The following is a 115343-nucleotide window of genomic DNA, read 5'->3' on the forward strand; positions in this document are numbered from 1 at the left end:
GTGAGCGTCGGTGGATTGGGTTAGAGGACGGTGACCTCGGTCGGGATGACCGGATCGCCCTTCATGAGGCTCTGTGCGCCGATCGGCAGTTCGGCCAACGCCTTCGCACGGTAGTTGTGCGCGTTGACGATGGCGTCATGGCCCTGATATTCGGTGTGGTTCTCGCCATTGGTCACATAATCGACCAGCAGATCCTTCCAGCCTTCTTCCGGCTGGTAGGCGGCCAGCTTTTCTTCGGAACCGGAGATGACATGCTCGCATTCGGCCAGCGAGTATTCATAGGAACGATAGGCGAGCTTGCGGCCCGGAACGGTGGCCTTGTCCTTCGACTTCTTGGCGACCGGCTGCATGTCGCCCGCGGAATTCTCGCGCTCGGTGAGCTTGTAGACCATCGCGCAGGTCGGCGCGCCCGAGCCGGTGACCAGCATGGTGCCCACGCCGTAAGAATCGACCGGAGCGGTCTGCAGGGAAGCCAGCGCGTACTCGTCGAGGTCGTTGGTCACGGTGATCTTCGTATTGGTGGCACCCAGCGCATCCAATTGGTTGCGTACACGCTGGGCCAGGGAGGCGAGGTCGCCGGAGTCGATGCGTACGCCGCCCAATTCCGGTCCGGCCACTTCGACGGCCGTCTTCACCGCCTCTTCGATGTTGTAGGTGTCGACCAGCAGGGTGGTGTTCCTGCCGAGTGCGGCGATCTGCGATTCGAAGGCGCTGCGCTCGTCGTCATGCACCAGCGTGAAGCAGTGCGCGGCGGTGCCGATGGCCTTCAGGCCGTACATTTGCGCGGCCAGCAGGTTCGCGGTGCCCTTGAAACCACCGACCACCGCGGCGCGTGCGGCCGCGACGGCGGCCCATTCGTTGGTACGGCGGCCGCCCATGTCCATGCACGGACGATCCTTTGCGGCGCTGACCATGCGGGAGGCTGCGGAGGCGACGGCGGAATCATAATTCAGGATGCTCAGCAGCAACGTTTCCAGCAGCGTGCATTCGCCGAATGTGCCTTCGACCTGCAGGATGGGGGAGTTCGGGAAGAACATCTCTCCTTCGCGATAGCCCTTGATGGAACCGGAGAAACGGAAATTCTCCAACCATGCGATGGTTTCGGGGCTCACCACCTTTCGGTCGGAGAGAAACTTCAGGTCGTTGTCGTCGAGATGAAAGTGTTCAAGCGCATCGAGGATGCGGCCCTGACCGGCGACCACGCCGTAGTGACGGCCCAGCGGCAGATGGCGGGTGAAGATCTCGAATACGCATTTACGGTTGGCCGTACCGTCTTTCAGGCATGCGTCAAGCATGGTGTATTCGTACATGTCGGTCATCAGGGCAGGTGAATAATCCAGCATTTCCAAAGCCTTTCTTGACTTTTGGTGAAACTGACCATAAGTGTAGTCCGGACGGTGACCAATTACCGCTTGCATATCATCATACGTGCATCGTCTTGGCTCTCCGGTCCGAATCTGCGCTCTGACGGAACTGACCGACGGAACAAGCCGACGGACGGACACCATCTTGTCCCTGCCTCGGCAGGCTCCATCTGCGGCGTGACTCCAAGGAGGGCAAGAGGACGGATGGTGATAGTGTCTCTTGGTAGGAAATCCGAGATTATCGACACGAAAGCAGTGCAATGGTAGCGATTAAAGACATGCTGGGCGAGCAGACCGTGATTCGTGCGGACGGGCGCAAGGTGGACGAACTGCGTCCGGTTCGCATTACCCGCCGTTTCACGGACGTTCCGGAAGGTTCCGTACTCATCGAATGCGGCAATACGCGCGTGATGTGCACCGCCACCTTCACCTCCGGCGTACCGCGTTGGCGCAAGGATTCCGGCCTGGGCTGGGTCACTGCCGAATACGCGATGCTGCCACGTGCCACCGCCGACCGCACCGACCGCGAATCCGTACGCGGAAAGATCGGCGGCCGTACGCATGAGATCAGTCGACTGATCGGCCGCTGCCTGCGCGGCGTGGTCGACATGAAGGCGTTGGGTGAGAATCAGGTGCAGATCGATTGCGATGTGCTGCAGGCCGACGGCGGCACCCGCACCGCATCCATCACCGGCGCATATGTGGCACTGGTGGACGCAATGCGTTGGGCCGAGCGGCACAGGCACATCAAATCCGCCGACAGGGTGCTCAAAGACTGCGTTTCCGCAGTCTCCGTGGGTGTGATCAATGGCAAGCCGATGCTGGACCTGCCGTATATCGAAGACAGCCAGGCCATGACCGACATGAACGTGGCCATGACCGGTTCCGGCGAATTCATTGAGATTCAGGGCACCGCCGAGCATCGTCCGTTCAGCCGTGCCGAACTCAACGCCCTGCTCGATCTCGCCGAACAGGGCAACAAGGAGCTGCAGGCCGCACAGCGTGCCGCACTCGCCTTGGATTGATTGAACCCTGGTCATTGATGAGGGCGCAGACTGAAAGGAAACCATGAAAATCATCGTCGCCACCCACAATGAGGGCAAGCTGGTGGAAATACGCCGCATTCTGGAGGAAAGGCTTGGCGCCGGCGCAGCCGATGCGGAGCTCGTCTCCGCAGGCTCGTTGAACCTGCCCGATCCCGTGGAAGATGGCGTGACCTTTCAGGAGAACGCGCTGCTCAAGGCCCGTGATGTGGCCGCACGTACCGGCTGCCCGGCAATCGCCGACGACTCCGGCCTGATCGTGGACGTAATGGGCAACGCTCCGGGCATCCTGTCTGCCCGCTGGGCCGGCAGGCATGGCGATGACAAGGCCAACAACGCGCTGCTGCTCGCCCAGATCGCCGACATTCCGGAGGCCAGCCGTACCGCGCGATTCCGTTGCGCCGCCGCACTTGTGGTGCCGGGCGCCACAAGGGAAGACGATACGGCCGAATCCGCCGGCAAACCGTATGCCATTACCAGTGAGACCGTGGAGATCGGTGAGATGCCGGGTGTGTTGCTGCATGCTCCGCGCGGCGAGCACGGTTTTGGCTATGATCCGCTGTTCGTGCCGGACGACCAGCCGACGCGTGCCGTCGAAGCTGGCGTGAGGCTTACCTCGGCCGAGATGGAACCTGCCGAAAAGAACGCCATCTCCCACCGTGGCAAGGCCTTGCGTGCGCTCGTGCCGGCCGTGGAAGCCCTGCTCAGGCAGTAGGCGGACGGCTCGCTCCCCATAGGATCGCGCAGGATTACCGCGACATCACAAGAAGCGAATTCACGCGAGCGCGGTGACCAGAACATGGGTGCCGGTCATCATGATGAGGCTGATGATCGCGCTGATCGACAGGGAGAAGCCGGCAAGCTTCGCATTGCCGAGCACCTTGTCGGTGAACAGCGTGGAGAATACGGCAATCGGCGCCAGGCAGCACATGGCCACGGCTTCGCGGATCGAAGCGTCGAACGGCAGCATGAGCCAGGCCGCGGCCGCGAATGCGATGCCGAACGGCAGTCTCCAGCCGATCACCTTGAGCAGCTTCATGACGTCCGCACGACCGGCGGGCAGATCCATAAGCATGCCGACCATGAGCATCGCGCAGAACGAATTCGCGTTCGACAGCGGTTGCGCCAATGTGGCGATCACGGCGGGAATCTTCACGTCCGCAAGCGTCAGCACGATCATCAGCAGGTAGGTATCGAACGGTACCGAGCCGAAGAATCCCTTGAACACGTTCCGGAACAGGGCCTTGCGGGCGAGTCTTTTCGCGTCCCTGTCCTTCGGCTTTACGTAGGGCAGGGTCGGCGCATGGCCCTGATACTGCTCGCCAAGCGTCTTGCCGGGCTGAATGTGCAGCAGGGTCTGCGTCATGACGTTCGTGCCGGCGGCCACCATCACGCAATTGCCGATATCGAACATGGCGGCCGGGACGATCGCGGCCGTGCCGAGAAAGGCCTGTACCACGGGAAAACAGAAGCATCCGACATTGAAGCCGGAACCGTTGAGCATGGTGAAGGCGCGATCCTGCACGGGCCGTTTGCGTGATGTCAGAAAGATGATGACCGGCGGAATGAAGGCGACGACAAAGCCGAACGCGGAGATCCATAGCATGCTGGAATCATGCGGATTCGTGGCGAACGAGTAGACGATTGCGCCCGGTAACACCAGATCGAACAAGGCGGTCTGCAGGATGCGGTAATCACGATCCTTGAATCTGCCGGCGCGTTTGAACAGATAGCCGGTAAGGATGATCAGCAGCAGCGCAATGGGTTGAATCAGCGCGGACATGGGGCTTCGGACTCTCTTCGCTTCGTTATGTACTCACTCTCTGCACGCTATCTTAGAGGCTGGGGTGGCGGTCGCTCCTTCGCGACGCCACGTTCTGGAGATCAAAGTGCGCGAGATGGGACTTGAACCCACACGTCAAAGACACAGGAACCTAAATCCTGCGCGTCTACCAATTCCGCCACTCGCGCGTGATATGCAAAACCCTAGACGTGCACACACATCTAGGGCAATGGAGCCACTTGACAGAATCGAACTGTCGACCTGCTCATTACGAGTGAGCCGCTCTACCGACTGAGCTAAAGTGGCGCAATGCCCGGGAAGCATACGCTAGCCGCGCACAAGACAGCAATCATAGCGGAGATGTTCGATTTGCACAAATCGATGAAGTCGGAAGTGTCACGGCCGGCGGCGACCTGTGATTTGCGAGACGGTCGATTTGCGAGACAATGGGCACATGAGCAGCGACACTGGTTTCGACGACTTCCATGCGATTATTCCCGCCGGCGGCACGGGCACAAGACTGTGGCCGCTGAGCAGACGTGACCGGCCGAAGTTTCTGTACGACCTGCTGGGGCAGGGGCGTACGCTCATCCAATCCACTTACGACCGGCTGGAGGCGATCGCCGGCAAGGGCAATGTGTACGTGAGTACGGGTGTCGGGCATGTGGGGGCCGTGCGCGAGCAGCTGCCACAGCTCGATGCGGACAATATTTTCGCCGAGCCGATTCCCCGGGATTCCACCGCGGCCATCGTACTGGCCACGGCGGTGATCGCGCGGCGTTGCGGCGAACGTTGCGTGGTCGGTTCGTTCGCCGCCGACCATGTGATTCGCGGGCGTCAGTCCTTCGCCGAATCGGTGCGTCAGGCGGTGGCGACAGCCCGTGCCGGCTACGTCACGACCATCGGCATCGCCGCCTCGCGCCCCTCGACCGCGTTCGGTTACATTCATCAGGGTCGTTCGTTGGCGGCCGACGTGCCGGACGCACCTGCGGCGCGGTTGGTGGAACGGTTCGTGGAAAAACCGGATGCCGCGACCGCGCAGGCCTATCTGTCGACCGGTGAGTACCGTTGGAATGCCGGTATGTTCGTGATGCGCGCCGACGTGCTGCTCGATCACATCAGGCGTGCGAAGCCGCTGATGTACGAGGCGATTTCGCGTATCGCCGACGCCTACGAATCCCCCGTGCGAACCCGTGGGGTGGCCGTTGAGCGGGCGATGGCGCGAGATTGGGCCGGCATCGAGAAGATAGCCTTCGATTATGCGGTGGCCGAACCGCTGTCGGTGGCGGGCGGTGTGGCCATGATTCCGGGCGATTTCGGATGGGATGACATCGGGGATTTCAATTCGGTGGCCGCCTTGCTGCCGAGCGCCAACGAGCGCAATATCAAAATCCTGGGGGATGCGGAATCCGTGGCGTATCTGGATTCCGCGGGCGACGTGGTCGTGCCGGAAAGTGGGCGTACCATCGCCCTGCTCGGTGTCAATGACATGGTGGTGGTGGATACGCCCGACGCGCTGCTCATCGCGCCGCGCGCCCGCAGTCAGGAAGTCAAAAGCATGGTCGCTCATCTCGACAGGCTCGGGGCCGAAGACATTCTCTGATTTCACGTTGCGGATTGCATACGATTGCATCGTCACGGATTGGCGTGTTCGTGCATGGTGATGGCATGAAAACGGCAATATCAGGCGAATCCGTACGTGAGCGGCGGTCTTCGGATTGTTTTTGTGTTGTTCTGTCTGCTTTTGTGAGTATCTTGTGAGGTGAAGAGATACGGTGCGTCGCGCTGGAAACGGACGTTGCGCGCCGCTTCACAGTGATGATGAAAGGACCCTATCAACCATGGCCATCAATCCTCCCGTTGACGCCACCAAGACCCCGGAGTGGGCCGCCCTGCAGAAGCACTATGACGAGCTGCAGTCCGAAGGCATCAGCCTCAAGCAGTGGTTCGCCGACGACGCCGCCCGCGTCGAGAAGCTGAGCTTCGATGCCGGCGACCTGCATTTCGACCTGTCCAAGAACCTGATCAAGCCGGAGACCCTGCAGCTGTTCGCTGACCTCGCCAAGGCCGTCAAGCTCGACGAGCGCACCAAGGCCATGTACACCGGCGTGCATATCAACAACACCGAGGACCGCGCCGTGCTGCACACCGCACTGCGCCGCCCGATCGAGGACGAAGGCAAGTACATCGTCGACGGTCAGGACACCGTCAAGGATGTGCGTGAGGTGCTTGACCGCATCTACGCTTTCGCCGACAAGGTCCGTTCCGGCGAGTGGACCGGCGTGACCGGCAAGAAGATCGAGACCGTGGTCAACATCGGCATCGGCGGTTCCGACCTGGGTCCCGTTATGGTGTACGAGGCGCTGAAGCCGTACGCCGACGCCGGCATCGCCGCCCGCTACATCTCCAACATCGATCCGAACGACCTGGCCGAGAAGACCAAGGGTCTCGATCCGGAGACCACCCTGTTCATCATCGTTTCCAAGACCTTCACCACTCTGGAAACCCTGACCAACGCCCGCGAGGCCCGCACCTGGCTGCTTGAGGAGCTCAAGGCCTCCGGCGCCATCGACGGTTCCGACGAGAAGAACGCCGAAGCCATCAAGAAGCACTTCGTCGCCGTTTCCACCAACCTGGAGAAGGTCGCCGAGTTCGGCATCGACCCGAACAACGCCTTCGGCTTCTGGAACTGGGTCGGTGGCCGCTACTCCGTCGACTCCGCCGTCGGCACCTCCCTCGCCGTGGTCTTCGGCCCGGCCCGCTTCGAGGAATTCCTGCACGGCTTCCACGAGATCGACGAATATTTCGCCAGCACCCCGTTCGAGAAGAACGTCGTCGTGCTGCTCGGCATGCTGAACGTGTGGTACCGCAACTTCTTCAAGGTCGCCTCCCACGCCGTGCTGCCGTACGACCAGTACCTGCACCGCTTCCCGGCCTACCTGCAGCAGCTGACCATGGAATCCAACGGCAAGTCCGTGCGTTGGGACGGCACCCCGGTCACCTCCGAGACCGGTGAGATCTTCTGGGGCGAGCCGGGCACCAACGGCCAGCACGCCTTCTACCAGCTGATCCACCAGGGCACCCAGCTGATTCCGGCCGACTTCATCGCGTTCGTGAACACTCCGAACCCGGTCAAGGACGGCGATCAGGACGTGCATGAGCTGTTCCTGGGCAACTACTTCGCCCAGACCAAGGCGCTGGCCTTCGGCAAGACCGCCGAGGAAGTCCGCGCCGAGGGCACTCCGGAAGAGATCGTTCCGGCCCGCGTGTTCACCGGCAACCGTCCGACCACCTCCATCTTCGGCGTGGCTCTGACCCCGTTCGCGGTCGGTGAGCTGATCGCCCTGTACGAGCACATCACCTTCGTCGAGGGCACCGTGTGGGGTCTGGACTCCTACGATCAGTGGGGCGTCGAGCTGGGCAAGCAGCTCGCCAAGCAGATCACCCCGGCCATCTCCCAGGATGACGAGGCCCTGGCCGCTCAGGACGCTTCCACCCAGTCCCTGATCAAGTTCTACCGCGCCAATCGTGAGTTCTGATTTTCGATTGAGAGCGTAACCGAATACCTCATCCGTGTCTCGCGGATGAGGTATTTTTATTAATTGCTGTGCCGAAAGGCGGGACGCCGCATAATCCTGCTTTTCCTTGGGTCCAGCCGGAACAATCGCAAGATTGCATCTTTCCGGCGGATTGGCAATCCTGCGCAGGCAGACCTGCGCAGAACATGACAGGCTGATGTGGCAATCGCAAGAATGTCGCAAAAGCCCTTACCTGTGCGCTGATATGCGGCGGCGACTCGAGGAAACACAATGGTTAACGCTATTGAGGCATTTGACGCCAAGCACATGAAGCCGGCCGAGGAGATCCCTGCTTTCCGTCCGGGTGACACCGTTGAAGTCAACGTGAAGATCAAGGAAGGCAACAACTCCCGTATCCAGGCCTTCACCGGCGTGGTGATCGCCCGTCAGGGCGGCGGCGTCCGCGAGACCTTCGTGGTCCGTAAGATCAGCTTCGGCACCGGTGTCGAGCGTCGCTTCCCGCTGCACTCCCCGATCATCGACTCCATCAAGCTGGTTCGCAAGGGCCGTGTGCGTCGCGCCAAGCTGTACTACCTGCGCAAGCTGCGCGGTAAGGCCGCTCGCATCGTCGAGCGTCGCGACAACTCCGCCAAGTGAGTGTGATGCGCGAATAAAGCGTGAAATCGGCCCGGCAACTGCATGGTTGTCGGGCCGATTCCTATATTCGACGCTATGATAAAGGCCATTGCGTTCGTAACGAGACAACCGAAGGACCCAACATGAAGCATGCCGCAAACACAGGCGCCGATAACGGCTTCGATTGGCGCGATACCCTGATATGGTGCGGGGTGCCGGTAGCCATCGTACTGCTGGTCCGTATGTTCCTCGTCGGTTTCTATGTGATTCCCTCCGGCTCCATGATGGACACCATCGAACCGGGCGATCGCGTAATCACCACCAAGCTCACCCCGAAACTGTTCTCGTTGCGACGCGGCGATGTGGTGGTATTCAAAGATCCGGACCACTGGCTGCAGGAGGAGAACAGCGGGAGACTCGGCGGCGACTTTCTCATCAAACGTCTGATCGGGCTTCCGGGCGACACCGTGGCCTGTGAGGGGCCGGGCCAGCCGGTCACCGTCAACGGCGTGGCCATCGATGAATCCTCGTACATTCGCTCCGGCGCGGACCCGAGTTCGTTCGCTTTCAAGGTGAAGGTGACGGCCGGCCACATATTCGTATTGGGCGACAATCGCGCGAATTCCGCCGATTCCCGATATCATCAGGATGACTCCTCGCATGGTCTGGTGCCGATCGACGACGTGGTGGGCGTCGGCTTGGCCACCTACTGGCCGTTGAACCGCATCGGTGCGTTGGACGCGCATCATGATGTGTTCAAGGATGTGCCGGAAGGATCGGCGGGCTGATGGCGGTTTCCACGGTGCCTACGTTGCAATTGGAACGTGAGATTGCAGCTCGGGGGTACGATGTGATCGTCGGCTTCGACGAAGTCGGACGTGGCTCGTTGGCTGGGCCGGTCATGGTTGGTGCCGCTGCGATCCGGACGGCCGATCTGGACGGCCCGGGTGCCTTGGATGTGCCGGAAGGCGTGGCCGATTCCAAAATGCTGACGGAACATCGCCGTGAAACCATCTTCGAATCCCTGAAATCATGGAGCGCCTCATGGGCCGTCGGAGCGTCCAGCAATGCGGAAATCGACGAATGGGGCATCTCGTACGCATTGGGCGTGGCCGCGTTGCGCGCGCTGGATGAAGTGGAACGTGAGCTGGGAATCGCCGACGACGGGCGGCCGATACGGGTCGGTGCCATTCTCGACGGACCGAACGACTACATCACCAAGGCTTTGGGTACTTTCGATGCGCCCGACGTGCCGGTTCCCGCAACGGTCACCACCAAGGTGAAAGGCGACCGTTATTGCGCGACCGTGGCCACGGCTGCCGTCATCGCCAAGGTCACGCGAGACCGTCTCATGATTGAACTGGGTGAGCGTCCCGAATATGCGATCTACGAATGGCAGCGTAACAAGGGCTACGGTTCCGCTGCACATCGTGAGGCCATCGCTGCGCACGGGCCGAGCGACCTACATCGGATTTCCTGGCATTTGGGGTAGGCGCATATCGGGTATGCCGGGCCTCCGCCTCGGATCGTCGGATGGGATTGGTTCGCCGTCAGTGAAATCCGCCATGCCTGTATGCCGATGAGCATGCACGACCGCATACGGCAATGGATTTTGGGAATCGTGCACGAGAACACCACCCAAGGGGGTATTGGCTCTTCTGGATTCAGGGTTCGAATGCGGGAATCAGTACCCCCTTTCCGTGGATTGCTCCGCACGATTCTTCAAACAGGTCTCTTTCGCATGTCGTGCATGAACGCAGGGGAGATGGATACGCCTGCGGAACGTTCGCCTGAAGCATGCATGCCCCTAATCCCTGCGGATGAGGACGATCGGAAGATTCATCCTGCCGCAGGATGGTCGTGACGGTGCGGTTTCCGTAGCGTATGAACCATGGAAACCACAACACATCATGTACTTAGGGCATCCGATCTGGTCATGGACTACGCAGCTCAGCCTGGCACTGCGAAACCCGTTGCCCCCGCCATGCATATGCTGGCGCTCAACCATGTGAACTTCGCCATCCGCGCCGGCGAAAGCATCGCCGTCATGGGGCCGTCGGGCTCCGGAAAATCAACCCTGTTGCACGTATTGGCCGGCATCGTCAGGCCGACTGCCGGAAACGTGAGCTTCCGCGGCACCGATTTGGCGCAGCTGCCCGATGCGGATTGCACCAAGCTGCGCCGCAGTGCCTTCGGATTCGTATTCCAGTCCGGCCAGTTGCTACCGGAATTGCCGGCCGTCGAAAACATCGCCCTGCCGATGATGCTGGGCGGTGCACGCTACCAGCAGGCCGCCGATACGGCCATGCTGTGGCTGGAACGATTGGGATTGCGTCAACTTGCGGCCCAACGTCCCGGTGAGATGAGCGGCGGCCAGATGCAACGCGTCTCCATCGCCCGCGCACTCGCCGTGCAGCCGGCCGTCGTTTTCGCCGATGAGCCGACCGGCGCGCTCGACCAGAGTACCGGCCGCGACATCATGGGCATCCTCATGGACGCCTCCCGCGCCAACGGAGCAGCCGTAATCGTGGTGACGCACGATCCGAACGTGGCCGCCTTCTGCGACCGTACGCTCATCATGCGCGACGGCCAGCTGTACGACGAAGGTCCGCACCCGCAGCCGACGCAGGCAGAGCTGGCGGCCGCACACGGCCCCGGTGCGCAATGGCCGCAACCGGTCACCGGTGCGCACGGCGTTCCGATGTACGGCAATCCTCCGCAGGGAGGCATGCGATGAACACGTTTGCGCTTTGGCGGCTATTCCACCGTCCCGGCACGCGCGGCACCGCCGGCCACACCTCGGTGCTGGCCGTGGTCGCCTTCGCGGCCGCGACCACGATCTTCCTCACCGTGCTCGGCGGCGTGCACGGTTTCATCTGGCGAGCCTCGGCCGACCATACCATCGGCTGTATGATCAACCCCGGTCCGAGCAATTGCGCGCCCGGTACGTATGAGGCCTGGTCGAAAACCCTGGAAACGGGCAACAGGCTCATGATTCATGGCAGCGGCCATTGGACGGCGGCACAATCCGCCGCCGTTATGAACACCTACGCCGGAGGCTACGTACTATTGGCCGGATTCGCCTGCATGCTGCTCATCGTGCCGTTCGTGGCGCTCGCCGGTTCAGCCGCCCGTCTGGCCGCCTCCCGTCGGGACGCCCGTCTGGCCGCACTGCGCCTGGCCGGTGCCACCACGGCGCAGGTCACGAAATTGACTGCGCTCGATGCGGCCTCCCAGGCTCTGCTCGGCTCCCTCATCGGCATTCTCGGCTATGTTGCGGTGATGCCGTTGATCATGCTGCTCAACTTCCAGAACAGACGTTTCACCTTCGAAGAGCTGTGGGTCGGCTCGTTGGCCCTGATCGCCGTAATCGCAGGCGTTGCGGTACTGGCACTGGCCTCATCCCTGATTACCCTGCGCCGCGTCGCCATCACCCCGCTCGGCGTGATGCAACGTACTTCGCCGCCTCTGCCGACCAAGTGGCGTGTGTTGATCTTCGCGGTGATCATGGCGGTCGGGTATATGGTGCTGAGCAACCTGCAGTCATTCGCCCGTTTCGGTGAGGGCACGGTCTACGCGATGGTGTTCGGCATCATCTTCCTGTGCTTCGCCTTGGTGAATCTCGTGGGTACGTGGGTGGTGACGTTCCGCGCCAAGTTGCGTGCCCGCCGACCGAAGGATGCGGCGACCATGATCGCCATGCGCCGTATTCTCGACAATCCCAAGCGTGCCTGGCGTAACGTGTCCGGTGTGGCATTGGCGGTGTTCATCGCCGGCATGACGTCCGTGTGCGGATTGGTGGCCAGCGGCATCAACGGCAATGTCGACCCGCTTGACCCGAGCATGCTGTACGCACGCGACATCAGCACCGGCGGATTCCTGACCCTTGCTTTCGCGGCCGTGCTTGCCGCCGTCAGCTCCGGTGTGATGCAGGCCGGCAGCGTCTACGATCAGGTCGGTGAATACCGCATGCTTACGTTGGAAGGTACCGATAAGACCACACTCGACAAGGCGCGCATGATGGAAGTGATCACGCCGCTCAATACGGTGGTGGCCGTTTCCGGTGGCTGTTCGCTGCTGCTGCTGTTCCCGATCATGGCGGCGGCACTGTTCAGGCCGGCCACGCTGATGACGTTGGTCGCAGGAATCGCCTTGTGCTACGCCCTGATCGCCGTGGGGGCCATCGCCGCCAATCATGTGGCCCGTACCCTCAATCTCGCCGATTATCGCGCCGACGATTGAGTGCGGCCGGACATGACGATTAGCTGAGCAGTGCGGCGATGATTGCGATGAAAACCGGCGAGGTGAGCGTCGAGAAGAGGATGCCGTCACGTGCGAAGGAAAGGCCCACGTTGTAGCGTGCCGCATAGTTGTAGACGTTCTGGCCGGTCGGCAGGGCGGCAAGCACCACGCACGCGTATAGCGTGGGGCCACGGAACCCCATCACGAAGTAGCTCAGCAGGAATGCGATGATCGGCATCACGATGTTCTTCAGCGCCGCCACCGTGAACGTCGCCGGAATGTCGGCCTTTTCCTGCAACGGCTTCGTGCCATGCAACGACATGCCGAACGCCATCAGGATCATCGGCACCGCGGAATTGCCGATCATGTTGATCGGATCGAAGATGCAGCTCGGCACTACGAAATGGCCGGCCTTCGCGGAGATCGCGGAGACGACGATGCCGAGCAACGAACCGATGAGCAGCGGTTGATGCAACGGCTGCTTGAGGATTTCCTTCGCGGAGACCCTGCCTTTCGTGGTGACGTCGAGTACGGTCAGCCCGATCGGGGTGAACACGGCCTGCTGCATGACCAGGATCGGTGCCACGAGTGCGGGGTTGCCGAGAATGTAGGTGGCGATCGGCAGGCCGATGTTATTCGAGTTGAGATACAGCGAGTTCAGTGCGCCGATGGTCGCATCCGCCGGCTTCATGTGGAAGAACAGACGGTTGAGAATCAGGAAGACGGCTCCGACGAGCATGGCCGAGAAGAACGCGACGATGATGGAGGAGTGAAAGATCTCGAAGATCTTCTCCTTCGACAGAATCGCGAACATCAGGCATGGGCTGGACACGAAGAAGCTGAAGCGGTTGAGCACCATCTGCGCGGTCGGCCCGCCGATACGCAACCGTGCGGCCGCATAACCGGTGCCGATCACGATGCCGATGACGCAGAAGCCTTCCATCGCGCTTAACAGACCCGGCATGCATTCGTCCTTTCCCTGCTTCCCGTGGTGATTGAGCCGTCAATCAAGCCAATCATCAGTGTGGCACTGTGCGGGCGAGATTCGCCGGTTCATCTCAAAAGCGGTATTCCGATGCCGTGATATCGGTCGGTCTGGCGGATAATGAGACGCATGAGTGAACTTGAGATTGGATTCGATGCCTCCGCCGGCAAGCAGGCCGCACTGAACACGTTGATGGAACAGATCATGGGCAGCTATTCCGTCAGTGATGACGAAGGTCCGCTGACCGATGCCGTTGAGACGTTCCTGACGATGCAACCGCACCTGACCGTGCATCGTCATGGCGATACGCTGGTCGCCTCCACGGATTTCGGTCGTGCGCAGCGGGTGATTCTCGCAGGTCATCTCGACACGGTGCCGGTAATCGACAACTTCCCGCCGAAATGGCTGGAACCGGGCGATCCGCTGATTCGTGAGGATGTCGCTGCCGGGCATGAAGGCGAACGCGTGATCTGGGGTCGTGGAGCCACTGACATGAAGGGCTCCGACGCCGTGATGCTCTACCTGGCAGCCACGTTGACGGACGCCAGATATGACCTGACGTATGTCTTCTACGACCATGAGGAGGTCGCAGCCGAGAAGAACGGCCTGCGCAAGGTGGTTGAGGCGCATCCTGACTGGATTGTCGGCGATTTCGCCATCATCGGCGAACCGACCGACTGCGGCATCGAAGGCGGTTGCAACGGCACCATGCGTTTCGATGTGGTCACGCATGGCGTGGCTGCGCATTCGGCGCGTGCCTGGATGGGCGAGAACGCCATCCACAAGGCGGCTGAGATCCTGAACCGTCTGAACGCATACGAGAATCGCGCCGTCGAAGTGGATGGGTTGACTTACCAGGAGGGATTGAACGCCACGTTGATCTCCGGTGGCAAGGGAACCAACGTGATTCCCGACGAATGCCGCGTGCACGTGAACTACCGGTTCGCGCCCGATAAGACGCTTGCCGAGGCGAAGGCGTTGATGATCGGCGTCGGCGCGGGTGCCGAACTCGGCAATGGCGAGCATATGGCCACCGGCGGCGTGTTTGCGGGCTTCGGCATTGAAATGAAGGACGAATCGCCTTCGGCGCGACCGGGACTGAACTCTCCGTTGGCCGCTTCGCTGGTGGACCTTGTCAGGGATCGCACCGGCCGCGACCCGCTCGCCAAGCTCGGTTGGACGGATGTGGCGCGTTTCGCCATCCTAGGCATTCCGGCCGTAAATCTCGGTGCCGGCAGTCCGCTGCTCGCCCACAAGCATGATGAGCAGCTGCCGGAATCCGATCTGGTGCTGATGGCCGACCTGCTCGAGGACTGGCTGCGCTGATGACGTATGCGCTCCGACGGGTTTCGCGCTCCTTCCTGTGGTGGGAGCGCGGGTGAATTCGGAAAATTTTCCGTTATGTCACGTCCCGTTGTTTTTTGTGTCATACTTGTAGACGGTGGTTCTGCAAACCGCCGACGCATCCGATGGCGTTGATCCCCTCGCGTGAGATTCCTTTTTGTCCGCGAGCGCCGGTGTCCGCCGTCGCATGATGAAGACTTTTGACGGAAGTTGCTTCCTACGGGCGCCAAGATGCGCGGTCACGGTGAGAGCGTGATGTGAGGACCGTACGAAGCCGTGTAAGCAGGCGATGCGATTGCAGCGTGTCGCAAGGAGCATAGTGCCCAGTAATACCAGTGAGGGCTTCGATGAGATCGAAGCCGTAGTGTCAGCAAATGCAGATTCCACCGTTCCGGCTCCGCGTCGCCGTCGTGGCGGCCGTCGTGTGGTGCGTGGCGTCGGAGCTGCGGGTGCCTCCCTTGAACTCAAGGTCGAGGAGCATGCCCCGGCCCCGTTGTTCGAGGAGCCGAAGCTGCCGGCATCCAAGCCGGAGTCCGAGGATGCGGAGTCTCGGGACGAGGCCGAGCCGGTGCGTCCGGTTCGCCGTCGCCGTCGTGCCGCGGATGCCGAGGATGAGGTCGAATCCCGTCCGGTTCGCCGTCGTCGCGCGGATGATGACGATGAACGTGATGATTATGAGGCTCCGCGTCGTCGTCGTGCCGTGGATGACGATGACGACCGTCCGGCCCGTCGTACGCGTGGCCGTCGTCGTGCCTCCGCCGACGTGGAATTCCGCGACTCGCGTGACGAGCATGGCGAGGAATCGACTGACGAACGTGCGCTGGATGCCGTTGAGATGTTGCCGGAGGGGCATGTGCAGCGTCGCGGTTCGCGTCCGATGACGTCGTTGCTGTTCCAGGAGCCGGTGCTGCCCGCCGTTCCCGCGCCCCGTGAGGATGCCGATCGGGATGATTCGCACGATGCAGATGGGTCCGTGGACGTTCAGGAGGAGCGTTCGTCGCGTCGCCGTCGCCGTCGCTCCCGTGATGCCGAGCAGGATGAGCAGAGCCGTCGTGACGAGGACGATCGCAATGATCGCAATGATGCTTCGGGAGACGATGAGGAGGGATCGTCCCATCGTTCCCGCCGTTCGCGCCGACTGAATGCGCAGGAACGTCGTGCCGCGGCGGAAGTCGAACAGATCGAAGAGGATCTGGTGCTGGATGACATCACCTACGCTCCCATCGATGACGAATCGCGCAGCGGCAAGGACGACGATGACGAGGGCGAGGCGCCGACGCGTACTCGTCGCCGTCGCCGTTCGCGCGGCAATCATGAGGATGCCGACGAACAGCAGGGTGCGGATGAGCAGTCGGGCAACCGTCGCCGTGTCCGTGATGAAGATGACGACGAGGATGGCGCCGTCACCCGTCGCCGTCGCCGTCGCCGTGGCGGGGCGAAGTCCGAGGACGCCGAGGAGCCGCTGGTCCGCCGTTCCCGCAAGCAGCAGTACATCGATGAGATCACCGATGTGGAGGGTTCCACGCGCCTTGAGGCCAAGAAGCAGCGTCGTCGCGACAACCGTCGTGAACGTAGCCGTCAGAGCCAGCTCATGGAACAGGATTTCCTGGCGCGCCGCGAGCATGTGGACCGTCTGATGGTGGTGCGTGAGCGTGAGCGCCATACGCAGATTTCCGTGATTGAGGACAACGTGCTGGTGGAGCATTACGTTTCCGACATCCAGGAGGTTGCGACCGTCGGCAACATCTATCTCGGCCGCGTGCAGAACGTGCTGCCGAGCATGGAGGCCGCGTTCGTCGACATCGGCCAGGCGCGCAACGGCGTGTTGTATGCCGGTGAGGTGAACTGGGATTCCGCCCGTCTGGAGGGCCAGCCGCGCCGTATCGAGCTCGCGTTCAAGTCGGGGGACCCGGTGCTGGTGCAGGTTACCAAGGATCCGATCGGGCATAAGGGCGCGCGCCTGACCTCACAGGTCACGTTGGCCGGCCGTTTCCTGGTGCTTGTGCCGTCCGGCGGCATGACCGGCGTGAGCCGTAAGCTCAGCGAGCGTGAACGTTCCCGTCTCAAGGGCATTGTCTCGAAGATCGCCCCGAAGGATATGGGCGTGATCATCCGTACCGCCGCCGAGGGTGCCTCCGAGGAGGCCATCACCAAGGATCTGGAAAGCCTGGTCCGCCAGTGGGAGCGTATCAGCGCCAAGCGTGACGAGTTCCTGCATGGCAAGCGTCCGAAGTTGCTGCAGGGTGAACCGGACGTGGCCATTCGCGTGGTGCGAGACATCTTCAACGACGATTTCGGCAAGATGATCGTCGAGGGCGAACGTGTGTACGGCCGTATCGAGGAGTATCTCGACACCATGGCTCCCGATCTGAAGGATAAGCTCGAGAAGTGGGATCCGGCCGAGCATGAGGGCAAGGATGTGTTCGACAAGTGGCAGATCGACTCCCAGCTTCGCAAGGGCATGGAACGTCAGGTCTATCTGCCGTCGGGCGGTTCGATCGTGATCGACCGTACCGAGGCCATGACCACCATCGACGTGAACACGGGTCGCTTCATCGGCCGCGGCAAGAGCCTCGAGGAGACGGTTACGCGCTGCAACCTCGAAGCCTCCGAAGAGATTGCGCGCCAGCTACGTCTGCGTGACATCGGCGGCATGGTGATGATCGATTTCGTCGATATGGTCATGCCGGCCAACCGCGATCTGGTGTTGCGCCGACTGGTCGAATGCCTGGCCCGCGACCGTACCAAGCATCAGGTGGCCGAAGTCACTTCGCTCGGTCTGGTGCAGATGACCCGAAAGCGTATCGGCCAGGGTCTGGTCGAGGCGTTCTCCGAGGAATGCCCGACCTGCAAGGGCCGTGGCTTCATCCTTCACGATGAGCCGACCGTGTCCGCCGACTATGACGACCCGTACGCCTTGAAGGGCGGCGATCCGTTCGTCAAGACGAACAAGCACGGTCATGGAACGGACGTACAGGTGCCGAAGGGCTCCTCGCCGGACGTGAAGGCCAAGCTCGCGCAGATCGCAGCGGCCGCCGTGGCCGCGAATAATGCGGAACCGGACGAAGAATAAGTGGTCGCGCCGGTATGTCAACCTGACACGCCGGTGGCGGACTTGCGGTTGTACGTGGGTGTGTGTAAATTAGATTGCTGGTGTCTGGCCGCGAGGCTCGAACGTGCCGGGCAGTAAGCTTTCCAAGTTAATAAAGGAACGGATATGTACGCGATTGTGAAGGCCGGCGGCCATCAGGAAAAGGTCGAGGTCGGTGACGTCATCCTCGTCAACCGTCTCAAGGCTCAGAAGGGCGAAACCGTGGAATTCCCGGTTGCTCTTGTGGTGGATGGCGCCAACGTCATCCTCGGTGCCAAGGATCTCGCCAAGCTCAGCGTCAAGGCTGAGGTGATCAACGACGAGGCCAAGGGTCCGAAGATCAACATCATGAAGTACAAGAACAAGACCGGCGTTGCTCGTCGCAAGGGCCATCGCCAGCAGCTGACCGCTGTCAAGATCACGGCTATCGCCTGATTGACGCAGGGGTTGGAGTCAAGGACCGAAAGGAACAGACATGGCACATAAGAAGGGCGCTTCCAGCTCGCGCAACGGTCGCGATTCAAACGCGCAATACCTCGGTGTGAAGAAGTTCGGCGGCGAAGCCGTCGTGGCCGGCAACATCATCGTTCGTCAGCGTGGCACCAAGTTCCACCCGGGCGAGAACGTCGGTATGGGCAAGGACCACACCCTGTTCGCCCTCAAGGACGGCAGCGTGAAGTTCGGTGTGCGTCGTGACCGCAAGGTCGTCGACGTGATTGCCGCCTGAGATACGCGCAATTAACGCTTTAGGAAGCCGCGCCCATGTGGACGCGGCTTTTCTTTTTCCTTGCCAACCCTGTCCCGCGTAACAACGAAAGTAGATACATGAGTGATTTTGTCGATCGCGTGACCGTCCACGTCAAAGGCGGCGACGGCGGTAACGGTTCCGCCGGCATCCGTAGGGAAAAATACAAGCCGTTGGCAGGTCCGAACGGCGGCAACGGCGGTAATGGCGGCTCCGTGATCTTCCTAGCCGATCAGAACGCCAACAGCCTGTTGGATTATCGTTTCATGCCGCATCGCGAGGCGGGCAGCGGCACCATGGGTCTGGGCGACACGAAGGACGGCTCCAAAGGCGCCGACCTGATTCTGCCCGTGCCCGTCGGCACCGTGATCTTCGAAGCCAAGGGGCCGCAGGGCGCACGCAAGTATCCGGGCGAACAACTCGCCGATCTGCGTCATGTGGGCGACAGGTACGTGGCCGCCGCTGGCGGCAATGGAGGCCTTGGCAACGCGGCGCTGGCCAACCGCACCCGTCGTGCCCCGGGCTTTGCGCTGTTGGGTGAACCGGGTGAGGAACGCGACGTGATCCTGGAGCTCAAGTCCATCGCCGACGTGGCGCTCGTGGGCTTCCCCTCCGCAGGCAAATCCAGCCTCATCGCCGCGATGAGTTCCGCCAAGCCGAAAATCGCCGATTATCCGTTCACCACACTGGTGCCGAATCTCGGCGTGGTCATGGCCGGCGATTCGCGTTACACCATCGCCGATGTGCCGGGTCTGATTCCGGGCGCCTCGCAGGGCAAGGGACTCGGTCTGGAATTCCTGCGTCATATCGAACGCACGGAAATCATCGCGCACGTCATCGATTGCGCGACGCTTGAACCCGACCGCGACCCGATGAGCGATTACCGGGCGCTGGAACATGAATTGGCCGAATATGCCGACAAGCTGGAATTGCCGCTGGGCGCGATTCCGATTCCGGAACGTCCGCGCATCGTCATCCTCAACAAGGTCGACATGCCGGAAGCCAAGGAACTGGCCGAATTCGTCAAGCCGGAATTCGAAGCGCTGGGACTGAAGGTCTTCATCATCTCCACCGCCTCGCATGAAGGCCTGAAGGAACTCAACTGGGCCTTGGCTGGTCTGGTGGCCGATATGCGTAAGGAAGTGGCGAAGCGCGAGCAGGCCGAAGAAGAGGCACGTGTGGTCATCAAGCCGCTCGAAGAGACGAAGAACCGCCGCCGTCGTAACGACGAAAGCGGCAGTGCGCTCGAATTCACCGTGGAACGCAAGGAATCCGGCAACGGTGACGTCTGGTACGAAGTGCTTGGCGGCAAGCCGGAGCGTTGGGTCATGCAGACCAATTTCGACAACGACGAAGCCGTGGGCTACCTTGCCGATCGCCTGGCCAAGCTGGGTGTGGAGGATGAACTGCGCCGCAAGGGTGCCAAGCCGGGAGACGAAGTGCGCATCGGACGCGGCGATCGTGCGGTGGAATTCGATTGGGACCCGACCATCGCGGCCGGTGCCGAAATGCTCGATGGCGCGCAGCTGGGCGCTCGAGGCGTGGATCTGCGACTGCAGGGGCAGGACGGGCGGACACAGCGCCGTACGAACTCCGAGCGCCGTCGCCAATACCATGAGATGATGGACGCCCGTCAGGCGGTACGTGAGGCCATGATGGCCGAACGTGCGGCCGGCCACTGGGCCGATCCTTCCGTGGATGACGACCGCCACGACGAAAACAGCCTGTTCGGACGCGGCGAATCCGCCGATACGGACGACGTGAAAGAATAGAGACCATACCAAGCCCGCTGATGTGCCGATAGCAGCACGTCGGCGGGCTTTTCAGTGGTATGCCAATGGTATTCGAGTGACCGGTACGCATAGACCGGGAGGGACATATGAACACGCCATCGCAGGCACAGGTGCGCAGGGCCATCGCTGAGGCGCAGACCATCGTGGTGAAAGTGGGCTCCAGTTCGCTGACCGAACCGAGTGGCCACCTCGATCCGGAACGATTGAACGCTTTGGTGGCGGCTTTGGCGCGGGTGCGGCTGATGGGCGGGCGTGTGGTGCTCGTGTCCTCCGGCGCCATCGCCGCAGGCTTCGGTTCGCTGGGGTTCGACGCCCGCCCGACCGACGTCGCTGACCAACAGGCCTGTGCGGCAGTGGGACAGGGACTGCTGATGGCGCAATACGAAGCCGCTTTTGCACGGTACGGCTTGCGTGTAGGGCAGATTCTCATCACCGTTTCCGATACGATCGCCCCGCAGCAGTACCGCAATGTGCGCCGAACGCTGGAACGGCTGCTCGACCTGGGTGCCGTGCCGATCATCAACGAAAACGATTCCCTGGCCTCCAATGAGATTCGCTTCGGCGACAATGACCGGCTGTCCGCGTTGATCGCCAATATCGTGGTCGCCGATGCCCTGGTGCTGCTCACCGACGTGGACGCGTTGTATACCGCACCGCCGAGTGAGCCGGAATCCAAGCGCATCGCGTACGTGCCGAATGTGGAGGACGCTTTGGAAAAGGTGCAGGTCGGCGGAACCGGCTCGAACGTCGGTACCGGCGGTATGGTCACCAAGATGGAGGCCGCGCGCGTGGCGGCCGTCTCCGGCATCCCGTCCGTACTCACCTGCGCCGCCAATGCCGGACCGGCCATGATGGGCGATCCGGTGGGCACGGCATTCGCGCCGATTCACGACCGCGGATCGTCGCGCCGACTGTGGATCGGCTTTGCGGCACATCCATTCGGCACGTTGGTGGCCGACGCGGGCGCCGCCAAGGCCGTACGCGGAGGAGCGGCCAGTCTGCTCGCCGCGGGCGTGTTGGAGGTCAGAGGCGAGTTCGCCGCGGGAGACGCCGTATGGATCGACGACGAGGCCGGCAACCATCTGGCCAAGGGTCTGGCCGGCTTCGATTCCGAGGAAATCCCACAGATGCTTGGACGCAATACCGCTCAGCTCAAGCGGTTCCTGGGAGAGGAATACGCGCATCCGCTCGTACACCGTGACAATCTCGTACTCGTCTGAAGCCGACCGCACGCCGGGTATGCCGGCGCGGCCCCCGCATGACGCGTGTCGCGAGGGTTCCGTTTTTCGTGTGGCGGGTCTAGCATGACAGACATGACTATGGCTGACTGGCAGACTCTTTCCGACCGTATCAATCGCGTGGCTCCGAGCGCCACCCTAGCCGTCGATTCCAAGGCAAAGGCGATGAAGGCCGCCGGCATCGACGTCATCGGGTTCGGCGCAGGCGAGCCGAACTTCCCGACCCCCGCACCGATCGTCGCGGCCGCGGCCTGCGCGGTGCAGGATCCCAAGAACTATCGGTACACGCCGACTGCGGGCCTGCCGGAACTGCGCAAGGCAATCGCCGACAAGGTGTCGCGCGATTCCGGCTATGAAGTCGACCCGAGTCAGGTCGTCGTGACCAACGGAGGCAAGCAGGCCGTCTACGAAGCCTTCCAGATCCTGCTCGACGAAGGAGACGAGGTCATCATCCCCGCCCCGTACTGGACCAGCTATCCGGAGGCCGTGAAGCTGGCCGGCGGCGTACCCGTCGAGGTATTCGCCGGCGCCGACCGCAACTTCGAACCGGATATCGACGCCATCGAAGCGGCGCGCACCGAACGCACCAAGGCCATCATCGTGACCACGCCGAATAATCCGACGGGTGCCGTATGGAAGCCGGAAACCGTCAAGGCCATCGGCGAATGGGCCTTGGAGCACCATGTATGGGTCATCTCCGACGAAATCTATGAGCATCTCAACTATGACGGTGCGAAGACCACGTACATCGGTGCCGTGGTGCCGGAAGTGCGTGGCCAGCTGCTCGTGCTCAACGGCGTGGCCAAGACCTACGCCATGCCGGGCTGGCGTGTCGGCTGGATGGTCGCTCCGGCGGAAGTGGCCAAGGCCGCCTCCAAGCTGCAGGGTCATATGACCTCCAACGTGAACAACATCTCCCAGCGTGCCGCCATCGAAGCCGTTTCCGGCCCGCTTGACGCCGTCTACGACATGCGTGCCGCGTTCGACAAGCGCCGCCGGACCATCGTGACGGCACTGAACGACATCGAAGGCGTGAACTGCCCAACCCCGACGGGTGCGTTCTACGCGTTCGCCGATGTGACCGCATTGCTGAACAGGCCGCTCGGCCCGAACAGGACCGTGTTCGCCGATACCGCCGAACTGGCCGCGGCCCTGCTTGACGAAGGCCATGTCGCCGCCGTGCCGGGTGAGGCGTTCGGTGCTCCCGGCTACCTTCGCTTCTCCTACGCCTTGGCTGACGACGACCTCGTCGAAGGCATGAAGCGCATGAAGGCATGGGCGGAGGCATAGGCGGACGGCCCGATACCGTTGACTGGAAAATGGATTCGCACCCCGGTGACATGCCGAGGTGCGAATCTTTTTTCGTTGGAAAATAGCGGTTTTTTGACTGTTGATGGAAAAACGATTGGACGAAGTCGCAATTACCCGCTACTATTTCAACTTGGCGGTTTTGCCGTTTACTTCTTGCGTGGTTTTTCGCATAAAATCCTCGCCGGCAAGTAGAAATGGCAGAGTACACCTAGGGAAGTGGCGCAATTGGTAGCGCAACGGTCTCCAAAACCGTAGGTTGTGGGTTCGAGTCCCGCCTTCCCTGCCAAGTTCTTACAACAAGCCAAGCGGAGGATCATAATGGCGAAGGCAAGCAATCGCGAAAAGGCCGTCAAGCCGAACATCTTCATGCGCATTGGTTTGTTCATCAAGCAGATTATCGACGAACTCCGCAAGGTAGTGACCCCGACCAGCAAAGAGCTGTTCTTCTGGGCCCTCGCCGTGTTTATCTTCGTGCTGTTCCTGATGGCACTGGTCACCGGCATGGACTTCGGTCTGGGCAAGCTCACGTTGTGGATCTTCGGCTGACAGACACGTGAAGGTGAAGGTGCATGACTGACGAAGTGATTTTCGACAACCTCGACGAAGCTCCCGAGGCTACCGAAGAGGCTGTGGCTGCCGTTGAGGCGTTGCCGGAGGCTGGGGAGACCGAGGTCTCCGAGGAACCGGCCGCCGAGGAAACCGCCGAGCAGATCGAAACCGAAACCTCTACCGATGCCGCCGTTGAATCCGAACAGGATGAGCGTGATGCAGGTACCAAGGCAGTCGAGGAATTCTCGAAGAATCTGCGCACGCTTGAGGGCAAGTGGTACGTGTTGCACACCTACTCCGGCTATGAGAAGCGCGTGAAGACCAACGTTGAATCCCGCGTGGCCAGCTTTGGCTTGGAAGACAAGATCTTCCAGATCGAAGTGCCGATGGAAGAGGTCGAGAAGCACACCGAAAAGGGCAAGAAGATCATCACCCGCGTGCGTGTTCCCGGCTATGTGCTGATCCGCATGCTTCCTGATGAGAACGCCCGTCGCATCGTGCGCGAGACCGAAGGCGTCACCGGCTTCGTCGGACCGACCAAGGAACCGGCGCCGCTGTCGCGCAAGGAAGTCGTATCCATGATGGCCCCGATGATCGCCTCCGAGGCGCTCAAGAAGGCTGGCGACAAGCCGGCCGCGGCCAAGAAGCGTACCCTCGAGGTCTCCTACGCCGTCGGCGATCAGGTCACCGTCACCGATGGTCCGTTCACCACCATGGCCGCCGTTGTCTCCGACGTGGAGCCGACCACCCAGAAGCTCACCGTGCTCGTGTCCATCTTTGGTCGTGACACTCCGGTGGAGTTGGGCTTCAACCAGGTTGAAAAGCTCGCCTGACGTCCCGTGACGGTGTGCCTTGACGTCACACATGTTCCGGAAGTCGGGAATCAATCGTGAGGAACCTGAAACTTCGAACCCCGCAGCGATGCGGGGTTCTTCGGTATTCACGCAATGTCGCAACGCAATGTCGTGGCGGGTAGGCATAATGGGAAAGCTTGTGTCTGGAGGGTTTCGTATGCCCGAAACGAGCTCGTGGCCCGCTAGCACAGCACAGCAATATACGTTGCGGAAGGAACCGGTTATGGGAAACCACATCCGGTGCCGCTAACACCGCTTCATAGAAAGAAGAACCATACAATGGCTCCTAAGAAGAAAGTCTCGGCGCTGATCAAGCTCCAGATTCAGGCCGGCAAGGCCAATCCGGCCCCGCCGCTGGGCCCGGCTCTGGGTTCCCATGGCGTGAACATCATGGACTTCTGCAAGGCATACAATGCCCAGACGCAGGACAAGATGGGTCAGGTCATCCCTGTCGAGATCACCGTCTACGAAGATCGTTCCTTCACCTTCATCCTGAAGACCCCGCCGGCGGCAGCTCTGCTGAAGAAGGCCGCGGGCATCCAGAAGGGTACCGAGAACCCGCTGACCCACAAGGTCGGCTCCGTCACCAAGGCTCAGGTCCGTGAGATCGCCGAAATCAAGATGGCCGATCTGTCTGCACGTGACGTCGAAGCCGGCATGAAGATCATCGAGGGCACCGCCCGCTCGATGGGTATCACGGTTACCGACTGAGAGGAGAAGGACAAATGGTAAAGCGTTCCAAGAAGTATCGCGAAGCGGCCGAAAAGGTCGATAGCAACAACCTTTACACCGCCAACGAAGCCATCGCTCTCCTCAAGAGCATGCCGGAGTACAACTTCGACCAGACCGTTGAAGCCGTGCTGCGCCTGAACGTGGATCCGCGCAAGGCCGATCAGCTGGTTCGCGGTTCCGTGAACCTGCCGAACGGCACCGGTAAGACCGCCAAGGTCCTCGTCTTCGCCCGTGGCCCGAAGGCCACCGAGGCTCTCGAGGCCGGCGCCGACATCGTCGGTGACGACGACCTCGTCGAGAAGGTCGCCGGCGGCTTCCTTGACTTCGATTCCGTCGTGGCCACCCCGGACATGATGGGCAAGGTCGGCCGTCTCGGCCGCGTGCTCGGCCCGCGTGGCCTGATGCCGAACCCGAAGACCGGTACCGTGACCATGGATGTCACCAAGGCCATCAAGGACATCAAGGGCGGCAAGGTCGACTTCCGTGTCGATAAGAACGGCAACCTGAGCTTCCTCATCGGCAAGCTCTCCTTCACCGAGCAGGCTCTGGAAGAGAACTTCAAGGCTATCGCCGACGAAGTCAAGCGTCTGAAGCCGTCCACCGTGAAGGGCCGTTACGTTACCAAGGCGACCATCACCTCCACGATGAACCCGGGCGTCCCGGTCGATCCGGCGATTCTCGCCTGATTGCACGCCTGGCTGTAATCAACGCCTGACAAGACCCGCACCTGTCGATTGACGGATGCGGGTCTTGTCGTATGCGGAACCATGCGGAATCAGGAGGGATGGATTCCGAACAGCCGCAATCGAGTGCGGCTCAGTGCTCACGCATGCGGCCGATGGCAAGAGCGGTGGTGAGCACATAGGCGTCGCGCGGGTCGGTGGCATCCCAGCCGGTGGTCTCCGCGGCGCGCTTGAGTCGGTAACGCACCGTGTTCGGGTGCACATTAAGCTCCTTGGCGGTATTCTCCAACGAACTGCCGTACCTGAGGAACGTGGAGACCGTCAGATAGGTCGGGTCATCGGGATTGTCGCCGCGCAATACACGGTAAACGTTCCGATACAGTTCTTCGCGGGCGTAATCGTCACCCAGCAGCGCACGTTCCGGCAGCAGTTCATCCGCACGCAACGGGCGCGACTGCGTCGATAGGGCCGGTGCCGCCTGCAATGAGAACAACGTCTCCCGCAGGGCATGCGAGGCACCGGCGACACCGGAACGTACCGGACTCAGATACACGGAATCGGATTCGGCGAATGCCGGCATCACCGAAGTGCAGGTGACCTCCGGAGTGGCCGCGCCAATCTGCCGCACCAACATCAGCAGAAAACTGCCGTATGTGCCAATAATCGCGTTCTCACCGCCTAAATCGCGTACGGACTTGCGGGCGGCCAGAGAAGCGGCCATCGGATTGGAAGCCGGCACCCCGCCGATGGCGAAGCAGTCGAATGCGCCGCGCCATGCGAGCACATTCAGCAACGAAGTGACGCGTTCGTCGGCGATGCCGTTCATCAGGCATTCGAATGCGAGCCGTTCGATGGTGGAATCGTCGGTATGACCTGACAGCAGGTCAAGAATGTCAGCCTGATCGGAATTCATACTCGTCAAGTCTAGTCGGTGACGCCATGAATTGCGGTGGGTCGCGTGCGACGGGTGCATCGCGCATTCGGGCCGTAACGGTAATATGCCGGATATGACCGAAGTACGAAAATCCAGGAGCCGTGGTGCGCGACTCTCCGGCTTCTGCCGTTGGACGCTGGCCGTATTGGCATGTCTGTGGCTGGCATGGTGCTGCGCCATCGGGCCGCTGTACTGGTACAACGTGGGATTGGACGGCTTCGGCTGGGCCAACATGCTGATTCTGGCGCTTTCCTTCGCCGTGTTTTTCGCCATCGTCGTGGCACTGGTCAGATTCGGACGGGGCCAGCGCGTACTGCCGAGGTATTTCACACGACGGCATGAGCGGCTGCATGAAGAAGTCGAGGGCACGCCGACCACCATTCTCGGCATCGTGCTGAAGCATGTGCACGATGCCGCGCATAGCCGTCCGGGGCGTGCCGTGCATGCCGTGGTCATCTGGGTCGGACGCAAGCTGACGCGTTGCACCGACTGCTGGTGGAAGCTCATGCTGGTGTTCGTGATCGGCTGGCTGTGGATTCCGACCACATTGCTGGCTGCGTACGGTGCCGACATCCGTTCGCAGATCCGTGAGTTCAGCTGGGCCTGGAACCAGTGGACCGGGCTCAAACAGCCGTATATCGGTTTCTTCTCGTTCGTGCCGATGGACATCTATCCGACCGCGCACTACATGTGGCCTGCGAACCCGACCTATCTGACCGATCAGCACAATATCGTGCTGACGGTGTTCTACGGCGCCGTAGCCGCAATCTCACGCTATTTCACGGATTCCAATGATGCGGGCATCGTGACGCTGGCGGCGTTGCAGTGGCTGTTCGCCGCCTTCTGCTGCGCGGCCACCGCGAACCGTTTTTTCAACCTGCCTTGGCGCAGACTTGGCGTCGGTTCCTTCGATTTTTCCCATCCGGAACGTCATGACTGTTGGAATCAGCGTGATTTCATGCATCCGGAAGCCGGTGTGGTCGCGCGCCCCTCCCGTTTGCGCGCCGGTGCGAAGACGCGTTTCGTGATACTGCTGTTCTTCATGGTGTGCCCGTTGGCCGTGTTCGCCACGATCTCACTGACCAAGTCGCCACTGTTCGCCTTCGCGTTCGTATGGTGGTTCGGGGTGTGGTACGAACTGCATATGACACATATCAAGGCATTGCCGACCATCAACGGCAAGCCGACGCGACTGCGCAAGCGTTCCATGCTCGCATTCTTCATGTCGAGCGTGGTGATGCTGATCAGCGCGAAATACGCCTGGTACATCATCGTGCTGGCGTTGATCCTGGCGTTGCTGAACGACCGCAAGCGCTGGAAGACCTATGTGGTCACCCTGCTGCTGCCGACCGTGCTCATCCATGGCGGCATCGTATTCCTCGCGGATTCCGGTGCGATCATCAGCGGTGACCCCATCGAAAGCCGAGGCATTCAGCTGCAGCAGATCGCGCGCGTGGCGAAATACAATCCACAGGGCATTCCGGCGGACGCGGCCTCGAAGCTCGAGCCGATCTTCAACCTCGACCAAATGGCCGACGCATATTACCAGCAGGACGCCGACCCGGTGAAATCCTCCGGCATCCAATCCAAAAAGGTGAGCTACAAGTGGCGCACCGTCACCAAAGAGGACATGGAGAACTTCAACAAGGCGTGGCTGGAAATCGTCAAGGCGAATCCAGTGATTGCGCTGGACGCCTTCTTCGCCGAATGCTTCGGCTACTTCGATGTGACCGACCTGCCATACGTCTCGATGGACTATTACGTGAACAACGATTATGTGCAGGAAGATAACGACTGGATTCACCTGTACAACCATGAGTGGCGCGACAAAGTGGCCGACTTCGCCAAACAGTGGGGGAAAATCCCGGTGTTCGGCTGGTTGGTGCATGGCAACCTGTATGTGACGCTCACGCTACTGATCGGTGCGGCCGAGGTGGTGCTGCGTCGCTGGCGTTCGTTGTCGTGGCATCTGCCGTTGCTACTGCTCATGGGCGTGATGATCACCGCGCCGGCGAATAATTTCGAGCGTCACATGCTGCCCGTCGCCTTCGTGTTCGGGTTCCTTTGCTTGCAGTTCTGGCGTGAGTCGCGCCGGCAACGGCATACGGCGATGCCGACCGGCTCCTGATGTCTCCTAAAGGGCTACCTGCCCGCCGTGTGAGCGCTTTCACGCGGTGAGGGCGTCGGAGGTTTGCCGCTGGGTGTGATAGCCGCTATTTTCCAACGGTCTGTTTTTGGGTTAGGTTTGAAGCCGTGCGAAGATGCTCACACGGCGGGCAGATAGCATGTCAGGGGGTATTGGATGGGATTGATGGATTCGGCGTTGACGATGCCGGGCACCTGTGTTGCGGCCGATTGCGTGTTGTCCTTGGATTCGGTGGGCTCTACCAACACCTACGCCGCCGATTTGGTGCGCTCCGGTGAACTGTACGGTGATGCTCGGCGTGGAGGTGAGATCGCCGTGGTGTGTGCCGATGCGCAGACCGCCGGCCGAGGTCGCCTCGACCACCGATGGACCAGTAGGCCGGGGGAGTCGTTCACCGTCAGTTTCGTGGTGAACGTGCCCGTGTCGATCGTGCGCGACGCATCGATCGGCGGTTGGTTGCAGATGATCGCCGGATTGGCCGTACTGGAGGCGATTCGCGGGGCTTGCCCGCACCGGAGCGCCGAGCCGCAGCTCAAATGGCCGAACGACATCGTTGTCGGCGGCAGGAAACTTGGGGGCATTCTCGCCGAAATGGTGCCGATTCCCGATTGCGGCGAACGTGTGGCGATCGTGTTCGGCGTTGGCCTGAACCTCAACGTTCCCGTCGACCGTTTGCCTACGGAGAACTCAATCTCCCTGCAGATGCTCGCAAGCGACCTGCCGGACCCAACCGCCTTGCGGGATGAATTGGCCGCCCGAATAGTGCGAGATCTCAGGTTGCGTCTAACCGATTTCGAGGCCGACCCTCAGCGCGAGGCCAAACGTTGCCTGGAAGCCATGAATGTGGTCTGTTGGACCTTGGGCAAGCCCTGTGAAGCGCATTTCACCGACGGTTCCGCCCTTCAAGGCCGGGCGATCGCCCTTAACCCTGATGCCTCCCTCACCATTCGGGATCGATTTGGGGCGCTTCACCGAGTCACCACCGCCGACGTGGGCGTACTCCAAAACCGGTGATTCGACGAACGGAAGGCGTATCATGCCCTCACGGTGAGGTGAAGGGCGGCATGCGTCAATGGGTGATGCGTTCCGGTCCCTACCGAAGCTTCGCCAATCCGGCAGCCACCGCCGAGGCGACGACGGCCTTGATGACGTCGCCGAACACGAAGCCCATGGAAGCGACGGCCACGACCGGCAGGGATACGCTCGTGACGGCGGACTGAATGATGAATCCGAAGAGATAGTCCACGGCGACGCAACCCACCAAGGCCGCGCCGCAATACCGTGCCGCGGTCAGCATGCCGCCTTTGGTCGAGTCGGTGCGCGCTTCGCCCTTGAGCAGAGAGGTGATGACGGCGGCGGGCAGGAATCCGAGCAGGAACCCGGCGCTCGGTCCGACCAGCGCCAGGGTGGAGGCGCCACCGGCGAATACCGGCAGTCCGAGGGCGCCGGCGGCCAGATACAGGGCGATGGCTGCGCCGGCCTGCCGCCAAGGCAGCATGAGGGCGGCGAGCATGATCACAAAGGTCTGCAGAGTGATGGGCACCGGGGTGCCGGGTACGGGAATTTCGCCGGCGGCGGAAGCGGCCCATAGCAGGAGCGCAAACAGCACCGGTTTGAATATGGAGCCGAATTTGCCGTTGGACAGCGATTTGATGGTAAGGATTGCGTGGTGCATGAAATCTCCTTGAAATAGCGACGAAAGGACGTGATTCGTCAACCGACGGGCTTAATCGTAGAAAAATGAAGTTACGACTACGTTTGTGGAGCCGTACAAAAAGACCGCGTCACTTTTGTGGAAAACGAGTGTTCGTGCAGCCGCAAAAGCGAGCAATGTTGACAACATGCCTAAAAACGTCAACACACTCTTGGTGGCCAATCGTGGTGAGATTGCGCTACGTGTAGTGCGCACCGCCCGCGAAATGGGGATTCCCACGGTGGCGGTGTATGCCGAACAGGACCGTCATGCGCAATATGTGCAGATGGCCGATGACGCGTATCTGCTGTCGGGCGACACCTACAAAGACACGTATCTCAACGAGGATCTGTTCATCGACATTCTGCACCGCAGCGGCGCCGATGCGGTGCATCCGGGTTATGGCTTCCTTTCCGAGGTGGCGAGTTTCGCGCAGAAGGTGATCGATGCCGGCGCGACATGGGTCGGCCCGAATCCGAAGGCGCTGGTCGATCTGGGAGACAAGATCACCGCACGGCGAGTGGCGACCTTCGCCAAGGTCCCGCCGGTGCCGGGCATCTCGCATTCGATTTCCGACATGCGCCTGCTGCTCGACTTCGCGCATACGCACGGCTATCCGCTGATGTTGAAGCGCACCGACGGCGGTGGCGGCCGCGGCATCACGCTGGTGCGCAACGACGATGAGCTTCGCGGATTCTACATGAATCATGATGCGCTGCAGGGCGGCGACCTGAACGAATACTTCGTGGAACGCTTCATCGACAAGGGCCGTCATGTGGAGACGCAGTGCGGCCGCGATACGCATGGCAACTTCACCGTGTATTCCACGCGCGACTGCTCCGTGCAACGCCGCAATCAAAAGCTGGTCGAAGAGGCCCCGGCGCCGTTCCTGCCCGACACCGTGATGGAACAGCTCGCCCGTTACTCCCGCAACCTGTTCGAAGCCGTGGGCTACGTGGGTCTGGGCACCTGCGAATTCATGGTGACCGAACAGGGCAAGGTGTACTTCCTGGAGGTCAATCCGCGTCTGCAAGTCGAACATACCGTCAGTGAGGAGGTATGCGGGCTTGACCTGGTGCGCGAGCAGCTGACGATTGCGAACGGCGGTGAACTGACGGTGGAGCATCCGATTCGAGGCCATAGCTTCGAGCTGCGCCTCACCTGCGAGGATCCGGCCAAGAACCTGACGCCGAGCTCCGGCACGCTCACCGCGTTGCGTTGGCCGTCCGGTCCGGGCATCCGCGTGGATTCCGGTGTGCTTGAAGGCGACACCATTTCGCCGAAGTTCGATTCGATGATGGGCAAGCTCGTCGTTACCGCCTCCGATCGGGCGAACGCCGTGGCCCGCGTGCGTCGTGCGTTGGAGGAGCTGAGCATCGAGGGCGTACCGACGCCGGTCAGCCTGTTCGAACGAATCTTCAACGATGATGAATTCACCGCCGAGCATGGTGCCGCGTATGACGTGAGCACGAAGTGGCTGGAACGTAAGTACCTCAATAAGGAGGCCGCCTCCTCGCACGGCGGTCAGCCGGCCTCGCTGAGCGGTGCCGCCGACGAAGGCAAGGATATCGAATCCAGCGAGACCTTCGTGATCGAAGTCAACAACCACAGGGTGTCGCTGACGGTACCGACCGACATCGTGGCGAACCTGACCGGTTCGGCCAAGGCCCGCGACGCCAAACGTGCCATCCAGCCGCTGCGTGGGCAGGGTCTGCATCACGTCAAACGGGGCCCGCAGGCCAGCGAAGGGCAGTCCGGCATCATTGCCTCGCCGATGCAGGCCGTGGTCACGCGCATCAACGTGGCCGAGGGGCAGGAGGTCGCCAAGGGCGATCTGCTGGTGGTGCTCGAATCCATGAAGATGGAGAACTACGTGTACGCGCCGGTCAAGGGCACGGTAACGAAGATCTTCGTCGGTCCGGCCAACGGCGTGGAGGCGGGGGAGACGCTGCTCACCATCAACGTGGCGGGTACAACCCCCGAATCCAAGGACGAGGAGGCCGAGCAATGACCGATATTCTCACCAGCCCGGCCGTGCAGGATGCCGTGGATCATGTCGAAGGCTCGCAGCCGATCCGTCCCGCGGTGTTGCGTGCCGCGCAGCTTGCGCACGAGGCGGAGGACCATGCCCGCGACCGTCAGCATGTCAAAGGCAAGCTGACCGCCCGCGAACGGCTCGATCTGCTGCTCGATACCGGCACTTTCGAGGAAATCGGCAGATTCTGCGGCGGCGACATCAACGGAGGTCAGGCGGGTGCCGCCGTCATCACCGGCTTCGGCGAGATCCACGGCCGCAAAGTGGCCGTCTATGCGCAGGACTTCTCCGTCAAGGGCGGCACATTGGGCGTGGCCGAAGGTCGTAAGATCTGCCGGCTGATGGATCAGGCACTGAATCTCAAGGTGCCGATCATCGCATTGATCGATTCCGGCGGCGCGCGCATCCAGGAGGGCGTGGCCGCGCTCACGCAGTACGGTCACCTGTTCACGAAGACCTGCGAGGCAAGCGGATTCGTACCACAGCTTTCGCTGATTCTCGGTCCGTGCGCCGGTGGTGCCGTGTACTGCCCGGCGTTGACCGATCTGATCATCATGACTCGCGAGAACTCCAACATGTTCGTCACCGGTCCGGATGTGGTCAAGGCGGCCACCGGCGAGGTGATCAGCATGGAGGATCTGGGTGGCGGCCATGTGCACAACACCACCTCCGGCGTGGCCCACTATCTGGGCGAGGATGAGGCCGATGCAATCGACTATGCGCGCACGGTGCTCGCCTACCTGCCGTCGAACTCCGATCTCACGCCGCCGACCTACGCGTATGCGGCGACCAGGGCCGACCGGGACGTAGCCAGAAGGCTTGCCGACGTCGTACCGGAAAACGACCGGCAGCCCTACGACGTGCTCGATGTGATCCGTTGCGTCGTGGACTATGGCGAATTCGTGCAGGTGCATGAGCTGTTCGCCTGTTCCGCAGTGGTCGGCTTCGCCTGCATCGACGGGCATCCGGTGGGAATCGTGGCCAACCAGCCGAATGTCAATGCGGGCATCCTCGATGTGGACTCCTCCGAAAAGGTGGCGCGATTCGTGCGTCTATGCGATGCGTTCAACCTGCCGGTCATCACGTTCGTGGATACACCCGGCTACAAGCCGGGTGCGCAGCAGGAGCATGCAGGCATCATCCGCCGTGGTGCGAAAGTGATCTATGCCTACGCCAATGCGCAGGTGCCGCTCGTCACCGTGATTCTGCGCAAGGCCTTCGGCGGCGCCTACATCGTGATGGGTTCCAAGTCGATTGGCGCGGATCTCAACTATGCATGGCCGTCCAGCCAGATCGCAGTGCTCGGTGCCACCGGTGCGGTGAACATCATCCATCGCAAAGACCTGCAGAAAGCCAAGGATTCCGGCAAGGACGTGGAGGCGCTCAGGGCCAAATACACGGCCGAGTACGAACGCACCACCGTCAATGCGAACCTGTCGCTGGAAATGGGCGAGATCGACGCGATGATCGATCCCGAGCAGACCCGCGAAACCATCGTCGACGCGTTGCGACTGCTCGCCAGCAAGAAGCGCGCCCGCAAAACCACCAAGCATCACGGCAATCAGCCACTCTGACCCCTGTAACGCTGCCCCTGGTAGGGGAGCATCAACGAAGTTTTTGCAATAGAAGTAAGGAACATCATGAACGCCTTTTTTCTCGATCGACTGAACAGCGAGCCGCACGCGCTCGCCTTCGCCGGCCAGTCCACGCCGTGGCCCGTGGCGCTTGCCGACCAGAGCACCAATCCGGTGCTCGACGGTGAGCTGCACGCTCATGCCGCTGCGGCACAGGCCCTGCTCTACCCGGTGGCCGCGGACCTGCTGGCCACCACGGGACGTCCGGTCGACCTGTTCGGCTTCGAGGCGAATCCGGCCCGTCTTGGCGACGCCGCATCCGCGGCGGCCAGCGTTCCGGGCATTGCGCTCACCCAGTTGGGTGCGCTGATCGACGCCGCCGAACTCGGCTACAATCCGGCCAAGGCCAAGCCGATCGCCGTGCTTGGCCACTCTCAGGGCGTGCTTGCCGTACATATGGTTCAGGCCATCGAACAGGCCGGTTCCATCGCGGCGGCCACCGCGCAGATCGATGAGATTCTTGCGATCGCTACGCTGATCGGTGTTGCCGGAACCCGCCAGGCCCGCCAGTTGGGGCTTGCCGCCCGTCATGGCGAGGCGACTCCGATGCTGTCGGTCAAGGACATCACCCGTGCCCAAGTGGATGCGCTGATCGCACGTGTTTCCGGCGTGCACGGTCCGATCGCCGTGGCCGTGGCCAATTCCGCCACGCATTACGTACTGTCGGGCTATCCCGAAGATCTTGCCGCATTCGGCGTGGAGGTCGCCAAGGAGCATAGGCGTCAGGCCAAGCTGCGTGAGGAGAAGGTGCGCGGCGGCCGTGTGTTCGATCCGGTGCTCGAATATCTTGACGTGACCCTGCCATTCCACAGCCCGCTGATGGCCGAAGCTGTTTCACAGACTGTTTCATGGGCGCAATCCTGCGGCATTGATGCCGATCATGCCCGTGAGCTTGCCGCCGAGGTGCTGTTCAACCATGTGGATTGGGCCGCCCGTGTGAGCGCCCTGATGAAGTCCACCGATCCGAGTGCCTTGTGGGTACTGGACTTCGGTCCCGGCGCCACCGTGGGCAAACTGTTCTCCACCGTGGCCCAAGGTACGGGCGTCGGTGTGGTGGAAGCCTTCACCACGGCCGATCGCGGTGCGCTGTCCACCTTGGAGACCTCACCGGAACGCACCCAGAATTGGACCCGTTTTGCGCCGAGCGTCATCCATACCGCTGCCGGCGACAAGGTGCGTACCGCGTTCACCGAGCTCACCGGCAAGGCTCCGGTGTTGCTCGCTGGCATGACCCCGACCACCGTGGAACCGGAAATCGTCGCCGCTGCCGCCAACGCCGGCTACTGGGCGGAACTCGCAGGCGGCGGCCAGGTGACCGCCAGTGTGTTCGACCGCCATGTGGCCAAACTCGAGGAGGAGCTCGAGGAAGGTCGCACCGTCGAATTCAACGCCATGTTCATGGACCGCTATCTGTGGAACCTGCAGTTCGGTTCCCAGCGCATCGTGCCGAAGAAGCGTGCCAGCGGCACCCCCATCGACGGCGTGGTCATCTCCGCCGGCATTCCGGAATTCGATGAAGCCGTGGAACTCATCCACAGCCTCAATGCCGATGGCTTCCCGTATGTGAGCTTCAAGCCGGGCACCATCGACCAGATTCGTCAGGTCGTACGCATCGCCAAGGCCGTGGCCCCCACCAAGGTGCTGATCGAAGTCGAAGGCGGCTCCGCCGGCGGGCATCATTCCTGGGAGTCCCTTGACGATCTGCTGCTGAGCACCTATGCCGAAGTGCGTGAACAGTCCAATCTCGTGCTCGTGGCCGGTGGCGGCATCGGTACGCCGGAACGTGGCGCCGACTACATCACCGGTGAATGGTCCACCGAATACGGTCGTCCGCTCATGCCGGTGGACGGCGTGCTTGTCGGCACCGCCGTCATGACCGCCAAAGAGGCCCACACCAGTGCGGAAGTCAAGCGGATGCTCGTCAACACTCCGGGCATCGACGCCAAGGGAGCCGCCGGCGATCCGTTCGCCCCGCTGGGTGAGCAGTGGGTGCCGAGCGGCCAGGCCTTGGGCGGGGTGACCTCCGGACTGAGCCACCTGCATGCCGACATCTACGAGCTGGAGAACTCCTCCGCCCGCTGCGGCCGTCTGTTGGTGCGCGTCATGAAGCATCCCGAGGAGCTGGAAAGCCGTCGCGAAGAGATCATCGAAGCGCTGAACGCCACCGCCAAGCCGTATTTCGGTGATTTGAAAACCATGACCTACCTTCAGTGGGCCCAGCGTTTCGCCGACCTTTCCTTCCCATGGGCCGACGAGACCTACGCCGACCGTTTCCTGCACCTGCTGCAACGCATCGAAGCGCGCGTCACCGAGCAGGAAAGCGGTGAGTTCACGTCGCTGTTCGCCTCCCGCGCCGACGTGCAGGCCGATCCGCACGCCGCCATCGCCAAGCTGGGCGAAGCCTATCCGCAGGCCGATGAGCTGACCGTCACCCCGATGGACGAGGCCTGGTTCCCGACCTTGGTGCGCGAGTATCCCAAGCCCATGCCGTTCGTGCCGGTCATCGACAACGATCTGTTGCGCTGGTGGGGTCAGGACCAACTATGGCAGTCGGAGGACCCCCGCTACTCCGCCGATTCGGTGCGTATCATTCCGGGTCCGATCTCCGTTGCCGGCATCACCACCGTCGACGAGCCGGTGGCCGACATCCTCGGCCGGTTCGAATCGGCCATGGTGCAGCGTGTCGCCGCGCATGACGTTGCGAAAGACCTGAGTGCCTTCGCGCAGCTGGGTGCCGCGACTTGCGCCGAGGAGTTCATCCGCAAGTCGCCGAACATCTCCTGGGTCGGCCATCTTATGGCCAATCCGGCGTACGGCACCGATAACGGCGACGCCGATTATGAAATCCGTAAGGTCGGCACGAACGGCGACGTCGAACAGTACGATCTCGACATCCACCTCGACACCTACTGGGACAACGATCCGGACGGCGGCGCCTCCAAGCATGCCGTGCGTGACATCGTGATCCCGCTCAACGTCAACGGCACCGAAGCCGGTCTGTTCCCGGTCGTGGACCGCGACCGCCTGCCGGAACATGTGTATCGCATGCTCGCCGACACCGCAGGCATCGGCAACATCGCCATCACCGGCGACAAGCTCACCGCCATGCCGACGATCGAACGAATGGAAGACGCCGCCGACCGTCCGTTCGGCGAAGCGCACACGCAGTATACGTTGTCGGCCAACCTCGGCTTCGACCATGAAGCGGCCACCGGTGGTGCGCTGCCGAACGACCTTGTGCCGTCCCGCATCGCCCCCGATGCGCTTGTCGGGCCGGCATGGCCGGCCATCTATGCGGCCCTCGGTTCCGTATATGTCAAGGGCTTCCCGGTCATCGAAGGCCTGCTCAACGCCGTGCATCTCGACCATCTTGTGGAACTCGAGGTGAACGAGGACGAACTCCTCGAACACACCGGCGAAACGATCGCCCTCACCAGCTGGGCCGAAGACTACTTCGAGTCCGCTTCCGGACGTGTCGTGACCATCCACGTCACCCACACCGCCGAAGACGGCACCCTGCTGGCCAATGAAACCGAGCGTTTCGCCATCCGCGGCCGCGCATACTCCGACGCATTGCCGCCGGAAGCGCCGGATTACGGCGGGCTCGATGCCGAAATCGAAAGCACCCCGCGTCGTCTGCTACGCCGTGTCACGGTGACCGCCCCGCACGAGATGACCGCCTTCGCGCGCACCTCCGGCGACTTCAATCCGATTCACACCTCCCATCGCGGCGCCGCAGTCTCCGGCTTGACGGCCCCGCTGGTACACGGCATGTGGCTGTCCGCGACCGCGCAGTACGCGGTGCAGGCGCTCGACGACAAGGGCGCACATTATGAGATCGCCGGCTGGACCTACAACATGTACGGCATGGTGCAGCTTGACGACGAAGTGGAAATCTCCATTGAGCGTGTGGGTCGTGTGGCCCACTCAGGCATGGTGCTGGAAGTGACCAGCCGCATCGACGGCAACATCGTCTCCCGCGCGACCGCCATCGTGCGCGCGCCGAAGTCCGCCTTCGTCTACCCCGGTCAGGGCATCCAGAAGCAGGGCATGGTGCTCGATGAGCGTGCCAAATCCGCTGCCGCCCGCGACGTATGGGAGCGTGCGGACAAGCTCACCCGCAGCAGGCTCGGCTTCTCGATTCTCGCCGTCGTACGCGATAATCCGAAGGAGCTGACCGCCAACGGCGTAACCTACCGTCATCCGGAAGGTCTGCTCAACCTTACCCAGTTCACGCAGGTGGCGCTCGCCACCGTGGCCTTTGCCCAGACCGCGCGTCTGCGCGAAGCCGGTGCCGATATCTGGCCGGCCTATTTCGCCGGTCATTCGCTGGGCGAATACAATGCGCTGAGTTCCTTTGCGAACGTGATCCCGCTGGAAACCGTGCTTGAGCTCGTGTTCCACCGTGGTTCCACCATGCACCATCTCATTCCTCGCGATGAGAAGGGCCGTTCCAACTACCGCATGGGTGCGCTTCGCCCGAATCAGTTCGGCGTGGGCGACGACGGCGTGCGTGAGTACGTTGAGTCCATCGCGAAGGCCTCGGGTGAGTTCCTTGAGATCGTGAACTACAACCTTGCCGGACAGCAGTATGCCGTGGCCGGCACCATCGCGGGCTTGAAGGCGCTGCAGGCCGATGCCGCCCGCCGCGTCGCCGAATGTGGAGGCAAGCCGGCGTTCATGCTGGTGCCGGGCATCGACGTGCCGTTCCATTCCACGCTGTTGCGCAAGGGCGTGCCGGAATTCCGCGACAAGCTCGACGCATTGCTGCCGGCGCACATCGACTATCGCGGCCGCTTGGTCGGTCGCTATATCCCGAATCTGGTGGCTGCCCCGTTCGCGATGACGAAGGAATTCGCGGCCAGGATTCTCGAGGTTGTACCATCCGAACGGATCAAGGCCGCGCTCGACGATCCGCAGGTGTGGGATTCCTACGCCGAGGACGATCAGAAGCTCGGCCGACTGCTGCTCACCGAGCTGCTGTCGTGGCAGTTCGCTTCGCCGGTACGTTGGATCGAGACGCAGGCCCTGCTGTTCTCTTCCGTGGAGCAGGGCGGTTGCGGTATCGAGGAATATGTTGAGGTCGGTCTCGGCAATGCCCCGACGCTTGCCAATCTTGGTGCCAAGACCCTGCGACTGCCGCAGTTCTCGGGTCGTGACGTGACCGTCTATAACGTCGGTCGCGATGAGGGCCGCGTATACATGACCGATTCCGATTCGCTCGTTGCGCAGGATGATGCCGACGATTCCGCCGTTGCCGAGATGTCCACACAGACGGTCGTACAGACGGCCGCGCAGGCTGCCACTCAGGATGCTTCCCCGGCTCAGCCTGCCGCCGCACCTGCATCGGTTGCAGCCGCTCCGTCGGCTCCCGCCGGTGCCCCGTCCGGTGCGAACGTCGCCGACATGCCGTTCAAGGCGGCCGACGCCATCGCCATGTTGCTGGCCTATTCCGCCAAGGTGCGCCCGGACCAAATCGGCGATTCCGATACCACCGACACCCTGACCAATGGCGTTTCCTCTCGCCGTAACCAGTTGCTCATGGACATCAGCTCCGAACTGGGAGTGGCTTCGGTCGACGGTGCCGCCGAGGCGACCGTCAAGGCGCTGAGCGCTCTGGTGAACAAAGTGGCGCCGAACTATAAGGCTTTCGGGCCGGTACTTGCCGACATCGTACGCGACCGTGTCCGTGGCCTGTTCGGCGCGGCCGGTGTGAAGCTCGGTCAGATCACCAAGCGTGTGACCGACACCTGGCAACTCGGCGAAGGATGGGCCAGCCATGTGGTGGCCGCTCTCGTGCTCGAGACCCGCGAGGGTGCCAGTTCGCGCGGCGGTGATCTTGCCTCGCTGACGGCCGCCGCGGCTTCCAATGCCGCCGAGGCCAATGCGCTGATCGATGCGGCCGTGCAGAAGGTCGCCTCCGACAGGGGTGTGGCTGTGTCCATGCCGAGCGCCGGTGGTGCGTCCGGTGGCGCAGTGGTCGATTCCGCGGCTCTGGACGCATTCGCGGCCAAGGTGACCGGTGCCGACGGCGTGCTCGCCTCCACCGCCAGATTCGTGTTGGACCAGCTGGGTGTTGCCGCGCCGGTGGCCGACGAACCAGCTGATGAGGGTTCGGCCGTGGTCGCCGCCGTCGAAGCCGAGCTTGGCTCCGACTGGCCGAAGCAGGTCGAACCACGGTTCGATGCCCGCAAGGCCATACTGTTCGATGACCGTTGGGCCTCCGCACGTGAGGACCTCGCCCGTGCCTACTACGACAACGACGCTTCCATTCTGGACGGCGGTTTCGTCGGGCTTGGCAAGGCCATTGCCGCCGAAGCCGATTGGTATGCGGACAGGATCGCGTCCGAGGGGGAGACCACGCGGTCCGCCCTCGCCACGGCCTTCCGGCATGTGGCCATCGAAGCGCTCAACGGTATCTCCGATGACGCTTCCGCCAGCAGGTTCGCAGGCGATGTCGCCGTCGTGACCGGTGTGGCTCCGAACTCCATCGCCGCTCAGGTCGTCAACGGCCTGCTTGCCGGTGGCGCGACCGTCGTCGCCACTTCGCACAGTTTCAAGCCGAGCGTGAAGGCGTGGGCCAAGCAGACCTATCGTGAACATGCCGCAGGCGACGCCAGGCTGTGGCTGGTGCCGGCGAACCTCTCCAGCTACCGCGATGTGGACGCGCTCGTGCAGTGGGTCGGCAACGTGCAGAAGAAGACTTCCGGCGCAACCACCACCATCCTCAAGCCTGCCTACGAGCCGAGCCTGTTCTTCCCGTTCGCCGCGCCGCCGGTGCATGGCACTTTGGCTGACTCCGGCGAGTTGTTCGAATCCCAGGCCCGCCTCATGCTGTGGGGCGTGGAACGTGCGATTGCCGGTCTTGCCAAGATCGGCGCCGACACCGACGTGCAGCACAAGCTGCATGTGATTCTGCCGGGTTCGCCGAACCGTGGCATCTTCGGCGGCGACGGCGCGTACGGTGAGGTGAAGAGTTCGTTCGATGCGATCGTGAACCGTGCCCGTGCCGAAAAGGCGTGGTCCGGCCGGGTCACATTCGCCCATCCGAAGATCGGTTGGGTACGCGGCACCGGTCTGATGGGTGGCAATGATCCGTTGGTCGCAGTGGTGGAACGTCACGGTCTGAAGACCTATTCGACCGCCGAGATCGCGGTGAAACTGCTCGATCTGGCCACTCGCGAATCTCGTGAGGAAGCCGTCAGGGCTCCGCTCGACGTGGATCTGACCGGCGGCCTGGGTGCCGAACCGATCGACATCAGGGCGCTTCGTGCCGAAGCCATGGCCGATGCCGAGGCCAAGGCCGCCGAGCAGATCGGATCGCAGGATGCAGACGGTTCCACGCCTGAGGGAGCCATGCTGATCAAGGCGCTGCCTTCCCCGCGTGCCCCGCGCCAGGCGGCGGTCGATCTGAAGGATTGGCAGAACGTCACCGCACGTCCGGAAGACGAAATCGTCATCGTTTCCGTGGGTGAACTGGGCCCGTGGGGCTCCGGCCGCACCCGCTTCGAAGCCGAACTCGGCATCCATGCCGACGGGCGGGTCGATCTGTCCGCGGGAGCGGTGCTCGAACTCGCTTGGAACATGGGTCTGCTGACTTGGAACGACAGTCCGAAACCAGGTTGGTACGATGCCGACGGCAACCTGGTTCCCGAAGAGGACATCGCCGAACGCTACCACGACGAAGTCGTGGCCCGTTCCGGCATCCGTCCGTTCGACGAAGGCATGGGCGGCGATTATCAGGGCGGTACCGACGAGGAGGAGGCCGAAGTCTTCCTCGATCACGATGTGACCTTCGCAGTGCCGACCCGCCAGATCGCCGAAGAGTACGTCAAGCTCGACGAAGCCCACGCTTCCATCGCAGCCGATGCCGAGTCGGGCGAATGGAACGTGACCCGTCATGCCGGCTCCATGATTCGCGTGCCGCGGCGCGCAGCCATGACCCGTACGGTCGGCGGCCAGTTCCCGAAGGGCTTCGATCCGGTCAAGTGGGGCATTCCGGCCTCCATGGTCGGCGACGTCGACAAGATCGCCCTGTGGAACATCGTCACCACCGTCGACGCCTACCTGTCCGCCGGCTTCACGCCGACGGAGATTCTCGAAGCCGTACACCCGTCCATGGTGGCCTCCACGCAGGGTACCGGGTTCGGCGGCATGGCCTCCATGAGGAAGCTCTATCTGGATCGTTTCCTCAACCATGAGATTCCGACCGACATCCTGCAGGAAGCCCTGCCGAACGTCGTTGCGGCACACGTGATGCAGTCCTACATCGGTGGCTACGGCAATATGATCCAGCCGGTCTCCGCCTGCGCCACCGCTGCCGTCTCCTTGGAGGAGGGCGCCGACAAGATCGCCCTCGGCAAGGCCGACTTCGTGGTCACCGGCGCAATCGACGACATCGGTGTGGAATCCGTGATTGGATTCGGCAACATGAACGCCACCGCCAATTCAGAGGAAATGTACGCCAAGGGCATCGACGCGCGCTTCTTCTCGCGCGCCAACGACCGTCGTCGCGGCGGCTTCGTGGAATCTCAAGGCGGCGGCACCATCCTGCTGACCCGTGGCGACGTCGCGTTGAAGCTGGGCCTGCCGGTCGCCGGCGTAATCGGATTCGTGCACTCCTATGCGGACGGCGCGCACACGTCCATCCCGGCTCCGGGACTGGGAGCGCTTGCTGCCGGCATGGGTGGCAAGGATTCCAAGCTGGTGCACGATTTGGCCAGACTCGGCGTGACCCCGGACGACATCGCCGTGGTCTCCAAGCATGACACGTCCACCAACGCCAACGATCCGAACGAGTCCGAGCTGCATAACACACTGGCTCATGCCATCGGCCGTACGGACGGCAATCCGTTGTTCGTGATTTCGCAGAAGTCGCTCACCGGCCATGCCAAGGGCGGTGCCTGCATCTTCCAGGTCAACGGGCTGACGCAGCTGTTCAAGTCCGGCGTGGTTCCGGCGAATGCGGCGCTCGACTGCGTCGATCCGAAGCTCGAGCGCGACGATCACATGGTCTGGCTGAGGGAACCATTGAAGATCGGTGCCGTCAAGGCGGGTCTCGCCACTTCGCTGGGCTTCGGCCACGTGTCCGGCTTCGCCGCAATCGTGAATCCGGGCGCCTTCGAAGCCTCCGTGGCGTACACCGCAGGTCGTGAGGCCCTGAAGACATGGCGTGAGCGCGCCAACGCACGTCTGGCCGCCGGTCAGCGCCGCCTCGAGGAAGGCATGATGGGTCGTGCCGCGCTCTATGAGCCGATCGACAACCGTCGCTTCCATGAGGACGGCCGCGGTTACGACGCCCACGAGGTCGAAAAGGCCATGCTTCTCGACCCGAACGCCCGTCTGGGAGCATCCGGCTACTTCGAGGCGTGAAGGTCGGGCTGGCTTGCACAGGCAGGCCAGCCGTCCTGTCGAAATGATTGACGAAAGCCGCCGTCGGCGGGTCGTCCGAGCCGCATTGCGGTACCGTGACGACCCGCCGACGGCGGGTTGCCGTATTGCGTAGGGAATCTCCCATTGGTTCGGCGATTGGGGGTTCCTACGATTGATGTGCGCAGGCAGCGGTCGTCGGAACGTTGCGGTTGAGGTATGAAAGGGATCGTTCAATGCTGGGCTTGGGACATGACGTGGTTGACGTGGGCGCGTTCGGCGAACAGTTGGGCTTGTCCGGCTCGCGCATGCGCGGATTGTTCTCCGCGCGCGAACTACGCCAGGCGGCGCAACGTGCGAAGGCCAAGAACGACGGTGAGACGGTGCATCTCGCCGTCCGCTGGGCCGGTAAGGAGGCTTTCCTCAAGGCTTGGTGCGAGGCGTTGGCTTTCGTGGCGGAACGTGATGCCGCCACTCCCGCACGCCCCTACACCATTGACGCTTTCCCTTGGCCGGACATCGAAATCCTTGACGATTCGCATGGCGTGCCCCATGTCTGCCTGCCCCCGGAAGTGCGGTGCAAGTTGCGGGAATCCCTGGGATCGCCGCAATGCTATGCGATACACATCTCCTTGAGTCATGACGGAGCCATCGCATCGGCGGTGGCGTATATCACTACCGACAGGGGGTGATGGGTGGCCATCAAACGTTTGAGAGTAGGTGAGAGCACGCGTCGAACCGGTTTGGTAAACGCAATGAGCCGCGCTACACTGAGTGGCAACGCAGCAACGGAAGCTGCGTAAAGACTCACAACAACGAAGTTTCCCAAAGGAGTCCGCCCATGGCCGCACGTTCCAAGTCCGACGAAGCATTCGCAAATCGTCTCGCGCAACATGGCGAGGAGCTGGAGGAACTGTTCACGAGCCTGTATGGCGATGCCGAAGCGTTGGAAAGCCTGCGAGAGCTCATGAATGAGGCCCATGCGGCCCGACCGGCCGATCTGAAGCGTCTCGACACCAAACGCGTGGCCGATCCGGAATGGTACAAGCGCGGCAACATGTTCGGCATGACCATGTATACCGACCTGTTCGCCGGAGATCTTAAGAATCTCGCCGAGAAGGTGCCCTATCTCAAGGAGCAGAAGCTTACCTACCTGCATCTGATGCCGCTGCTGAAAATGCCGCATCCGCAGAACGACGGCGGCTATGCGGTGGAGGATTTCGATTCGGTCGACCCGAGCCTGGGCACCAACGAGGATCTGGCTGCGCTCACCAAGAAGCTGCGCCGCGCCGGCATCAGCCTGTGCCTCGACTTCGTGATGAACCATACCGCATCCAGCCATCGCTGGGCCAAGGCCGCACAGGCGGGCGACCCCGAATATCAGGGCTATTACTATTGCTACGACGACCGCACCGTCCCCGATCAGTATGACGCCGTCGTACCGGAGGTCTTCCCGGCCACCGCACCCGGCAACTTCACATGGAACGAAGACATGCACAAGTGGGTGCTCACATCGTTCTATCCGTTCCAGTGGGACCTGAACTACCGCAATCCGAAGGTGTTCATCGCCGTGATGAAAAGCGTGCTGGGACTCGCGAACCTCGGTGTCGAGGTATTCCGCATCGACGCCGTGCCGTACATCTGGAAGGAGCTTGGCACCAACTGCCGCAATCTGCCACAGGTGCACACCATCGTGCGCATGCTGCGCATCGTGCTCGAATGCGTCTGCCCGGCAGTGGTGCTCAAGGGCGAGGTGGTGATGGCCCCGAAGGAACTCGCCGCCTATTTCGGCACTCCCGAACATCCCGAATGCCACATGCTGTACAACGTGTCCATCATGGTGAATCTGTGGAGTGCACTCGCCAGCGGTGACGTGCGCCTGCTGAAGGACCAGCTCGACAAGCTCGACGCGTTGCCGGGGAACTGCTGGTTCGTGAACTATCTGCGTTGCCATGACGATGTCGGCTGGGGCCTCGACGAGCCGGAGGAGCTTCGCCTTGGCATCGATCCGCTGAAGCATAAGGAGTTTCTGTATCACTTCTATGAGGGTTCCGTACCCGGCAGTTGGGCCATGGGCGAGCTGTACAACTACGACGAGGCGTCGAAGGATGCGCGCAGCTGCGGCACCACGGCCAGCATGTGCGGCGTGGAACGTGCGCTGATCACGCACGACAGGCCGTTGTTGGACATTTCGATGAAACGCGATCTGATGATGCATTCGGCCATGGCGTTCCTGCGAGGCTTCCCGATGCTGAGTTGCGGCGACGAGATCGTGCAGCTCAACGGTTGGGAATACAAGGAGGATCCGGATCGCGTCGAGGACTCCCGTAATCTGCACCGCAGTCCGTTCAATTGGGAGAATGCCGAGAAGCGCAAGCAGGCCGGCACCCTGCAGAAGCGGATGTGGGACGGTCTGAAGGGCATTCGCGAGATGCGCGACGATCCGTGTTTCGGTCCGGATGCATGGGTTACGACGTGGGATGCGCACAATGATGCCGTATTGGCGATGGTGCGCCATGTGGAAGGACGCACGGTGCTGGGACTGTTCAACTTCTCGTCCGCACGCCAGACCGCCTACCTTGATTCCGACGGCGACATCATGCTGCCCGCCGAGGTTACCCTCGAACCCTATCAGGTCTGTGTGGCCGAAGCATAGGACAGACAGGGGAGACTTGCGATTGTTGGGGGAGTGTGTATAATGGCTCGAGTCGTTTCGTGTCGGCTCGGGCCGACGCAAGGCGGTACGCGGATGTAGCTCAATGGTAGAGCCTCAGTCTTCCAAACTGATTACGCGGGTTCGATTCCCGTCATCCGCTCCATAACGGGCTTAAGAGAAGAAGCAAGGCGTGCCTGATGGCACGCCTTTTGCATACCTGCCGTGCGATTGCGTGACGTGCCGGGTATGCTATAACTGCTGCGAGACGACGCGACGGTCGCAGGAATCGCATGTATAAATGGAGCGGAACATGGCACAGGCGAAAAGCAACAAGGCTGCGGAAGCCGTTGACGGCGCGGTTGAGACGGTCGACGTTTCCAAGCACCCGACCGCATCCATCGAACGGTCCGACCTGTCCTTGGCCGACATCGAGCGCCGCGAATCGCATCCGGGCCGTTGGGTGCTGTTCATCGTGCTGGTGCTGGCGGCCATGATCGCGCCCTACTGGTGGGGCCGCGCCATCGCGGTGAAGGACGCCACCTGGCTGGTCGCGCATCTGAGTTTTCTGAATCCCCGCGGCGTCGCGCTGATTTCGTGGACCGTCACCATCATGACGATGGCCGGCCTGGGGCTTATGGTCGCCGACGCGAAGAAATGGCTGTGGGGTACGATCTTCGTCATCGGCCTGGCCGCCGAACAGTTCGTGGCCGGCCTGTGTCTGCTGAGCTTCAACTTCTGGAATGCCACCTATGTGATGTACGGCAATGCCTCGGGGCTGGCGAATGCCGCCAATCTCGGCATCATCGCGGCCGGCTTCGGCGTGGCCGTCTATGCCGTGCTGTGGGTGGGGCTGCTGGTGTGCATCAAGAAGGAATCGAAGCTGAACGTATTGACGCGCAGCTGGGCCTCGTTCATCCTGTTTTTCGTGATCGAGCTGGTCGCGCTGGGCGTGGTGCTGTTCGGGGGGTTGCTCACCGCCGTCTGACATCGGTCCGTCCGATTCCGCGGATTCGCATCATGATGATTTGGTCCGGGCTTCGTGTATGATTGCCATTTGGCGTGTTTCGCCCGCGGATAGAGAGCGCGCCGGTATTGGGCCGGCAGCACCGCGCAGCAACATAAGGAGGATGCCGTGGCACTTACGGCTGAGGAAAAGCAGGAAATCATCAAGACTTACGCTACCCACGAGGGTGACACCGGCTCCCCGGAGGTCCAGGTTGCTCTGCTGACCAAGCGCATCGCTGATCTGACCGAGCACCTCAAGGAGCACAAGCACGATCACCATTCCCGTCGTGGTCTGCTGCTGATGGTCGGTGACCGTCGTCGTATGCTTGACTACCTCAAGCGCGTTGACATCAACCGCTACCGCTCCCTGATCGAGCGTCTGGGTCTGCGCCGATAGTATAATCTTCCGCCCGAGCGTCATACGGCGCCCGGGCGTTTTTGCATGACAGCCGCGATGAGGAAAGACAGTATGAAGGCCCAACGGTTTGGGGCGTAAGAGGTCTAGAATCAAGGATTGAGGAAAGCGACGAAGGTACCGTCGCGTCACGCATGTTGAAATCGGTGGACGTCCGCTGAAGAGGACAACCGATAGTTGGTTAAGTAAAGTACAGAAAAAGGAGGAACCCTATGGAGGGTCCCGAAATCAAGGCTGTAGAAGCCGTTATCGATAATGGTTCATTCGGCAAGCGCACGCTGCGCTTCGAGACCGGTCGTCTCGCCCAGCAGGCGGATGGTGCCGTCGCCGCCTATCTTGATGATGATTCGATGATTCTGTCGACCACCACCGCCGGTTCCAGCCCGAAGGAGAACTACGACTTCTTCCCGCTGACCGTCGACGTGGAAGAGAAGATGTATGCCGCCGGCAAAATCCCGGGCTCGTTCTTCCGCCGTGAGGGCCGCCCGAGCTCCGAGGCCATTCTCGCCTGCCGTATCATCGACCGTCCGCTGCGTCCGTTGTTCCCGCACACCCTGCGCAATGAGGTGCAGGTCGTCGAAACCGTACTCGCCGTCAATCCGGATGATGCCTATGACGTCATCGCACTGAACGCGGCTTCCGCCTCCACCATGATTTCCGGTCTGCCGTTCGAAGGCCCGGTCTCCGGTGTGCGTCTGGCTCTGATCGACGGCCAGTGGGTCGCCTTCCCGCGTTGGAGCGAGCGTGAGCGCGCCGTGTTCGAAATCGTGGTCGCCGGCCGCGTCGTCGAGAACGGTGACGTCGCCATCGCCATGATCGAAGCCGGTGCCGGCAAGAACGCCTGGCACCTCATCTACGACGAAGGCCAGACCAAGCCGGACGAGGAAGTCGTCGCCGGTGGTCTCGAAGCCGCCAAGCCGTTCATCAAGGTGATCTGCGAGGCCCAGGCCGAGCTCAAGAAGATCGCCGCGAAGGAAACCAAGGAATTCCAGCTCTTCCCGGAGTATACCGAGGATCTGTACAACCGTATCGACGAGATCGCGCACGCCGACCTCGATGAGGCTCTGTCCATCGCCGAGAAGCTGCCGCGTCAGGATCGCATCCACGAGATCAAGGAAGGCGTCAAGGCCACCCTCGCGGAAGAGTTCACCGACATGGACGACGCCGAGAAGGACAAGGAGATCGGCAACGCCTTCAAGGAGCTGCAGCGCCAGATCGTGCGCCGTCGTATCTTGACCCAGGATTACCGCATCGACGGCCGTGGCCTGCGTGACATCCGCACCCTGTCCGCCGAGGTGGACATCGTGCCGCGCGTGCACGGTTCCGCCCTGTTCCAGCGTGGTGAGACCCAGATTCTGGGCGTCTCCACCCTGAACATGCTCAAGATGGAGCAGCAGATCGACGCACTGTCCGGTCCGCAGTCCAAGCGTTACATGCATAACTATGAGATGCCGCCGTATTCCACCGGCGAGACCGGTCGCGTCGGTTCCCCGAAGCGCCGTGAGATCGGCCATGGCGCCCTCGCCGAGAAGGCTCTCGTGCCGGTGCTGCCGAGCCGCGAGGAGTTCCCGTACGCCATCCGTCAGGTCTCCGAGGCCATCGGTTCCAACGGTTCCACCTCCATGGGTTCCGTGTGCGCCTCCACGCTGTCCCTGCTCGCCGCAGGCGTTCCGCTGAAGGCTCCGGTCGCGGGCATCGCCATGGGCCTGGTGTCCGGTGACGTCGACGGCCAGCACATCTTCAAGACCCTGACCGATATCCTCGGTGCCGAAGATGCCTTCGGCGACATGGACTTCAAGGTCGCCGGCACCTCCGAATTCATCACCGCCCTGCAGCTCGACACCAAGCTCGACGGCATTCCGGCCGACATTCTGGCCTCTGCCTTGCAGCAGGCCAAGGAAGCCCGCACCACCATCCTCGAGGTCATCAACGAGTGCATCGACGGCCCGGCCGAGATGAGCCCGTTCGCGCCGCGCATCATCACCACCACCGTTCCGGTCGACAAGATCGGCGAGGTCATCGGTCCGAAGGGCAAGATGATCAATCAGATCCAGGAAGAGACCGGCGCCGAGATCGCCATCGAGGATGACGGTACCGTGTTCATCTCTTCCGAGGGCGGCGAGGGTGCCGAAAAGGCCAAGGAGATCATCGACTCCATCGCCAACCCGCACGTGCCGGAATCCGGCGAGACCTATAACGGCAAGGTTGTGAAGACCACCTCCTTCGGTGCCTTCGTGAACCTGACCCCGGGTACCGATGGCCTGCTGCACATCTCCCAGATCCGCAACCTGGCCAACGGCGAGCGTATCGACGCCGTCGAAGACGTGCTCAAGGAAGGCGACACCGTTGAGGTGATCGTGCAGGGCGTCGACGACCGTGGCAAGATCAGCCTCGCCATCCCGGGCTTCGAGGATCAGGAATCCTCCGCACCTCGCCGCGAGCATGGCGACCGTTCCGATCGTGATGACCGTCGTGGCGGCCGTGGCCGTCGTGACGATCGTCGTTCCGATCGTGACGACCGTGACTACGATGATCGTCCGCGTCGTCGTCGTTCCGATCGTGACGACCGTGATTATGATGATCGTCCGCGTCGTCGTCGCGAACGTGACTATGACGATCGTGACGACCGTGACTACGATGATCGTCCGCGTCGTCGTTCCGATCGTGACGATCGCGACTACGATCGTGATGACCGTCGTTCCGACCGTCGCGGTGGTCGTGGCCGCCGTGATGACCGCAATCCGCGTTACGCCGCCGACGAGAACTACGACGAGTACCGCGCCGATCGCGAAGAGCGTTCCGAACGCCCGCGTCGCCGCATTCGTCGCGACTTCGATCCCTTCGAGGACTGATGGCGAAGGCTGATAGCTAGAGGCTTCATCGCAACGAACGCGTGGAGGGCCGCCCTGACTGATTCGGGGCGGCCCTCCACGCGTTCGTCATTGCGTGGCAATCATGGTGCCGCCCTGCATATCGGAGTCGGATGCCATTTGGGATGAAATAGGCAAGATAGTACAATGTGTAGGGTCTATGCGAAGATAGTCAAAGAAATAATAAGCTAAAGGTAAGGATTGGCGATGAATATTGGCATTATTATCGCGGTCGTCGTAATTGTTCTTATTGTGCTGTGGGCCATTTCCGCTTATAACGGCTTGGTTACCTTGCGTAACCGCGTCAAGAACGGTTGGGCTCAGATCGACGTGCAATTGAAGCAGCGTGCGGATCTCATCCCGAACCTTGTCGAAACCGTCAAGGGCTATGCCAGCCACGAGTCCGAGGTGTTCACCCAGGTGACCCAAGCCCGCGCGGGTGTGGTGCAGGCGGCTCAGTCCGGCGACGTGGCACAGCGCATTCAGGCCGAAAATCAGCTCAGCCGCGCACTGGTCAACCTGCAGGCCACCGCCGAGGCATATCCGGAGCTGAAGGCCAACGAAAACTTCATGGATCTGCAGTCCCAGCTCAAGTCCCTCGAAGAGAAGATCGCCTACGCCCGTCAGTTCTACAACGATGTGGTGCAGAAGTACAACACCCGGATCGAAGTCGTGCCGACGAACATCATCGCCGGTCTGTTCCACTTCGAGCAGGCGACGTACTTCCAAGTCGACGAAGCCGATCGCCAGACGCCTCAGGTCAAGTTCTGACCGATACCCCCTAAGCCTCATCCGCAATGTGGATGAGGCTTTTGCGTCCGTCCGGTTTTTCACGGCTTCACACGGAAAGGAGTGCCGATGAAGTTCAGACACATGCTTACCAGCGCCATCACCGCCATAATCGTCAGCGTAATAGTGGTGGGTGGCATCATCGTGGTCTTCGAGGCCAACGGCGACGAGCCCGATATGAGCTACAAAACGCTTGATCTGGATGCACAGATTACGGCCGACGGCGATTTGAAGATCACGCAGCATATCGATGTGACGCTTCGCGATCGCAGCGATGACGACTATGAACGTCCATGGAAGCAGCTGTACCAGCAGTATGATCTTTCCGAAGATGCGATCACCAACATCACCGACATCAGCGTATCCGACCCGTTCACCGGCAAGGAATATCCGCAGGGAAGCATTGCCATTCCGAGCAACTATTCCAAGCTGGAATGGAACGAACAGCATGCCGGGCAGTGGTATATCGCCGACGTGACCCAGGGTGATTCCAATCCGCAACCCTATGACCCGCAGACGCAAGGGTTCACGGCAAAGCATTCCAACGGTAATGGCGAATCGACTACGGCCCGGGTGGAACGGGAGTTGAAATCCGATTCCGCCGCCACTTCCGCCCAGCATCGTACCGTGGAAATCGGCTGGAACATTCCCTCGATTTCGTCGGCCAGCGGCCTGAAGTTCGACGTCAGCATGACCTTCAAGAATGCGGTTACGAAATACAAGGACGTCACCGCCATGCAGTGGGAGCCGTTCGGCAAGAAGAACCGGATTCCGATCGGTAAAGTGACCGGTACGCTCACCTTCCCCGATGGCGCCACCAGCAAGAACACGTGGGGTTGGCTGCACGTCACGCGTGCGAATTCGACCGATCGCGGCAAGAATGGTTCGCTCGTGTTCTCCGCCGATGACATACGATCGGGCGATTATCTTGACATCGTGGCCATGTTCGATTCCACGTTGGCTGGCAATGTGGCGCGCACGTCGGGCAAGGACGCCAAGAGCACGTTCATGAAGATCGAAACGCAGGACGAGAAGGAATGGCGTGATGAACAACGTCACTCCGCCAGAATGCGCGTATTGAGCTGGGTGGTCACGGGCGCGCTCGGCATCATATTGTGCATACTGGGCATGATTGGCGCCATTCGCAGCATCAGGGCATCGCAATACCATGGTGGCCTCGAGTATTGGCGTGACCCGCCGGACATGTCTCCGGCCAGCGCGGCCAAGCTGATGGGGGTGTTGGCCGGACCGTCCGGACTTGGCGGGAGGGACTCGAGCATTCGTAACCGCCAGATGAGTTCGACCGTCATGTCGTTGGCCTCAAAGGGGGCAATCGCCATCTATCCCGGACCTGCGGAGCTGTATGTCGGTTATGACATGTCCGCTACCAGCGCAACGACGTTGGCGGCGATGATCGCTTCGAACGGCAAGGAATCGGAGCTGCGCAAGTCCAGCACCGTGGTGATTTTGCCTGTGGTCTACGACAATGTCGAATCATTGAATCTCAGCCAATCCGAGCGGGCCGCACTGGACATTCTGGTCAAGGCCGCAACGCTGACCGGCAGCAGGGTCTACGATCTCAAGGCCATGAAGAGCGCATTGGGGAAGTACAGCAAGGCCTACAAACTGCAGGAAGCCTTCGACAGAGCCTGCGACAAGGAATTCGGCAGGCTTGGTGCCACGCAGAGCACCGGTTACGGTGCGCGTATGTGCGGCGTGTTTGGCGTTCTGCTCAGTCTTGTCATGACGGTCAGGTTCGTCAGTTCGGGAAGCGAGTTGGCGTTGGCGCTTGTGGAATGCCTGCCGATCATGGTGGTGTCGATATTCATCATCAAGATCACGCGTTCCACCGCCATCACCGAGGCGGGGCAGCAGTATGCCGGTCAGGTGCAGGGGTTGAAGAACTACTTGGAGGATTTCAGCGATTTCACCGATCGCAACGTACTCGACCTGACCCTGTGGGGTCGTTACATGGTATATGCGACGGCGTTCGGCATTTCCGCGAAGGCCGCCGCGCAGTTGGCCAAGGCCTACCCTGAGGTGACCGATCCGGAATGGTTGGATCAGAACGCCGCGTCCTCGTACCTGTACTGGCCGTGCCGTTCGTATTCACTCACGTCGGGTTCCGCTTTCGCTTCGGCGGCCGGATCGTTCGATGCATCGGCGTTCAGCGCGAATTATGGCGATTTCGGAGCGCAGCTGAATTCCAGCTTCTCCGACATTCGCTCCACCATGGCCGCGACTGCGCCGTCATCATCCAGCGGTGGTTCCGGTGGCGGCTTCTCCGGTGGTTCCGGTGGCGGCTTCGGCGGTTCGTCCGGTGGCGGTGGCGGCGGCTCGTTCGGCGGACGCTGATCGGCCACTGAGACCGCGTATGGAAAGCCTGCCTTTCGCCTAGGGCGATTGGTAGGCTTTGCTGTTGGAGGGCATGGATTTCCGTAGAAATCCATGCTGGTAAGACAAGGCTTCTTTGAAGGAGAAGACATGACTCTGTTCCGCAATCTCGGACCGTTCCGCACCACTGCCATCGGTCACGGTGAAATGCCGCTGACCATCGAAAACAACCGTGGCCATGACATCGGCATCGAAACGCTGCACGCCTCACTGGACGCAGGCTGCCGCCATATCGACACCGCTTGGGCCTACTACACTCCGGGTGAGGAGGAACAGACCGGTGAAAAGCTGGTGCGTGAGGCCCTGGAAACCTGGCATGGCCCGCGCGACGAGGTCACCGTGGCCACCAAGGTCGGTCTTCGTCGTGCGTGGGAGGGCGACAAGCCGGTGTGGCCGCGCGATGGCAAGCCGGAGCATCTCATCGCATACGGCAAGCAGTCCGCGCAGGCGCTCGGCGTCGATTCGATTGACTTGCTGTACCTGCACCGTCATGATCCGGAAGTGCCGTACAACGAATCCTGCGAAGGCATCAAGGCATTGCTCGATCAGGGTGTGGCCCAGTGGGCGGGCGTTTCCAACGTGAGCATCGAGCAGTTGAAGATCGCGCAGGAGATTCTCGGCGACAAGCTCGTAGCCGTGCAGAACCAGTATTCCCCGATTCACCTGGAGACGCAGGATACGCTGGACTACTGCGCCGAGGCCGGCCTGGCGTTCGTATGCTGGAGCCCGCTCGGCGGGTATCGCCATCCGTATGATGAGCACCTGTTCGACCCGTTCCGTGAGGTAGCGGCCAAGCATGACGTGAGCTACCAGCAGGTAGTGCTCGCTTGGGAGCTTGCCAAGGGTGATCATATGTTCGTGATTCCGGGAGCGCACCGCCCCGAAACCATTCTCGACTCCCTGAAGGCCGATGAGCTTGAGCTCACCGATGAGGAGCTTGCCTTCCTCGGCTGAGCGTCTCCGTCGATCTGCCTTTTGACGTCTTTCGCAGCCGTAATCAGCATGGTTGCGGTACGGGTTTGCGGCGCCAAAGACGGCAAAAGGCAGCGGGCTTACAGGATGGCGATGGCAAAGTCCGCGAGGAGCTTGATGCCGTAGAGCATCACCACGGCACCGCACGCCCGGTTCATGAAGCCGATGACCTTCGGGCTGAACTTATGGCTGAACACTGAAATCAGCAGCGTAAGCCCGATGAACCATAGTGCGGAAGCGATTTCCACGCCCGTGATGAACGGCGTGGACTGCGACATGGTGAGCGTGGCGCTGAAGGCGCCGAGCATCAGCGTGCCGTCGATGATGGCCTGCGGGTTGAGCCATGTCACCACACCGGCGGTGATGATGGTGCTCAGCAGTTCGTTATCGCCGCCGAAGCGTGATGCCACCTGATGCGCCGTATTACGGGACTGAGCGATATTGTCGGAAGACTGGCCATGCTTTCTGGCGAACAGCAATCCCGCACCGATATGGAGCACGACCAGCCCGCCGACGGCCAGAACACCCAGGCGCAGCAGGTCGTAACGTTGCATCAGCTTGCCGATGCCGAAGAAGCATGACAACGACAGCGAAACATCAAAGACCAATACGATCAGGGCGGTCAGCAACGCACGTCGGCGCGGCTTGGTCAGCGCCGAATTGATGACGAACAGATTCTGCATGCCGATCGGTGCGGTATACGCCAATCCCAGCGTGAGACCCTGCAAAAACAATCCCATAACAACCTCAGCATTCTCACCCAAAAACGTTTGGCTGGTTTTCCTTCATCCAACCAATCTCAGCCAAATCGTCATCGCATAAAAAGGGTGTTTCATCCTTATATCGCAAAGATATGCGCTTAAACTAGTGATTATCTTAGAGGCATAATTACAGTAGACAACCAGCCAAAGTCTTGAAGTTGGTCCAACCAAGCGACCAACTTGGCCGAATCGACCGCAAGGAGGGTCATGGCACGTGTCGCCCCACTGAACATCGACTGGAAGCCGAGTCGTGAATCCGACAGGCCCATCACCGAGCAGATCGTCGACTACATGTGCGAACAGGTGTCGAGCGGCAACTGGGCCATCGGTTCGAGGCTTCCGTCGCAGCGTGCCCTGGCCGAATGGTTCGGCGTGAACCGTTCCACCATCATCGCGGCCATCAACGAACTGTCGGATTACGGCATCGTCGAAGGGCAGCATGGCGCGGGCACGAGAATCGTCAGCAATACGTGGTCGCTGATGCTGCCAGGCGCGCCGGACTGGGCCGATTATGTGGGCTCCGGCTTTTTCAGGGCGAACAACGCCACCATCCAAGCCATCAACCGCTACGAATTCGTGCCGAACATGACCCGCATCGGCACCGGCGAACTCGACTCACGGCTTTTTCCCAAAGCCATGTGGAAGCAGGTGCTCGGCGAGGCGGCGAACGAGATCGATTCGCTCGGCTACCCGCCGCCGGAAGGACTGCCCGCATTGCGTGAGGCGATCGCCGCACACATGTGCGCCACGGGCATCGAATGCACGCCGGCGCAGGTGCTGGTGACGAGCGGCGCATTGCAGGCGTTGCAGATGATCTCCATGAGCCTGCTGCCGGCGAACTCCATCGTCTATGCGGAATCGCCGAGCTACGTCAAGTCGTTGCAGATCTTCCAATCGGCCGGCATGCGTCTGAAAGGCGTGCCGATGGATGCCGACGGCTTGGATGTGGCCGCGTTGCAACGGCTGTTGCTGGGGCAGGAGACCGTAACGTCATCATCCGGCCTGCCATCCGACCATCTGCCGTCGGCCACAACGAGGAAGCATGCGGAGAACGCCATTCTGTACACGATTCCGACCAATCATAATCCGACAAGCATCACCATGAGCGAGCGGCGGCGGCATGAACTGATCGCATGTTGCGTGGCCAACCGTCTGCCGATCATCGAGGACGGTGCCTACCGCGACCTGGTATTCGACGGTGAAGCGCCACTGCCGTTGAAGGCGCTTGACGAGACCGGCATGGTGATTACGCTCGGCAGTGCGTCGAAGGCGCTGTCTCCGGGACTGCGCATCGGTTGGATCGTGGCGAACGAGCCGATCGTGCAACGCCTCGCCGACGTGAAGATGCAGATGGACTACGGCGCGAGCGTCCTGAGCCAGTGGACGTTCACCCGCTTCCTGAGTTCCGGTCTGTACGACGAATACGTTGCGGGATTGAAGATCGAGCTTCGTCGGCGGCGTGACCGCGCATTGGAGACGTTGCGCAAGACGATGTCGGGACTTGCGCATTGGACCACGCCGCATGGTGGCTTCTACATCTGGCTTACCTTCGACCGTTCGATGCGCATGAATCGCCTGTTCCAGGAGACCGCGGAACGCGGCGTACTGCTTAATCCGGGTGACATCTACGATTTCGCAGCCGACAATTCCCTGCGCCTGAGCTACTCCTACACCACGCCGGAGGAGTTCGCCGCCGCCGTGGACGTACTGGCGGCGGTCGCCCGAGAGTTGGGATGAGCCGATATGACGCGATTTTCCGGTTGATTGACGCATTTGCGGGTGTTGCCGCAAGGGAATCCATGGCGTAATGGGTCTTGTAGCCATACAAGAGAGGAGAACGTCATGGCTGGTCTTAACAAGGAAATCAATTTGCCACGCGGCGTCGCGCTGGCGGTCGGTATGGTGCTTGGCTCGGGCATGCTGGGCCTGCCCGGTATCGTGGTTGCCGCGGTCGGATCCCGGATGGCGATCGCCAGCTGGCTTGCCGTCATCCTGGCCATGGTTCCGATGGTCGCTATTTTCAGCAGACTCGGCAGTCGCTACACTACGGCCGCCGGGCTTACCGAGTACGCTCGCATCGCTTTCGGCCCTTGGGCCGCGGATGCGACCTCCGTTCTTTTGTGGGGAACGTATGCGATTGGCATTCCGGCACTGGCATGGGTCGGCGGCGCCTACGTGTGCAGCCTGTTCGATATTGCGCAATATCCATGGGGACTCGTATGCGCGTTGATGATTCTGCTGGCGTCCACCATCGTCAATCTGCTTGGTACACGCCTGACGGCATTGATCAATACCATCTCGCTGTGGATGATGGCGGCACTGATCTGCATATTGGTCGGCACGCATCTTGATTTGCTGGTCCTCGGCATCCGCGAGCTGCCGTCGATCACGACCGGATTCGACCTGTCCGGCCTGATTTCCGGAGCGGGTCTGATCGTCTGGGCGTTTCTCGGCTGGGAGAACATGTCCTTCAGCGCGGAGGAGTTTCGCAACCCCAAACGCAACATTCCAATGACCTATTGGATCAGTTTCGCAGTGGTATCCGCGCTGTATTTGGCGCTGGCGTTCGTGGTCAACGGTGCTGAAATCGCCGGTACGCACATCACAGGCGCTTCCGGCCTGACCTCGCTGCTGCCCGATGATTGGAAAGCCGTGATCACGGTGCTCATCGTCATCGCCATTCTCGCCAACGCGAACTCATGGGTTCTGGGAGCAAGCCGGCTCACCTTCTCGGCTGGGCGCAACGGACTGCTTCCCGGCATCTTTACGAAGACCAACCGCAATGGCGTGCCCGTCAATGCGCTGATCGCCATGCAGGTCATCTATACGGGCGTTATCGTCATCGCCGGGCTTCTGCATCTCAAGGCCGATAACCTGGTGGGCATCGTCAGCCAGGATTTCATCGTGCTGTACGTCGTGTCCATCATCGCATTCATCATCAGCGAGCGGAACGAAGGCGGGGTGTCAGGTGCCTCCTGGTTGATCGCATTGCTGTCGCTGGTCCTATGCGGCATTATCCTGACCGGCTTCACATGGTGGATCCTGTATCCGACGATGCTGGTGGCGGTGGGTGCCGCGGTTCATCGTCGCCGCATGCGACGGAGAAAATGACGATGGGCTGTCGGAAGGCTTAAGAACAAGGCGTTTCCGGGGCTATTGACGGAGTGTGCCGTTTGGTGGGTTTCCTGAGGAATCCGCCAAACGGCTCCGTTCGTTTCGGAGTTGGAATTGGTGGGGCGTCATGCCGAAAAGCCGGAGAAAATGACGTCTCATAAGGTCGGTATCCGAAAAACCGACGGCATGGGCAATCGAATCGATGCGCATGGTCGTGGATATGAGAAGAGACTGCGCCATAAGAAGTCGTTCGCGCAATATCCATTGATGGGGAGTGGTTCCCCATTCCTTGAATTTTCGTTCCAAGGTCCTTACGGACATTCCCAATGCCGCGGCGAGGTCGCCTGCTTTCCATGGATGCTCCGGATGCGCGAGGAACAGCATGCGTAGGTGGTCCAGATCGCTGTCGAACCGGTGTTGTGACGAAGAGGTGGCATCGGCGATCTGGATATGGCTTCCGCTGCGTTCCAGCGTCACCGCCATCTGTTTGGATACCGATTCGGCGATCGCGTCGCCGAGTAGTTGACGGGTGATGCTGAGACATGCATCCGTTCCCGCACTGGCGCCTGCGGAGGTCCAGATGTTGTCTTGCTGTACGTACAGGACATTGTGCCTCACATTGATTGCGGGGTACTGCTCGCCGAGTTGTTCGCAGTACTGCCAGTGGGTGGTGGCGATCCTACCGTCAAGCATGCCACAGGACGCCAGCCAGAAGGCTCCGGTGCATAGCGAGACCAATGTGGTTCCCTGGCTGTGCGCATGCTGAAGGAGCGTGATTTCCTGCTCTCTCGCTTGGGGGACCGTGCCGATTTCGAATGAGGAAAACCCCGGAATCACCAGAATCGAGCAACAACGGCAGGCCTCATCGAATGCACATATGGGTTGGGATCCGGTTATGCAACCGGATTCCATGGGCACGATGAAGACCTTGCCGTTCTCGTTCAGCGCCAAGGAAAACACTTCAAGGGCGGAGGCCATGTCGAAAGGCCTGGTACGTCGCCACATAAGAATTCCCACATTCATGGAACGAACGTTACGGTTCCGGGGTACGGCGTTGGTGCCGTTCCCTTTTCGGGTATGTAAAATCTCCGACCGGAATCGAGTCCACGCTTCGACCCGTCATTTCTGCGATCCGCATGGCGTTTGCCGCCTGTCCCGTGAATCTACGAGAATGACAGATGGTCTGAATCGAAAGAAAACCGCGTAGGCGGCGAGTAAGAGGAACATTCGTGCAAAGAAGAAACAAGCCTGAGGTATTGGCTCCGGCGGGCAACCTGCGAGGACTCAAAACGGCCGTCGACTATGGTGCGGACGCCGTCTACTGCGGCGGCAAGGCGTTCGGCATGCGAAGCGCACCGAAGAATCTGAGCCTTGAGGATTTCGAAGAAGGCGCGCGCTATGCACATGAACGTGGCGCCCGCGTCTACGTGACCTTCAACGTGCTGCCGCGCAACAACGAGGTCGAGGCGATGCGCGAATATCTCGGCCAGCTGAAAGACACCGGCGTGGACGCGCTGATCGTCTCCGACATCGGCGTGATGCTCATGGCCAAACACATCGCGCCGAACCTCGAACTGCATGTGAGCACGCAGGCCGGCGTGACCAACTATCAGGCCGCGAACGCCTTTTACGAGCTGGGTGCGCGCCGAGTGGTACTGGCCCGTGAAATGGACTTGCAGGCCGTGCGCGACATCCGTGCACGCATCCCCGACGACCTCGACATCGAATGCTTCGTGCACGGTGCCATGTGCATGGCGTTTTCCGGCCGCTGCCTGTTCTCCAACTATCTGACCGGCCGCGACGGCAATCATGGCGAATGCGCGCAGCCATGCCGCTGGAAGTATTCGATCGTGGAGGAGAAACGCCCCGGCCAGTACTTCCCGATCGAACAGACCGAAGAGGGCGCGTACCTGTTCAACTCGCAGGACATGAACATGCTCGCCCATATCGACGATCTCATCGACTCCGGCGCGACGAGCCTCAAAATCGAAGGCCGCTCCAAGAGCGCGTATTACATCGCCGCAATGACGAACGCCTACAAGACGGCAGTCAACGAATACATGGTGCAACGCGGCTTCGAGGATACGGACGGCAATATGCTGGAACCCTTCCGCGATCGCGTGATCCGCCCCTCGGATCCGGAGTACGGCAAGCCGGAAATCAACGATGCGATCATGCGCAATGCCGACGGCGCATTCGCGGGTAAACCGGATATCGATACCGTTCCGGTCGCCGGCACCATCACGACCGAGCCGGAAGACCTGAGCTACCACGCGCGCAGCACGCGCCGCAAGTCGAATACGGCGGCCGAAGTGCTGCCGGACGGCTGGTATCACGCCGGCGTGCGCCCGGCGAGGCACATCACGTTGCCGGACTGGCTGCTCGACGAACCTGACAAGGTGGCCCACCGCGACTATTCCACCGGATTCTACTATCCGGAACACAAGGTGCGGCAGAGCACCGACCGTTCCGCCTACTTCCGCGCATGGCTCGTCGTCGGCGAAGTGCTCTCCTGGAGTCCGGAAGACGGCGGACGCGTGACCATCATGAGCCGCAACAAGATCGAGGCAGGCCAGAACGTCGAATTCGTGCTGCCCGGGGCCGCGCCCCTCGCCTATACCGTGCCCGCGGGAGGATTCCGCGACGCCGACGGCCACTGGGTGGAGGCCATCAACAATCCGGCGCACGTCTTCTCCATGCCATGCCCGCAGGAAGTGCCCGTCAACGCCGCCATTCGCTCGCGTACGAAACAGCCGACGCTCAAAGCCGAATAATCGGCCGAAAAAACGGTAGTAAGCCCAGCAATCGCAAGTAATCAAGGAATGTGACATGAGCAACGAACAGTACGATGACGCGATCCTCAATTCCAACGCCATCGACCCCACCGACAAAGACGGCAACCCGATTCCGGTGACCATCCCGATCATGCTGGCCCCCGGCATCACGGTGGTCTATACCACGCGACTCGGCGGTGCCAGCGAAGGTGACTTCGCGCACTTCAACCTCGGCGGCAAAACCGGAGACAACCCGGAACACGTACTCGCCAACCGCATGGCGCTCGCTGCCACGCTCGGCGCGAAGATCAGCCTCGTCAGCCAAGTGCATTCCGGCAACGCGGTGGACGTGGACGAGGCGTTCGTGCTGAACCGTCCGTTCGGATTCGACGTGTCCGGTACCAAGGCCGACACCGCGCGAACCGTTGACGACACCGCAGGGGAACCGGCCGTAATCGAAGCCGACGGCCAAGTGACCTCCCAAAAGAACGTGGCACTCGGCATGTTCGCCGCCGACTGCCTGCCGGTACTCATGGCCGACCCCGAGGCCGGCGTGATCGGCGCCGCGCACTGCGGCCGCCGCGGCCTGCAGCAAGGCGTGATCGGCGCCACCATCGGCGCAATGGCCGCCAAAGGCGCAAAGCCGGAACGCATCGTCGCCACGCTCGGCCCCTGCATCTGCGGCGACTGCTACGAAGTGGGCGGCGACATCGCCGACGAATTCGACGCACAGTTCCCGGGAACGTTCACGCTGAGCCGTTTCGGGCAGCCGGGCATCGACATCGCCGCAGCCGCCCTGCAGGAGCTCGCCAAGGCAGGCGTGCCGGCCGACAACATCGTCTCCTCCCGCCCGCGCGTCAATGCGGCCACCCAATATCTGAGCGAAGACGAGGAACTCGCCATGCTCTGCCAGAGCGACGGCGAAGGAGAACCGCAACTGTCGGAACGCTTCAGGAACATCCGCCGCAGCCTGTGCACGCTCGAGAATCCGCTATGGTTCTCGCATCGCCGTGCCGCGCTCGCCGGCAAACGGCACGAAGGGCGCATGCTGGCGCTGATCGTACGCGAATAGTCGTCGCCGCTGTTGCGGATTGCGTGCAGAAGATGAATGGAGGGCGTTGCGGCAATGCCCCTTGGTTTTACGGTGGAATCTATGACAGAGAGAGAACAGAGGCAGGCGCAGTCCGCGCCCGTAGTGGCCGTGGTATTGGCCGCCGGATTCGGCACCCGTTTCGATGAAAGCAACCCCAAGCAGCTCGTATCGGTGGGTGGCAAGCCGATCGTATGCTGGAGCATCGAGGCCTTCGAGAACAATCCACGGGTTTCCGACATCATCGTCGTGGTGAATGCGCGGGTGAACGACATGGTCAACGCGCTGATCGACGAGAACGGCTACGGCAAGGTGAGGGCCATCGTCCCCGGTGGCGAGGAACGTGTGGACAGTACGCTGGCGGCGTTGGATCTGCTGAAGCAGGCCGGAATTCCGGCAGATGCGAAGATTCTGATCCATGATTCCGTACGTCCGTTCGTGGCCCAGCCATCCATCGACGGCTGCATCGACGCGCTTGACCGATTCGAGGCGGCCACCGTGGCCTTCGCCTCCACTGACACCGTGCTGCTGACCGAAGATCTCGGCGACCGCAAGGTGGTGCGCGCCGTGCCCGACCGGCCGGACACCTTCCGTGCGCAGACCCCGCAGGCCTTCCGCTTCGACACCATCAACAAGGCGTACGAACTGGCCGCGGCCGACCCCGGCTTCCATCCGACCGACGACACCCGAGTGGTCGTGGACTATCTGCCCGATACGCCGGTCGCCATCGTGGAAGGGTCCGAAACGAACCTCAAGATCACCACGCAGGCCGATATGCCGATTGCCGAAGGCATTGCGGCCAAGCTGACCGGACGCCCCGCAGCCATTGCGGGCGACGATACGGCCAAACAGGAGGCCAAGGCACGCATGCGTGCCGTGTTCGCCGAAGCCGCGGCCGAAATGCACCGTCGCTGAGGGCTCCGGCCGTAGGCGAACAACACCGCACATCCGGAACACGTACACTTGAATACCATGCAGCAGATCAATATCGTCATCTCCGGTTTCGACCCGTATGAAGGCGTCGACGTGAACCCCGCCATGCTGGTGCCGCAGGCGCTTGCGGAACGGTGGCGGGATCCGTCCGCGGACGAGGCGGGCTGCGACGATCTCCTGCAGGACGTCGACGTGGCCATTTCGACCGTCATGCTGCCGGTCAGTTTCGCCAATGCATGGCCCGCATTGCTGGACACCATCGAGAAGGCGCAGCCGGACATCATCATCGCAACCGGCCTGAAACGTTCGTCCCGGGGCATTCTGCTGGAACGTTGCGCCACGAATCTTATGGATGCGGCCAAGCCCGACGCCGACAATGTGATCCCGAGCCGCAGGCCGATTAATCCGGAAGGTCCGGCCGCCTACTGGACGCGCCTGCCGCTGCGGTCGATCCTCAAGGATTTCGCCAAACATGAGATTCCCGCGACCCTGAGCTCTGATGCCGGCACCTTCGTGTGCAACTCGCTGTTCTATCATCTGCTGGATTGGTCGGCACGGCAGGACAGGCGCATTCTGTCGGGCTTCGTCAGCCTGCCGATCGTCAACGAGCAGCCGCATCCGCAGCATGGGCTGTCGCTCGCCCAGCAGATCGCCGCCGGTCGCGACGTGATTCGCGAAACCGTACGGTACCATCTGCAACCCTCATCCGGCGACATTCTGTTGGGATGACGTGGACGATTTCTGGGAGATTCCTGTTCTCTGTGTGAGAATTATGCGACTGCCGTGAGTTTCGTGTTCCGGGTGCGCTAAAGTGCAAACGGACAGGGCTCGGAAGGTGAGCGTCAAAGAGGGAATTCGCGAAAGGAAAGCACCATGGTGGACCAGTTCCCAATCGTGTTGAGGGGGTACGACAAAGATAGGGTCGACGAGGCGTTCGCCGCCGCTCAGGAGACGGTGAACCGTCTTCGCGAGCAGGTGCAGGCCGATGACCAGACCATTCTGCAGCTTCAGGCGCAGCTGCAGGAGGAGAAGAATCGCAAGGCCAATCCGAATTCGTTCGCATCGCTGGGTGCCAACGCGCAGCAGATGCTGAGCTCCGCCGAGCAGACGAGCGCCGAACTGCTTGAACGCGCCAAGAAAGACGCCGCAGCGGCCCGTGCCACCGTGCAGTTGCAGGCCGAAACCCTGTTGAACAACGCCAAGATCGATTCCAAGCGCATCATGGACGATGCCAATGCGAAGGCGACCGCCGCACTCGCCAAGGCCAAGGCCGACGCCGAATCCATCACCACCAACGCGCAGCGTAACGCCGACCGTCTGCGCAGCGAAGCGCAGAAGACCGTAACGGCACAGCGTCAGACCGTTGATCTGGAGCTGACGAATTCCCGCGAGGAGCATGATAAGCGTCTGGCCTCCGAACGTGCTTCCCAGCAGCGTGAGATTTCCGATATGCGCGCGGAAGCCACCGAGCAGATCGCCGCACAGCGCAAAAGCGCCAATGAGGAGATCGCCCGACTCAAAAGCGAGACCAACGATCAGATCGAGGCCGCGCTGGCCGATGCCAACAAGAAGCTCGCCGATGTGCGCGAGCAGGTTTCCAAGATGATGACCGATGCGCAGCGTCGTGCGGCGGAAATCACGGACACCGCCAAGGCCAAGGCGCAGGAGATCACCGATGAGGCCGAAGTGCACCGCACCAGGACCATGAGCCAGGTGAACGCCGAGGTCGAGCAGATTCGCGCCGACATCTCCGCCCAGCAGGATGAGGCCACCAAGAAGGTCAATGAGCTGCTGGCCGATCTGGCCGAACGTCGTGAAGCCGCCAAGCAGCAGGCCGATGAGCTGATCGCCGAGGCGAAGAATACCCGCGAAGAGGCCGATACGTACGCTTCCGACAGGCGGAACACGGCCGATGCCCAGGCCGCAAGCATCGTCAAGCAGGCTACCGAGGACGCCGACGAACAGATCAACGAACGCCGTGAAGCGGCCAAGGCCGAGCTCGACGGCGTGCAGAAGCGCATCGCCGACCTGCAGACCCGCGAAGCGCAGATCACGCAGCGTGTGAGCGAACTGCGTGCCATGTTCGCCAACGCCTTCTCCGGATTCGGCGCATCCAACCTGTCCGTGGTCAACGCCGTGGACGGTGAGGGCGCTGACGACAATTCGGAGGAACCGGCCGCGACGTTCGATGAGGACGTCGCCGATGAGGCGCAGCAGGGCGACGAAGTCACGCAATCCGCCGAATCCGTGGAATCCGCTGAATCTGAGGTATCTGCCGAAACTGAGGTATCTGCCGAATCCGTGGAATCTGCCGAAACTGTGGAATCTGCCGAATCTGTGGAATCCGCTGAGCACGCGGATGGTGAGACCGACGAGGAGCATGACGAGCGGTAATCGCTCGGCGGCATCGAATCATCGACTAGACTCGATGGCGATGAAGGTACGGCACCTGTTCATGACGGCAGGTGCCGTTTATTCGTGGCATCGTCATGGAAATGGGAATCGGCACGGAGCCGATAACGATATGACTAAGGAGCATGATGGCTGAAATCACGCCGTTGAATAATGATGCATTGGCGTCGCTCGACGCCTCCTTTGAGGCAAGCGAACATAATCGTATGGCCATGAACGCCGTCACCGCAGCGGGCATCGACAAGGTGGCGCGCAACTATGATCGTGCACGCCTGCTGCAGCGCCGTTTCTCCACCATCGTGGATAACGGCACCGCCACGCATCAGGACCGTTCGGGCCGATGCTGGCTATTCAGCTCGCTCAACGTGGCCCGCTTCGTTGCCAAGAAGAACATGGGCCTGAAGGAGTTCGAGTTTTCGCAGAACTATGCCATGTATTTCGACAAGCTCGAGCGCGTCAACTACTTCCTGAACGACATGGCCGCGCTGATCGCAGCCGGCGAACCGGCTGATTCCCGCCTTGTGCAGCATCTGCTGCATGACGTGATGGGCGACGGCGGCCAGTGGACCATGGCCATGAACGTGTACAAGAAGTATGGCGCCGTACCGAAAGACCTGTTCCCGGAAACCGAATCCTCCAAGAACACCGGTGAGATGAACACGCAGCTGCGCCGCATGCTGCACACCGCCGTGGCGCACATGTACGCCGACCCCGCTTCGATCGAGTCGGTCATCGATTCGGCCACCGCCGCCGGGCACCGCATTCTGACGATTCATCTGGGCGAGCCGCCGAAGAGCTTCGACTGGGAGTGGACCGACCAGGACGGCGAATTCCATCGTGACGGCGAGATCACGCCGGTCGAATTCTGGAACAAGTATGTGGGTTCCGCCGATCTGGAGAGCTATGTGTGCCTGGTGGACGATCCGCGTCAGGAGCATGCCAAGGGCAGGAAGATCGGCATCGAGCATTTGGGCAATGTGGCCGGGGGAGACCCGACCGAATATCTCAACGTGCCGAACCAGTTCATGAAGGATTGCGTGCGCCGCATTCTCGAAGAACAGGGCATTCCGGTGTGGTTCGGTGCCGACTGCCATCCGATGATGGACCGTGAGAACGGTGCATGGGCTACCGACCTGTTCGAATACGGCAGGGTGTACGACGTCGATTTCGACCTCGACAAGGAAGCTCGCGTGCGCTACGCCGACTCTGCGATGAATCATGCCATGGCGTTCGTTGGCGTGGACGTGGCTGACGACGGTCGCACCACCCGCCGTTGGCGTGTGGAGAACTCTTGGGGCGACAAGATCGCCGACAAGGGCTACTTCACCATGAGCGACGACTGGTTCACCGAGTACGTCTACGAAGTCGCCGTGCCGAAGGCTCTCCTGCCCGACGAGTACCTCAAGGCGCTTGAAGGGCCAGCCCAGATGCTCCCCGCATGGGATCCGATGGGCGCGTTGGCCCAATAAGCAAGACGCAAGGCGCGCAACGAGGAAACGCCGACTGTCCCACCATGCAGTCGGCGTTTTTCATATTCCGTTCCCATCCATTAATCTGACTTCGGTAACTCATATGAGTTCATGCATACGCAGATTCGTCAAGGAGGAGTGGAAGCGATGTCAGGTCTTCGCGGTCCGGATAGTTCACAGGATGCACGGCTGTTGGATGACCACGCCGTGTTTCCGGAGACCGTGGATGTCAACATTCGACAGCTTGACCCGATTCCCGCCCCTCGATATTTTCTCAAGGAACTGCCCCTCACCGACGAGATGAGCGATCTCGTGCTCACCTCCCGTCAGGAGATTCGCGACGTGCTGCATGGTCGTGACGATCGATTGCTCGCCATCGTCGGTCCCTGTTCGATTCATGATCCGAAGGCCGCGCACGAGTATGCCGAAAAGCTGGCCGCCGTCAAGCGAGAGCTTGAGGATCGCCTGGTCATCGTGATGCGCGTGTATTTCGAGAAGCCGCGCACCACCATCGGTTGGAAGGGCCTGATCAACGATCCTGATCTTGACGGCCAGTTCAATATTCGCAAGGGCATGTGGCTCGCACGCAAGGTACTCACCGATGTGCTGAGCCTCGGTCTGCCTGCCGCGACCGAGTGGCTTGACCCGATCACCCCGCAGTACATCTGCGATCTGATCAGCTGGGGTGCGATCGGCGCGCGCAACACCGAAAGCCAGGTGCACCGCGAACTCGCTTCCGGCATGTCCATGCCGATCGGTTTCAAGAACGCCACCGACGGCTCCATCAAACCGGCCGCCGACTCCTGTTTCGCCGCCGCGTTCGAGCATCACTTCCTATCCATCAACCTTGACGGCCGTGTGATCTCCGCCGAAACCAAAGGCAATCCCGACTGTCATCTGGTGCTACGCGGCTCTTCACATGGACCGAACTGCGATGCCGCATCCGTGGCGCAGGCGCTGGTCGATCTGAAGGGCTCCAAGGCGTCCGGTCCGAGCGAACATGGTCTGATCATCGATGCGGCCCATGGCAACTGCGGCAAGAATGAGGTGCGCGAGGCCGAGGTGGTTGAAGACGTTGCCGCGCGTATCGCGTCCGGCGAACAAGGCATTCTCGGCATCATGATGGAAAGTTTCCTGAAGGCCGGCAATCAGAAGCCGGCCCCGCTCAGCCAGCTCGAATATGGCAAGTCCATCACCGACGCCTGTGTGCCGTGGGAGCGTACCGATCAGCTGCTGCACACTCTCGCCGACGCCGTTACCGCCCGCCGCAATCTCACCAAATAACCCTTCCTCAATCCACCGACGCTGGGCCCCGCCTCACCGTCGGCAGTTTGAGAAGGCACCCAAACCACCGACGGTGACAGCCGCCCACCGTCGGCAGATTGAGGAAACATCCAAACCACCGACGCTGAGGCGGGGCCCAGCGTCGGCAGATTGAGCATCCTGTTTTGCGCCGTGATTGCTATTCTTGGGGAAGACAGTGACCAAGGAGAGACACATGCAGCAGCAGCTGAATACGCCGGAGGAACTTCGCGCCATCCGGCAGGCGATGGACGAGGGCAAGAACCCACTAGTCGCCACGGACGTGCCACGTTGGGAGGATCAGGTCGGCATCAGCCGCATCGTGAACCGCCGTGTGCTTGAATTCGAAGTGCTGCCCACCCCGGCTCAGGTACTGGGGGAGCTGCCGTTGAGCGAAAAGGCCCAGGAGATCGTCGCCTATTCTCGCGATGAGATTCGCGCTTGCCTGTATGGCCAGGACGACCGTCTGCTGGTGATTGTCGGCCCCTGTTCCGTGCACGATCCTGCGGCTGCGCTTGATTACGCCCGCCGTCTTGCCGGATTGAAGGACGAGCTGGGCGGTGAATTGTTGATTGTGATGCGCGTGTACTTCGAGAAGCCGCGCACCACGGTCGGTTGGAAGGGTCTGATCAACGATCCGGACATCGACGGCTCCTGCAATATCAAGAAAGGTCTGCTGTTGGCCCGCCACACCTTGCTCGGTGTGCTTGATGAAGGATTGGCGGCCGCGACGGAGTTTTTGGAGCCGACCAGCCCGCAGTACATTTCCGATGCGGTAAGTTGGGGTGCAATCGGCGCACGTAATACCGAAAGCCAGGTGCACCGCCAGTTGGCGAGCGGCCTTTCGATGCCGATCGGCTTCAAGAACGCCACCGACGGCTCGATCAAGGCGCCGACCGATTCCTGCTTCGCTTCCGCGCAGACGCATACCTTCTTCGGCATCGACCACTTGGGCCGGGCCGCCGTGGTCAAAACCCTCGGCAATCCGGATTGCCACGTGGTGCTACGCGGCTCGAGCAGCGGACCGAACTACGATGCCGCCTCGATCGCCAAGGCCATGGAGACCATTCGTGGCGAGATGCCGGCTGACTCCGCGGCCGCGCATGGTTTGATCGTGGACTGCTCACACGGCAATTCCGGCAAGGACGAGCATCGTCAGGCCGAGGTCGTGCGCAATATCGCAGGCCGCATCGCGCAGGGTGAGGAAGGCATCACCGGCATCATGATGGAAAGCTTCATTGAAGGCGGCAACCAGAAGGCGGCTCCGCTCGACCAGCTCGTATATGGCCGGTCGATCACCGACAAATGCCTGAGCTGGGACACCACCGAGCGGCTCCTGCGTGAACTCGCCCACGCCGTCAGCGAACGTCGCTGGAAGTAACTCGTCAGCCTCCTTCCTCTGCCATCTCCCGCGTCAGAGGGAGGGCCACATGGAAAGGAAGATACATGACCGCAATCGCCATCATCGGCGCCATGGATGAGGAAGTCGCGCACATCGCGGCCGCTCTGGACGACGTCGCCGTCACCGACGAAGCCGGCCTCACCATTACACGCGGCACGTTGATGACCGACAGGGGCGCCGAATGCGACATCATCGCCACCGTTGGCGGCATGGGCATGGTGAACATTGCGGCCACCACGCAGCATCTGATCGACGTCGGTCATCCGGATGCCGTGATCTTCTCCGGCATCGCCGGCAATCTCAACCCGTCCCTGCATGTCAACGACGTGGTGCTCGGCGGTACCTTGCGCTATCTCGACACCGATATGCGTCTGGTCGGCCAGTGGAAGCCCGGCACCGCCGATGCCCCGGTGCAGGAGTTCCATTCCGACGAACGTCTGATCGCGTTTGCCGACCAGGCTCTGACCGACCTCGGCATCACGCATATCGTCGGCATCATCGCCACAGGCAACTATTTCGTTGACGATCCGGCCAAGGTCGAGCAGGTCGTGCGTGAGACCGGCGCCGACGCGGTCGAAATGGAGGGTGCCGCCGTGGCGCATGTAGCCGCCCGTAACGACGTGCCTGCGCTGGTCATCCGTGCGCTGTCCGACAACGCCGACACGGACTATGAGGAATTCAAGGCCTTCGACATCTCCGAATACGCCGACACTGCGGCGAGGCTTACGGTGAACATCATCAGGCGCATGTAGCCGCCAATCCTTACGTACCGCCAATCCTTGGCATGGTCGCCAGGCCCGACTCCTGACCCGCATATCGGCAGGGGAGCCGGGCCATCTCATATTCCGGAACCGCCGATTCCATGAAGATGAACGATGGGGAAACTTCCGATGGCATGCGGGAATCGCATGCGCGAATGCACCCGTCAACCCGCTACTGTTGAAGAAGAATACTGGATTATCGGAGGGTTAACGCATGACGTCAGGGCAATGGGTGCTCCTCGCCGTTGCGGCGGTTATGGTGATCGCGGCCGTTGCGTCGGTCGCATACCGCTTCGGCCGGGCTTTCGAAGATGGCCCGGCGCCGAACGATCCAAGCACGTTCGGGGCTTCGAAGAACACGTCGCTGTTCGGCCCGCGCGTGCCCGTGCAACAGACGGAACGCCAGCTGATTGCCGTCATGCCGGAGGCGCTGATCGTCACCGACGCGCTCGCTACGGTGCAATACGTTTCGCCGGGTGCGCAGCGTTTCGGCTTGATCGAAGACAGTGCGATGACGCTTGCCGAGATCCGTGACATTCTGAAGCTGGTTTCCGCGGACAGCGTGGTGCGCGAACGTGAGTTGGCGATTCCTCTCGACCGCGCCGCCCGCGCCGCCGCGAAGAATACGAACGGCAAAGGGCTGGAAGCCGGCAAGACCCTGCCCGCCGACACCCTGTACCTGCATGTGCGCGTCGGACAGATAGCCGACGACAGTTTCGCGATTTTCATTTCCGACATGAGCGAGCAGCGTCGTTTTGAAATCATGCGCCGCGATTTCGTCACGAACGTTTCGCATGAGCTGAAGACTCCCGCAGGTGCGATTTCGCTGCTTGCCGAAACGATTGGCGACGCCGCCGACGATCCGGATGCGGTGCGGTATTTCTCGGGCCGCATTTCGAAGGAATCCGAACGATTGACAGAATTGGTGCACCGTCTGATCGACCTGCAGAAGGCGCAGAGCGCGGCCGCGATGCTGAATGCGGAACGTCTTTCCGTGTTACGGATCGCGCGCGAGGCGATCGGTGAGAACCAGGTGAAGGCCGAATCGAAGCGTATCAGCTTGGCTCTGTCGCTGAACGGCAGGCCGGTGTCGTTGCGTGCCGGCATGGCGGGTGACGCCACCGCATCATCAGGCGGGGAAGCGGACGTGTTCGTCGATGCCGACCACGAAACCATCAAAACCGCCGTGAAGAACCTAGTGGAGAATGCCGTCAACTATTCCCCGATGAACACCACCGTGGCGGTCGGCATAGGGCATGAGGGCGGCAAGGTCACCATCCGTGTGGTCGATCAGGGCATCGGCATTCCGGCCTCCTCGCTCGACCGCATCTTTGAACGCTTCTACCGCGTGGATCCGGCGCGCTCGCGCGAAACCGGCGGCACGGGACTCGGTCTGGCCATCACCAAGCATTGCGTGCAGGATTGCGGCGGCACCATCACCGTGTGGTCTCGCGAAGGGGAGGGGTCCACGTTCACCATCACGCTGCCGGAGGCCGGGGATGCGCCGGAATCTCGGGGAAATGCGGAAACCAAGACTGAAGAGAAGCATCCAAACACTACAGAGAACACGGAGGAGAACCACTGATGACACGTATTCTGATCGTCGAAGACGAGGAATCGTATCGAGAACCGCTGGTCTACCAGCTCACTCGCGAAGGCTATGACGTGTCCGCCGCAGCCACCGGCGAGGACGGGCTGGAACTGTTCACCCAGGGAGGCGTCGATCTGGTACTGCTCGACCTGATGCTTCCCGGTCTCGACGGTACCGCGCTGTGTCGCAGGATTCGTGAGCAAAGCCGTGTGCCGATCATCATGTTGACCGCCAAAAGCGCGGAAATCGACAAGGTGGTCGGTCTGGAGATCGGTGCGGACGACTATGTGACCAAGCCGTACTCCTTCCGCGAACTGCTGGCCCGCGTCCGCGCGGTATTGCGCCGCAATCAGATGGTCGCCGAATCCGACAGCGCCTCCGATGATGATATTCCGCTCGTGTGCGGCGACATCTCGATGAAGATCGGCCAGCATGAGGTGAGCGTGCGCGGTGAGAACGTGTTCTTCCCGCTCAAAGAATTCGAGCTGCTGGAATATCTCATGCAGAACAAGGGTCGCGTAATGACCCGTCACCAGCTCATCGACCGCATCTGGGGTTCCGATTACGTCGGCGACACCAAGACGCTGGATGTGCACGTCAAGCGTGTGCGTTCCAAGATCGAAGAGGATCCTGCGCACCCGAAATACCTGACCACCGTGCGTGGATTGGGATACAAGATCGATTCCCCGATCGAGTGAGGGACGAGTAGACGAATACTGTTCATCTACCGTTCACCGATTTTGGCATCCGGCACCGCAAACGGCCAATAGGCTTGAAATTGTCATGAAGAACGATGGCGACACCAGACAATGAACCTAGCAACGTACGCCATCAGAATGTTGACAGAGGGAAAAGAAACAATGCGTAACTCCATTCTCGTACGCTCCATCGCCGCCGTGTCCGGCATCGTGATGCTGGCTTCCGTCGCGGCCTGCGGTGACAACACCGCCGCCACCGATTCCTCCTCGGCCAAGTCCAGCACCACGACCGAAGCCGTGTCCGGCAACTTCCAGGGTGCAGGCGCCTCCTCCCAGCAGGCAGCCGTCGAGGCTTGGATCGCCGGCTTCCAGGGCACCAACCCGGACGCCAAGGTCGCCTACAACCCGTCCGGCTCCGGCGCAGGCGTCTCCACCTTCCTGACCGGCGCCACCGCATGGGCCGGCTCCGATGCCGCCCTGAGCGATGACGAGGTCGAGCAGTCCAAGAGCGTGTGCGCTTCCGGCAATGCCTTCGACATTCCGGTCTACATCTCCCCGATCGCCGTCGTGTTCAACCTCAACGGCATTTCCGGCAAGGGCAAGACCCTGAACATGGACGCCGAGACCATCGCCAAGATCTTCGACGGCAAGATCACCAAGTGGAACGATGACGCCATCAAGCAGCAGAACCCGAAGGTCGACCTGCCTGATCTCGACATCACCGTCGTGCACCGTTCCGACAAGTCCGGCACCACCAAGAACTTCCTGAGCTACGTCAAGGATGCCGCCGGCGACGCCTGGAGCTACGAGCTTGGCGAGAACTGGCCGAACGAGGTCGGCCAGGGCGCCAAGGGCACCTCCGGTGTGATTTCCACCGTGCAGCAGGCCGACGGCACCATCGGCTATGCCGATGCCTCCCAGGCCGGTGAGCTCGGCACCGTGGCAGTGAAGGTCGGCGACGATTACGTGCCGTTCTCCGCCGAAGCCGCCGCCAAGGTCGTGGATGCCTCCCCGCTCGACGAGTCCGCCACCGGCGACAACCGCGTGGTCGTCAAGCTCGACCACAACACCACCGAAAAGGGTGCCTATCCGATCGTGCTGGTCTCCTATGATGTCGCCTGCCCGGCATACAAGGACGCCAACACCGCCAAGTTCGTCAAGTCCTGGCTCACCTATGTGGTCAGCGACGAAGGCCAGCAGACCGCTGCCTCCGCAGCAGGTTCCGCCCCGCTGTCCGACACCATGCGCCAGAAGGTCCTCAAGTCCATCGACGCCATCGAGACCAAGTGAGCGAACGGTTCCGGTGACCGGCAACTGATCGCATAATTCAGGCCGCAGCCGCAGCAAAACGTGGCTGCGGCCTGAAGCGGTACTTACGGTATGCCGTCCGGAATCCAATCGCAAGGCTCGTAAACATACGCAAGTTAAGGAGAACCCGTGAGTTCGCAAAGCAAAACGGCTCAGCAGCCGGTAAGCGGCAAGAACGCGGATAAGGTGTTCAAGGGCGTGGCCTACGCCTGCGGCATCCTGATCCTCGTGGTGCTCGCCGCCGTCGCGCTGTTCCTGCTGTTCCGTGCGTGGCCGCTGATCGGCGGCGACCAGAAGGCCAACAGCGCCACCATCAGCAACTTCACCGGCGGCAAGGCCACAAACTTCTGGGGCTACGTCGGACCGCTGCTGTTCGGTACCGTACTGATCTCCGCCCTGGCACTGCTGATTTCCTTCTTCGTGTCGGTCGGCATCGCACTGTTCATCTCGCATTACGCACCCAAGAAGCTCGCTACGGCGTTGAGCTATGTGGTCGATCTGCTCGCCGCGATCCCGTCCGTGATCTACGGCCTGTGGGGCGGTCTGATTCTGGTGCCGGCCATCTACCCGTTCTGGAACTGGGTGGCCAAATATCTTGGCTGGATCCCGCTGTTCCAAGGCCCGGCCGCCAATCCTTCCCGTACCGTCGCCACTGTGGCCGTGGTGCTCGCCGTCATGATTCTGCCGATCATCACCTCCATGTCGCGAGACATCTTCATGCAGACCCCGCGTCTGCAGGAGGAGGCCGCTCTTGCGCTTGGCGCCACCAAGTGGGAGATGGTCAAGCTCGCCGTGCTGCCGTTCGGCAAGTCGGGTGTTGTTTCCGCCTCCATGCTGGGCCTGGGACGTGCGCTCGGTGAGACGATGGCCGTGCTCATGATTCTTTCCCCGGGGCTCAACTACTCCATCAAGCTGTTGCAGGCCTCGCAGAACCAGACGATCGCCGCGAACATCGCCGCCCAGTATCCGGAGGCCAACGATCTTGGCGTTTCCGTGCTGATCGGCACCGGCCTGGTCCTGTTCCTGATTACCTTCGTGGTGAACTTCATCGCCCGTAAGCTCACCGAGAAAGCGAGTGCATGATGTCTGCCGCGCAAAACAACGCTTCGCCGATGGACGGCGCTCCCGTCATCGACTTCGACAAGTTCAAGCCGACCCGCTCCTTCACCGCCGCACGCAAGCGCAAGGATCTGGTGATGAGGGTCCTCATCGCCCTCGCTTTCATCGTGGCCCTGGTTCCGCTGATCTCGGTGCTGCTGACCACCATCATCAACGGCGTCAAGCGACTGAACCTGAACTTCCTGAGCTATAACATGACCGGCGTGGTCGGCGGCAATCCTACCCCGTCCGGCGGTTACGGCGGCATCCTGCACGCCATCATCGGCACGCTGGAGATCACGTTCGGCGCCATGGTCATCTCCATCCCGATCGGCCTGATGTGCGCCGTGTATCTGGTGGAATACTCCAACCGTGGCAAGCTCGCCCGCGTGATCACCCTGCTCGTCGACGTGATGAGCGGCATTCCGTCCATCGTGGCAGGCCTGTTCGCCTTCTCGATGTTCACGATCCTGATCGGACCGGGCACCATCAACGGTTTCGAAGGTTCCGTGGCTCTCTCCCTGCTGATGCTGCCGACCGTGGTCAAGTCCTCCGAAGAGATGCTCAAGATCGTGCCGCACGATCTGCGTGAGGCCTCCTATGCGTTGGGCGTCACCAAGCAACGTACGATCACGAAGATCGTGTTGCGTACCGCATTGCCGGGCATCGTTTCCGGCGCGATCCTCGCCGTCGCGCGAGTGATCGGCGAAACCGCGCCGTTGCTGATGACCGCAGGCTACATCGCCTCCACGAACGTCAACCTCTTCTCCGGCCAGATGACCACCCTTCCGGTGTACGTCTACCAGGAATATTCCAAGCTCAACGCGAACTGCCCGGCTTCCGCCGACGCCTCGTGCGTGACCACCATCCCGATGGAACGTGCCTGGGCCGCCGCTCTCGTGCTGATCCTCATCGTGCTCATCCTCAACCTCATCGGACGTCTTGTGGCGAAGGTCTTCGCCGTCAAGTCGGAGCGCTGATCCCGGAGCCGTCGCGCAAGGCGCGGCTGAGGGTAGTCTGAAACTTAGCAAATAAATCATAAGGAACTCAAATGGGACAACGTATTGATGTCAATCATCTGAACATCTACTACGGCGACTTCCTGGCCGTGGAAGACGTGAACATCAACATCGAAGCCAACAAGGTCACCGCATTCATCGGGCCTTCCGGATGTGGCAAGTCCACCGTGCTGCGCACGCTCGACCGCATGCACGAGATCATCCCGGGCGCTCACTGCGAAGGCGAGGTGCTGCTCGAAGGCAAGAACCTGTACGACAAGGACATCGACCCGGTGGCGGTGCGCCGTGATGTCGGCATGGTGTTCCAGCGTGCGAATCCGTTCCCGACCATGTCGATTCGTGAGAACGTGCTTGCCGGCGTGAGGCTCAACAACCGCAAGATTTCGAAGTCCGACGCGGACGATCTGGTCGAGTGGGCCCTGCGTGGTGCCAACCTGTGGAACGAAGTCAAGGATCGCCTTGACAATCCGGGCATCGGTCTGTCCGGTGGTCAGCAACAGAGGCTTTGCATCGCCCGTGCCGTGGCAGTGCATCCGCAAGTGCTGCTTATGGATGAGCCGTGCTCCGCACTCGATCCGATTTCGACCCTGGCCGTCGAGGATCTGATCAACGAGCTGAAGAACGACTACACCATCGTGATCGTGACGCACAACATGCAGCAGGCCGCCCGTATCGCCGACTACACCGCCTTCTTCAACCTGAAGGCCGTCGGTCAGCCGGGTCATCTCGAGTACTTCACCGATACCACCACGATGTTCAACAACCCGCAGAACGAAGAGGCCGAACGCTACGTTTCGGGACGTTTCGGCTGATCGGCAAAGCCAATCTGCCGAAACGTAGCGACGGTCCGGCGGGCCGTCGCAAGCTAGCTTGAGCTAGTCAGCGGATTGTGCTTCGCGAAGCGAAGTTCCGTAATTGCACGTTTCGGCTGATCGGCAAAGCCAATCTGCAAGGCTCCCGCAGGAATCCCACCTGCGGGAGCCTTGGTATACGCGCCTCCTTCTCGTGGTCTCCTACTCCTGACCTATGGCGATGCCTATCCGATAATCGTTGGAAAGCAAGGACTCGGTCCCGGCGACACGCATTGTTGAGAATCATTCTCATTTTGCGCTATGATGATTGCGATACATAGGTTTGAGCAGGAAGAACATCATGAAGCGTATGGTACAAAGGGCGGTCTCGGTGGTTGCGGCGATCACCATGCTTTCGGCATTGGGTGCGTGCGGCGGCGGTCAGTCCGCGAATGGTTCCGATGAGGACGCCATCAACGTGGTGGCCTCCGTCAATCAATGGGGCACCGTGGCGAAGGCCTTGGGCGGTGGTAACGTCAACGTGACCAGCATCATCAATTCCACGAATGTGGAAGCGCACGACTATGAACCGACCACCGCGGACATCGCCAAGTTGCAGAAGGCGCAGGTGATCGTCGTCAACGGCGCCGACTATGACTCGTGGGCCGTGAAGGCGGCGAAGTCCACCAAGGCGAACGTCGTCAACGCGGCCGAGGTGAGTGGCAAGAAGAGCGGCGATAACCCTCATGTCTGGTTCTCCGCGCAAGTGCGCGAAGACACGGCCAAGGCGATCACCGCAGCCTACAAGAAGGCCGTTCCGAGCAAGGCCGATGATTTCGACAAGCTGTATGAGCAATGGCAGTCCAAGGAGAACGATCTCGCCAAGAGCATCGCCGAGGTCAAGAAAACCGCTGATGGGCTGACCTATGCGGCGACTGAATCCGTGGCCGATTATCTGGCGAGCGACCTTGGGCTGAAGGACGTGACGCCGACCGGTTATGCACAGGCCACCGCCAATGAAAGCGAACCGACGCCAACCGACATCAAGCAGTTCACCGACGCATTGGAATCCGGTGAGATCAAACTACTGGTCGTCAATACACAGGAGGAGACCGATCTGACCGGCAAGATCACGGACGCGGCGAAGTCCGCGAACGTGCCGATGGTGGAACTCACCGAACAGATGCCGGACAAGTATGATTCGCTGACTGCGTGGATGGAGGGTCTGATCGACGAATTCAGCGCGGCCATTCAGCAGGCGGGCTGATGCTCGTTCCTGCCGCGGTCGGTTTGGGTCGGGTCGGCAAGTCCCCGCCGGCCGTACGCATGAACGCGTCGTGAATGCAACAGTGCACATAACGGTGCATATCAACATGGGCGACTCACCGCACGGTGGAGTCGCCCATGTCGTGTATTCGGAAGCGATCCGGACTTGGAACGCCCGAGGATGACTACAGAATCGCAGTCACTACGAAGTCCAGGATGAACAGGATCGCCACTACCCAGATCACCGGATGTACGTCCTTGGCCTGCTTCTTGCAGGTCTTGACGATGCAGTAGGTGATGAAACCGCCGGCGATGCCGTAGGAGATGGAGTAGCTGAACGCCATGAACACGGAGGCGAAGAACGCCGGAATGGCTTCGGAAATGTCGCCCCACTCGATTTCCTTGAGCGAGGAGGCCATCATGCAGCCGACCACGACCAACACGCCTGCGGTTGCGGCGCTCGGCACGGCGGAAATGACCGGGGACAGGAATGCGGACAGGGCGAAGCAGACGGCTACGACCACGGAGGTCAGACCGGTGCGGCCGCCGGCGGCGATGCCTGCGGAGGACTCCACGTAGGTGGTGGTGTTCGAGGTGCCGCAGATGGCGCCGATGGAAGTGGCGATGGAGTCGGCGAACAGGGCCTTATCCATCTTGGAGGAGAAGCCGGAGCCGTTCTCAAGGGCCTCTTCGTCAGCGGCGGAGAAGATGCCGGTGCGGCGTCCGGTGCCGATGAAGGTGCCGATGGTGTCGAAGGTGTCGGACATGGAGAACGCGAAGATGGTCAGAATGATCATCGGCAGCTTGGCCACGTCGGAGAACAGCGCCGGGAAGCCGTCGGCGGTGAAGATCACGCCGAAGGTCTGCGGCAGCTGGGCGAAGGTCTCGGAGATGGACACGGAGTTGGCCATGGTGGTCTGACCCATCGGGATGCCGATGATGGCGGTCAGGGCGATGGCGAGCAGCATGCCGCCGCGTACCTTGAGTACGGTGAAGGCCACGGCCAACAGCAGACCGATGAGGAACAGCCAGATGGTCGTATTGTTCATGACGGCCAGGCCGGGGGTGGCCTGTACGGTGTCGCCGCTCTTGGCGTCGGCCTTGGTGGTGAAGGTGAAGAAGCCGACGTTCAGGAAGCCGACGTAGGCCACGAACAGGCCGATGCCGCCGCCGATGGCGTTCTGCAGCACTTCCGGGATGGCCTTGATGATCATCTTACGGATTTTGGTGACGGTGATGATGATGTTGATCAGGCCGCACAGGAACACCATGCACAGCGTCTGCTGCCAGGAGAAGCCGAGGCCGAAGCACACGGTGTAGGTGAAGAAGGCGTTCAGGCCCATGCCGGCGGCCTGCGCGTACGGAACGTTGGCGAACAGGCCCATCACGAGCGTGCCGATGATGGCCGCGATGATGGTTGCCAGGAACACGCCGCCCCACGGCATGCCGGTCTGCGACAGGATCTGCGGGTTGACGATGATGATGTACGACATGGCGAAGAACGTCGTCAGACCGGCCACGATTTCCGTGGATACGGTGGTGCCGTTCTCCTTCAGATGGAAGAACTTTTCCATATTCTCTATCTCTATCTTTCTTGGGTTGGTAGGAGCGGGCCGGCTTGTGCGGGGCTTGCTCCGGCGAGAATCGCGACTCGCCTGGAATCATAGGATTCCGAACGAGCCCAACCGTAGCACTTCCATGAGTCATGCACATTGCGTGAATCTTCCGAGAGAGGCTCGAGAGGCTCCTTCGGTTTTCGCTGGATTCCGATTGTCGGCCGGACACGACACGCCTGGAGCGTGTTAGTCCAGCGTCATCCGTAAGTTATTCATCTGTAAACCACAGACCGTTGGTTGGAGTGTGCAAACACTCACGAAGTTTGGTTCGCCAAGCCAACGCAGGTTGAAGAACATACGCCCGTCAAGGGTATGCCGTTTAGCGGTCGAATGTTGCTCTGCCTGCGTGCAGGGCTTTTTTGTTGCCCGGCGAGACGTTCCGAACCTCACAGTCAATGGCCGACTAAGGAAGGAACGCCATGAAGAGGCCCGAAAAGGAAGCGGTGGTCGCCCAGCTTACGGATAAGTTCCGTGACGCTGATGCTATCTACCTGACCGAGTACCGCGGGCTTACCGTTCCGCAGATCTCTGAACTGCGTGAAAAGCTAGGCCGCGATACTTCCTACACTGTGGCTAAGAACACGCTGATTCGCATCGCAGCCAAGGAAGCTGGCATCGAAGGTCTCGACGAGATCCTCGCCGGCCCGACCGCTGTGACCTTCGTGAAGGGTGACTTCATCGAAGCTGCGAAGACCCTGCGTGACTTCGCCAAGACCAACAAAGCACTGATCATCAAGGGCGGCTATGCTGATGGCACCGTCTACGATGCCGAAGGTGCTCAGAAGCTGGCAGACCTCAAGTCTCGCCCGCAGCTGCTCGCCGAATTCGCCGGCGACATCAAGGCTACGATGTCCAAGGCCGCGTACCTGTTCAACGCTCTGCCGACCAAGGCCGTGCGTACGATCGATGCGCTGCGCGAGAAGCAGGAAAAGGCTGCCTGATTTCACTGCGGCTCGCCGCGTGAATCGACAACTGAAAAGAAAAGATACAAATTTTAGGTGACGGTTACCTCTTCAATTTGACCCCGTCGCCAAGAATGAAAGGAAGCCATTATGGCTAAGTACACCAACGATGAGCTGCTCGAAGCTTTCGGTGAGATGACCCTGGTTGAGCTCTCCGAGTTCGTCAAGGCCTTCGAAGAGAAGTTCGACGTCGAGGCTGCCGCTCCGGCCGCCGTCGCCGTTGCCGCTCCGGGCGCTGCTGCTCCGGCTGAGGAAGAGAAGGATGAGTTCGACGTCATCCTGTCCGCCGTTGGCGACAAGAAGATCCAGGTCATCAAGGCCGTCCGCGCCATCACCTCCCTGGGTCTGGCCGAGGCCAAGGCTCTGGTCGACGGCGCTCCGAAGGCCGTTCTGGAGAAGGCCAAGAAGGAAGACGCCGAGAAGGCCAAGTCCCAGCTCGAAGAAGCCGGCGCTACCGTCGAGCTCAAGTGATTCGCGCGGCTTGAAGCCGCAATCACCATGCTTGGAGAAAACCCCGTTTGCCGTGTGGCAAACGGGGTTTTCCGCTATATGCGCAACCTTGGCAACCGTTGGTATGAGGCGGATTGCACGCGGTGGCCGTTCGCCGGTCGGGGAAACACAGGGTCGTCAAAGAGTGGGTGAGTATGGTGTGGCGGCGTGAACAGCAAGCAATCTCAAAAAACCAAAACCAAGAAGGATGCCGATGCCGAATATGCGGAAATGACACAGGGTCCGCTCCGCTCACTGATCATCAGGCTCGCCGTCCCGGCAATCATCTCCAATCTCGTAACCACCATCTACAGCCTGTCCGACACGTTCTTCATCGGACGTCTCGGTACCGCGCAATCCGGCGCCATGGGCATCGCCTTCAGCGTGATGACCGTAATCCAGGCCATGGGATTCTTCTTCGGCAATGGCGCCGGTAATTCCATGAGTCGCGAGCTTGGCAAACACAACGACGCACGTGCGGCCAGACTGCTCTCCGTCGGGTTTGTCGGAGCCCTTGCCTCAGGCCTGGTCATCACCGTGGTCGGATTGGCCACGCTACACCCGCTGGTGCGCATGCTCGGGGCGACTCCTACGATCGAGCCATACGCCGTAACGTATCTGATACCGCTGCTCGTCGCAGCTCCGATGATGTGCGGATCCTTCGCCTTGAACTGCCTGCTGCGCTATCAGGGCCTCGCTTCGCTCGCCATGATCGGATTGGTCACCGGTTCGGTGCTGAATCTCGTATTGGAACCGGTATTCATCTTTCTGCTGCACATGGGCATGTTCGGCGCCTCATTGGCGACGGCGATCTGCCAGACCATCAGTTTCGTCATTCTTGCAGCGCTCGGCATGACATACGGCGTGGTACATTTCTCGTTGCGGCAATGCCGGATTACCGTTCCGCTCGCCCGCGAGATCGCCGGTGGCGGACTGCCTTCCATGATTCGCAACGCGGCCGGTACGCTCGCCGTCACCTGCGTGAACATCGCCGCCAATCCGTTCGGTGACGCGGCCATCGCCGGTATGGCCATCGTCATGCGCATCATGCTTGGCGCGAACTCCATCATGATCGGTCTTGGACAGGGCTTCCAGCCCGTTTGCGGGTATAACTACGGCGCCGGTCTCCATCAACGGGTGATGAAGGGATTTTGGTTCTGCGTGAAGGTCGCGACCATCGCGATGCTTGCCTTCGCCGCGATCATATGGATTACGGCACCCGATCTGGTGCGCGTCTTCCGTGACGATGCCGCAGTGGTGACGGTCGGTACCGCCGCGCTTCGGTTCCAATGCTGCACATTGGCGTTGAACGGATACAACATGATGGCCAACACCATGCAGCAGACCATCGGCAAAACCGTGGCCGCCTCCTTCCTTGCCTTCTGCCGTCTGGGACTGTTCCTCGCGCCGACCGTGCTCATCCTGCCGCATGTGTTCGGCATCACCGGAGTGGAATGCGCCCAGTGCGTCTCGGATGTGCTGACGTTGATCTGCACCATTCCGGTGCACAGGCGCATCCTTGACGGATTGAAGCAATCGTAAATCGCGCTCTGAGCGGTCCGGAGGGCGAAAGTCACCACTACAATGAGGGAAATAGGCGGAAGTTGTCAATTTGACGCGTCATAATCCTCCATAACATGGTGAAGCATGACACAATGGCAGTAGTGTTGTGTGCGAAAGGAAGGCCGGAACGGTGAGCGAAGATCAACGAACGGCGCAGCAGTGGATCGTCGGGGTCGGTGAAAGCGACCTGAAAACGGTGAAATCCGGCGAAAGCGTCGAACTTGGACGCAAACCGCTGCGGCCGCTGGCGGATGACGGATATTCCCGTCTCGATATCGCGGATTCCAACAAGTCGATGTCGAAGCGTCATGCGGTGTTCGCCGTGGACGATAACGGCACCGCGACCATCCGTGATCTGAACTCCACCAACGGTTCGTTCGTGGTACGTCCGAACGGTGAACTGATGCGCCTGCCCTCCGATGTCGATTTCATGTTGCCGAGCTCGCCGATCACCATGCAGTTCGGTGATGTGAAGGTCACGTTCCGTCGTGAGCGAGTCGCTGCCGATGCCGAAGCGAAGCCGGCGGTGGCCGATCTGTTCGATTATGCGCTTGCCGATGAGGGACCGCAGGAGCCCGATGCGGCCGACATGTCGGTGGATGACATTCTGAATCTGCGTGCCGGCGAACCGACCGCGCTGTTCAACGCCCGTAATGTGGCCTCTCGCGTGGACGCGCTGCATAAGGCCGAGCGGCAATCCTTTGCGCCGGTACGCGTCGGCGAGGCCGAATATGAAGTACTGCCGTCGGTATCGCTGGTGCAGCCGCAGGATGAGGCGCACGACGATGCTCCGCGCGATTTGTTCGCCGATGCGCAGGCGGAAGCCGATGCGCGAGCCGAACGGGATCGGGAGGACGTCGAGCTGACCGACGCCATCGACCGTGCCAAGGCGCAGGCCGCCACCGTACAGGGCGTCAATGAGGCATTGGCCGCCGATGCCGCGAAGTCGGATGCGCTCGCACAATTGAAGTCCGACACCATTGCCGTGAATGACCTGTTCGGTGCCAGGAATGCCGATCGGCAGCAGGATGAGTCCGATGCCCGGCAGGATTCGCTGAATCTGCCGGAACATGGGCAAGATGAAGAGCAGAGCGAACCGACCCAAGAGCGGCAAGAGGAGCCGGTCGAACCCGTCGAACAGTCACAGCCGGTGCAGGAGACGGTCGCCGAGCGGGCTGAGCAGGCCGAATCATCCGACCGATCCGACGATGAGCGGCCTCAGGTAAGCGCCGACGACGAACGATTCCGCCCGTCGGCGTCACAGAACGATATCGAGCCGTCCATCGATGCGACCGTGACGTTCACTCCGGTATTCGAACCGGGATCCGTATTCGATCGCGTGTCCAAAGGTGGTTTCGTCAAGCAGGAGCAGACCATCGAGGTCGACGGCCTGACCTCCGATGAAGCCAAACGTACCGATGACTTCACCGTGCAGTTCGAGATGGCACGCCATCCGCAGTTGCTGCCGTTCCTCGCCATGAACCCGTCGCTGTACGATGATCTGTACGCATGGCTGTCGGCATTGGGCAATCAAGATATCGACGCAGCCCTGTCTCGCAATCCTGGGTATGCGGAATACCGTAAAGCGGTAGGGAAGTGAGTCAACACATGAGCGAAAGCAATGAGCGGTCCACCACTGCGCTGGACCGCATTCGCGGCTGGCGTGAGCAGTACCGTCTGGGATTGTCGCCTTCCCCGCTTGAAGACGTGACGCAACTGACCGCGCAGCTGGACCTGACGCATGCCCACCCCTCCGGCATCGCGCAACTGTTCGCCAGCGGGCATGTCACGTTGGATTCGCTGTTTCGCGACAACGGCATGCTGCGTGCGGCCGGCCGCCGCGTGGAACGCGTGATTGACGATCGTGAGACGAAAAGCCGTATCAGCGGTGTGGGCGAACTGTCGCTGGTCGTAGGCGTGGCCACATGGAAGGGCAATCAGGTACCGGTGCTCATGTACCCGGTCGAAGTGCGCCGGACCGGCAAAACCGCCGAAAGCGGCACCACCATCGCCTTTACCGGCCGCGTACGCCTGAACGCCTCCTTCGCCGCCGTCATGCGTGAACATAACGTTGCCCTTGATGAGGCCAAGCTGTTCGATGGCTCCAACTACGAGAGCGGCACTCCCGAAACCTCGGCGGTGTTCTCCGCCATCACCGCGCGCGCGACTTCGGCATTCCCGGATTTCGAGATTGAGCGTCATATCATTCTCGGATGCTTCATGGATCCGTCCACACAGATGCTGGTGGAAAGCCAGAAGATCATCGACCAGTTGGCGCAAGGGCCTACCGGCAATACCGTGCTGGACGCGCTCGCAGGAGACAAGGCCGCCCGTGACGCGCTGAATAATGCCGATATCGCCGAATACAGCCCGTTTGATGGCGATCCGCACGGTGAATATGAGGTCGGCGATGTCAGCAACACCGTTCGCTACGCCGCACAGATTGCCGCTTCCGGGCATTCGCTGTTCGTTGACAGTTCCATCGGCAACAACACAGCCGAACAGGCCGCAGCCATCGCCTCGCGTTGCGTGATGAGCGGCCGGTCCGTGCTGTATGTGCCGTGCGTCACCAATCAGCGGCGTCGTTTTGCGCAGGCCATCAACGCCAATGAGATGGGCGGGCAACTGCTCGACATCGCCGACGACGGCGCCAACGCGGCCATCGACCGCCAGCTGATTGCGGCGGTCGGATTCCAGTCGGGCGTCGCCACCTCTCGTTTCGATCAGTTGGCGGACGAACTGGTGGGCGTACGTTCCCGCCTGACCCGATACTTGGGCGATCTGCACGGGGTCAGCCAGGAATGGGGCGTTTCCGCCTACCAGACCATTCAGAACCTGGCACAGATCGCCGTGTTGCCCACGCGTCCGACCACGCATGTGCGCCTGAGCAAGCAGGCTGCCCACGCCATCAGCGACAAGATGGAGGATTGGGCCGTCAAGATGCAGCGCGCCGGCGAACTTGGCGAATATTCGATCACCGAAAAGGACACCGCCTGGTTCAAGGCCTCCATCTATTCCGAGGAAGAGGCCGTCAGTGCTCATCAGCGCGTGGTCGAACTGCTGCGCAAGGTGCTTCCCGCCACCCGTGAACAGGTGGCCAGCACCGTGCAGACCTGTGGTTTCCCGATTCCGACCACCGCGCAGGAGTGGGGCCGCCAGGTCATGGTGCTCAAGAATCTGCGCCGCGTGCTTGACGTGTTCCAGCCGGAGATCTTCGAACGTGACATCGTCTCCATGATCGAGGCCACCAAGCCGAAGGCCGAGCGCAAGGCCGAAGGCAGCTCCATGGGATTCTGGGAGCGCCGCCGCCATATCAAGGAAGCCAAGGGCCTGCTACGTGTCGGCGCACAGGTGGAGAACCTGCATGATGCCTTGCAGGTGGTGGCCAAGCAGTCGGAACAGTGGCACATGTTCGTGCCGCACGGTGGTTGGCCGGTGCTGCCCGCCAAGCTTGACGACATTTTGGAAACCCAGGACGAGCTGACCCGCGATATGACGGCCCTGAATACGATTCTGGCCACCACGCCGATGGGCGGCAGCTTGGAGACCGTGGACTTCAATCAGGTCGAGGAGCGTCTCAAAGCCCTGTACGACGATCATCAGTCGCTTGACACCCTGCCGGAGCGTGCCCGTCTGGAACGTGAATTCCATGACATCGGGCTTGACGAGTTGGTGGAGGATCTACGCAATCGCGGCATCGACGACAATGCCGTGGCCGGCGAACTGCAGCTGGCTTGGTGGACCACGGTGTTCGAAGACATCGTGCGTTCCTCCGCGATCATCTCCAACCAGGACGGTTCGGCTCTGCAGGCCGCAGCGGATCGATTCGCCCAGGTGGATGTGGAGCATGTGCGCTCCGTCGGGCCCATGGTGGCGCAGGAATCCATGCGCCGGCTGTGCGACATGCTGTTCTCCCGCACGCAGGAGGCCAATCTGCTGCATACCACGCTTGCCGGTTCCCGCAGCGTGTCGTTGAATCGCCTGCACAAGGAGCATGCCCAGATCCTCGCCGCGGCCAAGCCGATTCTCATGGCCACCCCAGCCACGCTTGCCGCGGTCACCGATCCCGCTCCTCTTGCCGATGTGGTGATCGTCGATGCGGGTGCGCATATTCCGTCCGTGGAATTGATGAGCATCGTCTGCCGTGCGCAGCAGGTCGTGGTGATCGCGCATCGCGAAACCGTCACCTCCGACAGCGTACGGTCGCTGATCGCACTGCTGCCGAGTGTGAAGATCGCCGACCGTCCGGTTCGTCGTGCGCCGAAACTCGGTGCCTTCCTCGAATCCGAAGGTTATGGATCGCTGTCGCTTGACGTGGCTCGTGAGGGTTCTCAGGGCGAAGTCGCCTACCATTACATCGAAGAGGCCAACGGCGTGCCCGTCATGACCTCCGGACTGGTGGAGAGCAGCCAGCAGGAGATCGACGAAGTGGTTCGCATCATCACGCAGCGTGCCGCCTCGTTCACCATCGTGCCCGCCTCCTACACCCTGACGGTGGTGGCGCTCACCCATACGTTCCGTACCCGATTGGGGGCCGAGCTCAAGGCGATGGCCACCAAGAACAAGGCGATGGGACTGTTCCTGCGCCATGTACGTATCGTGGACATCACCGATGTCGCCGGAGCCCACACCACCGACGCCATAGTGGCGATGTGCTATGCGAAGACCTCGCATGGCCGCCTGTTGCAGCAGTTCGGTGCGCTTGAAGCCGAAGGCGGCCGCGGCATGTTATTGGATGCGCTGGCCGTTGCCGATCGTCATGTCGATATCGTCTCCGCATTCTCCTCGACGGACATGGATGACGAGCGCCTGCACCAATCCGGTCCGAAGATGCTCAAGACCGTGCTGCGCTGGGCCGAGCAGCTTGACGATCGTCCGGTACGCCCGTCGGAGAACGAGTCCGGCACCAACATTCTGTTCAACGACTTGGCCGACCGTATTCGTGCCCGTGGCCTGAAGGTCGCCGTCGATTACGGATTCGATCGCGGTACCAGGCTGCCGCTGGTCGTGGGATTGCCCGACAAGCCGTTCTCGTTGGCCGTGCTGACCGATGATGCCCAGTTCATGGGACTGCAGTCCACCAGGCAACGCCACCGCGTGCTGTTGCAGGACATCGAATCGTTGGGATGGTCCGTGATGACCGTGTGGAGCGTCGGCGCGTTCGTCAATCCCGATAAGGAAGTCGACCGTATCGTGGCGCGTCTGAGCGATATCTACCAGGAGGGCAAGTGAGCGAAGCGGCTTCCGACAAGGAGCGTTCCGGGCAGGAGTCCGTCGACGGTCCGGCCGTACGAGTGGTATCCGGATACTGCGCATCTCGTCGCACTCCGCGCAAGCATAAGCGTGTGGTACGGCAGGGCACTGAGCTCTTCGATGCCGATGGCGTAAAGCTCGAACCGTCGGACGTGCTCACCGACCGGCAGCGTGCGGCGGATGACGACAAACGCATCCTCACCGAACTGCCCCCTCACTGGGGCGTCTTCTCCGAACGCGGTCATTGATCCCGGTCGTCCGCCCGGGGCGTTCCGGACGGGCAAGACGCGGCGGGCGTGAGTAGAAGCTACCGGGTGACGGCAATGATGGCGGCATACTCCTGTACTTGCAGCACGGCCGCCGCTTCATCCGGCGACATGGCGAACGTCGCCGTGGCCATGCCATTGGCGTCTTTGGCGGGCTTGCCGATCACCATCGCCCGTGACGCAAGCTCGCGCAGCGCTCCGCCATCATCGCCGGCATCTCCTTGCGCAGGCACGGCGCCGGAAAGCGTCACTTCATCGCCGACGTCGAGCTCGTCGATGGAGCTGGCCAATCGCACGTCGACCGCCGTATGGCCTTGCGGAATCATGGGAGAGGCGCGTGCCATCGTTGCCGTGACGATGCCGCCGTCGGGAATGTCGATTTGCGCGACCATGCCCGTAACGTCATCAATCGTATGGAATGCGTTATTCCAGGCGGCATCGTATGGGATGTCTCTTACGGCGACGACGGAGGCCGTGATCGTGTCGCCGCGGCGGATGCGTTGGGTCGTCACGACTGCGGGACGGGTTTCAACCGTCGACCGCAGGCACTGTAACCCCAGGAACACAGCCAATCCCGCGCATAATGCGGCCAACAGGCGACGCAATCGTGCGTTCCGAAGCGGATTCCTGGCCAGGCGGCGCATGGACGGCTGATTCGTCAGATTATGCAAACAGGTCATCATGCGAGCATGATGACCTGTGGGAATATGATCGCGCAAGCCGGATCAGGGGTTGTGGTCGAAGGATGGGGGTTATCCACATCATCGGCGTGTCGCGTCTGGCTCCGGGCCCTGTCTACTTGGATTTATCCGTGCGGTAGAAGCCGGAACCCTTGAATTCGATCGGAACGGCGGAATAGACCTTACGCACCTGCTCCTCGCCGCACTTCGGGCACACGGTAATCGGGTCGTCGCTGAACGACTGCTGTTCGGTGAAATCGTAATTGCAGTTCTTGCAACGGTAATGATAGGTAGGCAACGGTTTTCCTCCACAACTTCAAACGGGGTTCACACGGGTTTCGTAACGTGACCATATCCTAGTACGCGCCCTGAGACGGCTTGATGGGGCATTTCACAGAATGTGCGCAGGCGATGCGTGACCGTCGCGTTCATCGAATGGCCATGTACCCGTCCGGGGTGAGCGCCGCATCGACGGGAACGTCGTGCGGCTCGTGCGGTATCGGCGTGCTTGTGGTCTCCCACGGCCAGCAGATCGCCACTACTCGCGCCTTGGCCGCCTTGTATTCCAGTGCGCGGTCGTACCAGCCGCCGCCACGGCCCAGGCGAATGCCGGATGGGTCCACCGCGAAGGCCGGTACGATGATCAATTCGGCATCGCTGAGCGTGTCTGGCCCGCCGGAGGGACTATCCGGTTCCTGCGGACGGCGCGTATTCGGCGAACCGTCATCGCCGCGAACGCTGCGCAACCCTTCCAGATCGTCGAGTTCGCTCCATCCGATGGTCATGCCGGATCCCAATCGGGGCACCAGTACGCGGCATTGCGCGTCAAGCAACGCCTGCAGCAGCGGGGCCATCGCAATTTCGCTACCCATGGAAACGAAGGCGGCCACCGTGGCGAAAGGGTGAATCAGACCTTCGTCACAGGCATGCAGGGCTATGCGCCGGCCGGCCTCGAGGCGTTCCTCGGGTGTGGTGCGTTTGCGTGCGGCGGTGGCCTGATGGCGCATGGCCTGTTTCATGGAGCGCAGTCGTTCGGCTGCCTCCGGGGGCTCGGTCGCTTCGGTCGTGTCCATATCGCCTGTTGTATCACGACATGTTGTATGGAACGTGACGGCGGGGCGGTGGGTGGCACAATAGGTGCGTGACCGTTTTCCAAGCATTCCGCGACATGATATGTCCCATACGGGCCAATGCCATCGCCGTGCCGCAGTTCATACAGTCGCAGGCACTGCAGGTACCGATCCGGCTGCGTCCGCTTACTGCGGATGATGACGACGAATGGAATGAGGTGCGCTGGCGCAACGATGCCTGGTTGCGTCCGTGGGAGTCGGGCGATCCGTTGCACGGCCAGTCGATGTCGTTCGATATGTGGATACGGCGGTTGCGCAGTAACAAGCGTGACGGCACCGGGGTGGTGTTCGTCATGGAACATCAGCGGCGCATCGTCGGCCAGATTTCGCTCGGAGCGATTTGCTACGGCGCGATGCGTACCGGCGTAGTCGGGTATTGGGTGGATGAACGTTGCGCTGGGCGTGGATTCGCGCCGATGGCAGTGACGTTGTTGGCGGATTGGGCCATGTTCGACCCCGACGGGCCGCACCTGCATCGGCTGGAAATTGCACTGCTGCCCGAAAACGCCCGTTCCAGACGTGTCGCCGTCAAGGTAGGGGCGCATTTCGAGGGGGTGCGCCGCGCCTACATGTATGTCAATGGGCGGTGGCGCGATCATGAGACCTACGCCATGACATCCGAGGACGCCCCCAACGGTTTCACGGCTAGGCTGATGACTGCGTAGGCCCGACACGCCCGAAACGGATGTGGCCAGATTGTCAGAAAGTCACCTATTCTTGTGACCTATGGGTTATGAGTCGTTAAGCACGGTGGTCGTGCTTGCGATTGTCGTGATTCTCATGGTTGGATGGCTGCCCCGACGGACGGTCAAAGGCATGAAGCGAGTGATCGAACATCGCGAAGACCGGTTTTCGCCGTCGTTGCATCTTGTGGATGCCGATAGCGGGACGAGGTTCTCCGACGTGAGCACGCCGCAGGCGAAAGGGGCTATAATGCAGTCTTCCGAGGCTCAGGGGGGCAGGATGTCCGAAGAGCATATCGCCCAAGTGCGCACCCTTCGCCGAGCTGCGATCCGGCGACGTCGAATCATCGTCGTTGCGCTGGCCGTGACGACGATTGCGGTGATCGTCGCAGCGGTTGCGTTGCATTTCAGCGCATGGTTCGCGCTTATTCCGGCGGTCATGCTGGTTGCGGTGATGGCCCTTGGCGTGCGTGCCGCCAAGCAGGCGAGGGATTGGGAGCAGAAAGTCGCCCGATATCGTTCCCGGATGAGGAAGCAGGCCGCCGCCGAACGTGAGCGTGCGCGTGCCGAGCAGGCGGAACGTAGGAGACTGCATGATGCGGAACTGGCCGAAGCGCGCAGGATTGCCGAAACGCAGGTTCCGACCGATGTGATGCCGGAAGGGGAGATTCGCCAGGCCGTCGAACGCGGCAAGGCGGACCGTGATCGTGCGTTGAACAAGCGCAAGCAGGAGGCCGCGGCGAAGGCCGAGGTTGCGCCGGAAGCCACTCCGGACCGGCGGAACGCCGGTCTGTCCATTCATGACGAACGTGACAAGCAGCAGGATATGGCTGAACATGCCGAGGACAAGCCGGTTTCCAAGGAGATTTCCGTACCGGACCAATCCTCACAGGATTTGATTTCGTTCTCGCTGGGAGCTCCGCGCAACGGTGTGGAAGTCAGGCAGGCCGTGCCGGAAAGCATGGAAATCAAGTCCACCAGGCAGGTCGCCAAGGCCATACCGCCGGTCAGGCCGGTTGAGCAGGCCGAACCCGTCGAACCGTTGATCGCGCCTTCCGATGCCATGAGCGACATGGATGAAGATGAGAGCGGGGCGCGTGTCGAGGCTGGCGTGCAGCTCAACGAGGTCAGTGTCAAGGACTTTCATGATACGGAGGTCAGTGCCGAGGTGACGGCTCCCGATGCCACCTCCGATTCGCTTGGCACCGGTTTGGAAGCCATTCTGGCCCGTCGTGGCGCGTGAGGCGCATAAACGTGTCGAAGCCTGAAACCGCATGGTTTCAGGCTTTTTCATAGGGTTTCTCTCTCAGCATTAGCACTCGAGTTGGCAGAGTGCTAATAATCGCGCTAGAGTATATCCCAGCGCGAAAAGGACGACGCCGTAAGTGATCGTCAGCCTCTTGCTAGCGGGTCCCGGCGCGGTAAGTATCGATTTCTCTTAAGAAAGAGGAGGTCCACAGTGTCGATCTCACTCACACCGTTGGAAGACAAGATCATCGTCAAGCAGGCGGAAGCCGAGACCCAGACCGCTTCCGGTCTGTTCATCCCGGACAACGCCAAGGAGAAGCCGCAGCAGGGCGAAGTCCTGGCCGTCGGCCCGGGCCGTCGTAACGACGCCGGCGAGCGCATTCCGGTCGACGTCAAGGTCGGCGACAAGGTGCTGTATTCCAAGTACGGTGGCACCGAAGTGCACTATCAGGGTGAGGATTACCTCATCGTGGCCGCCCGCGATATTCTGGCCATCCTCGGCTGAGCGTAGCGTAGCGCCGTTTGTTCATGACGAAGCCCCGTTCCTGTGTGGGAACGGGGCTTCGCTCGTTTTGTGGCTTCTGTGTTGCGGTTTCCCGATCGGGAATCGCTATTCCATCAATCCGGCTTCCGTGAGTGCGTGGTCGATGTCTCGGATCAGATCGTCGGTGTCTTCGAGTCCGACTGCAAGGCGGAAGAAGCCCTGATGGAACTCCTGCGGGTACAGGTATTGGCGTTCGTCGTCTTCTCCGAGGAACACGATCAGGCTCTCGTCATGTCCGAGCGAGACCGCCGAGGTGATGACGTTGAGCTTGGAGACGAACCGGTTGTGGCCTTCGTGGTCCGTATTGAGCCCGAAGGCGAGTACGCCGCCGTATCCGGCCGCCGGGTGGGCCTTCTGGCTGGTTGCCACGGTGTGTCCCGGGTGTGATTCGAGTCCCGGATAGCTGACGAACCGTCCCGCGTCGATCCGTTCGAGATGTTCGGCGATGGCCTGTGCCGAGGCGTTGTGCTGCTTCATGCGCAGCGGGAGCGTTACCGTGCCTCGGTTGATCAGCCATGCGTTGAACGGGCTGATGATGCCGCCGTAGTTGACCTGGGCGGTGAAGCGGATTTCGTCGGTTCGGGCCTTGGTGGTGGCTATCATGCCGCCGAGGGCGTCTCCATGGCCGTTGATGTATTTGGTGAGGCTCTCCACCACGATGTCCGCGCCGAGTTCCAGCGGGCGTACGTTGTACGGCGAATTGAAGGTGTTGTCCACGCTGACGAGGATGTCATGGCCAAGCCGTTCCTGCGCCTCGCGGGCGATTGACGTCACGCTCGCTATGTCGGTGACCTTCAGGGTCGGGTTGGCTGGCGTCTCCAGATGAATCAGCTTGGTGTTCGGCTTGATGGCGTTGAGTACGTTGGCCGGGTCGGAGGTGTCGACGATGGAGGTTTCGATGCCGTACTTCTCGGGCAGAATCTGGTTGAGGAGCCGGTATGCGGCGATGTATGTCGTGTCGGAGAAGATCGCATGGTCGCCCCGGTTGAGGAAGGTGGTGAAGGTGGCGGCGAGTGCGGCCACGCCTGAGGCGAGCACGACGGCGTCCTCGGCTCCTTCGAGATTGGCGAGTTTCGCCTCGAGATAACGCTGGTTCGGGTGTCCGTTGCGCGTATAGAGGTTCACGTCCGAGCTTGACCAGTTGATGTCGCTCGGGTCATAGGGCAGTGCGTAGGCGTTGGCCAGGGTGATCGGCCGTCGGATCGCTCCGGTCTCCTTGTCCACGCCGTTGCCGAGGTGGATGGATTTGGTGCCGAAGCCGAGCGGCTGGTCGTCGAATGATTGTCCGTGGTGTACGAGTTCTGAAGTCATGGGAAAAGTCTTGCAGAGGCTCGTTTCGTTTTGGAGACGAACGTGTTACGTAAAAAGCGCGGGATTCCAACGATTATGAGGGGTCCGGCCATGTGCGACACGCCGTATTTGCGTTTATCGGAGGGGTCGTGGCATACTAAACGGGTTGCCGGTTGGGGTTCAAACCAAACAGGCAGCACGGCGGATTTCCCAAGCGGTCAAAGGGAACTGACTGTAAATCAGTCGCCTCGTGCTTCAGTGGTTCGAATCCACTATCCGCCACGCCTCGATAGCTCAGTGGTAGAGCACTTCCTTGGTAAGGAAGAGGTCGTGAGTCCGATTCTCACTCGAGGCTCTCATGGCGGGATAGCTCAGCTGGCTAGAGCGTACGACTCATAATCGTAAGGTCAAGAGTTCGAGTCTCTTTCTCGCTACAAAGGCCGACGGCATGTCGGTATAGCAACGAACCACAAGAGGTGAACTAGATGGCAAGCAAGAGCGCCGACATTCGTCCGGGCATCACGCTGGCATGCACCGAGTGCAAGGAGCGTAACTACATCACGACGAAGAACCGCCGTAACACGCCGGATCGTCTTGAGCTCAAGAAGTTCTGCTCCCGCTGCGGCAAGCAGACCGTGCATCGCGAGACCCGCTGAGCGAGTTCAACACTTTCAAACCCGACCATTTCGGTCGGGTTTTTGTTATTCTGGAGCACTATGACAAGTTTTGCAGATCTCACCACCATCGGCGTTGGCGGGCCCATCGCCATCTTCCTTGAACCCACTTCGCGTGTCGGCGTCATCGAAGCTGTTGAAGATGCGGATGCCAAGGGACTGCCGTTATGCGTAATCGGCGGCGGCTCCAACATGCTGGTGGCCGACACGCCGTTCAACGGTGTGGTCGTTCGCGACGCACGCCGCAGCATCAACGTGCTTGACGAGGCCGCTCCGGTGGAGAACGGCGAGAGAATCGTACACGTCAATGCCGAAGCCGGCTGCAACTGGGACGATTTCGTGGATTTCTGCGTCGAACTCGGTCTGGAAGGCGTGGAGGGACTGTCCGGAATCCCTGGAACCGTTGGCGCATCGGTGGTGCAGAACATCGGAGCCTATGGCCAGGAGGTCGGTTCCAGCGTGCGCAGCGTGGAGGTCTGGGACCGCAAGGAGAAACGCACCTGCGACCTCACCGCCGAAGATCTGCGCTTCGGCTACCGCATGAGTGCACTTAAGGCCAGCATGTATGCAGCTCCGGCTACGCCGGCCGACGAATTCTTCCCGACCCCCCGATATGTGGTGCTTTCCGTCACCTTCGCCCTGCACCATAGCGATACCGGAGTGGTCGGCTATGGTCAGCTCGCCAAGGCGCTTGGCGTCGAGGTCGGTGATCGTATGAATACCAAGGATATCCGCAACGCCGTGCTTGCGGTGCGTGCCGCCAAGGGCATGCTGGAGGATTCCCACCGCTACCTTGCCGAACCCATGCGCGGTACCAAGAAGGCCGGGCTGGTCGCCATCGCGCATGACGCGCAACGTACCCAGGCCGGCAATGACGAGCCGGATTTCAATCGCCATAGCTGCGGCAGTTTCTTCATGAACCCGATTCTGACGATCGAGCAGGCGGCCGCCCTTCCCGAAGATGCGCCTCGTTTCGACGCGACCCTGCCGGACGGCGAGCCGGGCGTCAAGACCTCCGCCGCATGGCTCATCGATCACGCCGGATTCCACAAGGGCTTCAAAACCGCCGCGACCGCGACCGCTGGCCTGTCCACGTTGCACACGCTGGCGCTGACCAATCGGGGTGGCGCCAGCGCGGCCGACATCGCCGACCTCGCCAAAACCGTGCAGGATGGCGTCGAAGCGGCTTACGGCATCCGCTTGGTACCCGAACCGGTCGTCATCGGCATGGATCTCAAGTGACGCCAATGTGACGGTATCGTTCTATACTTGCCCCTTGTCGAGAGCGGCCGGAATGACCGGCCGTATGGAGGAAGGGGATTGCGGTGAACGTATTCCGTAAGAAATCCGTCGAGCAAACCATTGCGGAAACAGGCGAGTCGGGGCGTTCCCTCAAACGTGACCTCACTTGGTGGGATCTGGCCATCATGGGCGTGGCCGTGGCCGTCGGAGCGGGCATCTTCTCCATCGGAGCCCAGGCTGCGGCTTTCCACGCCGGACCGGCCGTGATCATCAGCTTCCTGATCGCGGGCATCGTGTGCGGTGCGGCCGTAATGTGCTACGCCGAATTCGCATCGATGATTCCGGTGGCAGGTTCCGCCTACACCTTCACCTATACCACGGTGGGTGAGATCATCGCGTGGGTGATCGGTTGGGATCTGATTCTGGAAATGCTCATGGCGGGCTCCGTCGTCTCCAAATACTGGGGCGTGTACCTGAATGACTTCTTCCGGTTGATCGGCTGGAACATCAATACCAACATCGCCATCGGATCGTTCAACTTCGACGTGGCGCCGCTGATCATCGTAGCCTTCTTCACCGCGCTGCTCGTGCTCGGCACCAAGATCGGCGCCCGCGTGGATGGGGCGCTGACCGTGCTGAAGATCGCCATCGTACTGTTTGTGGTGGTCGTCGGATTCTTCTATATCAAGGCCGACAACTTCACTCCGTTCATCCCGCCGAGCGAGCCAGCCGCATCCTCTGATTCCGGCGTGAGCGCCGTGATGAACCAGCCGTTGTGGCAGTGGGCCACCGGCATGACCCCGAGCATCTATGGCGTGGCCGGCATCATTTCCGGCGCGGCGCTCGTGTTCTTCGCCTTCCTCGGTTTCGACGTGGTCGCCACCACGTCCGAAGAGGCCATTAACCCGAAACGAAACGTACCGTTGGGCATCGGCGTGGGCATGGGCCTGATCATCGTGCTGTACACGCTCGTCGCCATCGTCACCACAGGCATGGTCTCCTATAAGGATCTCGCCAAGCAGGCGAGTCCGTCGCTGGCCACCGCCTTCGAAATGGTCGGTGCCAACTGGGCCGCCAAAATCATCAGCTTCGGCATCGTGATCGGTCTGGCCACCGTGGTGATGGTGCTGCTGCTGGGGCTTACGCGCGTGGTGTTCGCCATGAGCCGTGACGGCTTGCTGCCGCGTGGATTGAGCCATACCGGCAAGCATGGCACTCCGGTCCGTCTGCAGGTCATCGTGGGCGTGGTCATGGCACTGATCGCCGCATGCTCCGACGTCGACGTGCTTGCCGACATGGTGAATATCGGCACGTTGTCGGCGTTTACGCTGGTCGCGATTTCCGTTCCGATCATGCGCAGAAAGCGTCCCGATCTGAAACGTACGTTCAGGATGCCCGGCAATCCGTGGATTCCGATTCTCATTGCACTCGCCAATGTGTGGCTGATGCTCAACCTGAGTGTGCTCACCTGGATCCGTTTCGTGGTATGGCTTCTGGTCGGTTTCGCCATCTATTTCGGCTACGGCTACCGTCATGCCTGTCTCGGCACCGGCGAATTGGATGTTGCCCGAGAGCAAGAGTAGTCTGGAACAGTCAAGTTTGTAAGGAGGTAACCATGCCGTACGTGATCGCTCAGCCTTGCGTCGATGTCAAAGACAAGGCATGTGTGGATGAATGCCCGGTTGATTGCATCTATGAGGGTTCCCGCTCCCTGTACATCAATCCGAATGAGTGCGTGGATTGCGGCGCATGCGAGCCGGTGTGCCCGACCGAGGCCATTTTCTATGAGGATGATCTGCCCGACGAGTGGGCTTGGTACAAGGATGCCGCCGTCAGCTTCTTCGCCGAGGTCGGCGATCTGGGCGGCGCTTCCGCAGCGGGTCCGATCGGTAAGGATCCCGAACAGGTGGCGGCACTGCCCCCTCAGAATCAGTGAGACTTTCCGTCTCCATTTGCTTTGTCGAAGGCCGTCACGTCGAGTGGCGGCCTTTCGTCGTATGCTGGAACGAGTATCGCAGCGCACTGACGTAAGGAGTTCCACGGATGGGTTTTCATGAGTTTTCGTCACCGTACGATTGGTCACGGATTGCCTCCTTCAAGCGTACGGCGAAGGCCGCATTCGGTGGCATGGTCGACTTGTCCGTAGGCTCGCCGGTCGACCCGGTGCCGGATTCGGTGCGCAAGGCGCTTGGTGCGGCTTCAAACGATCCGAACGCCTACGGATACCCGGTCACCGCCGGCACCGCCGATCTGCGTTCCGCCATCGCCGAATGGTTCGCGGCGGCGCGCAATGTCGATCTGACGGCGATTGATGCGGACGTGGTGCCGACCGTCGGCTCCAAGGAGGGGGTGGCGCTGATGGCCTCCCTGCTGCACTTGGGTGTGGGTGACGTGGTGGTGCAGCCGAAGGTCTCCTACCCGACTTATGAGATTGGCACCCAGTTGGCCGGTGCCAAAGTGCTCAAGGTCGATGACGTGGCCGATGTGGAATCCTGGAAGGATGTGCCGGGCGTCAAGGCCATATGGGTGAACTCGCCATGCAATCCGACCGGTGCGGTGCTTGCCGCCGAGCAGATGGCCGCAATCGTGGCGGCCGCGCGTGGCATCGGGGCCGTGGTGCTTTCCGACGAATGCTATGCGTTGATGCAGTGGGGAAACGTGGATGTCGAAGCGGATGCGGACACTCTCGCATCCACGCCATGCGCCCTGCGCCCGGATGTGTGCGGCGGCTCCGCGCAAGGCGTGCTTGTGTTGTATTCCTTGAGCAAGCAGTCCAATATGGCCGGCTATCGTACGGCGTTCATTGCCGGTGACAAGTCGTTGATCGTACCGATGACCGCGTATCGCAAGCAGATCGGGCAGATCATTCCCGGACCGGTACAGGCTGCCATGGCCGTGGGACTTCGCGATCTGGAGTCGGTCAAAGCGCAGCGCAAACGGTATGCGAATCGTCTCGGCATATTGGTGAGTGCGTTGCGCGCCTACGGGTACTGCACCGATATGCCCGACGGGGCCTTGTACGTGTGGGTGAAGGCCAAGTCCGGCGACTGTTGGAAAGACATGGAGCAACTTGCCCGGATCGGCATCATCGCGAGTCCCGGCGAATTCTATGGGGCTCCGGAATATTTGCGGTTCTCCGCCACCGCCGGTGACGCCGCCATCGCTGACGCCGCCGAACGTCTGGCCCGCTAGATGCCGAAACTGGCGATGTCGTCGCCGTATTTGCGCCGGACCGCGTCCAGCGCCTGCTCGGCTCCACGCAGGCGTTCGGTTTTCGGCTCCTTCCTGCGGGTGTCGCAATCCTGCGCCGTGTCTTCTTCCTCCAGCAGGTCCTCCAGCGACGGCTGAATGATGGCGGAACCGGCTTCGACCAGTCCGCTGGCGCTCATGCCGGCCAAACGTATCGGACGGGGCAACGAAATCGCATGCGCCGAGCCGGACTCCATGCCCATCATCCGCAACAGCAGGTCGACGCATTGCGGATACAGCACGCTCGCCATATCCGTCGGCCGTTCCATGGTGCGTCCCTTCGTGGTGTAGCTCAAATCCGGAAAGCGCAGCTTCACCATCACCTTGCGTGCCATCAGTCTGCGCCGACGCAACGTGCTCGCCACCTCATCGCAGCAATGCCGCAACATCGAACATACCTGCCGCATATCCTGCGTATCCGTGTCGAACGTACGCTCCGAGCCTATCGACTTTTCCGGTGTGTACGGCGTGACCGGGCGGTCATCCAAACCATGTGACGCCATATACAGCCCGTGCGCGGCAATCGTCGAACCCGTGGCCTCGGCCAAGGTCGTTTCATCCATCCTCGCCACATCGGCAACCGAATTGATGCCCCACGTACGTAGCCGTCGTTCGAGTGATGGCCCGATACCCGGAATGCCACGCAGCGGCATCATCTGCACGAATTCGGCATGCCGGGCCAGGGGAATCATCAGCATGCCGTTCGGTTTGGCGTTCGTCGACGCCATTTTCGCAACCAGTTTGTTCGCCGCGATACCGACGGAACAGGTCACGTGGTAGCGTGCGGCGACCTGTTCGCGAATCCACGCGCCGATTGCGGAAGCGGTGCGCCAGCGTAGCAGTGCGCCGGAAACGTCCATATAGCATTCATCCACCGACACCTGTTCGATCCGATCGGTGATTCGACTGAACACCTCGGTGAAGATACGTCGTGACATCGCGCGGTAATACTGCATGTCGACCGGCAGGAAAATGCCGTTCGGGCACAATTGATGCGCTCGCGAGCTCGCCATGGCCGAATTGATGCCGTATGCGCGCGCCTCATAGCTGGCCGCCGACACCACCGACCGGTTGCCGGTGCCGATGATGACCGGCTTGCCCGCATATTCCGGGTGCCGTGCCACTTCCAGTGAGGCGTAGAAGGCGTCCATGTCGATATGCAGCACCGTACAGCCGGTCTCGTCGTGACCCCAGTTACGTTTGGCCGCTGCGATTCGTGGTGCCGTGCTCATGGTTCCATGATAGGCGATTTCCGCCGCTGATTGAAACAGATGTTCGAATATGGTGTGATCGTCACATCGTGTTGCGTTGCGTGTCGTTGTTTGACCGTTCCGTGAGTACGCTGGTGCCTCGTGAAGAGAGTCATCATGACGGCGCTGAACCGTCTACCGATCGTCGTCATCGCCATTTGCGAAGCAGTGATGATCTATACCGCCACCGGCGTGGCCAAAGTGGCGTTCACCCAATTGGACGCAGTGTACGCCGCATGGTACCGCGTCGGTTTCATGGCCCTGATGCTACTGGCCTGGCGTAAGCCTTGGAAGGCCGACAGGCGCGATTCATTGCCGGGAACCCGCAGGGACTGGACCCTGCTGGCGGGTTTCGGCGCGGCTTTGGTGTTGATGAACACCATGTATTATGTGGCGATCAGCAATATGGATATCGGCATCGCCACCGCCATCGAATTCATCGGACCTCTTGGCGTGGCCGTCATCACCGGGCATAGTTGGCGCGAGCGCGTCGGCATCGGCATTGCGGCCTGTGGCGTGGTGCTGCTGGCCGGCATCTCGCTTGGCGGCGAGAACGGCGGCAGCTTCCTGATCGGCCTGATCGCCATTCTGATCGGCGGTTCCATGTGGGGCTGCTATATCGTGCTCGGAGGCAAAGTCGCGACCAAGGGTCATCCAATCGACATGCTGTGCTGGGGTACCGTGCTTGGTTGGCTGATGCAGTCGGTGTTCCTGGCTCCGGGCGCCATCGCCCATCTGGCCAGGCCCAAGGCCGACGCGACCTGGGTGCACGCCTCGTGGGGCGTTGCGGCGTTGCTGGCATTGCTGTTCCTGGTGTCGCTGTTCGGTTCGTTCCTGCCGTATCTGACCGATCAGGTGGTGATGCGACGCATTCCGTCCGCACGCTATTCCGTGGTGCAGTCCATCAATCCCGCCATGGCCACGTTCATCGCCCTCGCTTTCGGTGAGGTCCCGACATTGGGGGAGTGTGCAGGCATCGCATTGGTGATTGTGGCGGTGATCGTCACGTTCTCCGGAGATGAGAATCCCGCGTAGAGGCCGGGTCGTCAGATGGTCGCGGGCCAATTTTTCGTGCCGATGTGGCGTCAGTGTGCGTCTCGTGTCGTGCGAAATCACGCCAACGGCTTACGATTTTTCCGGTTTCTGGTGTTTTGCCTCCAGATAGATGCTATAGTTACATGCTGTTGCGTCGTGACAACGTCACAGTCGCAACAGTGGAGTCATGCCTGAGTGGCCGATAGGGGCACCCTGCTAAGGTGTTAGTCGTGTTTAGCGGCTCGAGGGTTCGAATCCCTCTGACTCCGCCCTGAGGGTTTTCGGAGCAATCCGGAAGCCCTTTTTTCATGCCAAAACGGCGGAATATCAACGTTTTCAAGCTATGGAACGCAAGTGGTGACCGTCCGTCGCATTCCACCGAAGTCAACGTTTCAGGTATCTCAACACCGCGGTTCGCCGCGCTTTTCGATATTCTTGAACAAGAGAGAATATCGAAGAAGAAGGGTACGGCCATGCGTATCAGAAAAGATGCCTTGCATGCATCCAATCCGGAATTGCTGACAGCCGGCAGGCGCAGGATCGCAATGGTTGCGGCAATCATCATCATCGCCGTGCTGGCGGTCGGAGGGTGGTTCGTAGTACAGCAGGTGCGCTCGCAGGAGACGACTCATGTGGCGGATCCGGCAACGACGTCCACACGGCAATCGCAGGCAAAGGCGACGGCGAAGCAGACCGAGGCGACGGAACATCACGGCAACTCCCCGGATTGCCCGGATACGGACTGCATCGCCATGCTCGTCAACGGCGACCTGCTGTTCCATGAGGGGCTGTGGAATAATTTTGCGAGTGCCAACACCGCGGCCACCGATGGCACGGCCTTCGATTTCACCAGCCTGTTTGAGCCGATGCGTAAATATATCGATGCCTCCGACATCGCGGTGTGCGAGTTTGAGACCCCGATCGCCCAACGCGGCGGTCCGTATACCGGCTATCCGGTGTTCAACATTCCGCCGGAGGTCGCCGATGCCGCCAAGAACGTCGGCTATCGTGCCTGCACGCATGCGTCGAACCATTCATGGGACCAGGGTGCTGATGGCATCTCGCGCCTGTGGGACACCTTGGAGGCCGACGGCATCGCGCAGACCGGCTCTTACAAGACCGAAGAGGATTCCACCAAGCCGCTCGTCATCGACTCGCCGACCGGTGGCGGCAAACTCGGCCTGATCTCGGGAACGGTGTCGTTGAATGCGCAGACTCCTGATTTCGATTGGCGTGTCGATCGGTTGCGTGAGGCGAGCGATCCCAATCATCAGGCCGATATCGACAAAGCCGTGGCCAAGGCGAAGGCCGCGCGCGAACAGGGAGCCGACGTGGTGGCCATCGCCATGCACTCGGTGCAGGAGTATCTGGACTATGCCGATTCGTGGCAACAGTCCGAAGCGCATGAACTGGCCGATACCGGTGCATTCGACGTGATCTACGGCGCCGGATGCCACTGCGCACAGCCCATCGAGAACTACAACGGCACCTGGATTATCTACGGCCTGGGCAATGCGGTGACCGTGACCTCCTACATTCCCGGCAACGAGGTCAACAATCAGGGTGTGACCGCCCGCGTGCAGTTCGCCGGCAAGAAAGGCGTGGCCGGTTCCTGGCGCGTCAGCCGCATCGACTGGATTCCGACCGCCAACATGCGGCAGGGGCAGTACCAGTGGTGCTCGCTCGCCAGCGACCATCCCGACGGCACATGCTGGAACGACGCCGAGGATGCGAACCAACGGCAACGCATATGGAACGTCATCTACTCCATGGGAGCCGACCAGAACGTTGTACGGGAATGGAACATCACCACGGAGCAGACGACTTCTTCCGGGAAATAGCATTGTGACAGAATATGCCACGTAATCGTAACGTCGTCATCGTAATGTCGCCGTAAGTTGCGTGGAAAGGAACCATATATGGTCGAAATCGTTGAGACCCAGCCGGAACGCACCGATCTGCCGCTGGTCGTCATGCCGGTGGTCGTTGCATCCATGATCGAACCGTTCAAGCGGTGTTTCGGACTGCTGGAAAATGTTGCACGAGTGCGCATGTATGAGGATTTCACATTGGATGAGGACACCATCGTGGCCCGTTGCGACGGAGCCGACGCCGTTATGGTGATCGGCTTCCACTGCACCGACTCGATTCTCGAACGCACCCATGCCAAGTGCTACGCGTTTGGCGGCACTGGCGTGGCCAGCTACATCAATCTTGAGAAGGCCAAGGCGCAAGGCATCCGTGTCTGCAATGTGGTGCATTACGGCGACCATGCCGTCGCCGAACACACCATGGCATTGCTGATGGAGCTCACACGTCATGTCGGACAGCTTGACCGCGAGGTCAAGGCGGGCGACTGGGCCGGCAACGACGGCTACGAACTGTTCGGCAAGAAGCTCGGCATCATCGGCCTCGGCGGCATCGGCCAGACTGTGGCCCGTATCGCAAACGCCTACGGCATGAAGGTCTCCGCATGGAACTCGCATGTGCCCGAACAGGTGCTTACCGACTGCAACGTCACTCCGGTCGACGACATGAACGAGCTGATCGCCGGCAGCGACGTCGTGTCCATCCACATGCCGCTGCTCGACTCCACGCGCGGCATCATCACCGCCGAAAACCTCGAGGCGTTAAGGCCCGGCACCTTGTTCGTCAACACGGCACGCGCCGAAATCCTCGAACCCGGAGCACTGCTCAAGCGTCTGGAACGTGGCGATATTCCCGCCGCACTCGACGTATTCGAGCATGAGCCGCTCGGCGCCGATGACCCGCTGTGCCGGATTCCCGGCATCGTGCTCACCCCGCACACCGCATGGCGTACCGATGGCGCATACGTCGGCATCACCGAGCAGGTCGTGCAGTCCGTCGCCGCATTCTTCAGGGGCGAGGATTTCAACGTCGTCGTCTGATCGTCAGGTCGGCTGAATCGGGTAGGTTGAAGGCATGCAGACCATACTTGATTCCGCCGATCGGCCGGCGCATGACGCGTTCGTCGAAAAGAAGTCGGAATTCATCGGTGACGCCTGTCATATCGATTCGTTGGATGATGCGCTCGCCTTCGTCGCGATGATTCGTGAGAAGCATCCGAAGGCCCGTCATGTTGCCTATGCCGCGGTCTGCGGCGGTTCCGACGGTCGTCTTGCGGAACGGATGAGTGATGACGGTGAGCCGTCCGGCACCGCAGGCAAGCCGATTCTCGATGTGCTGCGCGCCAATGAGATGACCGACTGCGTGGTTGCCGTCACTCGCTATTTCGGCGGAATCCTGCTCGGCTCGGGCGGGCTTATCCGAGCCTATTCGACCGGCGCGTCCATTGCGGTGAAAGCGGCGAGCAAGGCGAGGATCGTACCGTGCGGGGAATACCGGATAGTGCTGGATTACCCGCAGCTCGGCAGCTTCCAGAATCTGCTGGCGTCAGTGCAGGGCGAGCAGGTCGACGCGCAGTATACGGATCGCATCGCAATGCGTGTGATCGTACCGCAGGAGCATGCCGCGACCTTTGAATCCCGCATGATTGAGACGTTCAACGCGGCCGTCACGCCGGAATTGGTCGGTACGACCAACCGTCCGGTCAAGCTGTGAGCTTTCGATTACGGTATGGCGTAAGGTGAAGACTATGACTGATGCCGAGAACATCGAACATGCCGAGCATGCCGGAAACGACACCGCCGAACGGGCGGATGTGCAGGCGGTTCCCACCGATTTCGAACCGTTGACCGCCACGTATGAGCGTCTTCGCCACTCCACCGATGCCGCCGAGCTGAGCGAATTCGCCCGACGTCCGTTGCCGGACCGTGCTGAACAGGCCGCATTCTCGCGTGCCACCGCACTGCTGGAGGCCGTGGCCGGCAATCCGCATACTCCGTTGGAGGATCGCATCTTCCTGGCCGAAACCATGCCGTTCCCGAACATTCTGGTCAAACTGTCCACCGACGCATCCGTTGAGGTGCGCAAGGCCGTGGCGGGCAACGCCGATGACAAGAACTGGCTGGTAGGCCGCCTCACCAAGGACGAATCCGCGGAGGTGAGGGACATCGCCCTGCGGAACAAGCGCACATCTTGGAAGATGCGCCTTGAAGGGGCGCAGGATCCGAACATGGATACGCAAACCCTTGACTTTCTCGGCGCGCTCGGCACCGAACTCGAGCCGAAAGCCCCTGCGGTATTGGCTTCCATGGTGCGTAGGGCAGTGGCGCTCAACCCGAACACGTCTCCGGCGATGCTCGCCAAGCTTGCCGAAGATCCCTCCGGAGAGGTGGTCCGGGCCGCGCAATCGCGTCGTGCATGACGAATCGTATTGAATACGTTGTCATTTCGTGAGGAAAGTACGCGTGGCGCACGTTGAAAGGTTCTAGACTGTTGCTTATGACAGAACAGACCGAAAACGCAACGCGTCTCGCCCGGCCGCTCATTCGTCTGGCCAAGTTGGTCGGCGTCGCCACCAGCTATGTGGGCATGAGCCATGATTACCATGAAATCGAAGACGATGTTCTGGTGGCGGTGCTCAAGGCGCTTGGTATCGACGCTTCCAACGATGGGGCGATCGAACAGTCCATGGAATCCATTCTTCGCGACCGCCGTTCACGGCTGGTGGCACCCACGGTGCTGCACACGGTGGGCAAGCCGAGCAAGGTGCTGGTCAACGTCGGCGTCCTCGAGGCGCCGCAGGCCAGCATCACGTTGGAGGATGGCAGTGAATTCGCGGGGAAGATCGCCTATGGTGCCGGTGACGGCTCCATCCATGAGATTGACGACACGTTCGTCTCCACTTCTTCGGTGATATTGCCGGAGGGCCTACCGGCCGGATACCATACCCTGCATGTACGGGTGGGGGAGCGCACCCAGGATGCAACCGTTATCAGCGCTCCGGAAAAGATCGAACTGCTCGATGACATGAAGGAAGGCTCCCTGTGGGGTTGGATGAGTCAGCTGTACTCCATCCGTTCCAACGGCTCTTGGGGCGTGGGCGACTATGAGGATCTCAAGACCCTGTTGGTCGAATCCAAGAGAAGGACCGGTGCCGACTTCATGCTCATCAATCCGATGCATGCCGCCGAACCGGTGCCGCCGTTGACGCCGTCGCCGTACCTGCCGATCTCCCGTCGCTTCATCAACTTCAGCTACATTCGCCCCGAATCCGTGCCGGAATATGCCACGCTGAACCCTGATGGCAAGAAGCAGGTCGACGAGTTGCATGCGCGTGTCGAACCGCTCAACGGCGATGCGCAGGTCATCGACCGCGACGCCATGTGGCGGGCCAAGATGCACGCGTTGTGGATCATCTTCACATCCGGACGTACCGCCGAACGTCAGGCGCAGTTCAAGGAATACCTGGCCGGTTGCGGCGACGAGCTCGAATCCTATGCCACGTGGTGCCTGTGCTACGACAAATGGGGCGCGCCCAATGGCAGGCCCGACAATTGGGAGCGTATGTTCAACCGCGATTCCGTCGAGATTCGGGAATTGCGCGACCGGTTCCCCGATACGCTCGAGTTCTACCGCTGGCTCGAATGGGTGGCCACCGAGCAGCTTCATGCGGCGCAGCAGGCCGCACGCGAGGCCGGCATGAAGATCGGCATCGTCGCCGACATGGCCGTGGGCGTGCATCCGTCCGGCTCCGACGTGTGGTGGAATCCGGAACGTTTCGCCAAGGGTGCCACGGTCGGCGCCCCGCCGGACATGTTCAACCAGCAGGGCCAGGATTGGAGCCAGCCGCCATTGAACCCGATCGCTCTGGAGCGGACCGGCTACAAAGTGTACCGGGACATGGTGCATGGCATGTTCGCCAATGCCGGTGCCGTGCGCATCGACCATATTCTCGGTCTGTTCCGTTTGTGGTGGATTCCGGAAGGCAAGAAGGCCACCGACGGCACCTACGTGTACTACGATTCCGACGTCATGCTTGGCGTATTGGCGCTTGAGGCTTCGCGCGCCGGTGGCGTGGTGGTAGGCGAGGACCTCGGCGTGGTGCCGCCGTATGTGTCCAAGTCGCTGTCCGCACATGGCATTCTTGGCTGTGCCGTGGAATGGTTCGAGCAGTTCGATGGCGAGTTCCGTGCGCCGCATGATTGGCGCCCGTATGCATTGGCCTCCGTCAACACGCACGACATGCCGCCGGCGGCCGGCTATCTCGAATACGGCCACGTCAAGCTACGTGAGCAGCTGGGCCTGCTGTCCGGGCCGGTGGAGGAATTCCAGGCCTCCGCGACCGCCGAGCACAACGCCATGCTGAACATGCTCGTCGAGGAGGGGTATCTCGACAAGGCGACCCTGCGGGATGAGCTCGCCAACGAAAACGAGATCGTCGATGCGCTGTACCGCGGGCTCAAGGGCTCGCCATGCAAGCTCATGGCCGCCTCCATCGTCGACGCGGTCGGCGAAAAGCGTACGCAGAACCAGCCGGGCACGAACAACGAGTATCCGAACTGGCGTATCCCGTTGGCTGACGGCAAGGGCAATCTCGTGCCCTTGGAAGAGTTGTTCGACCAACCGCGTCTTCAGGAGATTGCCGCCATCATGCGCGGCTGATTCCGGACGGGTCGGGCATGGGGTGTCCGCCGGTGCGATGCCGGTGGGCACCCCTTGCATTTCGTGTTGCCGAATGTCAAGGCTGGCGATACACTAGTAGATTGTTGTGTTTCCCTACGGGGTCCTTCAAAGCGCTTTTCCCACTCGCCATCGAGGACTTTCAGGGAGCCCACGGATAATGAGACCCGAAAACGGCACCATTGCAACGCCTAACCAACGTTCGGCGCGGTCGGAGGGTCCGGAACACAATATATAGAAAAGGTACATCGTGAAAACTTTCACTCCGAAGCCAGCTGATCTGACTCACGACTGGTACATCATCGACGCCACCGACGTGGTGCTCGGCCGTCTTTCCTCCCAGGCAGCCATCCTGCTGCGTGGCAAGAACAAGCCGACCTACGCTCCGCACGCCGATTCCGGTAACCACGTGATCATCATCAATGCCGACAAGATCGCTCTGACCGGCAACAAGATGGGCAAGGAACTGTACAAGCACTCCGGTCGTCCGGGTGGTCTGCGTCGCGATAGCTACGCCGAACTTCTGGAAAAGGATCCTGAGCGCATCATCCGTTCCGCTATCAAGGGCATGCTGCCGAAGAACCGTCTGGCCAAGGTGCAGCTGGGTCGCCTGCGCATCTTCCGTGGTGCCGAGCATCCGCACACCGCACAGCAGCCGCAGGTTTTCGAGATCGCTCAGGTCTCGCAGCAGGCTAAGTGAACCGAAGGGAGATAAGAAACATGGCTGAAAACACCAACAACTCCGCGGTTCTCGAGACCGAAGAGGAGCTCACCTCGTACACCACCGAAACCAACGCTGGCGCTGGCACCGGCACTTCCGCCATCGCTCTGGGCTACGGCACCGGTCGTCGCAAGGAAGCCGTCGCTCGCGTTCGTCTGGTTCCGGGCACCGGCAAGTGGACCATCAACGGTCGCACCCTGGAAGAGTACTTCCCGGCCAAGCTGCTGCAGCGTGAGGTCAACTCCCCGATCGTTCTGCTCAAGCTCGAAGGCAAGTTCGACGCTATCGTCCTCGTTGATGGTGGCGGCACCACCGGTCAGGCCGGTGCAATCCGCCTGGGCGTTGCCCGCGCGCTGAACGCCATCGATCGTGATGCGAACCGCGCCACCCTGAAGAAGGCTGGCTTCCTGACCCGCGACGCCCGCGTCGTGGAACGCAAGAAGGCCGGTCTGCACAAGGCTCGTCGCGCTCCGCAGTTCTCGAAGCGCTAAAGCTTTACGGCTTGTACGAAGCCCCTCGAAGGATTCGTTCCTTCGAGGGGCTTCCTCGTTATGAGTGCGGTCAGTCGGCGGATATCTGCCGCATCACGCTGATGCTCAACGCCGGAATCGTCCATAGGGTCGGATCATCAGCGCCTTCGGCATCATAGATGTCTTCGGGTACGGCTCCGTCGTTCACGTCGGCATGCCAGTACATCATGTTCAGACGATGCAGATGATCGCTGAAACGACCCGCCGGCTTGTTTTCCGATTCCTCATTCAGTTCGGCCACACGATCCACCGACGTACCTTGGCCGGGGTATTCTCCTGAAACTTCGGCGGAGGACCACACCATCTCCCACTCCTTGTCGGCCGGCAGATGGAAACGGGAGATTTCGTCGGAACCGTTGATCAGAATCATCAGGCCCGATCCATCGGGAGAGAGCAGCTGCATGGCAAAGGTGCGTACCGCTGGATTCGTCCAATCGGCGTCATGTGGGGCATGGCCGCTCGGCAGGAACCAGTGCACACGATCGGAACGCTTGAGCAGTCCGATTTTGCTCAATCTGGTGAAGAAATCCTCATGATCATACAGATCGCGGGATTTGCGCAACGCAATCAGACGCGACACCAGATCGAACTGCTTGAGTTCCGGCGTCTGCTCGGTGCTGTACAACCAGTCCCAATCCAGCCATGTGGTCGGATTGTCTTGCATGTAGGCATTGTTATTGCCGTTCTGCGAATTGCCGAATTCGTCTCCGGAGAGCAACATCGGCGTGCCCAACGACAGGAGCAGCATGCCGAGCATGTTCGCCATGGCCCGTTCGCGCTGCTGAATGATGATGGGGTCGTCGCTGGGACCCTCATAACCGAAATTGACCGAATGATTGTCGTTCGTACCGTCGCGGTTGTCTTCGCCGTTGCGCTCATTGTGCTTGTGGCGGTAGCGCGTAAGATCGGCCATGGTAAAACCGTCATGGCAGGCCACGTAATTCACGGATGCGGTCGAGCCACGTCCGGGATCGGTGGCGAATAGGTCGGCCGAACCGCACAGACGAGTGGCCATCTCCTGCATGGTCACCACGCCGGATTCGCCGCCTCGATTACGTTCCACATCGGTCAGCCAGAACTTGCGTGTGGTATCGCGGAACCGGTCGTTCCATTCGGCGAACGGAATGCCGAACTGGCCGGTGCGCCAGCCTCCCGGACCGACGTCCCAAGGTTCCATGATCATCTTCAGATTGCCCAGCAGCATGTCGGAGCGCAGGGCGTACAGGAACGGGTGGTAACTGGTGAAATCGCCGTCGAGACGGGCCAACGTGGCCGCCAGGTCGAAGCGGAAGCCGTCGATGCCGATGCGTTTGGCCCAGTAGCGCAGGGAATCCACCGCGAAGGTGACGACATGCGTGTTGGTGAAGTCGAGTGTATTGCCGCATCCGGTGGTGTCGTACAGGCGACTGATCTTCTCCTTGTTGCGCCTGTAGTAGGAGAGGTTGTCGAGACCGCGCCAGCAGATGGTGGGGCCTTCCGGACCGGATTCGCAGGTGTGGTTGTAGACCACGTCCATGATCACTTCGAAGCCCGCTTCGTGCAGTGCGCGCACCATGTCGATGACCTCTTTGCGAACGGCGGCCGCTCCCGCCTCCTGCGCGGCCCTAGTGGCGTACGAAGGCTCCGGGGCGAAGTATCCCAATGTGGAATAGCCCCAATAATTGGTACGGCCGCGTTCCTGCAGGAACAGTTCCGGTTGCTTGGCCTGAATCGGCATCAATTCGATGGAGGTCACGCCCAGATCCTGCAGATAGGAGAGCGTCGAGGGGTGGGCCAGGCCCGCATAGGTGCCGCGTAGCTCTTTCGGCAACCATGGTGCGTTGGCGGTGAAACCCTTGACGTGCAGCTCATAGATGATGGTTTTGCTCCAAGCCACATGCGGATGCGAGGGCTCGCCCTCATGTTTGTTCGCATCGCGATCGTCGATGGCCACGGAAACCGGCATATGGCCCAGTGAGTCAACGGTGCTCATCGGGCCGAACGGCGAACCTTTGACCTTGCCGTTCATGATTTCGCATGCGTAGGCGAATGCACCCGGATTAAGTTTCATCGAGCCATCGATGCCTTTTGCATAAGGGTCGAGCAGCAGCTTGTATGGATTGAAGCTCACGCCGTGGTTCGGGTCCCATGGGCCGTTCACGCGGTAGCCGTAATGCATGCCGTCCCATGCCTTGGGTATGTGCACGTACCATAAGCCGTAATTCGGGCCGTCCATCATGAACAGCGTCTCCCGCAGATTGAGCGAGGGGATGCGTCTGGTACAGATCTTCTGCGATTGCGCCTGTTCGATGAACGAGATGTCCGGCTCGTTGAACAGGCGTACCGCTTCGGCGTAGAAGGCACTGGGTTGGTCGAGGGGTTCAAGCACGCAGAACCACACCTGATCCGCCGTTTCGGAACGGACTACTGCGTCCGCGCCACCATCGTCGGTGAAGTAGAGACCAGGTCGGGTTGCGTAACGATGCAAGGGTGGGTTTCTCATAGACCTATTGTAAGCGACGACAGTCGTCAAACATTTGACGAAAGGGGTATGTCTGTCACATCGTTACGCACCTCGGCGTTCGGACTTGCGTGCTCGGCGGAAAACGGCTGAATGCCGGTGGTATGCATTGGTCGAGGTACTGCGACACACTTTATAAATAACTTTATGAAAAGAAATTTGCAAAACAATTTAAAAAAGCGTATAGTCATGGGCTATCAGGCGGAACAATCTGTCGGACATCACTTTCAAGGTGGAAAGGAACAATCATGAAGGCTCTGGTACTTACCGGCGTCAAGGAATTCGAGATCCAAGATCTGGCCACTCCCGAGATACTGCCGAATGAGGTGCTGATCAACACCGCATATGCGGGTGTGTGCGGTACCGATCACGATCTGTATGCGGGCCGTCCTGGCTCCGCCGCAGCCGTGCCGCCGATCGTGCTGGGGCATGAGAACTCGGGCGTCGTTGCCGCGATCGGTGCTGAGGTCACCAACGTCAAGGTCGGCGATCGGGTGGCCGTCGATCCGAACATCTACTGCGGTCAATGCGAGTACTGCCTTACTCAGCGTCCGGAACTGTGTGACCATCTGAGCGCCGTCGGCGTCACCCGTGACGGTGGTCTGGCCGAGCAGTTCACCGCTCCGGCCACCGTGGTCTATGCGCTGCCCGACAATGTCTCCCTGCGCGACGCCGCCGCCATCGAGCCCGTTTCCTGTGCGGTGCATGGCCTTGATTTGCTCAAGCTTCACCCGTACCAGAAGGCTTTGGTCATCGGTGACGGCTTCATGGGGCAGATTTTCGCTCAGCTGCTGCAGGCCTACGGTGTGCATCGGGTCGACCTGGCGGGCATCTTCGACGAGAAGTTGGAACGCAACAAGTCGCAGTTCGGCGTTACCGAAACCTACAATACGACCCGTGAGCAGATTCCGTCCGAGGCCTATGACGTCATCATCGAGGCCGTTGGACTTCCGGCAACGCAGGCGCAGGCCATCAGTGCCGCGAAGAAGGGAGCCCAGGTGCTGATGTTCGGCGTCGGCCCGCAGGAAGCCCATTTCGAAATGAACACCTATGACATCTACAAGAAGCAGTTGACCATCCAAGGGTCCTTCATTAACCCGTTGACGTTCCGTGACGCCATCTCGCTGGTGTCTTCGGGCAAGATGAACATCGGCGGACTGATCAGCCACGAGCTCGGGCTCGAAGAGGTGCAGGATTTCCTCGATGGCAAGATTTCCGGTGTTTCCAAGGCCGTCGTCGCAATCGGCGACTGACCTCATAAAGGGGTATGGCTCCCGGATGATCGGGCATGGCCGCCGTGTATCCTCTGCTGCGACGGCCATCGCTACCCCACCTACAAGATTGGGGGATACGGCGATGAGGCCGTGGCTCCCCATCCAAACCCTTAATGACGATTCGGACGATTTCCTCAATGTTGCATGGAAATCGAGTAAAGGTGCTCACATGATCGGTATTCTTGAACGACTGGGCGTTCCTCGTTCGTTGATGCTTGGTTTTCTTGCCGTCGCAATCTTTATGACCGGTGATGGTTTCGAACTGACGTTCCTGTCGAAATTCATGGTGGACCAGGGATTCGCCTCATCCCAGGCCTCACTGTTAGTGACTATATATGGCCTGTTCGCGGCGCTCGGTGGATGGTCCGCCGGTGTACTGGCCGAGATGTTCGGTGCGCGCAGGGTCATGCTGTTCGGTGCATGCTGGTGGATCGGCATCCATCTGCTGTTCCTCGGCGTTGCCATCCCCAGCCACGTCTACCTGTTGATTCTCGGTCTGTATGCGTTGCGAGGCATCGGGTACCCGCTGTTCATCTACAGCTTCGTAGTGTTGATGGCGCAATACATCTCCCCGGCCAGGCTGGCTTCGGCCACAGGCTTCTTCTGGACCTGCTTCTCCCTGGGCATCGGCGTGTTCGGTGCCTATCTGCCAAGTTTCATCATGCCGGTTTTCGGCGAATATAAGACCTTCTGGTTCGCATTGCCCTTCTCCGTCGTCGGCACGGTCATGTGCTTCTTCTTCGTGCCGAAGAATAAGATCGTCAAAGGTGAGGGCTTGAGCCGCAAGGAGCAGCTGAAGGAACTGACCGAAGGCGCCACCATCCTTGTCACGAATCGCAAGATCCTCATCTGCGCCATCATCCGCATCATCAACAATCTGCTGCTATACGGCTTCCCGGTCATCATGCCGCTGTACCTGTGCACCGCGCACAACGGTGGCATCAACATCTTCAAAACCGAGGAATGGATGCGCATCTGGGGATTCGTATTCGTGGTCACACTGATCTTCAACACCTTCTGGGGTTGGTTCATGGACCGTTTCGGCTGGGTGTGGCCGATGCGTTGGTTCGGGTGTGCGGTGCTCGCCGTCGGTTCCGTGGCCTTCTATTACATACCGCAATGGTTCGGTGCGAATGCGTTGATGATGATCGTCGCGGCGATCATCGTCGGTATCGGTACCTGCGCCTTCTCGTCGCTTCCGACCATCATGACGTTGTATGCCGGCGAAGGCAAGCAGGGCGCGGCTCTTTCCGCATACAATCTTGCCGCAGGCCTCACCACATTCGCAGGCCCCGGCATTGCGACGATATTGTTGCCGACCATCGGCTATGGCGGTGTGTGCTGGACCTATGCCGCGCTCTACGTGCTGGCATTCGTGCTGACGCTGTGTATCCGCCCGAAGCAGCCCGGCTTCGACGGCCACGGGCATCGCATCAGGCATACGGCTTCGCCAAGGGTCCTCGTGGAAGAGATCGAGAAAGTCGCGCAGGCCGCCGCCTGATTCGCCGATCAGGCGGCGTGGCCGCAAATCTCGTCGATGAAGGTCTGCACGAAACGCAATGCCGCACCGATTTCGTTCTGGTTGTCCAGGCACAGACTCTTACGTAGCGTGAAATGATCGGTGTGGAAAGCGCTGCGTTCCTCGACGAGTCTTTTAAGGGTGGTGACATCGTCATCGTCGAGATAGTGCGCGGCTTCGCCGCCGATGATGATATCGCCGGCCAACATGGATCGAATGTTGCGGATGGCTTGCGCCACGTTGCCAAGCCATCCATTAAACCGTTGCCGGTGCTCCTGTTCACCCTGTTCAAGTACGCTGAAGAAGCCGGATAGGCTTTCGCCGTCTTCGGTCAGGGCCTCGGGGGAGCAGTAGACATCCATGCAACCGCGCTGCCCGCAGTAGCATTCACCTCCATCCGGCACCAGCGTCATATGCTCAATGGTGCCATTGCAGAGATTCGGCCCTTGGTAGAGTTGGCCGTCAAC

At 61.0% G+C, this 115343-nt stretch carries 89 protein-coding genes, 8 tRNA genes and 2 pseudogenes (1 of these 99 running past the window's edge); 82 read left to right on the plus strand and 17 right to left on the minus strand.

Annotated elements, in window-relative coordinates:
• Window positions 1–20 precede the first annotated feature (20 nt).
• Window positions 21–1418, minus strand: a complete 1398-nt coding sequence (locus tag HMPREF1494_RS00800; protein WP_003837550.1) for a nicotinate phosphoribosyltransferase — start codon at window positions 1416–1418, stop codon at window positions 21–23.
• A 206-nt stretch (window positions 1419–1624) separates the two neighbouring features.
• Between HMPREF1494_RS00800 and rph the strand changes: the two genes are divergently transcribed.
• Entirely contained in the window at window positions 1625–2389 is a 765-nt protein-coding gene (gene rph, locus HMPREF1494_RS00805) for a ribonuclease PH (protein ID WP_003837546.1), read from the plus strand.
• Window positions 2390–2432: 43 nt separating this feature from the next.
• Window positions 2433–3122 carry a non-canonical purine NTP pyrophosphatase gene (locus tag HMPREF1494_RS00810; RefSeq protein ID WP_034518485.1) on the plus strand — a complete coding sequence of 230 codons (690 nt, stop codon included), beginning with the start codon at window positions 2433–2435 and terminating at the stop codon, window positions 3120–3122.
• A gap of 60 nt (window positions 3123–3182) precedes the next feature.
• Here the strand turns inward: HMPREF1494_RS00810 and HMPREF1494_RS00815 are convergent, their stop codons facing one another.
• The 3 genes from HMPREF1494_RS00815 to HMPREF1494_RS00825 all read right to left on the minus strand — a co-directional run bounded on the left by HMPREF1494_RS00815 (window position 3183) and on the right by HMPREF1494_RS00825 (window position 4496).
• Window positions 3183–4190 (minus strand): AEC family transporter, encoded by a 1008-nt coding sequence (locus HMPREF1494_RS00815; protein ID WP_034518489.1) that lies wholly within the window; start codon window positions 4188–4190, stop codon window positions 3183–3185.
• A 107-nt stretch (window positions 4191–4297) separates the two neighbouring features.
• Window positions 4298–4378: transfer RNA gene (locus HMPREF1494_RS00820), tRNA-Leu, on the minus strand.
• Between the two features lie 42 nt (window positions 4379–4420).
• Window positions 4421–4496: transfer RNA gene (locus tag HMPREF1494_RS00825), tRNA-Thr, on the minus strand.
• A gap of 148 nt (window positions 4497–4644) precedes the next feature.
• On the opposite strand from HMPREF1494_RS00825, the gene HMPREF1494_RS00830 reads away from it, so the two are divergent.
• The 7 genes from HMPREF1494_RS00830 (at window position 4645) to HMPREF1494_RS00860 (ending at window position 12586) form a co-directional block, all read left to right on the plus strand.
• On the plus strand, window positions 4645–5793 hold the full coding sequence (locus HMPREF1494_RS00830; RefSeq protein WP_034518500.1) for a mannose-1-phosphate guanylyltransferase: 1149 nt from the start codon (window positions 4645–4647) through the stop codon (window positions 5791–5793).
• Window positions 5794–6031: 238 nt separating this feature from the next.
• Window positions 6032–7729 (plus strand): glucose-6-phosphate isomerase, encoded by a 1698-nt coding sequence (gene pgi / locus HMPREF1494_RS00835; RefSeq protein WP_003837541.1) that lies wholly within the window; start codon window positions 6032–6034, stop codon window positions 7727–7729.
• Between the two features lie 270 nt (window positions 7730–7999).
• Window positions 8000–8365: a 50S ribosomal protein L19 gene (gene rplS, locus HMPREF1494_RS00840; RefSeq protein WP_003837538.1), complete on the plus strand. Its 366-nt coding sequence runs from the start codon at window positions 8000–8002 to the stop codon at window positions 8363–8365.
• Window positions 8366–8385: 20 nt separating this feature from the next.
• On the plus strand, window positions 8386–9132 hold the full coding sequence (lepB, locus tag HMPREF1494_RS00845; RefSeq protein ID WP_396334923.1) for a signal peptidase I: 747 nt from the start codon (window positions 8386–8388) through the stop codon (window positions 9130–9132).
• Window positions 9132–9836 carry a ribonuclease HII gene (locus HMPREF1494_RS00850; RefSeq protein WP_034518516.1) on the plus strand — a complete coding sequence of 235 codons (705 nt, stop codon included), beginning with the start codon at window positions 9132–9134 and terminating at the stop codon, window positions 9834–9836. Before lepB ends, HMPREF1494_RS00850 begins: the two co-directional genes overlap by 1 nt.
• Window positions 9837–10235: 399 nt before the next feature.
• Window positions 10236–11081 carry an ABC transporter ATP-binding protein gene (locus HMPREF1494_RS00855; RefSeq protein ID WP_034518519.1) on the plus strand — a complete coding sequence of 282 codons (846 nt, stop codon included), beginning with the start codon at window positions 10236–10238 and terminating at the stop codon, window positions 11079–11081.
• Window positions 11078–12586, plus strand: a complete 1509-nt coding sequence (locus HMPREF1494_RS00860) for an FtsX-like permease family protein (protein ID WP_003837530.1) — start codon at window positions 11078–11080, stop codon at window positions 12584–12586. The genes HMPREF1494_RS00855 and HMPREF1494_RS00860 overlap by 4 nt, the downstream gene beginning before the upstream one ends.
• Before the next feature lie 19 nt (window positions 12587–12605).
• Here HMPREF1494_RS00860 and HMPREF1494_RS00865 read toward each other — a convergent pair whose 3' ends face one another.
• On the minus strand, window positions 12606–13550 hold the full coding sequence (locus tag HMPREF1494_RS00865; RefSeq protein WP_003837528.1) for an AEC family transporter: 945 nt from the start codon (window positions 13548–13550) through the stop codon (window positions 12606–12608).
• A 141-nt stretch (window positions 13551–13691) separates the two neighbouring features.
• Here HMPREF1494_RS00865 and dapE point away from each other — a divergent pair, with 141 nt between their 5' ends.
• The 12 genes from dapE to rplA all read left to right on the plus strand — a co-directional run bounded on the left by dapE (window position 13692) and on the right by rplA (window position 25914).
• Window positions 13692–14897, plus strand: coding sequence for a succinyl-diaminopimelate desuccinylase (dapE, locus tag HMPREF1494_RS00870; RefSeq protein ID WP_171843693.1), 1206 nt, complete (start codon window positions 13692–13694; stop codon window positions 14895–14897).
• A 307-nt stretch (window positions 14898–15204) separates the two neighbouring features.
• Complete coding sequence (locus tag HMPREF1494_RS00875; RefSeq protein WP_192917624.1) at window positions 15205–17988, plus strand: Rne/Rng family ribonuclease; 2784 nt, start codon at window positions 15205–15207, stop codon at window positions 17986–17988.
• 144 nt (window positions 17989–18132) lie between these two features.
• Complete coding sequence (gene rplU / locus HMPREF1494_RS00880; RefSeq protein WP_003837518.1) at window positions 18133–18441, plus strand: 50S ribosomal protein L21; 309 nt, start codon at window positions 18133–18135, stop codon at window positions 18439–18441.
• A gap of 40 nt (window positions 18442–18481) precedes the next feature.
• Window positions 18482–18733: a 50S ribosomal protein L27 gene (gene rpmA, locus HMPREF1494_RS00885; RefSeq protein WP_003807757.1), complete on the plus strand. Its 252-nt coding sequence runs from the start codon at window positions 18482–18484 to the stop codon at window positions 18731–18733.
• A gap of 98 nt (window positions 18734–18831) precedes the next feature.
• Window positions 18832–20523 (plus strand): GTPase ObgE, encoded by a 1692-nt coding sequence (gene obgE, locus HMPREF1494_RS00890; RefSeq protein ID WP_003845136.1) that lies wholly within the window; start codon window positions 18832–18834, stop codon window positions 20521–20523.
• Window positions 20524–20630: 107 nt separating this feature from the next.
• Window positions 20631–21764 (plus strand): glutamate 5-kinase, encoded by a 1134-nt coding sequence (proB, locus tag HMPREF1494_RS00895; RefSeq protein WP_003837512.1) that lies wholly within the window; start codon window positions 20631–20633, stop codon window positions 21762–21764.
• 84 nt (window positions 21765–21848) lie between these two features.
• The gene (locus HMPREF1494_RS00900) at window positions 21849–23072 is read left to right on the plus strand and encodes a pyridoxal phosphate-dependent aminotransferase (RefSeq protein WP_034518532.1); all 1224 of its coding nucleotides are present in this window, start codon (window positions 21849–21851) and stop codon (window positions 23070–23072) included.
• Window positions 23073–23303: 231 nt separating this feature from the next.
• Window positions 23304–23379 (plus strand) — tRNA-Trp (locus tag HMPREF1494_RS00905).
• A gap of 32 nt (window positions 23380–23411) precedes the next feature.
• Entirely contained in the window at window positions 23412–23639 is a 228-nt protein-coding gene (gene secE / locus HMPREF1494_RS00910) for a preprotein translocase subunit SecE (protein ID WP_003842708.1), read from the plus strand.
• Between the two features lie 23 nt (window positions 23640–23662).
• Window positions 23663–24475, plus strand: a complete 813-nt coding sequence (gene nusG / locus HMPREF1494_RS00915) for a transcription termination/antitermination protein NusG (RefSeq protein WP_034518536.1) — start codon at window positions 23663–23665, stop codon at window positions 24473–24475.
• Between the two features lie 300 nt (window positions 24476–24775).
• The gene (gene rplK / locus HMPREF1494_RS00920; protein ID WP_012901861.1) at window positions 24776–25207 is read left to right on the plus strand and encodes a 50S ribosomal protein L11; all 432 of its coding nucleotides are present in this window, start codon (window positions 24776–24778) and stop codon (window positions 25205–25207) included.
• A 14-nt stretch (window positions 25208–25221) separates the two neighbouring features.
• Entirely contained in the window at window positions 25222–25914 is a 693-nt protein-coding gene (gene rplA / locus HMPREF1494_RS00925) for a 50S ribosomal protein L1 (protein WP_003837505.1), read from the plus strand.
• Window positions 25915–26044: 130 nt separating this feature from the next.
• Here the strand turns inward: rplA and HMPREF1494_RS00930 are convergent, their stop codons facing one another.
• A complete protein-coding gene (locus HMPREF1494_RS00930; RefSeq protein ID WP_034518540.1) occupies window positions 26045–26824 on the minus strand; it encodes a PucR family transcriptional regulator in 780 nt (259 codons plus the stop codon).
• A gap of 85 nt (window positions 26825–26909) precedes the next feature.
• Between HMPREF1494_RS00930 and HMPREF1494_RS00935 the strand changes: the two genes are divergently transcribed.
• A complete protein-coding gene (locus HMPREF1494_RS00935; RefSeq protein WP_034518543.1) occupies window positions 26910–28973 on the plus strand; it encodes a DUF6020 family protein in 2064 nt (687 codons plus the stop codon).
• Window positions 28974–29147: 174 nt separating this feature from the next.
• On the plus strand, window positions 29148–30005 hold the full coding sequence (locus HMPREF1494_RS00940; protein WP_034518557.1) for a biotin--[acetyl-CoA-carboxylase] ligase: 858 nt from the start codon (window positions 29148–29150) through the stop codon (window positions 30003–30005).
• Between the two features lie 79 nt (window positions 30006–30084).
• On the opposite strand, the gene HMPREF1494_RS00945 is transcribed toward HMPREF1494_RS00940, so the two are convergent.
• Window positions 30085–30666 (minus strand): biotin transporter BioY, encoded by a 582-nt coding sequence (locus tag HMPREF1494_RS00945; protein WP_034518560.1) that lies wholly within the window; start codon window positions 30664–30666, stop codon window positions 30085–30087.
• Window positions 30667–30832: 166 nt separating this feature from the next.
• Here HMPREF1494_RS00945 and HMPREF1494_RS00950 point away from each other — a divergent pair, with 166 nt between their 5' ends.
• From HMPREF1494_RS00950 to HMPREF1494_RS01005, 13 genes and pseudogenes are all read left to right on the plus strand, one after another.
• The gene (locus HMPREF1494_RS00950; RefSeq protein ID WP_034519188.1) at window positions 30833–32695 is read left to right on the plus strand and encodes an ATP-binding protein; all 1863 of its coding nucleotides are present in this window, start codon (window positions 30833–30835) and stop codon (window positions 32693–32695) included.
• Entirely contained in the window at window positions 32692–34293 is a 1602-nt protein-coding gene (locus HMPREF1494_RS00955) for an acyl-CoA carboxylase subunit beta (protein ID WP_003837494.1), read from the plus strand. Before HMPREF1494_RS00950 ends, HMPREF1494_RS00955 begins: the two co-directional genes overlap by 4 nt.
• A 66-nt stretch (window positions 34294–34359) precedes the next feature.
• A pseudogene (locus HMPREF1494_RS00960) lies at window positions 34360–40693 on the plus strand (fatty acid synthase subunit beta domain-containing protein); the annotation flags it as partial.
• A 1595-nt stretch (window positions 40694–42288) separates the two neighbouring features.
• Window positions 42289–43725 (plus strand): annotated as a pseudogene (locus HMPREF1494_RS11935) (beta-ketoacyl synthase N-terminal-like domain-containing protein); the annotation flags it as partial.
• Between the two features lie 233 nt (window positions 43726–43958).
• Complete coding sequence (locus HMPREF1494_RS00965) at window positions 43959–44414, plus strand: holo-ACP synthase (protein ID WP_034518567.1); 456 nt, start codon at window positions 43959–43961, stop codon at window positions 44412–44414.
• Between the two features lie 149 nt (window positions 44415–44563).
• Window positions 44564–46378, plus strand: a complete 1815-nt coding sequence (locus HMPREF1494_RS00970) for an alpha-amylase family protein (protein ID WP_034518572.1) — start codon at window positions 44564–44566, stop codon at window positions 46376–46378.
• Window positions 46379–46467: 89 nt separating this feature from the next.
• Window positions 46468–46541, plus strand: a tRNA-Gly gene (locus tag HMPREF1494_RS00975).
• Window positions 46542–46676: 135 nt separating this feature from the next.
• The gene (locus tag HMPREF1494_RS00980; RefSeq protein WP_003842695.1) at window positions 46677–47363 is read left to right on the plus strand and encodes a hypothetical protein; all 687 of its coding nucleotides are present in this window, start codon (window positions 46677–46679) and stop codon (window positions 47361–47363) included.
• A 147-nt stretch (window positions 47364–47510) separates the two neighbouring features.
• A complete protein-coding gene (gene rpsO, locus HMPREF1494_RS00985) occupies window positions 47511–47780 on the plus strand; it encodes a 30S ribosomal protein S15 (RefSeq protein ID WP_003807806.1) in 270 nt (89 codons plus the stop codon).
• Window positions 47781–48010: 230 nt separating this feature from the next.
• Window positions 48011–50650: a polyribonucleotide nucleotidyltransferase gene (locus HMPREF1494_RS00990; RefSeq protein ID WP_034518577.1), complete on the plus strand. Its 2640-nt coding sequence runs from the start codon at window positions 48011–48013 to the stop codon at window positions 50648–50650.
• Window positions 50651–50875: 225 nt separating this feature from the next.
• A complete protein-coding gene (locus tag HMPREF1494_RS00995; protein WP_003837481.1) occupies window positions 50876–51439 on the plus strand; it encodes a LemA family protein in 564 nt (187 codons plus the stop codon).
• An 87-nt stretch (window positions 51440–51526) separates the two neighbouring features.
• Entirely contained in the window at window positions 51527–53812 is a 2286-nt protein-coding gene (locus HMPREF1494_RS01000; protein WP_034518581.1) for a DUF2207 domain-containing protein, read from the plus strand.
• Window positions 53813–53941: 129 nt separating this feature from the next.
• Entirely contained in the window at window positions 53942–54805 is an 864-nt protein-coding gene (locus tag HMPREF1494_RS01005; RefSeq protein ID WP_003845103.1) for an aldo/keto reductase, read from the plus strand.
• A gap of 98 nt (window positions 54806–54903) precedes the next feature.
• Here HMPREF1494_RS01005 and HMPREF1494_RS01010 read toward each other — a convergent pair whose 3' ends face one another.
• Window positions 54904–55563, minus strand: a complete 660-nt coding sequence (locus HMPREF1494_RS01010) for a LysE/ArgO family amino acid transporter (protein ID WP_034519191.1) — start codon at window positions 55561–55563, stop codon at window positions 54904–54906.
• Window positions 55564–55791: 228 nt separating this feature from the next.
• Between HMPREF1494_RS01010 and HMPREF1494_RS01015 the strand changes: the two genes are divergently transcribed.
• Window positions 55792–57321 (plus strand): aminotransferase-like domain-containing protein, encoded by a 1530-nt coding sequence (locus tag HMPREF1494_RS01015; RefSeq protein ID WP_034518586.1) that lies wholly within the window; start codon window positions 55792–55794, stop codon window positions 57319–57321.
• 105 nt (window positions 57322–57426) lie between these two features.
• Window positions 57427–58695 carry an APC family permease gene (locus HMPREF1494_RS01020; RefSeq protein ID WP_034518590.1) on the plus strand — a complete coding sequence of 423 codons (1269 nt, stop codon included), beginning with the start codon at window positions 57427–57429 and terminating at the stop codon, window positions 58693–58695.
• A 42-nt stretch (window positions 58696–58737) separates the two neighbouring features.
• Here HMPREF1494_RS01020 and HMPREF1494_RS01025 read toward each other — a convergent pair whose 3' ends face one another.
• On the minus strand, window positions 58738–59703 hold the full coding sequence (locus tag HMPREF1494_RS01025; RefSeq protein ID WP_231495286.1) for a GlxA family transcriptional regulator: 966 nt from the start codon (window positions 59701–59703) through the stop codon (window positions 58738–58740).
• 224 nt (window positions 59704–59927) lie between these two features.
• On the opposite strand from HMPREF1494_RS01025, the gene HMPREF1494_RS01030 reads away from it, so the two are divergent.
• The 16 genes from HMPREF1494_RS01030 to HMPREF1494_RS01105 all read left to right on the plus strand — a co-directional run bounded on the left by HMPREF1494_RS01030 (window position 59928) and on the right by HMPREF1494_RS01105 (window position 78613).
• Window positions 59928–61472 (plus strand): peptidase U32 family protein, encoded by a 1545-nt coding sequence (locus tag HMPREF1494_RS01030; protein ID WP_034518596.1) that lies wholly within the window; start codon window positions 59928–59930, stop codon window positions 61470–61472.
• 55 nt (window positions 61473–61527) lie between these two features.
• Window positions 61528–62544, plus strand: a complete 1017-nt coding sequence (locus HMPREF1494_RS01035) for a polyphenol oxidase family protein (protein WP_003837468.1) — start codon at window positions 61528–61530, stop codon at window positions 62542–62544.
• 81 nt (window positions 62545–62625) lie between these two features.
• Complete coding sequence (locus HMPREF1494_RS01040) at window positions 62626–63477, plus strand: IspD/TarI family cytidylyltransferase (protein WP_034518600.1); 852 nt, start codon at window positions 62626–62628, stop codon at window positions 63475–63477.
• Window positions 63478–63534: 57 nt separating this feature from the next.
• A complete protein-coding gene (locus HMPREF1494_RS01045; protein WP_034519194.1) occupies window positions 63535–64224 on the plus strand; it encodes a pyroglutamyl-peptidase I in 690 nt (229 codons plus the stop codon).
• A 144-nt stretch (window positions 64225–64368) separates the two neighbouring features.
• On the plus strand, window positions 64369–65889 hold the full coding sequence (locus HMPREF1494_RS01050; protein ID WP_034518603.1) for a cell division protein: 1521 nt from the start codon (window positions 64369–64371) through the stop codon (window positions 65887–65889).
• Window positions 65890–66035: 146 nt separating this feature from the next.
• Window positions 66036–67376: a C1 family peptidase gene (locus tag HMPREF1494_RS01055; RefSeq protein WP_034518607.1), complete on the plus strand. Its 1341-nt coding sequence runs from the start codon at window positions 66036–66038 to the stop codon at window positions 67374–67376.
• 147 nt (window positions 67377–67523) lie between these two features.
• Window positions 67524–68660, plus strand: coding sequence for a 3-deoxy-7-phosphoheptulonate synthase (locus HMPREF1494_RS01060; protein ID WP_065468781.1), 1137 nt, complete (start codon window positions 67524–67526; stop codon window positions 68658–68660).
• 214 nt (window positions 68661–68874) lie between these two features.
• Window positions 68875–70059 carry a 3-deoxy-7-phosphoheptulonate synthase gene (locus tag HMPREF1494_RS01065; RefSeq protein WP_034518614.1) on the plus strand — a complete coding sequence of 395 codons (1185 nt, stop codon included), beginning with the start codon at window positions 68875–68877 and terminating at the stop codon, window positions 70057–70059.
• A 65-nt stretch (window positions 70060–70124) separates the two neighbouring features.
• On the plus strand, window positions 70125–70832 hold the full coding sequence (gene mtnN, locus HMPREF1494_RS01070; protein WP_034518616.1) for a 5'-methylthioadenosine/S-adenosylhomocysteine nucleosidase: 708 nt from the start codon (window positions 70125–70127) through the stop codon (window positions 70830–70832).
• A 223-nt stretch (window positions 70833–71055) separates the two neighbouring features.
• On the plus strand, window positions 71056–72426 hold the full coding sequence (locus HMPREF1494_RS01075; protein WP_034518619.1) for a sensor histidine kinase: 1371 nt from the start codon (window positions 71056–71058) through the stop codon (window positions 72424–72426).
• The gene (locus tag HMPREF1494_RS01080) at window positions 72426–73130 is read left to right on the plus strand and encodes a response regulator transcription factor (RefSeq protein WP_034518622.1); all 705 of its coding nucleotides are present in this window, start codon (window positions 72426–72428) and stop codon (window positions 73128–73130) included. Before HMPREF1494_RS01075 ends, HMPREF1494_RS01080 begins: the two co-directional genes overlap by 1 nt.
• 162 nt (window positions 73131–73292) lie before the next feature.
• Complete coding sequence (gene pstS, locus HMPREF1494_RS01085) at window positions 73293–74420, plus strand: phosphate ABC transporter substrate-binding protein PstS (RefSeq protein WP_012901871.1); 1128 nt, start codon at window positions 73293–73295, stop codon at window positions 74418–74420.
• 147 nt (window positions 74421–74567) lie between these two features.
• A complete protein-coding gene (pstC, locus tag HMPREF1494_RS01090) occupies window positions 74568–75521 on the plus strand; it encodes a phosphate ABC transporter permease subunit PstC (RefSeq protein WP_003837446.1) in 954 nt (317 codons plus the stop codon).
• The gene (pstA, locus tag HMPREF1494_RS01095) at window positions 75518–76516 is read left to right on the plus strand and encodes a phosphate ABC transporter permease PstA (protein WP_034518625.1); all 999 of its coding nucleotides are present in this window, start codon (window positions 75518–75520) and stop codon (window positions 76514–76516) included. Before pstC ends, pstA begins: the two co-directional genes overlap by 4 nt.
• A gap of 71 nt (window positions 76517–76587) precedes the next feature.
• The gene (pstB, locus tag HMPREF1494_RS01100) at window positions 76588–77367 is read left to right on the plus strand and encodes a phosphate ABC transporter ATP-binding protein PstB (protein WP_003837442.1); all 780 of its coding nucleotides are present in this window, start codon (window positions 76588–76590) and stop codon (window positions 77365–77367) included.
• Window positions 77368–77707: 340 nt separating this feature from the next.
• On the plus strand, window positions 77708–78613 hold the full coding sequence (locus HMPREF1494_RS01105) for a metal ABC transporter solute-binding protein, Zn/Mn family (protein ID WP_003837440.1): 906 nt from the start codon (window positions 77708–77710) through the stop codon (window positions 78611–78613).
• 184 nt (window positions 78614–78797) lie between these two features.
• Here the strand turns inward: HMPREF1494_RS01105 and HMPREF1494_RS01110 are convergent, their stop codons facing one another.
• Complete coding sequence (locus HMPREF1494_RS01110; protein ID WP_003845143.1) at window positions 78798–80186, minus strand: NCS2 family permease; 1389 nt, start codon at window positions 80184–80186, stop codon at window positions 78798–78800.
• A gap of 461 nt (window positions 80187–80647) precedes the next feature.
• On the opposite strand from HMPREF1494_RS01110, the gene rplJ reads away from it, so the two are divergent.
• The 6 genes from rplJ to HMPREF1494_RS01140 all read left to right on the plus strand — a co-directional run bounded on the left by rplJ (window position 80648) and on the right by HMPREF1494_RS01140 (window position 88743).
• Entirely contained in the window at window positions 80648–81169 is a 522-nt protein-coding gene (gene rplJ, locus HMPREF1494_RS01115) for a 50S ribosomal protein L10 (RefSeq protein WP_003837432.1), read from the plus strand.
• Window positions 81170–81280: 111 nt separating this feature from the next.
• Window positions 81281–81661, plus strand: a complete 381-nt coding sequence (rplL, locus tag HMPREF1494_RS01120) for a 50S ribosomal protein L7/L12 (RefSeq protein WP_003836061.1) — start codon at window positions 81281–81283, stop codon at window positions 81659–81661.
• Between the two features lie 249 nt (window positions 81662–81910).
• Window positions 81911–83221, plus strand: a complete 1311-nt coding sequence (locus tag HMPREF1494_RS01125; protein ID WP_171843658.1) for an MATE family efflux transporter — start codon at window positions 81911–81913, stop codon at window positions 83219–83221.
• A gap of 151 nt (window positions 83222–83372) precedes the next feature.
• Window positions 83373–84842, plus strand: a complete 1470-nt coding sequence (locus tag HMPREF1494_RS01130) for an FHA domain-containing protein (protein WP_231495287.1) — start codon at window positions 83373–83375, stop codon at window positions 84840–84842.
• Window positions 84843–84850: 8 nt separating this feature from the next.
• A complete protein-coding gene (locus tag HMPREF1494_RS01135; RefSeq protein WP_003837427.1) occupies window positions 84851–88474 on the plus strand; it encodes a helicase in 3624 nt (1207 codons plus the stop codon).
• Between the two features lie 62 nt (window positions 88475–88536).
• Window positions 88537–88743: a hypothetical protein gene (locus HMPREF1494_RS01140; RefSeq protein WP_175279300.1), complete on the plus strand. Its 207-nt coding sequence runs from the start codon at window positions 88537–88539 to the stop codon at window positions 88741–88743.
• Window positions 88744–88802: 59 nt separating this feature from the next.
• Here the strand turns inward: HMPREF1494_RS01140 and HMPREF1494_RS01145 are convergent, their stop codons facing one another.
• From HMPREF1494_RS01145 to HMPREF1494_RS01155, 3 genes are all read right to left on the minus strand, one after another.
• On the minus strand, window positions 88803–89444 hold the full coding sequence (locus HMPREF1494_RS01145; RefSeq protein ID WP_034518639.1) for a flagella basal body P-ring formation protein FlgA: 642 nt from the start codon (window positions 89442–89444) through the stop codon (window positions 88803–88805).
• Between the two features lie 112 nt (window positions 89445–89556).
• Window positions 89557–89739, minus strand: a complete 183-nt coding sequence (locus HMPREF1494_RS01150) for an FmdB family zinc ribbon protein (RefSeq protein WP_003842662.1) — start codon at window positions 89737–89739, stop codon at window positions 89557–89559.
• Window positions 89740–89869: 130 nt separating this feature from the next.
• Entirely contained in the window at window positions 89870–90514 is a 645-nt protein-coding gene (locus HMPREF1494_RS01155; RefSeq protein WP_034518642.1) for a 5-formyltetrahydrofolate cyclo-ligase, read from the minus strand.
• A 95-nt stretch (window positions 90515–90609) separates the two neighbouring features.
• On the opposite strand from HMPREF1494_RS01155, the gene HMPREF1494_RS01160 reads away from it, so the two are divergent.
• From HMPREF1494_RS01160 to groES, 3 genes are all read left to right on the plus strand, one after another.
• A complete protein-coding gene (locus HMPREF1494_RS01160; RefSeq protein ID WP_206690083.1) occupies window positions 90610–91236 on the plus strand; it encodes a GNAT family N-acetyltransferase in 627 nt (208 codons plus the stop codon).
• A gap of 298 nt (window positions 91237–91534) precedes the next feature.
• Window positions 91535–92497: a hypothetical protein gene (locus tag HMPREF1494_RS01165; RefSeq protein WP_231495288.1), complete on the plus strand. Its 963-nt coding sequence runs from the start codon at window positions 91535–91537 to the stop codon at window positions 92495–92497.
• Window positions 92498–92713: 216 nt separating this feature from the next.
• On the plus strand, window positions 92714–93007 hold the full coding sequence (groES, locus tag HMPREF1494_RS01170; RefSeq protein ID WP_003842657.1) for a co-chaperone GroES: 294 nt from the start codon (window positions 92714–92716) through the stop codon (window positions 93005–93007).
• A 105-nt stretch (window positions 93008–93112) separates the two neighbouring features.
• On the opposite strand, the gene HMPREF1494_RS01175 is transcribed toward groES, so the two are convergent.
• Window positions 93113–94357, minus strand: a complete 1245-nt coding sequence (locus HMPREF1494_RS01175) for a trans-sulfuration enzyme family protein (protein ID WP_034518652.1) — start codon at window positions 94355–94357, stop codon at window positions 93113–93115.
• A 179-nt stretch (window positions 94358–94536) separates the two neighbouring features.
• On the opposite strand from HMPREF1494_RS01175, the gene HMPREF1494_RS01180 reads away from it, so the two are divergent.
• The 8 genes from HMPREF1494_RS01180 (at window position 94537) to dapC (ending at window position 99444) form a co-directional block, all read left to right on the plus strand.
• Window positions 94537–94618 (plus strand) — tRNA-Tyr (locus tag HMPREF1494_RS01180).
• 1 nt (window position 94619) lies between these two features.
• Window positions 94620–94691, plus strand: a tRNA-Thr gene (locus HMPREF1494_RS01185).
• Between the two features lie 5 nt (window positions 94692–94696).
• Window positions 94697–94770, plus strand: a tRNA-Met gene (locus tag HMPREF1494_RS01190).
• Between the two features lie 51 nt (window positions 94771–94821).
• Entirely contained in the window at window positions 94822–94992 is a 171-nt protein-coding gene (gene rpmG, locus HMPREF1494_RS01195) for a 50S ribosomal protein L33 (protein WP_003807891.1), read from the plus strand.
• A 60-nt stretch (window positions 94993–95052) separates the two neighbouring features.
• Window positions 95053–96252, plus strand: coding sequence for an FAD-binding protein (locus HMPREF1494_RS01200; RefSeq protein ID WP_034518655.1), 1200 nt, complete (start codon window positions 95053–95055; stop codon window positions 96250–96252).
• Window positions 96253–96335: 83 nt separating this feature from the next.
• Window positions 96336–97835 carry an amino acid permease gene (locus tag HMPREF1494_RS01205; RefSeq protein ID WP_003837407.1) on the plus strand — a complete coding sequence of 500 codons (1500 nt, stop codon included), beginning with the start codon at window positions 96336–96338 and terminating at the stop codon, window positions 97833–97835.
• 32 nt (window positions 97836–97867) lie between these two features.
• Window positions 97868–98188 (plus strand): ferredoxin, encoded by a 321-nt coding sequence (fdxA, locus tag HMPREF1494_RS01210; protein ID WP_003837405.1) that lies wholly within the window; start codon window positions 97868–97870, stop codon window positions 98186–98188.
• Window positions 98189–98295: 107 nt separating this feature from the next.
• Window positions 98296–99444 (plus strand): succinyldiaminopimelate transaminase, encoded by a 1149-nt coding sequence (gene dapC, locus HMPREF1494_RS01215; RefSeq protein WP_034518661.1) that lies wholly within the window; start codon window positions 98296–98298, stop codon window positions 99442–99444.
• On the opposite strand, the gene dinB is transcribed toward dapC, so the two are convergent.
• Complete coding sequence (gene dinB / locus HMPREF1494_RS01220; RefSeq protein ID WP_034518665.1) at window positions 99441–100733, minus strand: DNA polymerase IV; 1293 nt, start codon at window positions 100731–100733, stop codon at window positions 99441–99443. The genes dapC and dinB overlap by 4 nt on opposite strands.
• A 135-nt stretch (window positions 100734–100868) precedes the next feature.
• On the opposite strand from dinB, the gene HMPREF1494_RS01225 reads away from it, so the two are divergent.
• From HMPREF1494_RS01225 to rpsI, 9 genes are all read left to right on the plus strand, one after another.
• The gene (locus tag HMPREF1494_RS01225; protein WP_003837399.1) at window positions 100869–101786 is read left to right on the plus strand and encodes an EamA family transporter; all 918 of its coding nucleotides are present in this window, start codon (window positions 100869–100871) and stop codon (window positions 101784–101786) included.
• Between the two features lie 181 nt (window positions 101787–101967).
• Window positions 101968–102055 (plus strand) — tRNA-Ser (locus HMPREF1494_RS01230).
• A 39-nt stretch (window positions 102056–102094) separates the two neighbouring features.
• Window positions 102095–103627, plus strand: coding sequence for a CapA family protein (locus HMPREF1494_RS01235; RefSeq protein ID WP_034518668.1), 1533 nt, complete (start codon window positions 102095–102097; stop codon window positions 103625–103627).
• A gap of 78 nt (window positions 103628–103705) precedes the next feature.
• Window positions 103706–104695, plus strand: a complete 990-nt coding sequence (locus tag HMPREF1494_RS01240) for a D-2-hydroxyacid dehydrogenase family protein (RefSeq protein WP_003837396.1) — start codon at window positions 103706–103708, stop codon at window positions 104693–104695.
• Between the two features lie 34 nt (window positions 104696–104729).
• Complete coding sequence (locus tag HMPREF1494_RS01245; protein ID WP_034518671.1) at window positions 104730–105368, plus strand: YigZ family protein; 639 nt, start codon at window positions 104730–104732, stop codon at window positions 105366–105368.
• 34 nt (window positions 105369–105402) lie between these two features.
• Entirely contained in the window at window positions 105403–106074 is a 672-nt protein-coding gene (locus tag HMPREF1494_RS01250; RefSeq protein WP_034518672.1) for an AbrB family transcriptional regulator, read from the plus strand.
• 77 nt (window positions 106075–106151) lie between these two features.
• Window positions 106152–108314 (plus strand): 4-alpha-glucanotransferase, encoded by a 2163-nt coding sequence (gene malQ / locus HMPREF1494_RS01255; RefSeq protein WP_034518674.1) that lies wholly within the window; start codon window positions 106152–106154, stop codon window positions 108312–108314.
• Between the two features lie 268 nt (window positions 108315–108582).
• Window positions 108583–109032, plus strand: coding sequence for a 50S ribosomal protein L13 (gene rplM, locus HMPREF1494_RS01260; protein WP_003837389.1), 450 nt, complete (start codon window positions 108583–108585; stop codon window positions 109030–109032).
• Between the two features lie 20 nt (window positions 109033–109052).
• On the plus strand, window positions 109053–109544 hold the full coding sequence (gene rpsI, locus HMPREF1494_RS01265) for a 30S ribosomal protein S9 (protein ID WP_034518678.1): 492 nt from the start codon (window positions 109053–109055) through the stop codon (window positions 109542–109544).
• A gap of 70 nt (window positions 109545–109614) precedes the next feature.
• Here rpsI and glgX read toward each other — a convergent pair whose 3' ends face one another.
• Window positions 109615–112065 carry a glycogen debranching protein GlgX gene (glgX, locus tag HMPREF1494_RS01270; RefSeq protein WP_034518681.1) on the minus strand — a complete coding sequence of 817 codons (2451 nt, stop codon included), beginning with the start codon at window positions 112063–112065 and terminating at the stop codon, window positions 109615–109617.
• 266 nt (window positions 112066–112331) lie between these two features.
• Here glgX and HMPREF1494_RS01275 point away from each other — a divergent pair, with 266 nt between their 5' ends.
• Window positions 112332–113336, plus strand: coding sequence for a zinc-dependent alcohol dehydrogenase family protein (locus tag HMPREF1494_RS01275; RefSeq protein ID WP_003837381.1), 1005 nt, complete (start codon window positions 112332–112334; stop codon window positions 113334–113336).
• A 190-nt stretch (window positions 113337–113526) separates the two neighbouring features.
• The gene (locus HMPREF1494_RS01280) at window positions 113527–114858 is read left to right on the plus strand and encodes an MFS transporter (protein WP_003845128.1); all 1332 of its coding nucleotides are present in this window, start codon (window positions 113527–113529) and stop codon (window positions 114856–114858) included.
• Between the two features lie 8 nt (window positions 114859–114866).
• Here the strand turns inward: HMPREF1494_RS01280 and HMPREF1494_RS01285 are convergent, their stop codons facing one another.
• Window positions 114867–115343, minus strand: partial view of an ROK family transcriptional regulator gene (locus HMPREF1494_RS01285; protein ID WP_192917630.1) — the final stretch only. Its footprint extends 660 nt past the window's final position; the window shows 477 of its 1137 coding nt (coding positions 661–1137); its start codon lies beyond the right edge, outside the window; its stop codon occupies window positions 114867–114869.

This window comes from Bifidobacterium sp. MSTE12, from assembly GCF_000513015.1.
GTDB classification, from domain to species: Bacteria; Actinomycetota; Actinomycetes; order Actinomycetales; family Bifidobacteriaceae; genus Bifidobacterium; species Bifidobacterium dentium.

What these genes read in the sequence shown, in the direction of transcription:
- HMPREF1494_RS00800 (WP_003837550.1), bottom strand. Translation starts at nt 1,418, where the DNA reads ATGCAAGCGGTAATTGGTCACCGTCCGGACTACACTTATGGTCAGTTT.
- rph (WP_003837546.1), top strand. Translation starts at nt 1,625, where the DNA reads ATGGTAGCGATTAAAGACATGCTGGGCGAGCAGACCGTGATTCGTGCG.
- HMPREF1494_RS00810 (WP_034518485.1), top strand. Translation starts at nt 2,433, where the DNA reads ATGAAAATCATCGTCGCCACCCACAATGAGGGCAAGCTGGTGGAAATA.
- HMPREF1494_RS00815 (WP_034518489.1), bottom strand. Translation starts at nt 4,190, where the DNA reads ATGTCCGCGCTGATTCAACCCATTGCGCTGCTGCTGATCATCCTTACC.
- HMPREF1494_RS00830 (WP_034518500.1), top strand. Translation starts at nt 4,645, where the DNA reads ATGAGCAGCGACACTGGTTTCGACGACTTCCATGCGATTATTCCCGCC.
- pgi (WP_003837541.1), top strand. Translation starts at nt 6,032, where the DNA reads ATGGCCATCAATCCTCCCGTTGACGCCACCAAGACCCCGGAGTGGGCC.
- rplS (WP_003837538.1), top strand. Translation starts at nt 8,000, where the DNA reads ATGGTTAACGCTATTGAGGCATTTGACGCCAAGCACATGAAGCCGGCC.
- HMPREF1494_RS00850 (WP_034518516.1), top strand. Translation starts at nt 9,132, where the DNA reads ATGGCGGTTTCCACGGTGCCTACGTTGCAATTGGAACGTGAGATTGCA.
- HMPREF1494_RS00855 (WP_034518519.1), top strand. Translation starts at nt 10,236, where the DNA reads ATGGAAACCACAACACATCATGTACTTAGGGCATCCGATCTGGTCATG.
- HMPREF1494_RS00860 (WP_003837530.1), top strand. Translation starts at nt 11,078, where the DNA reads ATGAACACGTTTGCGCTTTGGCGGCTATTCCACCGTCCCGGCACGCGC.
- HMPREF1494_RS00865 (WP_003837528.1), bottom strand. Translation starts at nt 13,550, where the DNA reads ATGCCGGGTCTGTTAAGCGCGATGGAAGGCTTCTGCGTCATCGGCATC.
- dapE (WP_171843693.1), top strand. Translation starts at nt 13,692, where the DNA reads ATGAGACGCATGAGTGAACTTGAGATTGGATTCGATGCCTCCGCCGGC.
- HMPREF1494_RS00875 (WP_192917624.1), top strand. Translation starts at nt 15,205, where the DNA reads ATGCGATTGCAGCGTGTCGCAAGGAGCATAGTGCCCAGTAATACCAGT.
- rplU (WP_003837518.1), top strand. Translation starts at nt 18,133, where the DNA reads ATGTACGCGATTGTGAAGGCCGGCGGCCATCAGGAAAAGGTCGAGGTC.
- rpmA (WP_003807757.1), top strand. Translation starts at nt 18,482, where the DNA reads ATGGCACATAAGAAGGGCGCTTCCAGCTCGCGCAACGGTCGCGATTCA.
- obgE (WP_003845136.1), top strand. Translation starts at nt 18,832, where the DNA reads ATGAGTGATTTTGTCGATCGCGTGACCGTCCACGTCAAAGGCGGCGAC.
- proB (WP_003837512.1), top strand. Translation starts at nt 20,631, where the DNA reads ATGAACACGCCATCGCAGGCACAGGTGCGCAGGGCCATCGCTGAGGCG.
- HMPREF1494_RS00900 (WP_034518532.1), top strand. Translation starts at nt 21,849, where the DNA reads ATGACAGACATGACTATGGCTGACTGGCAGACTCTTTCCGACCGTATC.
- secE (WP_003842708.1), top strand. Translation starts at nt 23,412, where the DNA reads ATGGCGAAGGCAAGCAATCGCGAAAAGGCCGTCAAGCCGAACATCTTC.
- nusG (WP_034518536.1), top strand. Translation starts at nt 23,663, where the DNA reads ATGACTGACGAAGTGATTTTCGACAACCTCGACGAAGCTCCCGAGGCT.
- rplK (WP_012901861.1), top strand. Translation starts at nt 24,776, where the DNA reads ATGGCTCCTAAGAAGAAAGTCTCGGCGCTGATCAAGCTCCAGATTCAG.
- rplA (WP_003837505.1), top strand. Translation starts at nt 25,222, where the DNA reads ATGGTAAAGCGTTCCAAGAAGTATCGCGAAGCGGCCGAAAAGGTCGAT.
- HMPREF1494_RS00930 (WP_034518540.1), bottom strand. Translation starts at nt 26,824, where the DNA reads ATGAATTCCGATCAGGCTGACATTCTTGACCTGCTGTCAGGTCATACC.
- HMPREF1494_RS00935 (WP_034518543.1), top strand. Translation starts at nt 26,910, where the DNA reads ATGCCGGATATGACCGAAGTACGAAAATCCAGGAGCCGTGGTGCGCGA.
- HMPREF1494_RS00940 (WP_034518557.1), top strand. Translation starts at nt 29,148, where the DNA reads ATGGGATTGATGGATTCGGCGTTGACGATGCCGGGCACCTGTGTTGCG.
- HMPREF1494_RS00945 (WP_034518560.1), bottom strand. Translation starts at nt 30,666, where the DNA reads ATGCACCACGCAATCCTTACCATCAAATCGCTGTCCAACGGCAAATTC.
- HMPREF1494_RS00950 (WP_034519188.1), top strand. Translation starts at nt 30,833, where the DNA reads ATGCCTAAAAACGTCAACACACTCTTGGTGGCCAATCGTGGTGAGATT.
- HMPREF1494_RS00955 (WP_003837494.1), top strand. Translation starts at nt 32,692, where the DNA reads ATGACCGATATTCTCACCAGCCCGGCCGTGCAGGATGCCGTGGATCAT.
- HMPREF1494_RS00965 (WP_034518567.1), top strand. Translation starts at nt 43,959, where the DNA reads ATGCTGGGCTTGGGACATGACGTGGTTGACGTGGGCGCGTTCGGCGAA.
- HMPREF1494_RS00970 (WP_034518572.1), top strand. Translation starts at nt 44,564, where the DNA reads ATGGCCGCACGTTCCAAGTCCGACGAAGCATTCGCAAATCGTCTCGCG.
- HMPREF1494_RS00980 (WP_003842695.1), top strand. Translation starts at nt 46,677, where the DNA reads ATGGAGCGGAACATGGCACAGGCGAAAAGCAACAAGGCTGCGGAAGCC.
- HMPREF1494_RS00990 (WP_034518577.1), top strand. Translation starts at nt 48,011, where the DNA reads ATGGAGGGTCCCGAAATCAAGGCTGTAGAAGCCGTTATCGATAATGGT.
- HMPREF1494_RS00995 (WP_003837481.1), top strand. Translation starts at nt 50,876, where the DNA reads ATGAATATTGGCATTATTATCGCGGTCGTCGTAATTGTTCTTATTGTG.
- HMPREF1494_RS01000 (WP_034518581.1), top strand. Translation starts at nt 51,527, where the DNA reads ATGAAGTTCAGACACATGCTTACCAGCGCCATCACCGCCATAATCGTC.
- HMPREF1494_RS01005 (WP_003845103.1), top strand. Translation starts at nt 53,942, where the DNA reads ATGACTCTGTTCCGCAATCTCGGACCGTTCCGCACCACTGCCATCGGT.
- HMPREF1494_RS01010 (WP_034519191.1), bottom strand. Translation starts at nt 55,563, where the DNA reads ATGGGATTGTTTTTGCAGGGTCTCACGCTGGGATTGGCGTATACCGCA.
- HMPREF1494_RS01015 (WP_034518586.1), top strand. Translation starts at nt 55,792, where the DNA reads ATGGCACGTGTCGCCCCACTGAACATCGACTGGAAGCCGAGTCGTGAA.
- HMPREF1494_RS01020 (WP_034518590.1), top strand. Translation starts at nt 57,427, where the DNA reads ATGGCTGGTCTTAACAAGGAAATCAATTTGCCACGCGGCGTCGCGCTG.
- HMPREF1494_RS01025 (WP_231495286.1), bottom strand. Translation starts at nt 59,703, where the DNA reads ATGTGGCGACGTACCAGGCCTTTCGACATGGCCTCCGCCCTTGAAGTG.
- HMPREF1494_RS01035 (WP_003837468.1), top strand. Translation starts at nt 61,528, where the DNA reads ATGAGCAACGAACAGTACGATGACGCGATCCTCAATTCCAACGCCATC.
- HMPREF1494_RS01040 (WP_034518600.1), top strand. Translation starts at nt 62,626, where the DNA reads ATGACAGAGAGAGAACAGAGGCAGGCGCAGTCCGCGCCCGTAGTGGCC.
- HMPREF1494_RS01045 (WP_034519194.1), top strand. Translation starts at nt 63,535, where the DNA reads ATGCAGCAGATCAATATCGTCATCTCCGGTTTCGACCCGTATGAAGGC.
- HMPREF1494_RS01050 (WP_034518603.1), top strand. Translation starts at nt 64,369, where the DNA reads ATGGTGGACCAGTTCCCAATCGTGTTGAGGGGGTACGACAAAGATAGG.
- HMPREF1494_RS01055 (WP_034518607.1), top strand. Translation starts at nt 66,036, where the DNA reads ATGGCTGAAATCACGCCGTTGAATAATGATGCATTGGCGTCGCTCGAC.
- HMPREF1494_RS01060 (WP_065468781.1), top strand. Translation starts at nt 67,524, where the DNA reads ATGTCAGGTCTTCGCGGTCCGGATAGTTCACAGGATGCACGGCTGTTG.
- HMPREF1494_RS01065 (WP_034518614.1), top strand. Translation starts at nt 68,875, where the DNA reads ATGCAGCAGCAGCTGAATACGCCGGAGGAACTTCGCGCCATCCGGCAG.
- mtnN (WP_034518616.1), top strand. Translation starts at nt 70,125, where the DNA reads ATGACCGCAATCGCCATCATCGGCGCCATGGATGAGGAAGTCGCGCAC.
- HMPREF1494_RS01075 (WP_034518619.1), top strand. Translation starts at nt 71,056, where the DNA reads ATGACGTCAGGGCAATGGGTGCTCCTCGCCGTTGCGGCGGTTATGGTG.
- HMPREF1494_RS01080 (WP_034518622.1), top strand. Translation starts at nt 72,426, where the DNA reads ATGACACGTATTCTGATCGTCGAAGACGAGGAATCGTATCGAGAACCG.
- pstS (WP_012901871.1), top strand. Translation starts at nt 73,293, where the DNA reads ATGCGTAACTCCATTCTCGTACGCTCCATCGCCGCCGTGTCCGGCATC.
- pstA (WP_034518625.1), top strand. Translation starts at nt 75,518, where the DNA reads ATGATGTCTGCCGCGCAAAACAACGCTTCGCCGATGGACGGCGCTCCC.
- pstB (WP_003837442.1), top strand. Translation starts at nt 76,588, where the DNA reads ATGGGACAACGTATTGATGTCAATCATCTGAACATCTACTACGGCGAC.
- HMPREF1494_RS01105 (WP_003837440.1), top strand. Translation starts at nt 77,708, where the DNA reads ATGAAGCGTATGGTACAAAGGGCGGTCTCGGTGGTTGCGGCGATCACC.
- HMPREF1494_RS01110 (WP_003845143.1), bottom strand. Translation starts at nt 80,186, where the DNA reads ATGGAAAAGTTCTTCCATCTGAAGGAGAACGGCACCACCGTATCCACG.
- rplJ (WP_003837432.1), top strand. Translation starts at nt 80,648, where the DNA reads ATGAAGAGGCCCGAAAAGGAAGCGGTGGTCGCCCAGCTTACGGATAAG.
- rplL (WP_003836061.1), top strand. Translation starts at nt 81,281, where the DNA reads ATGGCTAAGTACACCAACGATGAGCTGCTCGAAGCTTTCGGTGAGATG.
- HMPREF1494_RS01125 (WP_171843658.1), top strand. Translation starts at nt 81,911, where the DNA reads ATGACACAGGGTCCGCTCCGCTCACTGATCATCAGGCTCGCCGTCCCG.
- HMPREF1494_RS01135 (WP_003837427.1), top strand. Translation starts at nt 84,851, where the DNA reads ATGAGCGAAAGCAATGAGCGGTCCACCACTGCGCTGGACCGCATTCGC.
- HMPREF1494_RS01145 (WP_034518639.1), bottom strand. Translation starts at nt 89,444, where the DNA reads ATGATGACCTGTTTGCATAATCTGACGAATCAGCCGTCCATGCGCCGC.
- HMPREF1494_RS01155 (WP_034518642.1), bottom strand. Translation starts at nt 90,514, where the DNA reads ATGGACACGACCGAAGCGACCGAGCCCCCGGAGGCAGCCGAACGACTG.
- HMPREF1494_RS01160 (WP_206690083.1), top strand. Translation starts at nt 90,610, where the DNA reads ATGATATGTCCCATACGGGCCAATGCCATCGCCGTGCCGCAGTTCATA.
- HMPREF1494_RS01165 (WP_231495288.1), top strand. Translation starts at nt 91,535, where the DNA reads ATGTCCGAAGAGCATATCGCCCAAGTGCGCACCCTTCGCCGAGCTGCG.
- HMPREF1494_RS01175 (WP_034518652.1), bottom strand. Translation starts at nt 94,357, where the DNA reads ATGACTTCAGAACTCGTACACCACGGACAATCATTCGACGACCAGCCG.
- rpmG (WP_003807891.1), top strand. Translation starts at nt 94,822, where the DNA reads ATGGCAAGCAAGAGCGCCGACATTCGTCCGGGCATCACGCTGGCATGC.
- HMPREF1494_RS01200 (WP_034518655.1), top strand. Translation starts at nt 95,053, where the DNA reads ATGACAAGTTTTGCAGATCTCACCACCATCGGCGTTGGCGGGCCCATC.
- fdxA (WP_003837405.1), top strand. Translation starts at nt 97,868, where the DNA reads ATGCCGTACGTGATCGCTCAGCCTTGCGTCGATGTCAAAGACAAGGCA.
- dapC (WP_034518661.1), top strand. Translation starts at nt 98,296, where the DNA reads ATGGGTTTTCATGAGTTTTCGTCACCGTACGATTGGTCACGGATTGCC.
- dinB (WP_034518665.1), bottom strand. Translation starts at nt 100,733, where the DNA reads ATGAGCACGGCACCACGAATCGCAGCGGCCAAACGTAACTGGGGTCAC.
- HMPREF1494_RS01225 (WP_003837399.1), top strand. Translation starts at nt 100,869, where the DNA reads ATGACGGCGCTGAACCGTCTACCGATCGTCGTCATCGCCATTTGCGAA.
- HMPREF1494_RS01235 (WP_034518668.1), top strand. Translation starts at nt 102,095, where the DNA reads ATGCCAAAACGGCGGAATATCAACGTTTTCAAGCTATGGAACGCAAGT.
- HMPREF1494_RS01240 (WP_003837396.1), top strand. Translation starts at nt 103,706, where the DNA reads ATGGTCGAAATCGTTGAGACCCAGCCGGAACGCACCGATCTGCCGCTG.
- HMPREF1494_RS01245 (WP_034518671.1), top strand. Translation starts at nt 104,730, where the DNA reads ATGCAGACCATACTTGATTCCGCCGATCGGCCGGCGCATGACGCGTTC.
- HMPREF1494_RS01250 (WP_034518672.1), top strand. Translation starts at nt 105,403, where the DNA reads ATGACTGATGCCGAGAACATCGAACATGCCGAGCATGCCGGAAACGAC.
- malQ (WP_034518674.1), top strand. Translation starts at nt 106,152, where the DNA reads ATGACAGAACAGACCGAAAACGCAACGCGTCTCGCCCGGCCGCTCATT.
- rpsI (WP_034518678.1), top strand. Translation starts at nt 109,053, where the DNA reads ATGGCTGAAAACACCAACAACTCCGCGGTTCTCGAGACCGAAGAGGAG.
- glgX (WP_034518681.1), bottom strand. Translation starts at nt 112,065, where the DNA reads ATGAGAAACCCACCCTTGCATCGTTACGCAACCCGACCTGGTCTCTAC.
- HMPREF1494_RS01275 (WP_003837381.1), top strand. Translation starts at nt 112,332, where the DNA reads ATGAAGGCTCTGGTACTTACCGGCGTCAAGGAATTCGAGATCCAAGAT.
- HMPREF1494_RS01280 (WP_003845128.1), top strand. Translation starts at nt 113,527, where the DNA reads ATGATCGGTATTCTTGAACGACTGGGCGTTCCTCGTTCGTTGATGCTT.